Source organism: Pseudomonas sp. NFACC56-3, from assembly GCF_900100025.1.
Lineage (GTDB): Bacteria > Pseudomonadota > Gammaproteobacteria > Pseudomonadales > Pseudomonadaceae > Aquipseudomonas > Aquipseudomonas fluorescens_AA.
Genome location: NZ_FMTK01000023.1, coordinates 1 through 113,617, shown reverse-complemented (window position 1 = coordinate 113,617; position 113,617 = coordinate 1). Strand labels below are relative to the sequence as shown.

Below are 113,617 nucleotides of genomic sequence, written 5' to 3'. Positions count from 1 at the left end.
TTCAACCTGCGCCGGGGGCACGCGGTCGAGGGTCTGCGGTTCGGTTTTCGGCGCGGTGCCCTGTTGGGCCTGCCAGTTGCCATAGGCTTTGTAGGCGATCACGCCCAGGGCAGCCAGGCCACCGTAGGCCAGGGCCTTGCCGCCGAAGCTGCGAGCTTTCTTGTTGCCCAGCAACAGGCCCATGGCCCCGGCCGCCAGGGCCCCGCCGCCCGCGCCGGAAAGCATCCCGCCCAGGTTGCCGGAGCCGCCGAGCAACCCGCCCAGGCCGCCGGACGACTTGCCCTGTGAGCCGCCAGCCTTGTTTTGCAACATTTCCTGGCCGGACTTGAGAAGCTGATCGAGCAATCCACGGGTGTTCATTTGTTGCCTCCACATTGTCGGGTCAACGTAAGGCCCCCAGCCTAGATCGAAAGTGCCCTGACGCCGCGGGCGAGATTGCTTCCAGATGTTGCCTGGCTCATTCGAAGACACACTCCCCTACCCTTCTGAAAAAACGATATACACTTCAGTACATCGATAAAAATCACCCACCGGGTACACGCCCATGATGACCCTGCGCCAGATCCGCCACTTCATCGCCGTGGCCGAGACCGGCTCTATCTCCGCCGCTGCGCAAACCGCCTTCATTTCCCAGTCCACCCTGACCTTGGCGATCCAGCAACTGGAGCAGGACATCGGCGTCAGCCTGTTCAGCCGCCACGCCAAGGGCATGACCCTGACCCACCAGGGCCATCAATTCCTGCGCCAGGCCCATTTGATCCTGGCCACTGTCGACAACGCCAAGCGCAGCCTGCAACAAAGCACCGATCAGGTGGCCGGCCAGGTCACCATTGGCGTCACCAGCCTGGTCGCCGGCTATTACCTGGCGGACCTGCTGACCCGTTTCCAGCGTGCCTACCCCAACGTGGAGATCCGCGTGATGGAGGACGAACGGCCGTACATCGAGCATTTGCTGGTCAGCGGCGAAATCGACGTTGGGGTACTGATCCTGTCCAACCTGGAAGACCGTCATGCCTTGCAGACCGAAGTCCTGACCCATTCGCCACACCGCTTGTGGTTGCCGGCGCAGCACCCGCTGCTGGAACACGACAGCATCAACCTGGCCGACGTGGCCCGCGAACCGCTGATCCAGCTGAATGTCGATGAAATGGACCGCAACGCCCAACGCCTGTGGCGCGGCGCCAGCCTGCAACCGAGGGTCACCCTGCGCACCGCTTCGACCGAAGCGGTGCGCAGCCTGGTGGCGGCGGGATTGGGCGTGTCGATCCAGCCGGACATGACTTACCGGCCCTGGTCGCTGGAAGGCGACATCATCGAAGCCCGGCCGATCGCCGACCTCAACCAGACCCTCGACGTAGGCCTGGCCTGGCGCCGGGGCACAGCGCGACCGGCATCGGTCGACCCGTTCCTGGCCGTCGCCCGGGAACAACCTCATGGCGGGCGCAAGCCATCTATTTAATCGAATGCAGCCTTGAGTATTTCGAATTTGTCGGCCTAGAGGCTGAGCACTAGTCTTGCTGCATCACCACGATCCCTTGTGGGAGCGAGCTTGCTCGCGATAGCGGAGTGTCATTAAAGCAATTGTCGACGGATAGACCGCCATCGCGAGCAAGCTCGCTCCCACAGGTTCTGTGTTTCAACCGATAAAAAGAGAAACCGGACATGGCTGGCACGCAAACCCCGTTGTGCACCGCGTTGCTGATCGACGGAGAGTTCGTTGCCGGTGAAGGCCTTGTCGAGCCGATCCTCAACCCGGCCACCGGTGAGGTGATGGCCCACATCGCCGAGGCCAGCACCGAACAGGTGGAAGCCGCGATCCTCGCCGCCCATCGCGCCTTCGACGGCTGGTCGCGCACCACGCCGCAACAACGCTCGAACCTGTTGCTGGACATCGCCAGCGCCATCGAAAAGAACGCCGATGAGCTGGCCCGCCTCGAATCCCTGAACTGCGGCAAGCCGCTGCACCTGGCGCGCCAGGATGACCTGAGCGCCACAGTGGATGTCTTTCGTTTCTTCGCCGGTGCCGTGCGCTGCCAGACCGGCCAGCTCAGTGGCGAATACCTGCCCGGCTACACCAGCATGGTGCGCCGCGACCCGATCGGCGTGGTGGCGTCCATTGCGCCGTGGAATTACCCGATCATGATGGCCGCCTGGAAAATCGCCCCGGCACTGGCCGCCGGCAATACGCTGGTGTTCAAGCCCTCGGAGCACACGCCGCTGTCGATCCTGGCCCTGGCCCCGGCACTGGCCAGGATCCTGCCGCGAGGCGTCATCAATATCATTTGCGGAGGCGGCGAAGGTGTGGGCAGCCATCTGGTCAGCCATCCGAAAGTGCGCATGGTCTCGCTGACCGGCGATATCGTCACCGGGCAGAAGATCCTCCAGGCGGCGGCGAAAACCCTCAAGCGCACGCACCTGGAACTGGGCGGCAAGGCGCCGGTGATCGTGTGCGACGACGCCGACATCCAGGCCGTGGTCGAAGGCGTGCGCACCTACGGCTATTACAACGCCGGGCAGGATTGCACCGCAGCCTGCCGGATCTACGCCCAGGACGGGATTCACGACCGCCTGGTGGCCGAGCTCGGCGCGGCGGTCAGCAGCCTGCGCTTTGCCGGCAAGCGCGACGCCGACAATGAGATCGGCCCGCTGATCAGCACCCGCCAGCGCGACCGCGTGGCCAGTTTTGTCGAGCGCGCCCTCGGCCAGCCGCACATCGAACGCATCACTGGCGCGGCGGTGCATTCCGGCGCCGGTTTCTATTACCAACCCACGCTGCTGGCCGGCTGCAAGCAAAGCGATGAAATCGTCCAGCGCGAGGTGTTCGGCCCGGTCGTCACCGTGACCCGTTTCGACGAACTCAGCCAGGCGGTGGACTGGGCCAACGACTCCGAATACGGCCTGGCCTCCTCGGTGTGGACGCAGAACCTGGACAAGGCCATGCAGGTGGCGGCGCGGCTTCAATACGGCTGCACCTGGATCAACAGCCATTTCATGCTGGTCAGCGAAATGCCCCACGGCGGCCTGAAACGTTCGGGTTACGGGAAGGACCTGTCCAGCGATTCGCTCCAGGACTACAGCGTGGTGCGCCACATCATGGCCCGCCACGGCCAGCATCTGTAGCCAATAGCACTACTCTAATAACAGGCCAGCCATGGCGTTTCACCCGGTTCGAAAACTGCCCCGACCATAATTAAAGCAAGAGGGATTTCCATGTACGCGCACAAGACCGTATTGCTCAGTGCACTCACCACGGCGCTGCTGACCAGCGTCAGCCTCCAGGCCGCCGAACCGCTCAAGGCCGTCGGTGCCGGCGAAGGCCAACTGGATATCGTTGCCTGGCCGGGTTACATCGAACGCGGCGAAAGCGACAAGGCCTACGACTGGGTCAGCGGTTTCGAGAAGGAAACCGGCTGCAAGGTCAATGTGAAAACCGCCGCCACGTCCGACGAAATGGTCAGCCTGATGACCAAGGGCGGCTATGACCTGGTCACCGCCTCCGGCGACGCCTCGTTGCGGTTGATTGCCGGCAAGCGCGTGCAGCCGATCAACACCGCGCTGATCGCCAACTGGAAGAATCTTGACCCGCGCCTGAAGGATGCGCCGTGGTACGTGGTCAACCAGCAGACCTACGGCACCCCGTATCAATGGGGCCCGAATGTGCTGATGTACAACACCGACGTGTTCAAGCAGGCGCCCACCAGTTGGAGCGTGCTGTTCAACGCCCAGGACCTGCCCGACGGCAAGCCGAACAAGGGGCGCGTGCAGGCCTACGATGGCCCGATCTACATCGCCGACGCGGCGCTGTACCTCAAGACCGCCAAGCCTGAGCTGGGCATCAAGGACCCGTACCAACTCGACGAAGCGCAATACAAGGCCGTGCTGGAATTGCTGAGGGCCCAGCAGCCGTTGATCCATCGCTACTGGCACGACACCACCGTGCAGATGAGCGACTTCAAGAACGAAGGCGTGGTGGCGTCCGGTGCCTGGCCGTATCAGGTCAATGGCCTGATGAACGAGAAGCAACCGATCGCCTCGACCATTCCGAAAGAAGGCGCCACCGGCTGGGCCGATACGACGATGCTCCACGCCGAGGCCAAGCATCCCAACTGCGCGTACAAGTGGATGGACTGGTCGCTGCAACCGAAAGTCCAGGGTGACGTGGCCGCTTGGTTCGGCTCCTTGCCTGCGGTGCCGGCAGCGTGCAAGGGCAGCGAACTGCTGGGCGCCGAAGGTTGCAAGACCAACGGCTTCGATCAGTTCGACAAGATCGCCTTCTGGAAAACCCCACAGGCCGAGGGCGGCAAGTTCGTGCCGTACAGCCGCTGGACCCAGGACTACATTGCGATCATGGGTGGGCGCTAAATCGCATTAACCTGTTTGGGGGAACATGGTTAACCCTGTGGCGAGGGAGCTTGCTCCCGCTGGCGTGCGAAGCACGCCCAAACAGATCGACGCGATGTTACCTGACCCACCGCATCGGCTGGTCTTGGGGTGGCTGCGCCACCCAGCGGGAGCAAGCTCCCTCGCCACGGGACCGCGTTCCAAGGTTGATATTTCATACCCGCCCCGCTTTTTGGAGCCCCGCACCATGACGCTTGCAGTCCAGTTCACCCAGGTATCCCGTCAGTTCGGCGATGTGAAAGCCGTTGACCGGGTCTCCATTGATATCCAGGACGGCGAGTTCTTTTCCATGCTGGGCCCGTCCGGCTCAGGCAAGACCACTTGCCTGCGGCTGATCGCCGGGTTCGAGCAACCCAGTGCCGGCTCGATTCGTATCCACGGCGAAGAAGCCACCGGGCTCGCGCCGTACCAGCGGGACGTCAACACCGTTTTCCAGGATTACGCCCTCTTCCCCCACATGAATGTGCGCGACAACGTGGCCTACGGATTGAAAGTCAAAGGCGTCGCCAAGGCCGAGCGCATCCAGCGCGCCAACGAAGCTTTGGAAATGGTCGCCTTGGGTGGCTATGGCGAACGCAAGCCGGTGCAGCTCTCCGGCGGCCAGCGTCAACGCGTGGCCCTGGCCCGGGCGCTGGTCAACCGTCCGCGGGTGTTGTTGCTCGATGAACCCTTGGGCGCCCTGGACCTGAAGCTGCGTGAACAGATGCAGGGCGAATTGAAGAAGCTGCAACGCCAGCTGGGCATCACCTTCATTTTCGTCACCCACGACCAGACCGAAGCGCTGTCGATGTCCGACCGCGTGGCGGTGTTCAACAAGGGGCGCATCGAACAGGTCGATACCCCACGCAACCTGTACATGAAACCGGCGACCACCTTCGTCGCCGAATTCGTCGGCACCTCCAACGTGATTCGTGGCGAGCTGGCCCGGGAACTGAGCGGTTATCCACAGCCATTCTCGATCCGCCCGGAACACGTGCGTTTTGCCGAGGGCCCGTTGGCCAGCGATGAAATCGAGGTCCACGGCCTGCTGCACGACATCCAGTACCAGGGCAGCGCCACACGCTACGAATTGAAACTTGCCAACGGCCAGACCCTGAACCTCAGCCAGGCCAACACCCAGTGGCTCGACAACGCGGCCCAGCACCAGACCGGCCAGCACCTCAGCGTTCGCTGGGCCCGTGAGGCGATGGTGGCGCTGCACGACACCGTCAGTGGCGAGGTGTGAGATGAATACCCTGGCCATCACCCAAGCGCCTGCGCCCGGTTCGCCGCTGCGGCGCTTTGCCAATCTGCTGTACCGACGCCCCAACCTGTACCTGTCGATGTTGCTGGTGCCGCCGCTGCTCTGGTTTGGCGCGATCTACCTCGGCTCGCTGCTGACGTTGCTGTGGCAAGGTTTCTACACCTTCGATGACTTCACCATGGCGGTCACGCCGGACCTGACCCTGGCGAACTTCGCGGCGCTGTTCCAGCCCTCGAACTTCGACATCATTTTGCGCACCCTGAGCATGGCGATTGCCGTGTCCATCGCCAGCGCCATCGTCGCGTTCCCCATCGCCTACTACATGGCGCGCTACACCCGCGGCAAGACCAAGGCGTTTTTCTATATCGCGGTGATGCTGCCAATGTGGGCCAGCTATATCGTCAAGGCCTACGCCTGGACGCTGCTGCTGGCCAAGGGCGGCGTGGCGCAGTGGTTCGTCCAGCACCTGGGCCTGGGGCCGGTGTTGCAATTCGTGCTGGGGATCCCGGGCGTGGGTGGCAGCACCTTGTCCACCTCGCACCTGGGGCGTTTCCTGGTGTTCGTCTACATCTGGCTGCCGTTCATGATCCTGCCGATCCAGGCGTCCCTGGAGCGCCTGCCGCCCTCGCTGCTGCAAGCCTCGGCGGACCTGGGCGCCAGGCCACGCCAGACGTTCACGCAGGTGATCCTGCCGCTGTCGATCCCGGGCATTGCCGCCGGCTCGATCTTCACCTTCTCGCTGACCCTGGGGGATTTCATCGTGCCCCAGTTGGTGGGCCCGCCAGGTTACTTCGTCGGCAGCATGGTCTACGCCCAGCAAGGCGCCATCGGCAACATGCCCATGGCCGCGGCGTTCACGCTGGTGCCTATCGTGCTGATCGCGGTCTATCTATCCATCGTCAAGCGACTGGGAGCTTTCGATGCGCTCTGACTCTCAAGACCGAGCCTCGTGGGGCTTGCGGATCGCGGCGTGGGGCGGGCTGGTGTTCCTGCATTTCCCGATCCTGATCATCTTCCTCTACGCCTTCAACACCGAGGACGCGGCCTTCAGTTTCCCACCCAAGGGCCTGACCCTGAAGTGGTTCAGCGTCGCCTTCTCGCGCCCGGATGTGCTGGAGGCGATCAAGCTGTCGTTGCAGGTCGCGGCCATCGCCACGCTGATCGCCATGGTACTCGGCACCCTGGCTTCGGCGGCGCTGTACCGCCGCGAGTTCTTCGGCAAACAGGGCATTTCGCTGATGCTGATCCTGCCGATTGCCTTGCCGGGGATCATCACCGGCATTGCCTTGCTGGCGACCTTCAAGACCCTGGGCATCGAACCGGGGATGTTCACCATCGTCGTCGGCCACGCCACCTTCTGCGTGGTGATCGTCTACAACAACGTGATCGCCCGCCTGCGCCGCACCTCCCACAGCCTGATCGAGGCCTCGATGGACCTGGGCGCCGACGGCTGGCAGACCTTCCGCTACATCATCCTGCCCAACCTGGGGTCGGCACTGCTGGCCGGTGGGATGCTGGCCTTCGCGCTGTCGTTCGACGAAATCATCGTCACCACCTTCACCGCGGGCCACGAACGCACCCTGCCGCTGTGGCTGCTCAACCAGCTCAGCCGCCCGCGCGACGTGCCGGTGACCAATGTGGTGGCGATGCTGGTGATGATGGTCACGATGTTGCCGATATTGGGCGCGTATTACCTGACCCGTGGAGGTGAGAGCGTGGCCGGTAGCGGCGGGAAATAATCAACAGTGATCGCTCACTGGGGAACCGCAATCCTGTGGGAGCGAGCTTGCTCGCGAAGGCGTCGTGTCAGTCGCTGCAAAGGGTCAATGACCACCGCTATCGCGAGCAAGCTCGCTCCCATAGGGGACTTGGGAAACATTCAAGAAAGGACTTGGACATGCAAACCAAACTGCTGATCAACGGCCATCTGGTAGACGGCGAAGGCCCCGGCCAGGCCGTGTTTAACCCCTCGTTGGGGCGAGTGCTGGTGGAAATCAACGAGGCCAGCGAAGCCCAGGTCGATGCCGCCGTCCGTGCGGCCGACAGCGCCTTCGACAGCTGGTCGCAGGTTGCGCCCAAGGACCGGTCCCTGTTGCTGCTCAAACTGGCCGACGCCATCGAAGCCCACGGCGAAGAACTGGCGAAGCTGGAGTCGGACAACTGCGGCAAACCCTTTGGCGCCGCGCTGAACGACGAGATCCCGGCGATTGCCGACGTGTTCCGCTTCTTTGCCGGTGCCAGCCGCTGCATGAGCGGTTCGGCGGGCGGCGAGTACCTGCCGGGGCACACTTCGATGATCCGTCGCGACCCGGTGGGCGTCATCGCCTCCATCGCGCCGTGGAACTACCCGCTGATGATGGTCGCCTGGAAAATCGCCCCGGCCCTGGCCGCCGGTAATACCGTGGTGCTCAAGCCGTCGGAGCAAACCCCGCTGACGGCGCTGCGCCTGGCGGAACTGGCGTCGGAGATTTTCCCGGCCGGCGTGCTCAACGTGATCTTCGGCCGTGGGCAGACCGTCGGCAACCCGCTGGTCACCCACCCGAAAGTGCGCATGGTGTCGCTGACCGGCTCCATCGCCACCGGTTCGAACATCATTTCCAGCACCTCCGACAGCGTCAAGCGCATGCACATGGAACTGGGCGGCAAAGCCCCGGTGATCATCTTCGACGATGCCGACATCGACGCGGCCGTGGAAGGCATCCGCACCTTCGGTTTCTACAACGCCGGCCAGGACTGCACCGCCGCCTGCCGCATCTATGCCCAGCAAGGCATCTACGAGCAGTTCGTCGAGAAACTCGGCGCCGCGGTGGGCAGCATCAAGTACGGCCTGCAAACCGCATCCGACACCGAGATGGGCCCGTTGATCACCGCCCAGCACCGCGACCGCGTGGCCGCTTTCGTCGAACGGGCCATCGCCCAGCCGCATATCCGCCTGGTCACCGGTGGCAAGGCCGTGGACGGCAACGGGTTCTTCTTCGAACCGACGGTGCTGGCCGACGCCCAGCAGGATGACGAAATTGTCCGCCGGGAAGTCTTCGGGCCGGTGGTGTCCGTCACCCCGTTCGTCGACGAAGCGCAAGTGCTGGCCTGGGCCAACGACTCGGACTACGGCCTGGCTTCATCGGTCTGGACCGCCGACATCGGCCGCGCCCATCGCCTGTCGGCACGCCTGCAATACGGCTGCACCTGGGTCAACACCCACTTCATGCTCGTCAGTGAAATGCCCCATGGCGGTCAGAAACGTTCCGGCTATGGCAAGGACATGTCCATGTATGGGCTGGAGGACTACACGGTGGTGCGGCATGTGATGTTCAAGCATTGACGACAAGACAACGTTGGCAACACATGCTCGCGCCTGCCCGGCGTTCGTCCTGCTAAGGTTTTCGTCGATCGGTGCACGCCCGCCGGTTGACGGAAATCCTGGCAGCACCTAGGGTGTCTACAATGTATACACCTTGGAGATCAGCCATGGCCTCGCCCGTTTTGTCCTTTCGTGTGGAAGAAGGTCTGGCCCAACAGCTGGACTTGCTGGCTGCCGCCACCGACCGCGACCGCCAATATCACCTCAAGCGTGCACTGGTCCGATATGTGGAAGCCGAATCCTGGCATCTGCAAGCCATCAGCGAAGGCATGGCCGATGCCGACGCTGGAAATCTGACCGATCTGGACGCCGTGAAGGCTAAGTGGGCAAAGCGTGCCAAGCATCGTACTGACCGACAAAGCACAGAGTGACCTCGACTCGATCCACGAACATTACCAAAGCGCTATCGGCGCAGAAGGCGCCGATGAGGTCATCCTCGCCATCTTGGAGACACTGCGCCAGCTGCAACGCTTTCCCGGCTCCGGCCGTCCTTCGGTTGTGCCAGATGTTCGAGAGCTGGTGCTGACACGTTACCCGTTCGTTGCCCCCTACCGGCTCCAGCAGGGACAACTGCAAGTCCTGCGGATACTGCACCAGCGCACCGAACGTCCCCAGGGCTGGTCGGTGGAGTGATGTCGGCCGGCGCGCCTGCCCCGACCGCTCACCTGCGCCACGCTTCAAAACCGCGAAACACTCCTCATCGCATCCACCAGGTAACGCATGGCGATACGGTCGTTTTCCGACAACTCCCGATAGCGTTCCACCAGTCTCAATTCTTCAAGGCTGAGCCGGCGTGTCCTGCGCGGGTTGGTCAGGCCTGGAAAGATCCCCAGCATTTCGGTAATGCCCTGTATTTTCGTCATGAGTTGTCCTTCTTTACGTCGAGGTTGACCTGATAGCGCCGTCTGAACCCGGGTTAGATCGTCTATCACGCTAAAGAATAGGGAGGATTCAATGCGTGAGAAGGGAGTTTTAGAGTAATTAGTCAAAAAATGCCGCAATCCTTATAAAAAAAGAAATAACTGTAAGAAAATTTGACCAAGCCACGCTTTCCTTTCTCTCAAAACCCGCATTTCCCCTATGATTTTGCGCCTCGGTGAACCGATCCAGCTCTCAGGCATCTGTTCTAACGTTCGTCGCGTTTGGCCAAAGGCATGTCCGAACTCATTTACCAATCTCTGTCGCCAGGATCGGCGCGGGATTGTTTCGAGAAAGGTTGTATTTATGCACCGCAGGAATCTGCTCAAGGCCTCCATGGCCTTCGCCGCCTACACCGGGCTGTCGGCCTCCGGGCTCATGGCCGCACGCGCCTGGGCCGCGGATCAGACTGCCGACGGCGAAGCCCGTCCCTTCGATTTCAACGGTTTGAAGGATCAGGCCCGGCGGCTGGCCGAGAGCCGCTACGTCGATACCAAGCAAGTCCTGCCACCCACCCTGGCGCAAATGTCGCCGCTGCAGTTCAACGCCATCCAATACGACGTCAATCACTCGTTATGGAATGACCTGGAAGGGCGACAACTGGATGCACAGTTCTTCCATGTCGGCATGGGCTTCAAGCAGCCGGTACGCATGTACAGCGTCGACCCGAAGACGCGTATGGCCCGTGAGGTGCACTTCCGTCCGGAACTGTTCAACTATGAGAAAACCACGGTCAACACCTCGCAACTGACGGGTGACCTGGGCTTCGCCGGCTTTCGTGTCTTCAAGGCGCCGGAGCTGGATCGGCACGACATCGTTTCGTTCCTGGGGGCCAGCTATTTCCGCGCCGTGGATGCCAGCGGCCAGTACGGGCTGTCGGCCCGCGGCCTGGCCATCGACACCTACGCCAAGAAGCGCGAGGAATTCCCGGACTTCACCAAGTTCTGGTTCGAAACCCCGGACAAGAACAGCACCCGTTTCGTGGTCTACGCCCTGCTCGACTCCCCCAGCGCCACCGGTGCCTATCGGTTCGACATCGATTGCCAGCCGACCCGGGTGGTGATGGAAATCGATGCGCACATCAATGCCCGTACCGCCATCGAGCAACTGGGTATCGCCCCCATGACCAGCATGTTCAGCTGCGGCACCGTCGAACGGCGCATGTGCGACACCATTCACCCGCAAATCCACGACTCCGACCGGCTGGCCATGTGGCGCGGCAATGGTGAGTGGGTCTGCCGTCCGTTGAACAACCCCGCCACCCTGCAATTCAATGCCTACGCCGACAAGAATCCGAAAGGTTTCGGCCTGGTGCAGACCGACCACGACTTCGCCAGTTACCAGGACACCGTGGACTGGTACAGCAAGCGCCCAAGCCTGTGGGTCGAACCGACGACAGCGTGGGGCGAAGGCTCGGTGGACCTGCTGGAAATTCCTACCACCGGAGAGACCCTGGACAACATCGTCGCGTTCTGGACGCCGAAAAAACCGGTGGCCGCCGGTGATTCGCTGAACTATGGCTACAAGCTCTACTGGAGCGCGCTGCCGCCGGTCAGCACCGACCTGGCCCACGTCGATGCCACCCGTTCAGGCATGGGCGGTTTCATCGAAGGCTGGGCACCGGGGGAGCATTACCCGACCGTCTGGGCACGTCGTTTCGCCGTGGACTTCAGCGGCGGCGGCCTCGATCAACTGCCGCCGGGCACCGGCATCGAACCGGTGGTGACCTGCTCCCACGGCGAAGTGAAGGACTTCAATGTGTTGGTGCTGGATGCGATCAAGGGCTACCGCATTACCTTCGACTGGTACCCGACCGACGACCGGGTGGACCCGGTGCAGATGCGCCTGTTCATTCGCACCAAGGACCGCACCTTGAGCGAGACCTGGTTGTACCAGTACTTCCCGCCGGCACCGGATAAGCGCAAGTATCCCTGATCGCTATCCAGCGCCTGGGCTGGCCCCATCGCGAGCAAGCTCGCTCCCACACGGGATCTGTGGTTACAGAAATCCCTGTGGGAGTGAGCTTGCTCGCGATGAGGCAAGTACAGGCACCGAACATTTCAGCCAGATAAAAAAACCCCCGGCCAACACGACCGGGGCTTTTTGTTTTACGGGGCACTCAATCGCGCAAATCCGACTCATGAATCGGCTGGTCCCGATGCGTGGCCCGCTGGTACTGCGCCGGCCACGTGGCCTTGCGGCCGCCCAAGTCATCATCGGCATGCAGGGCCCAGTACGGATCGCGCAACAATTCGCGGGCCAGGAAAATGATGTCGGCCTGGCAGGTGCGCAGGATATGTTCGGCCTGGGCCGGCTCGGTAATCATCCCGACGGTGCCGGTGGCGATTTCCGATTCCTTGCGCACCCGTTCGGCGAAGCGTGTCTGGTAACCCGGGCCGGTGGGGATTTCCGCATTGGCGGCCGTGCCGCCCGATGACACATCGATCAGGTCCACTCCCAGCGCCCTGAAGCGCCGCGCCAGCTCCACGGTTTCATCCGGGTTCCAACCGTCCTCGACCCAATCGGTGGCGGAGACGCGAACGAACACCGGCAGCTCTTGCGGCCATACGGCCCGGATCGCTTCGGTGACTTGCAGCGCCAGGCGGATGCGGTTCTCGAACGAGCCGCCGTATTGATCGCGCCGCTGATTGCTCAAGGGCGACAGGAACTGATGCAGCAGATAACCATGGGCCGCGTGGACTTCGACCACCTTGAAGCCGGCCGTGAGGGCGCGCTTGGCCGCATCCACGAAGGCCTGGATCACCCCGGCGATCTGCCCTTCGTCCAACTGCACCGGCGGGGTGTGTTGCGGGTCGAAGGCAATCGGCGACGGACCGACCGGCACCCAACCGCCATCCTCCGGTTTGACGCTGCCATGCTTGCCCAGCCAAGGTCGCCAGGTGCTGGCCTTGCGCCCGGCATGGGCCAGCTGTATGCCCGGCACGGCCCCTTGGGCGGTGATGAACCGGGTGATGCGTTGCAAGGGTTCGATCTGTTCATCGTTCCACAGCCCCAGATCCTGGGCGGTGATACGACCGTCGGCGGTCACGGCGGTGGCTTCGGTGAACACCAGGCCGGCACCGCCCACGGCGCGGCTGCCCAAGTGCACCAGGTGCCAATCGTTGGCCAGGCCATCGGTGCTCGAATACTGGCACATCGGCGATACCGCGATGCGATTGGGCAGGGTCAATTGGCGAAGGGTATAGGGTTCCAGCAGCAGACTCATGGGGCACCTCTCGAATCAGTGGGCAGGCTCCAGGGTTCTGTTTGAAAAGTCGACGAGTGACAAGAAGGTGCAACACCCGCCCCCGCGGGCAAAAAATTCGACAAGACGTCACAAGGGCTATCAAGCAGTGCTTAGAGCCTAGTCGACAACCCGGGAGGCGGGAGGGTTCAGAACTTAAAAACCGACGGTGTGACGCAATGGCGTCCCCCTGTGGCGAGGGAGCTTGCTCCCGCTGGACGCGCCAGCGTCCCCTTGCGATGTGATGGCTGAAATTCAAGGGGCCGCTTCGCAGCCCAGCGGGAGCAAGCTCCCTCGCCACGAAGGCCCATCGGCTAGCGCGGTTCGATATGGGCAATCATCAACTGCACCGTTTCCTGGCCACGGAACTCGTTGAGGTCGAGCTTGTAGGCCAGTTCCACCCAGCGCACGGTAGGGTTTGGCCAGATCTCGCGGTCGATGCCGAAGGCAATGCCGTCGAGCTTCACCGAGCCGCACTCGCTCTTGAGAATGACCTTCAGGTGCCGCTCGCCCACCACGCGTTGTTCGACCAACTGGAATACGCCATGGAACATCGGCTCCGGGAAATGCTGGCCCCAGGGACCGGCATGGCGCAACGCCCGGGCCAGTTCGAGGTGGAACTCCTCCACCGCCAGGGTGCCATCCGACAACAGCCGGCCGGTGAGGTCTTCTTCGCGCAATTGCCGGCGCACTTCCGCGTCGAACGCTTCGGCGAACAACGGAAAATTCGCTTCCGGCAACGTCAACCCCGCCGCCATGGCGTGACCGCCGTACTTACTGATCAGGGTCGGATGCTGCGCCGCCACCACGCTCAGCGCATCGCGAATGTGAAAGCCCGGTACCGAGCGCCCCGAGCCCTTGAGCAAACCGTCCCCGGCATCGGCAAAGGCAATGGTCGGGCGGAAATAGCGCTCTTTCATCCGCGAGGCGAGAATGCCGATGACCCCTTGGTGCCACTGTGGATCGAACAGGCACAAACCGAATGGCATCGACTCCACGGGCAGGTCCTTGAGCTGAGCCAGGGCTTCACGCTGCATGCCTTGCTCGATGGACTTGCGGTCCTGGTTCATGCCGTCCAGTTGCGCCGCCATCTCCCGCGCCAGGGCCGGGTCGTCGGTTAGCAGGCATTCGATGCCCAGGCTCATGTCGTCCAGGCGCCCTGCCGCATTCAGACGCGGCCCGAGGATAAATCCGAGGTCGGTGGAGGTAATCCGTGAAGCGTCGCGCTTGGCCACTTCCAGGATCGCCTTGATGCCGGGCCGGGCGCGTCCGGCGCGAATCCGTTCCAGGCCCTGGTGCACCAGGATCCGGTTATTCGCGTCCAGGGGCACCACGTCGGCCACGCTGCCCAGGGCCACCAGGTCGAGCAATTCGCCGATGTTCGGCTGGGGGGTGCTGGCATACCACCCGAGGCTGCGCAGACGCGCCCGCAGGGCCATCAGCACGTAAAAAATCACCCCGACACCGGCCAGGGCCTTGCTCGGGAATTCGCAGCCCGGCTGGTTCGGATTGACGATGGCATCGGCCGCCGGCAATTCGAGGCCAGGCAAGTGGTGGTCGGTGACCAGCACCTGGAGCCCCGCCGCTTTCGCCGCCGCCACGCCTTCCACGCTGGAGATGCCGTTATCCACGGTGATCAGCAACTGCGGTTCGCGGGCCAGGGCGACTTCGACGATTTCCGGGGTCAACCCGTAGCCATATTCGAAGCGATTGGGCACCAGGTAATCGACATGGGCTGCACCGAGCAGGCGCAACCCCAGCATCCCCACGGTGCTGGCGGTGGCGCCATCGGCATCGAAGTCACCCACGATCAGGATGCGCTGGCGCTGCTCCAACGCCGTCACCAGCAGATCCACCGCGGCGTCGATCCCCTTGAGCTGCTGAAAGGGAATCAGGCACGCCAGGCGCTTGTCCAGTTCAGCCTCGGACTGCACGCCGCGTGCCGCGTACAGGCGCGTCAACAGGGGCGGCAGGTCACCGAGAAATGGCAGGGTGTCGGGCAGTTGGCGGGGTTCTATGCGCATGGGGTGACGACATTTCTCTTTAAAACGGTGGGATTTTGTATTTTTGTGGCGAGGGAGCTTGCTCCCGCTTGGGTGCGAAGCGCCCACCAACAGGGGCCGCTACGCAGCCCAGCGGGAGCAAGCTCCCTCGCCACGGGTCACGCAATACCGGGTCAATGGCTCAACCGCGCTCACCCAGCAACCATTGCAGCTGGACTTCATGCTGGCCACGGTCGTCGGTCACGAAAATCGTGCCCTCGCTGATCATCACATCCCACTTGATCACCCGGGGCATGTCCTGGGCCAGGGTTTCGAGCACTTCCTGGGGCACGGCGGCGATGTTGACGTTCTTCAGGTTCTTGACCGCCGGGATCACCTTGCCTTCCCAGACCCGCAGGCTGCCATAGGCCAGCAGGCTGGTGCGCTCGGTCCGGCGCGAGCACCAGGTCAGGCGATCGGCATCCGGCTGGCCGACTTCGATCCAGTGCAGCACACGGTCATCCAGGCTTTTTTCCCACAGCGCAGGCTCATCGACGTCTGACAGACCACGACCAAACGCCAGCAGCTCGTTGTACCAGAACGCGTAGGCCAGCAGGCGCACGGTCATGCGCTCTTCGGTTTCCGAAGGGTGGCGGGCGATGGTCTGCTTCACATTCTCGTACACATTGCGGTCGAGGTCGGTGAGGTTCAGTTCAAACTTGTAGGTCGTGGACGGCTGGGCCATGAACGGGCTTCTTGATACGAGGAAAGGCGGCAAGTCTAACCGATGACGCAGGCAATCCACGAATTGCCGACCATCGACCTGCGGCGACCGGCCCTGGCCTATGATAAAACGCTCTATTCGTTCTGCCTTTGTCCTACAGGATCCGTTCATGTCGCTTACTGCCAAACCCCTTGCCGGCGTCAAAGTCATCGAACTGGGCACCTTGATCGCCGGGCCCTTCGCCTCGCGCATCTGCGGCGAATTCGGTGCCGAAGTCATCAAGGTCGAATCGCCCGACGGCGGTGATCCGCTGCGCAAGTGGCGCAAGCTGTACGAAGGCACCTCGTTGTGGTGGTTCGTCCAGGCACGCAACAAGCAATCCCTGACCTTGAACCTCAAGCACCCCGAAGGCCTGGCGATCCTGAAAAAACTGCTCGGCGAAGCCGACATCCTGATCGAAAACTTTCGCCCCGGCGTGTTGGAAAAGCTCGGCCTGGGCTGGGATGTGCTGCATGCCCTGAACCCGAAACTGGTGATGGTGCGGCTTTCGGGCTTCGGCCAGACCGGGCCGATGAAAGACCAGCCGGGGTTTGGCGCAGTGGGGGAATCCATGGGCGGCCTGCGCTACATCACCGGGTTCGAAGACCGCCCACCGGTGCGCACCGGGATCTCCATCGGCGACTCCATCGCCGCCCTCTGGGGCGTGATTGGCGCATTGATGGCCCTGCGTCACCGGGAGATCAACGGCGGCACCGGGCAAGTGGTGGACGTGGCCTTGTACGAGGCGATTTTCGCCATGATGGAAAGCATGGTGCCGGAGTTCGACGTGTTCGGCTTCATCCGCGAGCGCACCGGCAACATCATGCCCGGCATCACCCCCTCGTCCATCCACACCAGCGCCGATGGCAAGCACGTGCAAATCGGCGCCAACGGCGATGCGATCTTCAAGCGTTTCATGCAGATCATCGGCCGTGACGACCTGGCCAATGACCCGCAACTGGCCAGCAATGATGGCCGTGACAGCCGGCGTGACGAGCTGTACGGGGTCATCGATCGCTGGGTCAACGCGTTGCCGCTCGATAGCGTTATCGACCAACTGAACCAGGCCGGGGTGCCGGCCAGTCGGATCTTCAGCGCCGAGGATATGTTCAGCGACCCGCAGTTCCTCGCCCGTGAAATGTTCCTGCAGGCCAAGCTGCCGGACGGCAAGGCGTTCAAGATGCCGGGGATCGTACCAAAGCTCTCCGACACCCCGGGCGCCTGCGAATGGGTCGGGCCGGCACTGGGTGAACACAACGCGCAAGTGCTCGGTGAACTGGGCTACGACCCACAGCAGATCGCCAAACTGCGCAGCGACGGCGCCATTTGAGACAAGGCAGGGGCAGCCACTGGAGATCAAACTGTGGGAGCGAGCTTGCTCGCGATGGCGTCAGATCAGCCGCATCGATATCGACTGACACTCCGCTATCGCGAGCAAGCTCGCTCCCACAAAAGCTTCCAGCGCCCGACAGAACACACCAAAAAACATAAACGCCGGGCAAAAAGAAACCCCGAGAAGTGGGGAGACGACTCGGGGTTAAACGTGACCATTCAAGGTCCGTACAACAAGCGACAAGCACCGGAGCACAATGCTCGCTCTTGCTGGTAAAGGGTCTGACTCGTCAAGACGTAGGAAGGTTCCCACAAAAGCCCAGTCAATTCGCCGCGATCATGACCTTGTCGCGCGCCAGATTGCGCAGCGCCGCAATCACACAGGGCTCCAGGCGCCCCTCGGCAATCAGCACATCGCGATGCAGGCCATCGACTACGTCCGTCAACTGACGCTTGTCGGTCAATTGGGCCTGATTGAACACTCGCTCGACCATGATGACCCCGCTGGTATTCTTCAGCGTCACCCGGCATTCGCCCTTGGCGCCGGAGGGAGTCAGCGAGACCTGATACGGGCTCAAGGCTTCATTCAGCAATAGGCTGATACTTTCCATTCGCTCACCCTTCAATAGTCCGAAACAACTGCATGTGCACAGTAAATGACCGTGGGCCGCAGCAGAAAGTTCGTCAGCGCACCGAACCGGCATGCCTTCAACCTGTTCAACCGAGCATGCGCGTCCAATATGACAGGCAAACAACAGCGTTCTCCGACAACCGTTACGGGGTGACGGCCGGCTCAGCCAGGCCCCTGTCGCAACGGCGCCACCGCCGCCCGACATCGGTCCAGCCGCCCAGAATGCCGCGCAGCTGTCCATCAGCCCCATAGAACGGCACCGACCAATGATAGATTTCCCGCAATCCGCCGCTGAACATCAATTGCCGGTCGACGAATCGAGACTGGCCGGTGCGCAATTGCTCCATCACTTCCCCATGCAGCAGCTCGGCGGTGGCCGGCGGGAATGACGCCGAGTCGGTAAGCCGCGTGCCCCGCAGTTTTTCGAAGCGGGTCGCAAACTGGTCTTCATAGCTTTTGTTGCACATGATCAGGCGCCCTTCCAGATCACAGATGAAAATCGGGTCGGGAATGGCATCCATCAAGGCGCGCTGGAGCATCAACTGGTCCTTGAGGACCGCTTCGGCCTTGAGGCGTTGGTCGATCTGTATCTGCAGGCGGCGGTTCCACAGCAGGGACAAGAGGCCAAACACCACGACCACGGTCACACACCAGTAGCCCCAGCGGGAGATCCGCTCCCAGAGCGATGGCGCCTGGACGGGAGTCGCACCGGCCATCCATTTCGAACGCAGTGCACGCATGTCCTCGGCGGGGAAGGCTTCCAGCGCTTTATTCAAGATGCTCAACAGCACGGTCAGGTCCTGGCGCACCGCCAGGTAGTCCGGTTCCCACTTGCCCTCGAGGCCGCTGCCGACCTGCAACTGTCCGGCGGGATAGAGATGCACCCCGGTTTCATTTTCGATGGTGGCATAGGCTTCCCGGCTCTCCACCAGCGCCCGCGCCTCGCCAAAGGTCTTGGTCGTGCGCAATTCGATCGCCGGGTAATCGCGCCTGATTTCCGCTTCCAATGCATGGCGTGCCGGCAGTGCCAGGACCTTCCCTTCGAGCTGCTCGAGCGAATGCAGGGACGACTCCCCGTCACGACCGACGAAGACCCAACCGGAACCACCGAATGCATGGCTGAAACTCAGGAAGTCCCGACGTTCTTCATTCATCGCCAGCAGGGTCGTCATGTCGGCTTCGCCATTTTCCAGCATGGTCAGCAACTCGCCGGGGGAGAACGATTCCCGATGCACGAACTCAAGGCCGGTCATGTGCGCGATGCGCTGGAGAACGTCGTGGTTCAGTCCATTCCACTGCCCCTGTTCATTCTTGAACAGGTACAACGGAAACTGCATCGTGGCCACGATGACCCGGGGGTTCTCCTTGATCCATTTCAACTCCTGCGCGTCCAGCACCAGCCGTTCGACAGGGTTGGGCGGGGGTGTTTCGAAAGCCGCCAACTGCGCCGCGTTGCCTCCCTGCGTCCAGTACATCAGGGCCAGGCCCATTACCCAGCCCAGGGCTGGTTTGCCTTTGATAAAAAACGACATCTGCATTTCCTTCGAGATGACTCGCCCATCCCTCCAAGGGCGAAAACCCGGCCAGTTTGGCATGCAGAAACAAGAAAGCCCGTCAGGAGACGGGCTTCAAAATGTGACAGGTTTACCCGGTCAGAGTGGCTTGCCGCGATTGCCATGCTGGCTGACAAAGGCCTGCACGGCTTTCAAGTCGTTGGGCAACACGGTGCAACGCTCATCTCGCTCAAACAAATCAGAAAGATGCGCAGGCAGTTCGAGCGCTTTTCCTACACCGGCTTTCTCCACCGCTTCCGGGAACTTGACCGGGTGAGCCGTGCCCAGGATCACCATCGGGAGGTCCAGGCTGCGACGGCATTCACGGGCCGCCCTGACGCCGATGGCCGTGTGCGGGTCGAGCAGTTCGCCGCTCTGGGCGAACACCTCGGCGATGGTTTCGCAGGTCTGATCATCGTCCACGGCCAGGGAGTCGAACAACTTGCGGGCTTCGGTCCAGCGCTCAGGCTCCACGCTGAAACCGCCGCCCTGACGGAAGCTGTCCATCAGCCCGGCAATCGCCGCACCGTTGCGACCGTGCAGGTCGAACAGCAAGCGCTCGAAGTTCGACGACACCATGATGTCCATCGAAGGCGACAGCGTGGCGTGCAGGGTTTCCTTGACGTACTGGTTGCCGCTCATGAAGCGATGCAGGATGTCGTTGCGGTTGGTGGCGACGATCAATTGGTTGATCGGCAGCCCCATGTTGCGCGCCAGGTAACCGGCGAAGATATCGCCGAAGTTGCCGGTCGGCACCGAGAACGATACGGAACGGGTCGGACCGCCCAATTGCAGGGCCGCGTGGAAGTAATAGACGATCTGGGCCATGATCCGCGCCCAGTTGATCGAGTTCACCGCCACCAGCCGCGTGCCCTTGAGGAAGCTCTGGTCGGCGAAGCTGGCCTTGACCATTTCCTGGCAGTCATCGAAGTTGCCTTCGATGGCGATGTTGTGGATGTTGTCGCCGAAAATCGTCGTCATCTGGCGACGCTGCACTTCCGAGACCCGGTTGTGCGGGTGCAGGATGAAAATATCGACGTTTTCGCAATGCTTGCAGCCTTCGATGGCCGCCGAACCGGTGTCGCCAGAGGTGGCACCGACGATCACCACGCGCTCGCCACGCTTTTGCAGCACGTAGTCCAGCAGGCGACCGAGCAGTTGCAGAGCGAAGTCCTTGAACGCCAGGGTCGGGCCGTGGAACAGCTCCATGACCCATTCGTTACCGTTGAGCTGGCGCAGCGGTGCGATGGCATTGTGGGAAAAGACCCCATAGGTCTCTTCCAGGATCTTTTTGAAATCGGCGTCCGGAATGCTGCCGGTGACGAACGGGCGCATGACCCGGAACGCCAGCTCGTGGTACGGCAGGCCGGCCCAGGAAGCGATTTCTTCCTGGGTGAAGCGCGGCAGGTTTTCCGGCACGTAGAGACCGCCATCCGTGGCCAGGCCGGCCAGGAGGACATCTTCGAAATTCAGGGCCGGTGCCTGGCCGCGGGTGCTGATATAGCGCATTTTTTGGCAAACCTTCGGTTTGAGCTTCAAGGTCAAGCGGCAAGCGTCAAGTCAAAGCGGCTCGGCTTCTACTTGCGGCTTGCAGCTTATAACTTGCCGCTAAATTAATTCAAATGTTCGACGCGGATACGGACCACCGGCCCAACGACACCCTGGAGCGCTTCCAGCGCGGCAATCGCGTCGTTGATGTTCTGCTCGACCACGCGGTGGGTCAGCAGGATCATTGGCACCAGGCCGTCGTGTTCCTCGACTTCCTTCTGCATGATCGACTCGATGTTGATGCCGCGTTCCGAGAGGATACTCGCCACTTGGGCCAGCACGCCCGGATGATCCTTGGCCTGGATGCGCAGGTAGTAGGAGCTTTCGCACGCCTCGATCGGAAGAATCGGGTGCGCCGACAGCGAATCCGGCTGGAAGGCCAGGTGCGGCACACGGTTTTCCGGGTCCGAGGTCATGGCGCGAACCACGTCCACCAGGTCGGCAATGACCGAAGAGGCCGTCGGTTCCATGCCCGCGCCCGCGCCGTAGAACAACGTCGAGCCAGAGGCATCGCCGTTGACCATCACCGCGTTCATCACGCCGTTGACGTTGGCGATCAGGCGGTCGGCCGGGATCAGGGTCGGGTGCACGCGCAGCTCGATGCCGCTGGCGGTGCTGCGCGCCACGCCCAGGTGCTTGATGCGGTAGCCCAAGGCTTCGGCGTAGTTCACGTCAGCGGTGGTCAGCTGGGTGATGCCTTCGGTGTAGGCCTTGTCGAACTGCAACGGAATGCCGAACGCAATGGACGCCAGGATCGTCAGCTTGTGCGCTGCGTCGATGCCTTCCACGTCGAACGTCGGATCGGCCTCGGCGTAGCCCAGGGCCTGGGCTTCGGCGAGCACGTCTTCGAAGGTGCGACCCTTCTCGCGCATCTCGGTGAGGATGAAGTTACCGGTGCCGTTGATGATCCCCGCCACCCAGTTGATGCGGTTGGCCGACAGGCCTTCGCGGATCGCCTTGATCACCGGGATACCACCGGCCACGGCGGCTTCGAATGCCACGATCACGCCCTTCTCGCGGGCCTTGGCGAAAATCTCATTACCGTGAACGGCGATAAGCGCCTTGTTCGCGGTGACCACATGCTTGCCATTCTCGATGGCCTTGAGTACCAGCTCGCGGGCAACGGTATAGCCACCCAGCAGCTCTATGACGATGTCGATCTCAGGGTTCGTGGCCACTTCGAAGACATCGTTGGTAATCGCAATACCGGTCGTCTGGAACTGAGGCTTTGGCGTGCGCATGGCAATTTGTGCCACTTCGATCCCACGCCCGGCACGACGAGAAATTTCCTCGGCGTTGCGCTGAAGTACGTTGAAGGTGCCGCCACCGACGGTACCTAACCCACAGATGCCTACTTTGACCGGATTCACTCTTGACTCCCCATGAAACGGCCGACGCAAGGTCGGCCGTGAAATACAGCCGCGCAGCAACGCGGCTCTGTGTTTAACGGCCCGACGAATGTGTTCGCCGAGCCGTGATCTTCAAAAGCGGACCGCCCATGTTCATTTCGCGCCCAGGGCCAGTTTGGCCACTTGTGGCGCCGGCTGGTAGCCCGGAATTACCTGACCATCGGCCAAAACAATCGCCGGCGTACCGTTCACGCCTATTGACTGTCCGAGCGCAAACTGCTTGGAAACCGGATTCTCGCACTTGGCGGCCTTGATTTCCTTGCCGTCGACCATCTTGTCCATGGCCGCTTTCTTGTCCTTGGAGCACCAGACCGCCTGCAACTGCTCATCGCCCGGCGAGCCCAGGCCCTGGCGCGGGAACGCCACATAGCGCACTTCGATGCCGCGCTTGTTCAGCTCCGGCACTTCGGCATGCAGCTTGTGGCAATACGGGCAGGTGGTGTCGGTGAACACGGTGATATGGGACTTGGTTTCGCCGATCGCCGGGTAAACCACGGTTTCAGCGACCGGAATGCCGTTGATCAACTTGGAAATGCCCTGGCGCTCGGTCATCTCGGTGAGGTTGACCGGCTTGCCGTCCTTGAGCTCGAACAGGTTGCCCTGGACGATGTACTGACCGTCGGCGCTGGCGTACAGCACGCGGCTGCCCTTGAGCTTGACCTCATACAGGCCGGCCATGGGGCTGGCCGAGATGGCTTCGATCGGCACTTCGAGCTGGAGGTTTTCCAGGCTTTTGCGGATAGCCTTGTCGGCCGCGTCATCGGCGACGGCGAAGGTGCTGGCCAACGCAATGGCGGCGGCGGTGAACATCTGGATCAAACGCATGGGGACTCCTGAGGCGAACAAATGAGACGGGAAACGCCGACCCGCAGATTCGGGTTCCAACCGCCCACTGTGCAAACCGGCAAAGCCTACCACATAAGGCTGGCGTGGCCGAATGCCGCTGACGCACGACGTTTTGTAAGCACACACAGGATTGATGTCGGCTGACACGCCGTCATCGCGAGCGAGCTCGCTCCCACAGGGTTTGTGGTGGACACGCAATTGCGGTCCGACACCGCTCCAAAAATGTGGGAGCGAGCTTGCTCGCGATGGCGTCAGCATTGACAACATCGCGGCAGATGTCAGCCACGAGGGTGGTGTTTGGCATGCAAGTCCTGCAACCGTGCCCGGGCGACGTGGGTATAGATCTGGGTGGTGGACAGGTCGCTATGGCCCAGCAGCATCTGCACCACCCGCAAGTCGGCACCGTGATTGAGCAGGTGTGTGGCGAAGGCATGGCGCAAGGTGTGGGGCGAGAGGGATTTATTGATCCCGGCCACCTTGGCCTGGTGCTTGATGCGGTGCCAGAACGTCTGGCGAGTCATCTGCTCGCCGCGCAAGCTGGGGAACAGCACATCGCTGGGGCGCCCGCCCAGCAATTCATGACGGGCATCGCGCATATAACGCTCGACCCAGACAATCGCTTCCTCGCCCATCGGCACCAGGCGCTCCTTGCTGCCCTTGCCCATCACCCGCAGCACGCCCTGACGCAGGTTGACCTGTTCCAGCGTCAAGCTGATCAACTCGGTAACGCGCAAGCCACAGGCATACAGGACTTCCAGCATGGCCCGGTCGCGCTGACCGATGGCCTCGCTGAGATCAGGTGCCGCCAGCAGCGCTTCCACATCGGCTTCCGACAGGGACTTGGGCAGCGGACGCCCCAGTTGCGGCATTTCCACGCGCAAGGTCGGGTCTACCGCGATCAGCTTTTCCCGCAGCAAATAGCGATAAAACCCACGCAGACCGGAGAGAAACCGCGCGGTCGAGCGGGGTTTGTAGTTCTGCTCCAGGCGCCACGCCAAGTGATCGAGGATCAACTCGCGGCCGGCATTGACCAGTTCCAGGTGATTTTCCTGCAACCAGCCGTTGAACAACGCCAGGTCGCTGCGGTAGGCATCGCGGGTGTTATCGGACAGGCCCTTCTCCAGCCACAGGGCGTCGAGAAACTGGTCTATCAGCGGATGATCGATGGCTGGCATAAGAACTCTTGAAGGATGCGGGCACACACGGCATCGAAATGGAAAATGAAGCCATGCAGGGTGCTCAAAGCGCAAATCGCAGGCAACAAAAAAGCAGCCCGCAGGCTGCTTTTTTTGCATCGGAAGCTGGACTTAAGCCAGTTTTTCCTTGATGCGAGCTGCTTTACCCGACAGGTCACGCAGGTAGTACAGCTTGGCTTTACGTACGTCACCGCGACGCTTGACAGCCATGCTGTCGATTTGCGGGCTGTAGGTCTGGAAAGTACGCTCTACGCCAACACCGTTGGAGATTTTACGAACGGTGAATGCACTGTTCACGCCACGATTACGCTTGGCGATAACGACGCCTTCGAACGCTTGCAGACGGGAACGGTCGCCTTCCTTCACTTTCACCTGAACGACAATGGTGTCGCCTGGGGCAAAGGTAGGGATTTCTTTGGTCATCTGCTCTGCTTCGAGTGCAAGGATGATTTTGTTAGTCATGCTGTGCTCCTAAGGCGAGTCGTCGGACTCACCATCGATACGTTGTTAACTATCGTCCCGCTCGCGGATGTATTCCTCGAGCAGCTTCTTCTCTTCTCCAGAAAGCGAGCGGCTTTCCAGAAGATCGGCGCGTCGTTCGTAGGTCCGACCAAGGGACTGCTGCAAACGCCAACGCCGGATGTGCGCGTGGTTGCCACTTAGCAACACGTCGGGAACACGCTGATCCGCATACACCTCCGGTCGGGTGTAGTGCGGGCAATCCAGCAGACCATCCGTAAAGGAATCTTCCTCAGCGGAATCTGCATGCCCTAAAGCTCCAGGCAGCAGTCGTGTAACCGCATCGATCAGGACCATCGCCGGCAGCTCGCCGCCAGACAGTACATAGTCGCCAATCGACCACTCTTCATCGACATGAGCTTCAATGAAACGCTCGTCAATGCCTTCATAACGGCCGGCAATCAGGATCAATGCATCCGAATTCGCCAGCTCGCGCACCGCCGACTGAGTCAGCTGGCGGCCTTGGGGCGACAGGTAGATCACCTTCGCACCCTCCCCGGCTGCCGTCCTGGCCTGAACCAGCGCATCTTCCAGGGGCTTGATCTTCATCACCATGCCCGGACCACCGCCAAACGGGCGATCGTCCACAGTGTGATGCCGATCCGTGGTGTAGTCTCGCGGATTCCAACAGGTGAGCTGCAACAGCTCCTGTTTCACCGCGCGGCTGGTTATGCCGTACTCGCTGATGGCGGAAAACATCTCGGGAAACAACGTGATGACTTCAACGCGCAAATTAGCCACGTTTAGAAATCCGCATCCCATTCCACCTTCATCTCGCCTGCGGCAAGGTCGACGGCCAACACGCATTGCTCGGTATAGGGCAACAGGCGTTCGCGATCATCCAGGCTGCCGACGCAAGGCTTGACCACCATGACATCGTTCGAACCGGTCTCGAGCAGGTGATCGATTTTCCCGAGCAATTGCCCGAGGTGGTCGATGACCTTCAGACCCACCAGCTGGTACCAGTAGTACTCGCCGTCGGTCAGTTCAGGGAACAGGTTGCGCGGCACGCAGATCTCATAACCGGCCAGAAGACGCGCTTCTTCACGATCATCGAGACCCTTGAGCTTCGCGACCAGGAACTTGTCGTTCCCGCGTCCGCTGACCAGCTCCACCTGTTTCACGCTACCTTCGCGCTTGAGCGTCCAGGTTTTGTAGTCCAACAGGTTCTTGATCGGATCAGTAAAGGAATACACCTTCACTTCGCCGCGAACGCCATGTACAGAATAGATCTTGCCGACAACGATCAAATCATCAGCATCTTTTGGCGTCGCGTTCATATTGCTCAGGCCGCAGCCTTAGCCGATTCCTTCAACAACTGAGCAACGCGCTCAGAAGGTTGTGCACCAACGCTCAGCCAGTAGGCTACGCGCTCTTGGTTCACGGACAGACGAACTTCCTGACCACGGGCAACAGGGTTGAAGAAACCAACCTGCTCCTTGTGGGAACCGTCACGCGGGTTGCGGCTGTCGGTTACGGTCAGGTGGTAAAACGGGCGCTTTTTGGAGCCGCCAAGGGCAAGACGGATTGTTAGCATGTGAACATCGTTCCTGTAGTCGGTGCTGCAAATCTAAATGCACAGCGGGCATAGGTGCCCGAAAGGCCGCATATTCTAAGGAATATCCGGACTTTTGCAAATGTCTTTTTCCGGCGCCATGCGCCATGCGATCAAGATTTGCCATAGAGCCGTCATGAAAAACGGCAGGTCAGCTCCCGCATAGCACGGGTTTGCTGGAGATCCCCGCATCCGTGCGAGGCAACGCCGGCATGACAGCCGGCGCAGATTCTTTACATTTTCGGCATGCCGCCGCCGGGCAACATACCGCCCATGCCGCGCATCATCTTGGCCATCCCGCCCTTGGCGGAGAATTTCTTCATCATCTTCTGCATCTGCTTGTGTTGCTTGATCAAGCGACCGATGTCCTGCACCTGGGTGCCGGAACCCATGGCGATGCGGCGCTTGCGCGAACCGCTGATCAGCTCAGGGTCGCGGCGCTCGGCCGGGGTCATGGAGTTGATGATGGCTTCCATCTGCTTGAACTGCTTTTCAGCCGCGCCCTGGGCATTGCCCATCTGCGCCAGGTTCACGCCACCGATGTTCGGCAGTTTGTCCATGAGGCCGCCAAGGCCGCCCATGTTCTTCATTTGTTGCAGCTGGTCGCGGAAGTCTTCGAGGTCGAAGCCCTTGCCCTTCTTCAGCTTCTTGGCCAGCTTGTCGGCCTTGTCCTTGTCGAGGGTCTGCTCGGCCTGCTCGATCAGGCTGAGCACGTCGCCCATGCCGAGGATGCGCGAGGCGATACGCTCGGGGTGGAACGGCTCGAGCGCTTCGCTCTTCTCGCCCATGCCGATGAACTTGATCGGCTTGCCCGTGATGGCACGTACCGACAGCGCGGCACCGCCACGGGCGTCACCGTCGACCTTGGTCAGGATCACGCCGGTCAGCGGCAGTGCATCACCGAACGCCTTGGCGGTGTTGGCCGCATCCTGGCCGGTCATGGCATCGACCACGAACAGGGTTTCCACCGGATTGATCGCGGCATGCAGCGCCTTGATCTCGCCCATCATCTCTTCATCGATGTGCAGGCGACCGGCGGTATCGACGATGACCACGTCGATGAACTTGAGCTTCGCTTCCTTAATAGCGGCCTGGGCGATGTCCACCGGCTTCTGGCTCAGGTCGGACGGGAAAAACGTTACGCCGATGTCGTTGGCCAGGGTTTCCAGCTGCTTGATCGCCGCCGGACGGTAGATGTCCGCCGACACCACCATCACCGACTTCTTCTTGCGCTCTTTAAGGAAGCGCGCCAGCTTGCCGGCGGTCGTGGTCTTGCCCGCGCCCTGCAGACCGGCCATCAGCACCACCGCTGGCGGTACGGCGGCGAGGTTCAGGTCTTCGTTGGCGACGCCCATCAGGCTTTCGAGCTCGGCCTGGACGATCTTCACGAACGCCTGGCCCGGCGTCAGGCTGCGGGACACTTCGGTGCCGACGGCGCGTTCCTTGACCGAATTGACGAAGTCCTTGACCACCGGCAGGGCGACGTCGGCTTCGAGCAACGCCATGCGCACTTCGCGCAGGGTGTCTTTGATGTTGTCTTCGGTCAGTTTCGCCTTGCCGGTGACATGGCGCAGCGTCTGCGAGAGACGGTCGGTTAGGTTTTCAAACATGCGCGATCCTTTCAGGCCCAGATGAGACCGGGATAATGGCGGCCCAGACCGTGAAAAATGTGCTCGGCGAGCCTGCGGCGTGGGCAGGTCGCGGATTATAGCGAAGAAGCGTGCGGCGTACACCTGCTGTGGTCTTTCGTGTGGAGGGGGTTCTATGCCAAACTCAGCGCCTTTCGGGCTTGCCTAACAGGATTTATGCTCCCCTTGTCACCCAGCTTGCTTGCCACCCTCGCCGCCGCTTGTCTTTATGCCGCTGCGACCTTCTATCAAGGCACCCGCCTGGCCACCGGTGCCAAGGCGAACAAACGCCTGCTGGTCACGCTTGGCGTGCTGGCGGTGCTCGGCCACGCGGCCAGCCTTTATACCCACCTGATGACGCCGATCGGCCTGGGCCTGGATTTCTTCAACGCCGCCAGCCTGATCGCCGTCGCCGTGATCGCCCTGACGTTGCTGGCCTGCTCGCGCATCCCGGTGGAAAACCTGCTGGTGCTGCTGTTCCCACTGGGGCTGGCCACGGTGTTGCTGGCGCAGTTCGCGCCGTCGGGCACCGTGCAGATCATCGACGAAGAGCCGGGCATCCTCGCCCACATCCTGTTGTCGATCCTCGCCTACGGCCTGTTCACCATCGCCGTGTTCCAGGCCCTGTTGCTGCTGGTGCAGGATCACCAGCTCAAGAACAAGCACCCCTCCGGGCTGATCCGCAACTTCCCGCCGCTGCAAACCATGGAAAGCCTGTTGTTCGGTTTCCTCTGGGCCGGCTGGAGTCTGCTGTCGCTGTCATTGATCTCCGGCTGGTTGTTCGTCGAGAACCTGTTCGCCCAGCACCTGGTGCACAAGACCCTGCTGGCCTGCCTGGCGTGGGTGGTCTTCAGCGTGCTGCTGTGGGGCCGCAACCGCCTCGGCTGGCGTGGGCACAAAGCGATTCGCTGGACCCTGGCCGGTTTCTGCCTGCTGATGCTGGCGTACTTCGGCAGCAAGCTGGTCCGTGAATACATCCTGCATATCTGACGGACGGCCCTGATGGATACGTTGCCCGTAGCGCCGTTGTTCGCCGTGCTGGTGGTGCTGATCCTCTGGTCGGCCCTGTTCACGGCTATCGAAGCCGCCCAGCAACACCTGCTGGCCCAACGCACGCCTTCGCGCGCCAGTGACAAACCACTGGCGACACTGGCCTTCCCGCTGCCCAGCCTGATCCTGTGCAATACCCTCTGTCGCGCCCTGGCCGTGGTCATCGGCACCTTGCTGGCGATTTTTACCTGGCTGGAAGACGGTCCCTGGGTCGCCTGGCTCGGCACCAGCGCCGCCCTGCTGGTGTTCGCCGACTACCTGCCGCGTACCCTGGCCAGCCGCCAGCCCGACGCGGTGCTGGCACTGGGTAATACCTTGCTGGGCATACCGTTGAAGATCCTCTATCCCTTTGCCTGGCTGTTGAATGGCACCAGCCAGTTGTTGCTGCGTCCATTTGCCCGCAAGCCCGGCATGGTGCAGCAGAGCGACGACGAAATGCCCGCGCCACCGCGCAGCGAGCAGGAGTCAGAGCAAGGCGGTGGCCGGCTGCATCCGATTTCCGGCATCCACGCCCTGGACAACATCACCGTCAACGATATCCTCGTGCCCCGCAGCGAGGTCGATGGGATCAACCTCGACGACCCCATCGGCGAGATCATCGAACAGTTGCGCCCGAACCGACGGACGCGCCTGCCGGTGTTCCACAGCGATATCAACCAGGTCGAAGCGGTGCTCAACACCCGCCAGATCCGTCACCTGCTGGCGGACGCGAGCCTGACCAAGGAAGCGCTGCTGGCCGCCTCCCATGAACCCTACTTCGTGCCCGAAAGCACACCCTTGCAGCTGCAACTGCTGAATTTCCACAAGCAGCAGCGGCGCCTGGGCATGGTGGTGGACGAATACGGCGAAGTACTGGGCATCGTCACCCTGGAAGACATCCTCGAAGAAATCGTCGGCGAATTCGAGAGCCAGCACAGCCTCGACAACCCCCACGTCCATCCTCAGCCCGATGGCCGCCTGATGATCGATGGCGCGGCGTCGATCCGCGAATTGAACAGGACCCTGGGCTGGCATCTGCCTTGCGACGGTCCCAAGACCCTCAACGGGCTGGTGACCGAAGCCCTGGAAACCATCCCCGAAAGCCCGGTCTGCCTGAAAATCGGGCGTTATCGGCTGGAAATCATCGAGACCGTGGACAACCGCGTCAGCCAGGTGCTGGCGTGGCATAACAGTTCGGTGCCCACGGCACTCTAACCCCCCTCTGTGGCGAGGGAGCTTGCTCCCGCTGGGTTGCGAAGCAAACCCAAAAAAGCAGCGACCCCATCCCGACCAATACATCGCACTGCCTGGTTTGGGGCCGCTTCGCAGCCCAGCGGGAGCAAGCTCCCTCGCCACGGGTTCTGCGCAAGCGCCACTAATGTGTGCGGACTCTCTTGTTGATTCATTAGCCCCCTTCCTATACTCAACCCGCTTACCCAGCTCCGCCCGAACCCCGTGCCTACCCCGCGCCCGGTCGGTTCCGGCCAGACCATCGGCAAAATCCGCATCAACCCTGGGACTGTTCCTACCCGAAACAGCGACAGGATACCCGCCCACATCCCTGGGTGTTCGACCATAATAATTCGCTCCAACGGAGCACATGACTGTCAGGGATAACCGCATGACGACCGCTACCTGCAACGAGGCTGTGCCTGCCCAGCCGACCAACTCGGCCACTCGCGTGGCGACCGCGAGCTTCATCGGCACTGCCATCGAGTTCTACGACTTCTACGTCTATGCCACGGCGGCGGCCCTGGTGATCGGGCCGGTGTTCTTCCCGCAAACCTCAGGCACGGCACAGATGCTGTCGTCCTTCCTGACGTTCGGCATCGCCTTCCTCGCCCGTCCGCTGGGTTCTGCGCTGTTCGGCCATTTCGGCGACCGGATCGGCCGCAAGTCGACGCTGGTGGCCTCCCTGCTGCTGATGGGCGTGTGCACCACACTCATTGGCGTGCTGCCCGGCTATGCCAGCATTGGCGCCTGGGCGCCGATCCTGCTGTGCCTGCTGCGGTTCGGCCAGGGCCTGGGGCTTGGGGGTGAATGGGGCGGAGCGGCGCTGCTGGCCACCGAGAACGCGCCAAAGGGCAAGCGCGCCTGGTTCGGCATGTTCCCCCAACTGGGGCCCTCCATCGGCTTCCTGGCGGCCAACGGCCTGTTCCTGACCCTGGCCATGAGCCTGGATGACGAGCAGTTCCGCGCCTGGGGCTGGCGGATTCCGTTCCTGCTCAGTGCCGTGCTGGTGATCGTCGGCCTCTACGTGCGGCTCAAGCTCCATGAAACCCCGGTGTTCGCCAATGCCATGGCCCGCCAGGAGCGGGTCAAGGTGCCATTGGTCGAACTGTTCAGCCAATACTGGGCGCCGACCTTGCTGGGCGCGGCGGCGATGGTGGTGTGTTACGCGCTGTTCTACATCTCGACGGTATTTTCCCTGAGCTACGGCGTGTCCACCCTCGGCTACAGCCGCGAGACCTTCCTGGGCCTGCTGTGCTTCGCCGTACTGTTCATGGCCGCCGCTACGCCGTTGTCCGCCTGGGCCAGCGACCGCTACGGGCGCAAACCGATCTTGATCATCGGTGGCTTGCTGGCGGTTGCCTCGGGTTTCCTCATGGAACCGTTGCTGACCCACGGCTCGACCGGCGGCGTGGCGCTGTTCCTGTGCATCGAGCTGTTCCTGATGGGGGTGACCTTCGCCCCCATGGGCGCCTTGCTGCCGGAACTGTTTCCGACCCACGTGCGCTATACCGGCGCCTCGGCGGCCTACAACCTCGGCGGTATCGTCGGCGCCTCGGCCGCACCGTTCTTCGCCCAGAAACTGGTGGCGATGGGCGGCTTGAGCTATGTCGGAGGCTATGTTTCAGCGGCCGCGCTGCTCAGCGTCATCGCCGTGCTGTGCCTGAAGGAAACGCGCCACAACGACTTGAACCGGGTCGCCTGACACGCCTCTCGTAGGCGCTGCCGCAGGCTGCGATCTTTTGATCTTTCACTTGAGACTCAAGCGTCAGAGGAAAGATCGCAGCCTCGCTTCGCTCGGCAGCTCCTACGGGGTAAACCGGCCAATGAAATAACCATTAACAATCGCCCACCATTGAAACCACCCCCCACCTGCCCCATCTAAGACCCATACCCCATTGCGCAGGTGCCCCATGAGCGACCAGCACTCTACTGAAGCCACTAACGACTACGCTGATTCCGAACACATCGAACATACGTCCTCCGGCACCGGCCTGGCGCTGCCCGGCCAGAACCTGCCGGACAAGGTCTACATCATCCCCATCCACAATCGCCCCTTCTTCCCGGCCCAGGTGTTGCCGGTCATCGTCAACGAAGAACCGTGGGCCGAGACCCTGGAACTGGTGGCCAAGTCCGATCACCATTCCCTGGCCCTGTTCTTCATGGACACGCCCCAGGAAGACCCGCGCCATTTCGACACCTCGAAACTGCCGCTGTACGGCACCCTGGTGAAGGTCCATCACGCCAGCCGGGAAGGCGGCAAGCTGCAATTCGTCGCCCAGGGCCTGACCCGCGTGCGCATCCGCACCTGGCTCAAGCACCATCGCCCACCGTACCTGGTGGAAGTCGAATACCCGCACCAGCCGAGCGAGCCAACCGACGAGGTCAAGGCCTACGGGATGGCGCTGATCAACGCGATCAAGGAACTGCTGCCGCTCAATCCGCTGTACAGCGAAGAGCTGAAGAACTACCTCAACCGCTTCAGCCCCAACGACCCTTCGCCGCTGACCGACTTCGCCGCCGCGCTCACCTCCGCCACCGGCAATGAGCTGCAGGAAGTGCTCGACTGCGTGCCCATGCTCAAGCGCATGGAAAAAGTGCTGCCGATGCTGCGCAAGGAAGTCGAAGTGGCGCGGCTGCAGAAAGAAATTTCCGCCGAGGTCAACAACAAGATCGGCGAACACCAGCGCCAGTTCTTCCTCAAGGAGCAACTCAAGGTCATCCAGCAGGAACTGGGGCTGACCAAGGACGACCGCAGCGCCGACATCGAACAATTCGAACAGCGACTGGAAGGCAAAGTGCTGTCGGCCCAGGCGCAGAAGCGTATCGAAGAGGAGATGAACAAACTCTCCATCCTGGAAACCGGCTCGCCGGAATACGCCGTCACCCGCAATTACCTGGATTGGGCGACTTCGGTGCCGTGGGGCGTGTATGGCCAGGACAAACTCGACCTCAAGCATGCGCGCAAGGTGCTCGACCAGCACCACGCCGGCCTGGACGACATCAAGGACCGCATCCTCGAATTCCTCGCCGTCGGCGCCTACAAAGGCGAGATCAGCGGTTCCATCGTGCTGCTGGTGGGCCCGCCGGGCGTGGGCAAGACCAGCGTCGGCAAGTCCATCGCCGAATCCCTGGGCCGGCCGTTCTATCGCTTCAGCGTCGGCGGCATGCGTGATGAAGCCGAGATCAAGGGCCATCGACGCACCTACATCGGTGCCCAGCCGGGCAAGCTGGTGCAGGCGCTCAAGGATGTCGAAGTGATGAACCCGGTGATCATGCTCGACGAAATCGACAAGATGGGCCAAAGCTACCAGGGCGACCCGGCCTCGGCCTTGCTGGAGACCCTCGATCCGGAGCAGAACGTCGAGTTTCTCGATCATTACCTGGATTTGCGCATGGACCTGTCCAAGGTGCTCTTCGTGTGCACCGCCAATACCCTGGACTCGATCCCCGGCCCGCTGCTGGACCGCATGGAAGTGATCCGCCTGTCGGGCTACATCACCGAAGAAAAAGTCGCCATCGCCAAGCGCCACCTGTGGCCCAAGCAACTGGCCAAGGCCGGTGTGTCCAAGGGCAGCCTGAGCATCAACGACAGTGCCCTCAAGGCCCTGATCGACGGTTACGCCCGTGAGGCCGGGGTGCGACAGCTGGAGAAACAACTGGGCAAACTGGTGCGCAAGGCGGTGATGAAGCTGATCGACGACCCGAAAGCGGTGATCAAGCTCGGGCCGAAGGACCTCGAGGCCTCCCTGGGCAAACCGGTGTTCCGCAACGAGCAGGTGTTGTCCGGCATCGGCGTGATTACCGGCCTGGCCTGGACCAGCATGGGCGGCGCGACCTTGCCGATCGAAGCGACGCGCATCCACACCCTCAATCGCGGCTTCAAGCTGACCGGGCAACTGGGAGAGGTGATGAAGGAGTCGGCGGAGATCGCCCACAGCTACGTCAGTTCGCACCTGAAGCAATTCGGCGGCGATCCGAAGTTCTTTGACGAGGCCTTCGTCCACCTGCACGTACCGGAAGGCGCCACCCCCAAGGACGGCCCGAGCGCCGGCGTGACCATGGCCAGTGCCCTGCTGTCCCTGGCCCGCAACCAGCCGCCGAAAAAAGGCGTGGCCATGACCGGCGAACTGACCCTCACCGGGCACGTCCTGCCGATTGGCGGCGTACGCGAGAAGGTCATCGCGGCGCGCCGGCAGAAAATCAACGAACTGATCCTGCCGGAAGCCAACCGGGGCAACTTCGAAGAATTGCCGGACTACCTCAAGGAAGGGGTGACGGTGCACTTTGCCAAGCGGTTTGCGGATGTGGCGAAGGTGTTGTTCTGAGGGTTTTGTAGCGGCTGTGCCGGCCTGATCGCGAGCAAGCTCGCTCCCACAGGGTTTGGTGTGGATCACAAATGCTGTGAACACCACAAATCCCCTGTGGGAGCGAGCTTGCTCGCGATGGCGCCATCAGCAACAACACATGCCCACCTGACACACCCAGTAGCATCTTCGGTTATGCTCGCCGTTCGTCGTGAATGCCGGAGCCGTTGCCCTTATGTCCCCCACTCGCCTGCTCGTCCCCCTCAGCCTCGCCCTGCTGAGCGCCTGCGCCACGCAAACCAGCAACAACGTGACCGTGGAAAAACTGAGCCAGTGCCCCGTAAGGCTCAATAACGGACAGAACCTGATCCTGAGCCTGCCCAGCAACCCCAGCACCGGTTATCGCTGGGCGATCCAGGATTCGGCCGGTGGCGTGTTGAAGGGCTTGGGGCCGGAGGTTTATCGCAACCCGGAAGACGCCGGCATCGTTGGCGCCGCGGGTGTCTCGACCTGGCGCTTCCAGGCGTTCAGCGCCGGCACCGGGCGCTTGCGCCTGACTTATCAACAGCCTTGGGCACCGGAAGTACCGCCCGTGGAAACTTTTGACTGCGCTATCGCGGTGAACTGACTGTGGGTTGGCTGATCCTCGCACTGATGGGTGCGGCCACCTACCTGTACGGCCTGGCCATGCATGCCACGCTGCTGTGCCTGCTGGTCAAGCCCATGCCGGTGCTGGCCCTGCTCGGCTGGCTGCACGATGCGCCGCCCAGCGAATATCGGCGCTGGATCAGCCTCGGGCTGATTTTTTCGCTGGCGGGCGATGTGTTGCTGGCCTGGCCGGGGGACCTGTTCGTGTTCGGCCTTGGTGCGTTTCTGCTGGCGCACCTGGCCTACCTGAAAGCCTACCTCAGCGACTGCCGCCGACCGGCGCTGCTGCCCTTGGCCATGGCCTTGGGCATCGGCGCGGTGCTCCTGGCAATCCTGGTGGCGAGCGGTCTCGGGCCGTTGCTGGTGCCGGTGGTGATCTACGGCCTGGTTATCAGCGCCATGCTCTGGCGGGCGTTGGCACGACTGGGCACCGACGTGCCCAAGCGTTCGGCGTGGCTGGCCGCCGCCGGGGCGCTGGCGTTTGTGTTTTCCGACAGCCTCATCGGCATCAACCGGTTCGTGCAACCCTTCCATGCCGCGCCTTACCTGATCATCGTCAGTTATTGGCTGGGCCAATGGGGCATTACCGCGTCGGCGTTCGCCAGAAAGCCCCACTGAGCCAAACAATGTGGGAGCGAGCTTGCTCGCGATAGCGGTCTGTCAGTCAACATTATGACCGGCTGAACCATCGCCATCGCGAGCAAGCTCGCTCCCACTGGTTTTTTGGTTAAAATGCCGGCCTTTTCACCACCCATGCCGCTGGAACCGCCGTGAGCAAAGACCCTGATCGCCTATTCGCCCAACCCCTGGCCCAAGTGCCGGACTTCGCCTTCAACGAGGACGTGGTGCGGGTGTTTCCGGACATGATCAAGCGTTCGGTGCCGGGTTACCCGACCATCGTCGAAAACCTCGGCGTGCTCGCCGCGCAATTCGCCCAGCCGGGCAGCGTGCTCTACGACCTCGGCTCGTCCCTGGGCGCGGTGACCCAGGCCCTGCGCCGCCATGTGCGCACCGACGGTTGCCGGGTGATCGCGGTGGATAACTCGACGGCCATGGTCGAGCGCTGCCGTGAATACCTCAACGGCCAGGACTCGATGTTCCAGGAGCTGCTGCCGGTGGAAGTGATCGAAGGCGATATCCTCGCCCTGACGTTCCAGCCAGCCTCGGTGGTGGCACTGAATTTCACCCTGCAATTCATCGCGCCGGACCAGCGCACCGCACTGTTGAGCCGCATCCGCCAGTCCCTGCTGCCGGGTGGGGCCCTGATCCTGTCGGAAAAATTGCGTTTCAACGATGCAGAGGAACACGCCCTGCTCACCGACCTGCACGTGGCGTTCAAGCGCGCCAACGGCTACAGCGAGCTGGAGATTGCCCAGAAACGCAGCGCCATCGAAAACGTCATGAAGCCCGACAGCCTCGAAGAACACCGCGAGCGCCTCTTGGCGGCCGGGTTCTCGAAAGTCGTGCCGTGGTTCCAGTGTCTTAACTTCGCCTCGTTGATCGCCCTGCCATGATCGATTTGTCCCCCCTCGCCCGCCATCTGGCCGGCACGCCCCTGGCCGATTGGGCCGCAACGCTGCAGGCGCAACTCGACAGCAAAATGGAGAAGGGCCATGGCGATCTGGAACGCTGGCAAAGCGCCCTCGATGCATTGCCGGTTTTGCAACCCACCACCGTCGACCTGCTGAATGGCCTGACGCTCGACACCGATTGTTCCGACGAAACCCGTGGGCAAATGCGTACCGCGTTGATGGGCCTGTCACCCTGGCGCAAAGGGCCTTTCAACCTGTTCGGCGTGCACGTGGACACCGAATGGCGCTCGGACTGGAAGTGGTCGCGGGTGGCTCCGCACCTGGATCTTGCGGGCAAGCGCATCCTCGATGTGGGCTGCGGCAACGGTTACTACATGTGGCGCATGCTCGGTGCCGGGGCGGACACGGTGATCGGCGTCGACCCCAACTGGCTGTTCTTCTGCCAGTTCCAGGCGGTACAGCGCTACCTGTCGCAGCCCAACGCCTGGCATTTACCGTTCCCCTTCGAGGCCCTGCCAGCGGAACTGGAAGGCTTCGACACGGTGTTTTCCATGGGCGTGTTCTACCATCGCCGCTCGCCGATCGAACACTTGCTCGCCCTGAAGGATTGCCTGGTCAAGGGCGGCGAACTGGTGCTGGAAACCCTGGTGATCGAGGGTGATGAGCACCAAGTGCTGGTGCCAGAGGACCGCTACGCGCAGATGCGCAACGTGTGGTTCCTGCCGTCGGTCCCAGCCCTGGAACGCTGGCTGCGCCGCGCGGGGTTCAGGGACGTGCGTTGCGTGGACGTGAGCCTGACAACCGTGGAGGAACAGCGCAGCACCGAGTGGATGAAGTATCAGTCATTGAGTGATTTCCTCGACCCCGCCGACCACAGCAAAACCATCGAAGGGCTGCCGGCGCCGATGCGGGCGGTGATTGTGGCGCGTAAATAATTAGCCCACACACCACAACCCCTGTGGGAGCGAGCTTGCTCGCGATGACGGACGGTCAGTTAAGACAAATGTTGACCGACCCACCGCTATCGCGAGCAAGCTCGCTCCCACAAGGGCTCGATGTTTAGTCCGGGGCTTTGGCTCTTCGGGCCTTGAAGAACTCACTCAGCACCGTGCTGCACTCCTCGGCCAACACCCCGCCCTCGAACAGCACCCGATGGTTCAGGAAGCCCTGGCTGAAAAACTGCCCCTGGCTCTGCACGATGCCAGCCTTGGGCTCCAGGGCGCCGTAGACGACCCGGGCGATGCGCGAGTGGACGATGAGGCCGGCGCACATACTGCACGGCTCCAGCGTCACATACAGGGTGCTGCCGGGCAGGCGATAGTTGTTCACCGCCTGGGCGGCAGCGCGGATGGCGACCATTTCCGCATGGGCGCTGGGATCGTGGCCGCTGATCGGGCAGTTGAAGCCGCGCCCGATGATCTCACCGTCCTGCACCAGCACCGCACCCACCGGCACTTCCCCCAGGGCGGCGCCTTGGGCGGCGAGGGCCAGGGCTTCGCGCATGAAGTCCTGGTCGCGGCTACGGTCGATGATTTTGGCGGGACGAATCTGGCGCATCACGCCACCTCGATGGCGGCCATCAGGCCGGTTTCCATGTGGTCGATCACATGGCAGTGGAACATCCACACCCCTGGATTATCCGCCACCAGCGCCACCTGCGCCCGTTCGTTCTTGCCCAGTAAGTAAGTGTCAGTGAAATACGGCACGACCTTGTGCCGGTTCGACGCGATCACCTTGAAGCTCATGCCATGCAAGTGGATCGGGTGCTGGTACTGAGTCATGTTCTTCAATTCGAAAATGTAGCTCTGGCCTTTCTTCAGCGTGGCGATCGGCCGGTCGGCGCAGGTCTTGTCGGTGATGTCCCAGGCCTTGCCATTGATCTGCCACAGGCTCGGCGGCTTGCCGTTGTCGACGTTGACCGACACCGAGCCGACCCATTCGAAATTGAAGTTGAGTTTCTCGGCATTGGCCAGGTCCGGCTCGGACACCGGGTTGGCTGGCAGCGCCGGTGGCCACTGGGTCGGGGCGTCACTGTTGGGCACCGAACGCAAGGTGCCCAGGCGCACCGGGCCATTGCGCAACGACAGTTCCTCGCCGGCCGGCGGCGCCTTGATCGCCAGGCAAATGCGCATGCCCGGGCCCAGCCAGTATTCCTTGCCCAGCGGGCGCGGTTCGATGGGGTTGCCGTCCAGCGCATAGATCTGCGCTTCAACCCCTGGGATGTTGATACGGTAAGTCAGGGTGTTGTCGAGGTTGAGCAAACGCACCCGGGTGATCTGCCCGGCCGGTAGGTCGATCACCGCCTGCGGCACACCGTTGATGGTCGCCAGCCGCCCGGCCGTGCCGCCACGGGCCGCCTCGCGGGGAATGCTGAACGCGACGAACTCGCCCTGCTCATCCACATGCCAGCTCTTGAGGCTCAGGGTCTGTTCGTACTTGAAGCCGGTCGGCTCACGCTCTTCGATGATCAACGGTCCCACCAGCCCACGCCCGAGCTCTTCGCTGCTGTTGACGTGGGGGTGATACCAATAGCTGCCAGCGTCCGGCACGCGGAATTTGTAATCGAAGTACTCGCCCGGCAGCACCGGCAGCTGCGAGACATACGGCACGCCGTCCATCTCCAGCGGCAAACGGATGCCATGCCAATGAATGGTGGTGGCGACCGGCAGGTGATTGATGAAGCGCACCCGCAACCACTCGCCCTGCCGCACCCGCAGCTCGGTGCCCGGTGCCGAAGGGCCGAACGCCCAGGCCTGGGTCTTGTGCCCGGCCACCAGTTCCACGTCCAGGGGCGCCGCGATCAGTTCATAGTCGTGACCGGCTTCGGCGTCGGCCCGCTTGCCCAGCCAGTACCGCGACGCACCGCCTGCCCCCACACCAACGACAACAAGACCAGCCAGGCCACCGAGTATTTGGCGACGGGTAAAGGACATGAACGCAACCACCTATTGAATCCGCGCGAACCGTTGGGCCCGCAAAAGGCGAATACGATACACCCGCAGATGAGAAACAGTAAGGCCAGCGAAAATGAAAAAAACAAAATGAAAATGCCTTGGGGAAGTTATCCACAGGGCATTATTTCGTGCACATCCAAGCAGGCCTTTTCGGCAGAAGTCAGTCCACTCGCGGGTTACGTATTGCTGCGCCGCGGCGTGAAGAAGGCCAACGCCGCGGCAACGATGAACAACGCGGGCACATCGCCCACCAGATGGCCGACGTGGCTTGTCCCGTCCATCTCGACGCCGAAGGACTGCACGGCCATGATCGCGCCGTGCACGACGCTCGACCACACGGTGAACCAGATCAGGCTCAAATGTTTCATCGGATCGCGCGACGCCATCAGCAGGAACACACCGAGTGTCGCGTAAATGCCGACGATCATCAGCGGATACTGGGAATGGCCGCTGTGCCACGCCCAGCCGGACGGCCACAGGATCATCAGCGGCCAGATCGCGAAAATGGCGATCAGACCGACGACGATCAAAACGATGCGCAAGGCGGCCAGTTTCTGAGTGTCATTCATGGCAGGCTCCTTATTGCGACCTTTCGCCGCAATGGGTGCCAAGAGTATAGAACGCATCTAGCCTCACCGACCCAGTACAGACCGTTCGACGACAACGTATTTGTACATGGTTGGTTTACCGAAAGACCGCTTCCGTAAGCCCTTGCGACTCAATCCACAGCCTCGCAGCAGCACTCGTGTCCAGTGCTTGCGCAGGAACCTTGGCAATGGCCGGATAGCCGCGTGTTTCGCCGAGCCTGTCCGGGCCGTAATAGGCACCGCCTTGTGCCTGCGGTGACGTCGCGGCGAAGAGGGTCGGCAACGCCCCCTGCGCCGCCGGCTGGAACAGGAACCACATGTAACGACGAGCCATGCCCGGAACGCTCCGTGCGCCGGCGCCATTGGGCAACAGATCGGTGCGCGAAATGCCAGGATGGGCAGCGATGCTCTGGATGCCCCAGCCCGCAGCATTGCTGCGGCGTTGCAATTCAAGGGCGAACATCAGGCAAGCGAGTTTCGATTGGCTGTAAACCGGCATCGGCTTGTAGCTGCGCTGAGCTTGCAGATCATCGAAGTCGATCGTGCCGCTTCGGGCGGCGACGCTTGAAAGACTGACCACCCGTGGCTTGTTGCCTTTGCGCAGCAGCGGCAGCAGTTGGGCAGTCAAGGCGAAGTGCCCCAGGTAATTCGTGCCGAACTGCAACTCGAATCCGTCGCAAGTCACCTCACGCTTCGGCGGCGCCATCACTGCCGCGTTGTTGATCAGCAAGTCCAGGCTGTCGCGCGAACTCCGCAGACGCTCGCCGAACGACTCGATGGATTCGAGGCTGGCGAGGTCCAGTGCCCCGAAAGTCACATTCGCGCCGGGAACCCTTTGGCGAATCTGATCGACTGCTGCGGCGCCTTTCGACGGATTTCGACCGGCGATGATGACATTCGCACCGGCACGGGCCAGCGCCAGCGCGTCTTGCAAGCCAAGGCCGCCAGTACCGGTGACGACCGCCGTACGGCCGCGTTGGGAAGGGATGTCGGAAACTGTCCAGTGGGTCATGATCCTTGCCTGCCGAGAAGTTGGAATATACACTAGGTGCACATAAATATGCACTCAGTGCTAACTCTGCTGCACTTAGTGCAGAAATGCAATAGGCCATCGGAATGTCAGAATCCTTCCCTCCCGCAGATGCGGCACCCACAGAAGGCTTGCGGGAAAGCAAGCGCCGCGAAACACGCCAGCGCATCGCCGAGGCCGGCCAGCGCTTGTTCCTCGCCAACGGTTACGAAGGCACAACGCTAGACACCATCGCGGCAGCGGCGGGTATCTCGCGCCGCACGTTTTTCTCGTACTTCAAATCGAAGGACGACATCATCTTGTTCTGGCAGGACGCCGATTCGGCCAGGCTGATTGCCGATCTGCTGAAGACATCGCCCGACGTACCGCCACTCGATGCCGTTCGCGATGTGATGGTCAAGCACATCGCGCGCTACACGACCGAGCAGATGACAGCCGTGGACAATCTCATGCGTTCGAGCGAATCGCTTCTTGCGCGCAAGCAGGCGTACTACGCGCAACAGGAACAAGCGCTGTTCAACACGCTGTGTGAGGTCTGGCGGCAGCCTGAGCGGCGGTTGGCCCTTCGGATGGTGGCTGTGGTGTCCGTCGGTGCGATGAGGCTCGCGCTCCAGGCGTGGCGGGATCAGACCGGCCAGCGAAAGCCGGTGGCCAAATTCCTGCAGGACGCCTTTGACAGTTTGAAAACAGAGCTTTGACTGTAGCGACGGGGCGTTTGCGGGTGGACATTGATACCGGACGCGGCAGAACTGCCGCGTCCGGTTCGGGAGAAGCCTCGGCACGCGCCGAGGCCATGCTGCGAGGTCACGGGGCCCGTGTTCAGCCGATCGCGGCTGTTGGCTAAAGCGTCGGAACAGTGCCGCCGTCGATCCGATACTCGGCCCCTGCGATCGAAGCGGACCGAGGGGACGCCAGGAAAGCGATCAAATCGGCCACCTCTTGTGGTGTGGCCGGTCGGCCCACTGGAATTCCTCCCAGCCAATCCATGATGATTTTCTTGCCGCCCTCGTAATCCGTTCCGGCGTCTGCCGCCATCCGCTGCGCAAACGCTACGGAAGCCTCGGTCTCAATCCAGCCCGGCGCAACGCTCAGCACGCGAACGCCCTTCGGCGTCACCTCTCTCGCCAGAGACTTGCTGTAGGTCGTGAGGGCCCCCTTGGCTGCGGCGTAGGCGGTGGTGGACTCGGGCAAAGGCAGCACACGCTGGATGGAGCTGACGTGGATGATGACGCCGGAGCCCTGAGCCAGCATCGCTGGCAGCAACGCACGATCCAGGCGTACGGCAGGCATCAAGTTCAGGTTCAGCTCGGCGAACCAGTGCTCATCACTGATCGCGGCGAAACCGCCACCGGGAGTCTTCGAACCGCCGAGCACGTTGATCAGGATATCGACGCCGCCCCAGTCCTGCAGGAGGGTCTGAGCAAGGTGATTCGTACCTTGCGCCGTCGACAGATCGGCCGCCACGTAGTTGACGCCCTCCACCGGCTCCGCTGGCAGGGTGCGCGCGGATGTCGCCACCCGAGCGCCGGCCTCCACAAGGGTTTTCACGACGGCAGCGCCAAGGCCCAGCGTGCCGCCGGTGACCAATGTCCGCAGGCCATTCAGATGAAGGTCGAAGCTCATGCCGTGATCTCCAGCGATGCAATCAGGCCGCGTTCAAGGCGAAAGCGGTAGGACATAACGATCGGGCTGCCAGGGAAGTTGCCGGTGACGTTGGCGCGGACAACTTGAAAGCCGTCCTCTTTTTCAATGGCGAACGGCACGCTTATCGCGCTGTACTTGGCCGATGCCTCGGCCATAAAGGCCTTGATGGCGTCGATGCCCGTGTAGGTACGACCGTCGTCCTTCATGACAGCTTGCGCGGTGAAGCAATGCGCCAAGGCGTCGGAGTCGTGTTCGGCCGCGAAGTACGCGGCAATAGGCTCAGGAAGGGTCAAGGTGTTCAAGTTTTGGCTCCATGGGGTCAGCGAAGGCCTCAGGATGCGCGTCAACGTGAATTCAGTGAATATACTAGAATCTTTATAGGCTATTTAGGAAATGATACAGAATGCGCGGATCCGATTTCGCTGAGCTGAAGGCCTTCGTAGCCGTCGTGGAACGCCAGAGCTTTGCCCGAGCTGCCGAGCATTTGGGCCTATCGCCGTCAGCACTCAGCCAGACCATCCGGCAGCTCGAAGGCCGCATCGGCGCTCGCCTTCTGAATCGCACAACTCGAAGCGTCGCGCCATCGGCCAGTGGCGAACGGCTCTACAGGCGCATAGCGCCGTTGTTTCGGGAGATGGCTGCTGCAGTCGCCCAAGCCAGTGAGGCGACAGGACAGATGAGCGGCACGCTTCGCATCAACACGCTGGGGATCGCAGCGCGAACCATCATCGCGCCCCGGCTTTCACGCTTTCATCAAGCACACCCTGACGTGGTTCTCGACATCGTGGTCGACGACGCGCTCGCCGATATTGTCTCTGGCCGCTTTGATGCCGGCATCCGCGTGGGTGGGCAACTCGAGAAAGACATGGTTGCCGTCCGCCTCACGCCGGACCTGGACATGGTGGCCGTGGCCTCCCCGGACTATATCGCGCGTAAAGGAACCCCCAAGTCTCCTGCCGATTTGCATAACCATACATGCATCAACTGGCGGCTCCAGATGGACGGCAGGCACTATCGCTGGGAGTTCAAGAAACGAGGGCAGCGACTCGAAGTGGCGGTGGACGGCCCCGTAGTCACCAATCATGCCGACATCGGCATTGCTGCTGCGCTGAACGGGCTCGGCATTGCCTATCACTTCGAGCGAGATGGCGTGGGCGAGCTCTTGGCCCAGGGACGGCTGGTCCAGGTCCTGCCGGACTGGTCGATTTCACGCCCGGGGCTGTTCCTCTACTATCCGAGCCGCCAGCATCGACCAGCCCTCCTCGGGGCGTTCATCGACTGTCTCCTGGATCGAAAACCGTTCGATCGGCGCTAGGCCTTAGGAAGGGTCGCCATAGCGTCGGCAAACACCATGGAGTGGGCTATGGCTTCCAGCACAAATAGAGATGGCAGCAGCATGCGCATTTCCGCTTTTAAAGGGTAAGTTCCCCGATTTGGCCATAGCACATTTACACTATGGCTTCTATGCGAGGCTTAATTCTAAACTGCTGACAGAATTCTAACTCACCCTAAAAAAATGAGAAAACCATGACAAAATTAAAATTTGTTGCAGCGGTTTCTGTTTTGGTGGCATTAGCTGGATGTAATGTCATTGCTAGCAAAACTAATGTACTCACTGATGACCAAATAAAATCCCAGGCTGGCGGGGCCCTCGGGTATTCTCCTGAAGAGCTGACTCTGGTAAGCCGCCGGACGGAAGGAACCAATACGTTCGCCGCGTTGAAGTCCAAAGATAATCAACAGTTTAATTGCATTATCAACGGCGGGAATCTCTTGACGTTTGGCATGACCAACCCACCATCCTGTTCTAAAAAAGGTCAGTCACCCGTTAGTGCCACCCCATTCGGGGGTTGATGTTTAAAGACACTGTATACCAAGAGCTTCTTGAATATTTAGTTGAGTTCTACTACTTATATAGAGTTGCTCTTGGCTTCCTAGAGAGAAGTGATTTCGAGTTATGAGTTTTCATAACTTGAATTTTTTGATTTTGATTAGACTAGTGTGCTGTTCGCCAGATAGCCTTGGTATCGGTCAGCATGGCAATCAATCGGATTCCATGTAAAAAATACCATGCTTAGAAAAGCACTCGCGCACAATGATAAAACCCAACGAAACCGGGCTTGTCATGAGATTTGATACCACGCCCTAGCCTGCCAAGGCGAAGCCCGGTGCTCCGGCGTCGTTCAGCACGCGATCGATGGCGCGCTGGTCTTGGGGTGTCGAAGCGCCCGCGAACGCGAGCGCGACCGGCCCCAGGTCGAGGTCGAACAGGCGATTGCCTGCGCGGGATTGGTAGTAGTAGTCGCGCTTGGGCTGCGCGGTGGCGACGATCTCGATCTGTCGGCTGGTGAGGCCGAAGCCTTCGTAGATCGTGCGAATCTGCGGCTCGGTGGCCTGCGGGTTCGGGAGGAAGGTGCGGCTGGCGCACGTTGTTCGAATTTGTCTAGTCGGCGGGCGCAAAGAGCCAGATCATGCCCTTTCGCTGCGAACTGACGAGCCATCTCAAAACCGATACCTGAACTTGCGCCGATGATGAGAATTTTTTTCGGGGAGCGCGAGACATGACACAGCTCCTTCTCAACGAGCCACTAGACCGTGAAGTATCAAGCTCTCTGCCGTCGATACGATGACTTCATCATTTGGCCTCGGATTCCATTCAAGTACCCGATGTGCCTTCTCGCTCGTAGAGTCACGCTTCTTGCCCAGGTTAGGAACCATCTGACGAGCGTTGTTACTGAACAGCGCAGCCAAGCGAATTTGCCAACTCGGCAATTTCTTCGTCGGAACTTTCGTCGCAGCTTCGCCCAAGCGGCTCCGCAGGATGGAAGCGATCCCCGCCATAGACATCAAAGGACCTGCGACGGCAACGAAGCGCTCCCCCTTCGCTTCGGGTTTCTCCATCGCCCTCAAGTGCAGATCGGCCACGTCGCGGACATCCACGACGCCGAAATAGACATCTGGTAAGCCGGGCATGGCCCCCTCAAGCATGCCTTTCACGATGGCGATGGACGTAGAGTAGTCCGCACCCAACACTGGCCCGAAGATGCCGACTGGATTAACGACAGCCAATTCCAAACTGCCGCCTTCCGAACTAATAAAGTCCCATGCGGCACGCTCCGCTATAGCCTTGGAACGAATGTAGGGGGGATTGGGAAGCGCTGAATCAGTCCAATCCAATTCGGTGTACGTGCCCCCGGACTTCGGTTTACCGCCATAACCCACGGCGGCAAACGATGAAGTGACGACCACGCGCTTGACTCCCGCGTCTCGCGCAGCACGCAGGACTCGCAGCGTACCGTCTCGGGCGGGATGAATGATCTCGTTTTCGTCTTTCGGAACCGCGGACGGAAACGGCGAAGCGACATGCAATACGTATTCACAGCCCTTCATCGCCGCTTGCCAACCATCGTCGCTCGTCAGGTCGGCCCGAACGAACTCAACGTCGTTCGCCGATATGGCGCCGGCAGACGTAAGCATCTTTTGCGTTTCCTTCACCTTCTCCTGCGAGCGCACGGTCGCCCTGACGCTATGCCCAGCATCCAACAGCTTGAGGATGCAATGGCTGCCGAGGAAGCCGGAGCCCCCTGTCACAAGAATTTTACTCATCATCAAATCTCCGTTACGGCATGATGTTGCGGGCTAACATCCGATTCGACAAGTAGGATGGTTTTTCTTACCTAGTATGAAATTTCAGACCGAGGGGAAAAAAAATGAACATCCAGTCTGTGCTACCGAGAACCTACAAAAGCGAGGACTGTGATGGCTGCGTCGGGCCGAGCGACGTTGACATCCTTCGATTTCAGAGAGCCATCCGTGCAATCACTGGCAAGTGGAAAATCGAAATCGTCTGCATGCTGATCGAGGGGCCAATGAGATTCGGCGTACTGAGGCGATCGCTTCCTGGCGTAACGCAGCACATGCTCACGGAGCAATTGAAGGAGCTTGCCTCCAACGGAATAGTGATACGCCGGGCTTATGCAGAGATTCCCCCGAGAGTCGAGTATGAACTCTCCCAAGCCGGAATCGACTTGGTACCCATATTTCAAAAGATGTTGGAGTGGTCGCTCAAGTACGATTCGCTGTTGAGCGAAGATGTAGAAAGCGAGGGCTAATTGATAACCAGAGGTGCGATCGCATGGCAATCAACAACGTATCCGCGGCCATCTTCCAACAGATCAACTCGGCCTTCATCGCCGACGATTCCTGGCCTTTTCGCTAAGACTCCAGCCTTCAACCTGTCTGAACGCTCTGCTCATTTGTCGCAATAGGATAGCTAACTCGGCAGCATCGCCGTTCCGGCGCACTTCAGAAAGCAACTCGGCAGCGTAGTGCGGATCGGCGTTAATCTGCTCGGCCATGAAATCGTCATGTGTTCGACTTTTCATCTGGTGGCATCCTCTTTGTAGCTAGGCGGTACAGGGCGCGTGATACCCGCTTAGAAGCGCTTGGACTTTGGTGGCCACTACCAATCGGCAGCAGACGATCAACACTGCCTGACGTCACCCAGCCCGCTAGGGTCGTATCCGCGCTTACCCATCACGACGTACCCCCTCTCTCAAGCCAGGTCCTTTCGCCGTTAATCGTCAGAGGGTCAATTCCGCGACACCTGTCCGTTCCCTGCGTATTCGGGGTGCCCAGGCTCTGCTCGCTGTCAGATCTATCCCGCTCTGGTGCCCTCAATCATCCAGTAGTGGCGGCTGCTCTCATGCCGTCAGCAGCCTCGCCGCGGTAGCGACGTGGCGCCAGCTAAAAAAAAGTTCGCTCGAGCACTATCACTTTTTTCTTCTCGCCGCACAGACCCTATAGAGAAGAAAAGATGAGGTGAGCTTGAACACTGCATGCCCACATACCTTGTCCCTGGCCTCTTGTGTCAGATCCCTCTACGGGTCGCTGAATGGCAGTGAGGCCGTGCTGATCGGGATTGACCGGCGTGGCTGCGGCGGTCCGGATCAGGCACCGATAGGACGCTGCTTTCAACCAGCGCGCCGTGACCTCTCTCGCCTGCGGGTAGCTCGCTCGAGTGCAGGCTCTGCCCATGAATGATAGAGCCGGAATGATGACCAGTCTGAACCTGCAACTGAAGAATCGCCCCGAGCACCAGCCTTGGGTAACCACAATCACCGGCGTGATAGTCAATGCCGTCGCCTATTCGATACTGCTCTGGAATATTTCAGGGACCTTGGATTTCAAGATCGATGACACCCAGGTATCGATACCGGGTTATATGGTCTTTGCTGCCTATACCTATTGTGCCCTGCACCTCTGGCTTTCCCATTGGCTAGGGAAGGTGCTGATTGGCTTGAACAACCACAGACAGACGGTCGAGGCGGATTTTCGCTACCAGGGCATGCAAGTCCGGGAATACGCGGAGCAAGTCGCCTTCTACCGCGGCGGCGATATCGAGAACAAGCACCTGACTGACCGCTTCCAACGGGTTCGCGCCAATACCATCAGCATTATCAACCGAACCTTCAAGGTCATGTTCGGCCAGCACATGTTCTCTCACCTGTTCAGCCTGCTGCCCACCTTGTTGGCGCCGCCGTTACTGTTGAATGGCAAAATCACCTATGGCGACACGGTGCGCATCACCGGCGCCTACGCGATGCTCTCCAACACCATCGCCTATTTTCCCCAGGCCTATATATCGTTCACCAATTGGTTGGCGCTGACGAATCGGCTGCGCGATTTCCAGTGGGCCATCAACCAGGCAGAGAACAGGGTCAGTGCCATCGAGTACAGCCACACGGCAGACGAATCGCTGTCTTGCACCCGGTTGCAGCTCCATACCCCTACCGACTGCTACAGCGGCCCAAGTATCTCTTCCTGGATGAAGCAACGAGCGCCCTGGACCGGAGACAGAGCATCGCCTCTATCCGCCCTGGTCGAGGCGCTTCCCGATACCACCCTCATCAGCGTTGCCCATCGCACCTCCCTGGCGCAATACCACAGTCAAACGCTCAATCTCACCCCCAAGACTTAAGGAATTAACATGTCCACAGTAGTTAAGATCACTGGAGAGACGCTCGAACAAGACGTCCTCCATTCAAGCATGCCTGTTCTTCTCGATCTATGGGCACCCTGGTGTGCTCCCTGCCGCTCACTGGCACCGAATCTGGAGAAATTAGCGGTGCTGTCCGTCGGGACCTTGAAAGTTGCCAAGTTGGATGTTGAGCAATATCCAGACGCCATGGCCAATTTCAATGTTCGCGGCATTCCCACCCTCCTGCTGTTCAAGGATGGAAAAGAAGTCAGCCGCGAGGTAGGCGTCAAAACCCTCGACCAGCTGACGAAATGGATGACCGGCAACGGTATCGTGCTCGAGCGTCCGCCCGTGCTTCGTGCAGATACCCCCAAATATCCTGCGTTCTACGGCGATCCTGAACTCAAGAAGTTCTTGTTTTCTCGCTTGGAGCAGCAGGCTCTTGAAGGGCTGGTTCAAGCCAGCCCCCATCCCTTTTGGATAGAAGGGAAAGGCACTCTCGTGGCCGCCATGGTCCATAACGCCGACATCGAGGTATTCGAACGTATCAGTGGTATTCCCGCGGCCGTGGGCCATGCCCTGGACTTTGTCCAGGCAAGCTCCCCGGAAACGATCAGGTCACTCTCGCTGGCGCTGACCGTAGGCACCGATCTTAGCCGGGTACCGGCACTCGTCATCTACGACTACCTCAAAGAGCCTACCTTTGACTGGCCTGGTCTGCTGGCAGTTGCCGCAGATGCGGATGCCTTGCGCTGTGCCTGGTTGAAGGAATGCAAAAAGCATCTGCAGGGCGACCCTGTCGATGAAGCGGCCATGGACGAGATAAAACGCCGGGCGGAAAGCCTGCAACAGCATCCTGACCGGGCAATCCAGCGGTTGGCGAAGGTGCTCCTCGAACTATCCCCGATGCCAGGTTGCAATCAGCATGATGAATGGGCGGCGGTTTTTCGCCTCGCCGGAGACCTTTCATTCAGTGTCGGTCAACATCAGTGTGGCTGGACAGCGGAAGACCGCGACATGGAAAGAAGACGCTTCTACTGGTTCTCGGAGCGCGAAGCTCAGACTGCCACCGGCAAGGCTTCTCCAGAAGAGCTAACCGCCTTGCGTGCCCAGTGGCTTGAGGAGAACGGTGAATACCAGGCCAAAGAAGCAAGATTCATCGAAAACAACCTTCAAGGACTGCATGGGGTGCATTCGGCGACGCGGGCTCATCTGATCGCCGCACTCAAGCAGGCACCGCAGCTCCTGCGTATCTGATATCGAAAGGAATTCGTGATGAGTGTACGGGAGAAGAGCTGGGCGATATCGCGCAAGAGATACTGAGCCTTGCGCGCCAACAGGGTGCAGACAAAGCCCAGGTCAGTCTCTCGCGCAGCCAAGGGCTGGCAGCTCGCACTCAAGCATCCACCGGCGAGATTGAAAGTATGATCGGCGGAGTGCAGCAAACAGCTGATCGAGCAGTTCACGCCATGGATAGTAGCCAGGCGCGCGCCCAAGACACTCAGCACCTGGCCAAGGAGGCCGACCAGGCTTTAGCGCGGATCAATGAAGCCGTCGCTGGCATCAACGAACGCAATCTGGTGATCGCCAGCGCCGCCGAGGAGCAGGCGCAGGTGGCACGTGAGGTGGACCGCAACCTGAGCAATATCCAGGACCTCTCCACCCAAACTGCGGCAGGTGCTAATCAAACGAGCGCATCGAGCCAGGACCTATCGCGCTTGGCAACTTCCTTCAACCAGATGGTTGCCCGTTTCCATCTCTAAAACTGCATTTCAAGCAGCCAGCGGCCTTACGCCGGCGGCCAGCAACACCTTCTGGCTATCGGTGGCCATGGCCATCACCACGATGTCGTTCGCCTGGCTTTCCATCAGCCTCTACAAGGGCTGGGCGAATCAGAACCTCAAAGCCGCCGCCAAAGGCGCCCTCATTCGTGGGCTACTCCTCTACTGCGTGCTGTTCTGGCTCATTTTGCATTAACCCCGCGAGGAGAAATCCATGCTGTCCCTCAAACGACTGTTCACCCTCGGCGTCCGCGCCAAAACTCAGCTTGCCTTGGCCAGCGCTGCGCTAGTGCCAGCAATTAGCCAAGCCGCCCTTCCCCAAGCGCAAGCTCCCTCGCGAGGCGAAGGTTCTACCTGGCTGGAGACACTGAAAAACTACGGATTCGACCTCATCTCGCTGTTTGCCCTGGCCTTGTGCGCCCTCTGCCTGATCGTCGTCAAAGGCGACATGGTATCGAGCACTAAGCATGGCATTTGGCTCAGTCAATGCCCCGTACCATGCCACATAAACACAGTGCTTGGCGATGCACAAAGCTGCCAGAACTTGCCAGACCCAAAAAACCAAAAGCCCGCAATTACGCGGGCTCCAGGGCATTTCTTGCTAGATCGTGCCCGGCAATGCCGGACGTCCAATCATTCCCACTCAATCGTCGCCGGCGGCTTGCTCGACACGTCATACGTGACGCGGGAGATGCCTTCGATTTCGTTGATGATGCGTCCGGAAACGGTTTCCAGCAGCTCGTACGGCAAGTGTGCCCAGCGAGCGGTCATGAAGTCGATGGTTTCCACGGCACGCAGGGCCACGACCCAGGCGTAACGACGGCCATCGCCAACCACGCCCACCGATTTCACCGGTTGGAACACCACGAATGCCTGGCTGACCTTGTGGTACCAATCGGCCTTGCGCAGTTCTTCGATGAAGATGTGGTCGGCGCGACGCAGCAGGTCGGCGTATTCCTTCTTCACTTCACCGAGGATCCGCACGCCCAGGCCCGGGCCTGGGAATGGGTGGCGGTAGACCATGTCGTAGGGCAGGCCCAGTTCCAGGCCGAGGCGACGCACTTCGTCCTTGAACAGTTCGCGCAGCGGTTCGACCAGCTTGAGGTTCATTTCCTCTGGCAGGCCGCCGACGTTGTGGTGGGACTTGATCACGTGGGCCTTGCCGCTCTTGGCACCGGCCGACTCGATCACGTCGGGGTAGATGGTGCCCTGGGCCAGGTACTTGATGTTGTCCAGCTTGCAGGATTCGGCATCGAACACGTCGATGAAGGTGCGGCCGATGATCTTGCGCTTCTTCTCCGGGTCGGACTCGCCGGCCAGGTTGTTCAGGAACTGCTCTTCGGCGTTGGCGCGGATCACCTTGACGCCCATGTTCTCGGCGAACATGGCCATCACTTGCTCGCCTTCGTGCAGGCGCAGCAGACCGTTGTCGACAAAGACGCAGGTCAGTTGGTCGCCGATGGCCTTGTGCAGTAGAGCAGCGACCACCGAGGAGTCGACGCCGCCGGACAGGCCCAGCAGCACGTTGTCGGTGCCGACCTGGGCGCGGACCTGGGCGATGGCGTCTTCAGCGATTTTCGACGGAGTCCACAGGGCTTCGCACCCGCAGATGTCGAGGATGAAGCGCGACAGGATGCGGCCACCCTGCTTGGTGTGGGTCACTTCAGGGTGGAACTGCACGCCGTAGTAACGGCGATCATCGTTGAACATGCCGGCGATCGGGCAGCTCGGGGTACTGGCCAGGATGTGGAAGTCTTCCGGCATCTTGGTGACCTTGTCACCGTGGCTCATCCACACGTCCAGGCCGAACAGGCCGTCGGCGTCGATGTGGTCTTCGATGCCGTCCAGCAGGCGGCTCTTGCCGACCACGTCGACGCGGGCATAACCGAACTCACGCAGGTCCGAACCTTCGACCTTGCCGCCCAGCTGTTCAGCCATGGTCTGCATGCCGTAGCAGATACCGAAGACCGGCACGCCCAGGTCGAACACCGCCTGCGGGCAGCGCGGGCTGTCGGCTTCGTGCACGGACTCGGGGCCGCCGGCGAGGATGACGCCTTTCGGAGCGAATTCGCGAATCGCTTCGTCATCCATGTCGAACGGATGCAGTTCGCAGTACACGCCGATTTCACGCACGCGGCGGGCGATCAGCTGGGTGTACTGGGAACCGAAGTCGAGGATCAGGATGCGGTGAGCGTGAATGTCGAGGGCCATGACTCATTCTCATGTAGTGAATCAGAAACAACTCGGGGCTGAATGAACAGCCCCGGTGATTAACGTTTTGCTGGAAGCCTTAACCTACGCGGTAGTTCGGCGCTTCCTTGGTGATCTGCACGTCGTGGACATGGGACTCGGCCATGCCGGCGCCGGTGATGCGCACGAATTCCGGCTTGGTACGCATCTCTTCGATGTCGGCGCTGCCGGTGTAGCCCATGGAGGAACGCAGGCCGCCCATCAGTTGATGGATGATGGCGCTCAGGGTGCCTTTGTACGGCACGCGACCTTCGATGCCTTCCGGCACCAGCTTCTCGGCACCCGCGGAGGAGTCCTGGAAGTAACGGTCGGAAGAGCCCTGGGCCTGGGACATGGCGCCCAGCGACCCCATGCCGCGATAAGCCTTGTAGCTACGGCCCTGGAACAGCTCGATCTCGCCCGGCGCTTCTTCGGTACCGGCGAACATCGAACCCATCATCACGCAGTAGGCACCGGCGACGATGGCCTTGGACAGGTCACCGGAGAAGCGGATACCGCCGTCGGCGATCAACGGCACGCCCGTGCCTTCAAGGGCGGCGGCGACGTTGGCGATGGCGCTGATCTGCGGCACGCCGACACCGGCGACGATACGGGTGGTGCAGATCGAGCCAGGGCCGATACCGACCTTGACCGCGTCGGCGCCGGCTTCGGCCAGGGCCTTGGCGGCTTCGCCGGTGGCGATGTTGCCGCCGATCACCTGCACGTCAGGGAAGTTCTGCTTGACCCAGCGAACGCGGTCGATCACGCCTTTGGAGTGACCGTGGGCGGTGTCGACCACCACCACGTCGACGCCGGCATTGACCAGGGCGGCGACGCGGTCGCCGGTGTCCTTGCCGGTGCCGACCGCAGCGCCGACGCGCAGACGACCCTGGTCGTCCTTGCTCGCCAGCGGGTAGGCCTTGGCTTTTTCGATGTCGTTGACGGTCATCATGCCCTTGAGGGCGAATTTGTCGTCGACGATCAGCACACGCTCGATACGGTGCTTGTGCAGCAATTCGCGGACTTCGTCCTTGTCGGTGCCTTCCTTGACCGTGACCAGGCGCTCTTTAGGCGTCATCACTTGGCGGACGGAAGCATCGAGACGGTTCTCGAAACGCACGTCGCGGGAGGTGACGATGCCGACCAGGTCGCCATCGTGCAGTACCGGAACGCCGGAGATGTTGTGCATGCGGGTCAGTTCGAACAGATCCCGGACCGTGGCGTCAGCCTCGATGGTGATCGGGTCCTTGACCACGCCAGCCTCGAACCGCTTGACCTTGCGCACTTCGGCGGCCTGCTGTTCGATGGTCATGTTCTTGTGGATGATACCGATACCGCCTTCCTGGGCCATGGCAATGGCCAGACGGGCTTCGGTCACGGTGTCCATGGCGGCGGAAACCAGAGGGATATTCAGTTCGATGCCACGGGTGAGACGGGTTTTGAGACTGACTTCGTTAGGCAGTACTTCGGAATAACCGGGCACTAGGAGAATGTCGTCGAAGGTCAGAGCTTCTTGGCTGATACGCAGCATCGCGGGGGCTCCCGAGCGGGAAAATGGAAGCGCGCCATTATACTCATGGACCCCGCCTGGCTCAATGTAAAACTCTGTCTATTATTGGCGGGCTGATTGACGGGCTAAATCACTGCCTGCTTGCCAACCCATATTCCCTGTGGGAGCGAGCTTGCTCGCGATAGCGGCGTATCAGTCAACACCGTATCAACTGCCCCGACGCCATCGCGAGCAAGCTCGCTCCCACATTGGCTCAACGGCGCCCTTACAACTCCACCCTCACCCAACTCACCGGCTGATCGAGCCAATCGGAGAACTCATCGAGAAAGTCCTGCTTGAACCCCGCCTCCAGCCAGTTGTTGAAAATGAACCCCAGGTTGGAAAAGCCGCACGGCTGCAGGAACAGAAAACCATTGATGTCATCTTCATGTCCACATTCGGGGCAGGTGAAGTTGTCGGTGCGCGCTGGCATCCAGTCTTCCAGGCTTTCGAACAACGCTTCACCGATTTCCCTGCGGCACTCGGCACAGCCGGCTTCTTCGAGAAAGCCCTTGGCCGGTGTATAGATGCAGCGCGTGGTGATGATCTCCAGGCCGTTGACCGACTCGCCGAACGGCAAGGCTTGCGGGTACAAGACCACATCGCGGGCACCGGGGGCGATGGCGTGGGCCATGCGATTGCCGGTGCGCCCGCAGGTGGTCAGTTGTTCTTCGACGATATTTTTGCGCACCAGCCAGCGCACGATCGCCCGGGCCCGGGGCTCGTGGACCGGCAGGGTGGAAATTTTCGGGACGATGATGCTTTGCGAATTCATGACGAGGCCTGGAGGTTCCCATGAGGGCGAATAAAGGCCGGCAGCTTAATCCCTGGCCGAGCCAGGTCAAGCACTCAGGTAACGCCCGATCAAGGCAATGCCGCTGGCGAGCACCAGCCAGGTCACCAAGCGCACGAACGCCTCGCGCGACAACCTCATGGTCAGGCGACGCCCCACCCACAGCCCCAGCGCCATGGCCGGCAACAAACACAGCGCCAGTACCAGCAAGGGTAGCTCGGCATACACGCCGGCGACGATAAACAGGCTCAAGCGCACCACGGTGCTGCAACTGATCAAGGCACTTTGCGTGGCCCGGGCCGGGTCCTTGGGCAGGCGGCTATTCAAGTAGATGGCATATAGAAAGCCGCCACTGCCAAACAACGCCCCGAACATCCCGCCCACCGTGCCCAGCGGAAACGCCCACCGCGATGACAGCTGCGCCGGCCGGGTTTTTATCGACAGGCTATAAATGGCATAGCTGCAGATGAACAACCCCATCAACAGTAACAAAAGGTCGGACTTGAGGTTGAGCAGGAAAATCACCCCCAGGGTGCAGCCCAGTGCCATGCACGGCAGCAACCGCAGCAGCTCCGGCCGGGACACGTCCCGACGCGATGGCAACAGGTTGCCGAAGGCCGCGACAAAATCCAGCAGGACCAGCAGCGGGATGATCTTCGACAAGGGCATGAACAGCAGCAGGATGGGCGCGGCCACCAGCGCCGTGCCGAACCCGGCGATGCCGAACACGATGTAGGCCAGTGCGATGGCCAGGCCGATCACCAGCCATTCCATAGGCGCGAATGCCCACTGGCCCAACCACGACAGAAGATTCATCCGGCACTTCCTTGATGGCGAAGCGGCGACTTTAGCCAGATGTGTCGGAGCATATCCAGCATTTGTGGTGACAGGACCACCGCTATCGCGAGCAAGCTCGCTCCCACAAATGGATCCCTGGTGTTCACAAAGCTTGCGACCACCCAAGATCCCTGTGGGAGCGAGCTTGCTCGCGATGAAGACAACTCGGTCCGATTTGTTTCCATACATGGAGATTCACCAGCGAATGCCCTTATCATGCCGCCCATGATTAAAGATCCCTTTGCCCGACTGGGCCTGGACCGCGAGGTCCTGACTGTCAGCCAGCTCAACGGCCGTGCGCGGGTGTTGCTTGAAGACGTATTCAGCAACATCTGGGTCGAGGGCGAGATTTCCAACCTTGCCCGTCCGGCCTCCGGCCATGTGTACTTCACCCTCAAGGACAGCGGTGCCCAGGTGCGTTGCGCGCTGTTCCGGCAGAATGCCGCGCGGGTGCGCCAGGCCTTGAAGGACGGGCTGGCGGTGAAAGTGCGCGGCAAGGTTTCGCTGTTCGAAGGCCGGGGCGATTATCAGTTGATCCTCGACACCGTGGAGCCGGCCGGCGATGGCGCCCTGCGCCTGGCCTTCGATGCCTTGAAGGAAAAACTCAGCGCCGAGGGCCTGTTCAACGCCGAACGCAAGGTGCCGTTGCCGGCCCATCCGCAACGCATCGGCATCATCAGTTCGCCCACGGGCGCGGTGATCCGCGACATCATCAGCGTGTTCCGCCGCCGGGCGCCGCAGATATCCCTGACCCTGATTCCCACCGCCGTGCAAGGCCGCGAAGCCACCGGGCAAATCGTCCGCGCCCTGAAACTGGCCGATGCCCGTGGCTTCGATGCGCTGATCCTGGCCCGGGGCGGCGGTTCGCTGGAAGACTTATGGTGCTTCAACGAAGAAGCCGTGGCCCGGGCGGTGGATGCCTGCGTCACGCCAATCGTCAGCGCCGTCGGCCATGAAACCGACGTGTCCATCAGCGATTTCGTCGCCGACGTGCGCGCCCCGACCCCGTCCGCCGCCGCTGAACTGCTGGCGCCGGATGCCAGCGACCTGGTGCGCCGGGTCGAAAGCCTGCATCGCCGACTGGTGATGCGCATGCGCGACCGCCTGATGCGCGATCAATTGCGCCTCGAAGGCCTCACCCGGCGCCTGCGTCATCCCGGTGAACGCCTGCGCCAGCAAGCCCAACGCCTCGACGACCTGGACATGCGCATGCGCCGGGCCTTCGAACGCAGCCTCAATACCCGCCGTGAGCGGCTGATCCGCCTGGAAACCCGCCTCGCCGGGCAACACCCGGGCCGGCACCTGGCGTTGCTGCGCCAGCGCCTGGACAGCCTGGCCGAACGCCTGCCCCGGGCCATGCGCGAAGGCCTCAAGGCGCGCCGTGTGCAACTGCACAACCAGATGCAGACGCTGCACATCGTCAGCCCCCTGGCGACCCTTGGCCGCGGCTACAGCATCTTGCTCGACGAACGTGGCCATGCGATCCGCAGCGCCGGGCAAACCCAGACCGGCCAGCGCCTGACCGCCAAACTCGGCGAAGGCGAACTGCTGGTGCGGGTCGAAGACAATCACCTGACGCCAGTCACCCTTTCTTTACTGGACTGATTCATGCCGCGCTATCTCGCCCCACTGCTGTTGCTGTGCCTGACCTTCAACGCCCACGCCGACAGTTACATCACCCGTTTATTGAACAAGCCGGTGCCCGGCGGCGTGGCCGTGGTGGACCTGGGCAGCGCGGCCCAGGCCCCCAAAGCCACTTACCAGGGCAAGCCGGTGCTGGTGGTCAAGGAACAAAACAACTGGCTGGCGATTGTCGGCATCCCGCTGACGGTCCAGCCCGGCACCCAACAGATCAGCAGTGGCGGCGCCACCCAGCCGTTCGTGGTCGGCTATAAAAAGTACCCCGAGCAGCACATCACCCTGAAAAACAAGCGCCAGGTCAACCCGAACCCGGCGGACCTCAAGCGCATCGACGCCGAACTGGCGGTACAACTGAAGGCCTATCGCAGCTTCAGCCCGAACACTCCCAGCAACCTGCTGCTGGACAAACCGGTCAACGGCCCGCTGTCGAGCAAGTTCGGCGTGCGCCGCTTCTTCAACGGCGAAGAGCGCAACCCCCACGCCGGCCTGGACTTCGCCGTGCCCGCTGGGACACCGATCAAGACCCCGGCCGCGGGCAAGGTGATCCTCACCGGCAATTACTTCTTCAATGGCAACACGGTGTTCGTCGACCATGGCCAGGGTTTCATCAGCATGTTCTGCCACATGTCGAAGATCGACGTGAAGGTCGGCCAGCAACTGGCCCGGGGCACCGTGGTGGGCAAGGTCGGCGCCACCGGCCGCGCGACCGGGCCGCATATGCACTGGAATATCAGCCTGAACGATGCGCGGGTGGATCCGGCGATTTTCATCGGGGCGTTCCAGCCCTGAGATGTGTGCCAGGGCTACTGGCCTCATCGCGAGCAAGCTCGGCTCCCACAGGTACGGCGCTGTTCTTAAAAGTACCTACTTCCACAGGTTCAGCACTATTTCAGAAGTACCGAGCTACCCTGTGGGAGCCGAGCTTGCTCGCGATGGGGCCAGCAGTAGCACCGCCTCTCCCTGAATTGCCGAGCCACAAACATCGACGCAATAAAACTACAAATTTCCGAAGAACTCGCGATTAAATCTCGCAAAACCTCCCCAAAGCAAAACTTCTCTCAATTTTTCCCGACTGCTTGCGATCCGTCCCCCACGCGGTTAGGGTTGAGGCATGAAAACCTCTCACACCCTCATCCAGCTTCGCCAGCACCGCAGCCTGTGCCTCGTCAGCGCACGACTGCCGGGCTGAATCGCGGCACCTCGTCCAGGCTTCAAGCCACCCCATTCGAACCACCGGCAGGCCGCCTTTTTCCGGCCACGACAATAAGGATTTCCCCATGAGCATGCTCAAAGACCCGTCTTCCAAATACCGTGCCTTCCCGACCATCAACCTGCCGGATCGCACCTGGCCGTCGAAGACCATCACCGCCGCGCCGATCTGGTGCAGCTCCGACCTGCGCGACGGCAATCAGTCGCTGATCGAGCCGATGGACGCGGTCAAGAAGCTGCGTTTCTGGAAAACCCTGGTCGCGGTAGGCGTGAAGGAAATCGAGGCTTCGTTCCCGGCCGCTTCCCAGACCGACTTCGACTTCGTGCGCACCCTCATCGAAGAAGGCCACATCCCGGACGACACCACCATCCAGGTGCTGACCCAGGCCCGTGAAGACCTGATCGCGCGTACGTTCGAATCCCTGCGTGGTGCGAAAAAAGCCATCGTCCACCTGTACAACGCCACCAGCCCGTCGTTCCGCCGCATCGTGTTCAACCAGGACAAGGAAGGCGTGAAGGAAATCGCGGTGAACGCGGCCAAGCTGTTCGTCAAATACGCCGCCCAGCAGCCGGAAACCCAATGGCAGTTCGAATACTCGCCAGAAACCTTCAGCGCCACTGAGCTGGAGTTCGCCAAGGAAGTCTGCGACGCGGTGATCGAAGTCTGGAACCCGACGCCCGAGCGCAAGGTGATCCTCAACCTGCCCGCTACCGTGGAAGTCGCCACCCCGAACATCTACGCCGACCAGATCGAGTGGTTCCACCGCAACATCAGCCGGCGTGACAGCGTGCTCATCAGCCTGCACACCCACAACGACCGTGGCACCGGCGTGGCCGCCACCGAGCTGGGCCTGATGGCCGGCGCCGACCGTGTCGAAGGCTGCCTGTTCGGCAACGGCGAACGCACCGGTAACGTCGACCTGGTGACCGTGGCGCTGAACCTCTACACCCAGGGCATCGACCCGGAGCTGGACTTCTCCGACATCGACGGCGTGCGCAAAGTGGTCGAGGAATGCAACCAGATCCCGGTGCACCCGCGCCATCCATACGTCGGCGACCTGGTCCACACCGCGTTCTCCGGCTCGCACCAGGATGCCATCCGCAAGGGCTTCGCCCAGCAGAAACCGGACACCCTGTGGGAAGTACCGTACCTGCCGATCGACCCGGCCGACATCGGTCGCAGCTACGAGGCGGTGATTCGCGTCAACAGCCAATCGGGCAAAGGCGGTATCGCTTACCTGCTGGAACAGGAATACGGCATCAGCCTGCCGCGTCGCATGCAGATCGAGTTCAGCCAGGTGGTACAGCGCGAAACCGATCGCCTGGGCCTGGAAATGACCGCCCAGCAGATTCACGGCCTGTTGCAACGTGAATACCTGCAAGCCAACACCCCGTACGCGCTGGTCAGCCATCGCCTGCAGGAAGAGAACGGCAACAGCGCCGTAGAGGTGGAAGTGGCGAGCAAGGGCCAGGGCGAGACCAACCTGCATTGGCGCGGCAAGGGCAACGGCGCCCTGGAAGCGCTGGTGGCCGGCCTGCCGATTCCGGTGGAGATCATGGACTACAACGAACACGCCATCGGCGCCGGCACCCATGCCAAGGCAGCGGCCTACATCGAACTGCGCGTCAACGGCGAGCGTGCGGTGCATGGCGTGGGTATCGATGAGAACATCACCACGGCGAGCTTCAAGGCACTGTTCAGTGCGCTGAACCGCTCGCTGAGCCAGCCGGAAGCCAAGGCAGCCTGATTCCTGGGCTGAAATGCAAAAAGGCCCCGGGGTGTGAACCCTGGGGCCTTTTTGTTTGGCTGATGGTTGGGTGCTGACTGTACTGGCCTCATCGCGAGCAAGCTCGCTCCCACACTGGGTCTTCAGTGGAACCGAAATCCTGTGCCCACCTCAGCCCCCTGTGGGAGCGAGCTGGCTCGCGATGGCGGCCTGTCAGTCAATACAAGTCGCAACACCGTTCTTTAGGGCTGAGTCGTTTCAATTCGTGAATTCGAAGCGATCGGCATCCAGGTTCGCCGGAAACCGCGTGCGATACGCCGCCAGGTCCGCCGCCTGCAAACACACGGTGAACACGCCATCCGCATCACCGGCGCTGAGCAAGGTTTCACCCTGGAAATCCAGCACCTGGCTGTCACCGGTGTAGGCGAAGCCCTTGCCGTCGGTGCCGACACGGTTGACTGCCGCCACGTAGCACAGGTTCTCGATCGCCCGGGCCGGCAGCAGCCGGTTCCAGTGCATACGCCGGGCTCCGGGCCAGTTGGCGGTGTACAGCAACAGGTCGGTGTCCTCGGCGTCGCGGCTCCACACCGGAAAGCGCAGGTCGTAGCAAATCAACGGGCGAATCCGCCAGCCCTTGAGCTCGAACAGCACCTGTCGCTCGCCCGGCGTGTAGTGGTTGTGCTCGCCGGCCATGCGAAACAGATGGCGCTTGTCGTAATGCAGCACTTCACCGTCCGGTCGTGCCCACAGCAAGCGGTTGCGGTGGCTGCCGTCAGCGTCCTGGATGATCACACTGCCAGTGATGACCGCGTCCAACTTCGCAGCCTGGGCCTTGAGCCAGTGGCGCGTCGGGCCGTTCTCCGGCTCCGCCAGGGTCTCGGACTCCATGGAAAAACCCGTGGTGAACATTTCCGGAAGGATGATCAGGTCAGCCCCGCGCGCCTGCTCCAGCAGCGCTTCGAAATGTTCCAGGTTGGCCTCGCGGTCGTGCCAGGCCAGGGTGGTCTGGACCAGGGCAATGTCGAGGTCCGGCAACGCACTCAAATCACGCATAGTTTTTCCGCCGCTTCGCGCAGCGTCTCCTCGCGTTTGGCAAAGCACAGGCGCACCAGGCGCTGGCCTTGGGGTGGGTCCTGGTAGAACACCGAGATCGGAATCGTCGCCACGCCATGCTCGCGGGTCATCCACACCGCCATGTCGACGTCATTGAGGTCCGGGCGAATCCGCGAATAATCCACCAACTGGAAATAAGTGCCGGTCACGCGCTTGAAGCTGAACCGTGATGGGGCCAGCAGATCGCAGAACAGGTCGCGCTTGGCCTGGTAGAAGCCCGGCAGTTCGTCGACGTGTTCCGGACGCTCGGCCATGTAGTCGGCCAGGGCGTACTGCAACGGCGTCACGCCGCAGAAACTCACGTACTGGTGCACCTTGCGCAGCTCTGCCGTCAGGGCCGCTGGCGCCACCACGTAGCCGGTTTTCCAGCCGGTGACGTGGTAGGTCTTGCCGAACGAACTGACCACGAAGGCGCGGCGGTACAGTTCTTCGTGGGCCAGGACACTGGCGTGGGCGACGCCGTCGAACACCAGGTGTTCGTAGACCTCATCACTGACCAGGTAGATGTCACGGTCGCGAATCAGCGTCGCCAATTGATCGAGTTCGGCACGGCTGATCAGGGCGCCGCTGGGGTTGTGCGGCGAGTTGAGGATAATCATGCGCGTGCGCGGGCTCAGGGCTTCGCCGAGCTTCTCGAAGTCGATGGCGAAGTCATCCAGGCCCAATGGCACGTGTATGCAGCGCCCACCGGCCAAGAGAACGGAAGGCTCGTAGCTGTCATAGCTGGGATCGAAAACGATCACTTCGTCACCGCTGTGGACCACCGCCGCGATGGCACAGAAAATCGCCTCGGTCGCGCCAGGGGTCACGGTGACCTCTTGATCGGCATCGACGTTGGCGCCGTAGCTGCGGGCGATCTTCGCCGCGATCTGCTGGCGCAGCGCCGGCAGGCCGGTCATCGGCGAGTACTGGTTATGGCCTTGAGCAATGTGCCGGCCAACCGCATCGCGCAGGGCCTGCGGGCCATCGAAATCGGGAAAGCCCTGGGACAGGTTCAGCGCGCCCGTCTGCGCGGCGAGCTGGGACATCTGGGTGAAAATCGTGATGCCGACGTTCGGCAACTTGCTGGTGATCATGGAGGGTCCCTGCTCTGCACCCGGCTCTGGCGCGGCGCGGGAGAGCTCGAGGATAGCCCAATCGCCGGGCATGAAAAAGGGTGCCACAAAGGGCACCCTTTTCTTGTCACCGAATCGCAGGAAAACTCTGTGGCGAGGGAGCTTGCTCCCGCTGGGCTGCGCAGCAGCCCCTGCGTTCCATCTGCTACAGCGTGGCCGCTGATAGATTTGGGGTTGCTTCGCAACCCAGCGGGAGCAAGCTCCCTCGCCACAAAAGCTCTTCCGGCCAGCAGGTCCGATCAGCGCTTGTCGCGGCGCTTCTTGTCGGCCTTCTTGTGGTGCGACATCAAGCGGCGCTTCTTGTTGACCTGGCGGTCGGTGAGCGTGTTCTTGTTGCCTTCGTACGGGTTCTCGCCGCCCTTGAACTCGATGCGGATCGGCGTGCCGACCAGCTTCAGGACGCGACGGTAGGTGTTTTCCAGGTAACGGACGTACGACTTGGGCACCTTCTCGATCTGGTTACCGTGGATCACGATAATCGGCGGGTTGGCACCGCCCAAGTGGGCGTAGCGCAGTTTGATCCGACGGTTGTTGACCATCGGTGGCGCGTGCTCGCCTACCGCATCTTCGAGGATCTGGGTCAGGCGGTTGGTCGGCCAGCGGGTGACCGCCGACTTGAACGAATTCTGCACCGAAGCGTAGAGGTTGCCCACGCCCGTGCCGTGCAGGGCCGAGATGAAGTGGATGTCGGCGAAGTCGACGAAGAACAGCCGGCGCTGCAGTTCGACCTTGACGAAATCCCGCTCGCTCGGCGTCATGCCGTCCCACTTGTTGATCGCGATGACCAGCGCACGCCCGGCTTCCAGGGCGAAGCCCAGCAGGTTCAGGTCGTGATCGACCACGCCTTCGCGGGCATCCATCACGAAGATCACCACGTTGGCGTCTTTGATCGCCTGCAAGGTCTTGACCACGGAGAACTTTTCAACTTCTTCGTGGATCTTGCCGCGCTTGCGCACACCGGCGGTGTCGATCAGCGTGTACTTCTCTTCGTTACGCTCGAAGGGAATGTAGATGCTGTCACGGGTGGTACCGGGCTGGTCGTAGACGATGACCCGGTCTTCACCGAGCATGCGGTTGACCAGCGTCGACTTGCCCACGTTGGGACGGCCGATGATGGCGATCTTGATCCCGTCTTTTTCGCTCGGGCCCGGAATGCGCTTGGCTTCCTCACCCTCGGCAACGATCTCTTCCTCGCCCTCTTCCGGCTCTTCCGTGTCGTCCTTGGGGAAACTCTCCAGGGCGATTTCCAGCATCTGGGTGATGCCACGACCGTGGGCGCCGGCGATCGGGATCGCCTGGCCCATGCCCAACGGTGCGAACTCGGCGCGGGCCATGTCCGGGTCGATGTTGTCGACCTTGTTGGCGACCACGTAGGAACGCTTGTTACGCTTGCGCAAATGCTCGGCGATCATCTGGTCCGCGGCGGTAAAACCCGCCTTGGCGTCTACCAGGAACAGCACCACATCGGCTTCTTCAATGGCGAGCAGCGACTGCTCGGCCATTTTTTCGTCCATGCCATGTTCATCACCGGAGATGCCGCCGGTGTCGACCAGAATATAGGTACGCCCTTGCCACTTGGCCTCACCGTATTGGCGATCACGGGTCAGACCGGACAAGTCGCCGACAATGGCGTCGCGAGTCCTGGTCAGGCGGTTGAACAAGGTGGACTTGCCGACGTTCGGTCGGCCCACCAGGGCGATTACGGGAACCATGCGGCTCTCCACTTCGTTATTTCAGAAAATACAAAAGCCGCTGCGAGGCAGCGGCTGGTGCTCGGAGGCAGTCCTGTGGGAGCGGGCTTGCTCGCGAAAGCGGTGTGTCAGTTAACAGATTTTCTTCTGGTACACCGTATTCGCGAGCAAGCCCGCTCCCACAAAGGACGGGCCGCTTGAGATCTAGCCCCAAGCATAGTCTTACTTGATGGTCAGGGCTTCCAGTTTGCCGCTGTTGCCATACACATAGATCGTGTTGCCCACCACCAGCGGACGGGCACGCAGGCCGTCGCTGTCGATGCGCTCACGGCCGACGAAACGACCGTCCACCTGGCTGAGCAGGTGCAGGTAACCTTCCAGATCACCCACTGCGACATAGCTGGAGAACACTTCCGGGGCCGACAGTTGACGACGGGCCAGGGAGTCGTTGCTCCACAAGGCGGTGGTGGAACGCTCGTCAACGCCTTCGACCGTGCCCGAGGACAGGCTCACGTAGACGCTGCCAAAGCCTTGGGCGACACCGGCGTAGCTGGACGCATCGCGCTGCCACAACGGACGACCGCTTTCCAGGTCCAGTGCCGCCACGCGGCCCTGGTAGCTGGCGACGTACAACGTACCGCCGGACAGCAGCAAGCCGCCGTCGATGTCGACCACGCGTTCCAGTTCCGACCGACCTTGTGGGATCGCCACGCGCTGTTCCCAGACCGGCACGCCGTTGGAAATATCCAGGGCCACCACTTTACCGGTCGACAAGCCAGCCACCGCGAGGCGGTTGGTGACGACAGGCGCACTGGTGCCACGCAGGGTCAGCACCGCCGGGGTACTGTCGTACACCCAGCGCTGGTTACCGGTGGCGGCATCCAGGCCGATCAGACGGTCATCCTGGGTCTGGACCACCACCACGTCACCGTTGGTGGCCGGCGGTGCGAGCACTTCGCTGGTCACGCGAGCGCGCCATTTCTCTTCACCGCTGCTCGCGTCCAGGGCGACGATCTCGCCCTTGAGCGTGCCGATCATGACCAGGCCGTAACCCACGCCAACGGCGCCGGAAACGGGCAGTTCAAGATCTTTCTTCCATTTGACGTCGCCGTTGCTGCGATCCATCGCCATGACCACGCCCGTGACGTCTCCGGCATAGATGGTGTCGCCATCGATGGCCGGCACCAGCATGTTGTAGGTTTCACCCTGGCCATCGCCGATGGAACGGCTCCACTGCTTCTGCAGCACGACTTCTTCTTTGAAGTCGGTCAGTTCGGCTGGCGGCAGTTCTTTCTTGCTGTTGCTGCTGCAACCCGCGGCCAGAATGGCCAGGGCCAGCAATGCTGCATGTTTCCAACGGATCACGTCACGCATCCCCTTTGGCCAGGTCGTCCAGCTTGATTTGCAGGCCACCGACTGCGGCTTCATCCGACAGCGCAGCCTTGGCTTTTTGGTAGGCCGCATGGGCCTCATCGGCACGACCCAGCTGTACCAGCAGGTCGCCCTTGAGTTCTTCGCGGGTCGCCAGGAACGCCTTGTCGGCATCGCCGTCGAGCAGTTTCAAGGCGTCTTCGGCCTTGTTCTGTGCCGCGAGCACCTGCGCCAGGCGCTGACGCGCCACTTCGCCCAGGGTCGGGTTGGCCGGTTTGTCGACGATACCTTTGAGCTCGGTGGCCGCGTCGTCCAACTTGCCGCTGTCCACCGCCACCTTGGCCACGAACAGGCGACCGTACTGCGCGTAGGCAGTGCCGCCGAATTCCTTGTCCAGCTTGCCGGCCAGGTCCGCCACACGGGCAGGGTCAGGCTTGCCGTCCGGGGTCAGGGTGGTTTCCAGCAATTGCTGGTAGAGCACCGAGGCGCCTTGCGACTGGTTGCTCTGGTATTTCTGGTAGGCCTGCCAGCCGAACACGATGACCAGCGCCAACAGGCCGCCAGTGACCAGCGGCTTGCCGTTGCGCGTCCACCAGTCCTTCAAATCCGCCAGCTGTTCATCTTCGGTACTCGACACCCCAATACTCCTTAATCGCTAAATCGGCTGTTTGACAGCTTCAACCCTGCACGACGCAGGTGGCCAGGTGTGCAGCAAGCGCATCCCAGGCAATGCTTTGTTGTTCGCCCTGGCCACGCAGGGGTTTGAAACCTACCACTTGTTGGGCCAGTTCGTCGTCACCGAGGATCAGTGCGTACAGCGCACCGCTCTTGTCGGCCTTCTTGAATTGGCTCTTGAAACTGCCGGCGCCGGCGTTGATCTGCAAGCGCAGGTTGGGCAACTGGTCGCGGATCCGCTCGCTCAACGACAAAGCGGCCAGTTCGGCGGCCTCGCCAAAGGCGCACAGGTAGACGTCGACCTGACGGGACAGTTCTTCGGGCACCTTGTCCAGGGCTTCCAGCATCAGTACCAGGCGCTCGATGCCCATGGCAAAGCCCACGCCAGGGGTCGGCTTGCCGCCCATCTGCTCCACCAGCCCGTCGTAGCGGCCGCCGGCACAGACGGTGCCCTGGGCGCCGAGTTTGTCGGTGACCCACTCGAAGACCGTCTTGCTGTAGTAATCCAGGCCGCGAACCAGCTTGGGGTTGATCACGTAGGGAATGCCCACGGCGTCCAGGCGCGCCTTCAGCCCTTCGAAGTGCGCACGGGACTCGTCGTCGAGGTAGTCGGCCATTTTCGGCGCGTCGACCAGGACGGCCTGGGTGTCGGCATTCTTGGTGTCGAGCACGCGCAGTGGATTGGTCTTCAGACGGCGCTGGCTGTCTTCGTCGAGCTTGTCCAGGTGCGCGGAAAGAAACGCCACCAACGCTTCACGGTAGCGGCCACGGGACTCACTGGTGCCCAGGCTGTTGAGCTCGAGCTTGACCGCGTCACGCAGCCCCAGCTCGCCCCACAGGCGCCAGGTCATGACGATCAGCTCGGCGTCGATGTCCGGGCCGTCGAGGTTGAACACTTCCAGGCCAATCTGGTGGAACTGGCGATAACGACCCTTCTGAGGGCGCTCGTGACGGAACATCGGGCCGATGTACCAGAGCTTCTGCACCTGGCCGCCGCCGGTGATGCCGTGTTCGAGCACCGCACGCACGCAGGCCGCGGTGCCTTCGGGGCGCAGGGTCAGGGAATCGCCGTTGCGGTCGTCGAAGGTGTACATCTCTTTTTCGACGATGTCGGTCACTTCACCGATGGAACGCTTGAACAGCTCGGTGAACTCGACGATTGGCATGCGGATCTGCCGGTAACCGTAGTTATCCAGCAGGCGCGCCACGGTGCCCTCGAAATAGCGCCACAGGGGCGTCTGCTCGGGCAGGATGTCGTTCATGCCACGAATGGCTTGCAGAGACTTGCTCACGTCTATTCCTTAATCTTTCGACTTAACCGCGCGCGATGACCGCAGCGTCGGCTTCGACCTTTTCGGCCGCTTTCTGGCGAATCAGCCGTTCCAGCTCATCCACCAGATTGTCATTCGTCAGTTTCTGCGACGGCTTGCCGTCGATGTAAATCAGGTTCGGTGTGCCGCCAGTCAGGCCGATATGGGCCTCCTTGGCTTCGCCCGGGCCGTTGACCACGCAACCGATCACCGCGACATCCAGCGGCACCAGCAGGTCTTCGAGGCGCCCTTCCAGTTCGTTCATGGTCTTGACCACATCGAAGTTCTGCCGCGAGCAGCTCGGGCAGGCGATGAAGTTGATGCCACGGGAACGCAGGTGCAGGGACTTGAGAATGTCGTAGCCGACTTTCACTTCCTCGACCGGGTCAGCCGCCAACGAGATGCGGATGGTATCGCCAATCCCTTCGGCGAGCAGCATACCGAGGCCGACGGCGGATTTCACCGTGCCCGAACGCAACCCACCGGCTTCGGTGATGCCCAGGTGCAGCGGCTGGACGATTTCCTTGGCCAGCAGACGATAGGCTTCGACGGCCATGAACACGTCGGACGCCTTCACGCTGACCTTGAAGTCCTGAAAATTCAGGCGCTCCAGGTGCTCGACGTGGCGCAGGGCGGATTCCACCAGCGCCGCCGGGGTCGGTTCGCCGTATTTCTTTTGCAGGTCTTTTTCCAGGGAACCGGCGTTGACGCCGATGCGGATCGGGATGCCGCGGTCGCGAGCGGCATCCACCACGGCGCGGACCCGGTCTTCGCGACCGATGTTGCCCGGGTTGATGCGCAGGCAATCGACGCCCAGTTCGGCCACGCGCAGGGCGATGCGGTAGTCGAAGTGAATGTCGGCGACCAAGGGCACCTTGACCAGTTGCTTGATCTTGCCGAACGCCTCGGCGGCGTCCATGTCCGGCACCGATACCCGCACGATGTCGACACCGGCGGCTTCCAGGCGGTTGATCTGCGCGACCGTGGCGGCCACGTCATTGGTGTCGCTGTTGGTCATGCTCTGCACAGCGATAGGCGCATCGCCGCCCACGGGCACGTTACCGACCCAGATCTTTCGGGATTCGCGACGCTTGATTGGAGATTCGCCGTGCATGACTTATTGACCCAACTTCAGGCGAGCGGTCTCGCCACTGGTGAACGGAGCGATGTCGACCGGCTGGCCGTTGTAGCTGACCTGGGCGCCACGGGCATAACCCAGGCGCACGGCAAACGGCGGCTTGCCGTTGACGGCGGTGCTGTCGCCCTTGCGCTTGAGGCCGCTGAACAGCACCTTGCCGTTGCCGTCGGTGATCTGCGTCCAGCAGTCGGCGACAAACTGGATCTGCACCTGGCCTTCACCCGCGACTGGCGCCGGGGTCGGAGCCGCCGGGGCAACTGGAGCGGTAGGCGCGGCGTGGGTCGCAGGCGCAGCCGCGGTCGGTGCTGGCGTGCCCGGCGCGGCCGGTGCCGTGGCCATCGGTGTGCTGCCAGTGTTCGGGGCAGCCGGCGCCGTCGGTGCCGGAGATGGAACAGCCGGCTCGGCACCGGCCTGGGCATCGGCGTCGTCCTGGCTTTGCGGCAACGCCAGGGCGGTTTCGCCTTCGGCCTGGCCTTCGACGACAGCCTGGTCTTCCGGCTCGTCCAGCGGATGGATCTGGGTGGTCCCGTCAGCGCCCTCGACCTCGACATGCTCGGGGTTCATGGCGACCGACTCCTTGTTGCGCAAGGAAGCCTGGTCCTGCCACCAGACAAAACCGCCACCGATCACCGCGATCAGCAGCAACAGGCTGACGATTCGCAAAATGGTGTGGGAAACACGAACCGGTTCCTCGATGCGCCCCAGGCTGTGCACATTGCTGCCCTGGGCATCGGAACCGGTGTATTGATCGAATTGCTGGACCAGCACGGTCTGGTCCATGCCGAGCAACTTGGCATAGGCGCGGATATAGCCCCGGGCGAAGGTGTGCCCAGGCAGCTTGTCGAACGCGCCCGCTTCCAGATTGCCGAGGGAAGCCACGGTAAGATTGAGCTTGAGGGCCACTTCGGCCAACGACCAACCATTGTTTTCGCGGGCTTGACGCAGGGTCTCACCGGGATTTACGCGAGTCGCTGCTACAACTTCGGGATGCGCCGCTTTCATCATTGCTCCGACAGGTATTGCTGATATTCCGGCGTACCGGGATAGAGTCTTTTGAGTTGCAAGCCGTAACTCGCAGCTTTGTCGCGATCTTCAAACACATGTGCCAGCCGAACGCCGAGCAATAGACTACGTGCATTTTGCTCGCTCAGCAGGCTAAAACGCTCGTAGTAGTCACGCGCGGGCACATAATGCCTGTCTTCGTAAGACAACTCAGCCATTTCCAGCAGCGCCCGCGGTTGCTGGCGGTTGAGCCGCAGCGCCTTTTCGAGCTGCTGGCGGGCCAGGTCACGCTGGCCCAACTGCGCGGCCGTCATGCCGAGGTTCTCGAAAACCCGCGAACGCTCGGGGTAAAGGGTATCGGCGGCCGCCTGCTCGAAGCGCTCGTAGGCTTCCTTGTAGCGTTTCTGCTCGAAAAGAAAGCTGCCGTAGTTGTTCAGGATCCGTGCATCCTGGGGCCGGCCGGACAGCGCCTTGCGAAAATGCTGGTCGGCCAGTTCCGACTCCATCTCGGCCTGGAACACCAGGGCCAGGGCCGCGTTGGCATCCGGGTCGGAATCGTCCAGCTCCAGGGCCTTCTTGAGCGGCACCTTGGCCCGTTCGGTCATGCCCTGCTGCAGGTAGCCGATACCCAGTTGCACATAGGCCACACGTGCCTCGTCACGCCCTTTGCTGGTCTTCATCGGGTTGTAGTCACCCGACAGGACACAACCGGAACAAAGGCCGGCCAATAGCAAAACGAGCGCGAAGCGCAGGGACATAGAGTTCCTCTCTTAGTGACTGTTCGCAGCGTTTTGCACCGCATCGTCCGCGGCGTTCAACTCACGCACGGCAATGTAGCGTTCGCTGCGACGGGTGCGATCCAGCACCTGTCCTACCAATTGGCCACAGGCGGCGTCGATGTCTTCGCCGCGGGTGGTGCGCACGGTGACGTTGAAGCCAGCGTGGTGAAGCTGATCCTGGAAGCGACGAATCGCGTTGTTGCTCGGACGCTCGTAACCGGAATGCGGGAACGGGTTGAACGGGATCAGGTTGATCTTGCACGGGATGTTCTTGAGCAACTCGATCATCTCGACCGCATGCTCGACCTTGTCGTTCACGTCCTTGAGCAGCGTGTACTCGATGGTCAGCACGCGTTTTTCGCCCAGGGACGACATGTAGCGCTGGCACGACTCGAGCAGCATCTTAAGCGGATACTTCTTGTTGATCGGCACCAATTGGTTACGCAATGCGTCATTGGGTGCGTGCAGCGACAACGCCAGGGAAACGTCGATGTGCTTGGCCAGCTCATCGATCATCGGCACCACGCCGGAGGTGGACAGGGTCACGCGGCGCTTGGAGATGCCGTAGCCCAGGTCGTCCATCATCAGGTGCATGGCGGAAACGACGTTGTCGAAGTTCAGCAGCGGCTCACCCATGCCCATCATCACCACGTTGGTGATGGCACGGTCGACGGTCGCCGGGACGCTGCCAAAGGATTTGTTGGCAATCCACACCTGGCCGATCACTTCGGCGGCAGTGAGGTTGCTATTGAAGCCTTGCTTGCCGGTGGAGCAGAAACTGCAATCCAGGGCACAGCCTGCCTGGGACGAAACGCACAAGGTGCCGCGCTTGCCCTGGGGAATGTAGACAGTCTCGACGCAGCTGCCGGACGCCACGCGCACCACCCACTTGCGGGTGCCGTCGCTGGAAATGTCCTGGCTGACCACTTCGGGGCCGCGAATCTCGGCAACAGCCTTGAGCTTTTCACGCAGGGCCTTGCCGACATTCGTCATGGCGTCGAAGTCGTCGACGCCAAAATGGTGAATCCATTTCATCACTTGGCCGGCACGGAAACGCTTCTCCCCGATCGAGTCGAAGAATTTCTCCATTTCCGGCTGGGTCAGGCCCAACAGGTTGGTTTTGCCGTTCGATGTAGTCATGGATTCACCTTCACTCAAAAGCCTGGGCTTAGCGAGTGGTTACTTCAGTAGCGGAGAAAAAGTAAGCGATTTCGCGAGCAGCAGCGGCTTCGGAGTCCGAACCGTGGACGGCGTTGGCGTCGATGGACTCGGCGAAGTCGGCACGGATGGTGCCGGCAGCAGCTTCTTTAGGGTTGGTGGCGCCCATCAGTTCACGGTTGCGAGCGATGGCGTTTTCGCCTTCCAGCACCTGAACGACAACCGGACCGGAAGTCATGAAGGCCACCAGCTCACCGAAGAAACCGCGCTCGCTGTGCTCAGCGTAGAAACCTTCGGCTTCGGCTTTGGACAGTTGCTTCATTTTCGAAGCTACAACGCGCAGGCCAGCGTCTTCGAAGCGGGTAACGATCTTGCCGATCACGTTTTTAGCAACGGCGTCAGGCTTGATGATGGAGAAAGTACGTTGAACAGCCATGGTGTAACTCCAGAAACGGTAATTTGCGAAAAATTAAACCCGCGAATTATACGCGGGTTCAGGGGTATTGCCTAACCTGCCAGGTCGATCAGTCGATTTCTTCGATCCAGAACGTCTGGACCGCTTCCAAGACCTTCTCGCCACAACGGCCAGAGGTATTGTCGAAATCGGGTAGTTCCATGATCCAGCGCTGCAAATCGACAAAATTCACAGCCAGCGGATCCACGTCCGGCTTGGCTTCGGCCAGTTCTTCTGCGATGCGTCGAACATCATTCCAACCATAGCTCATGACAGTGTCACCATCAGTGCGGCGCTTCGGCCGCATGGTTAAGCGAATATTTCGGGATTTCGACCACCAGGTCCTCGGTGCCGACCTTGGCCTGACAGGTCAGGCGCGACGTCGGCTCCAGGCCCCAGGCCCGATCAAGATAGTCCTCTTCCAGCTCATCGGCTTCATTCAGCGAGTCGAAACCCTCGCGAATGATGCAATGGCACGTGGTGCAGGCACACACGCCGCCGCAGGCGCTCTCGATCTCGATGTGGTTGTCATGGGCCACTTCAAGCAGGGACTTGCCGGTTTCGGCCTCTACCACCATACCGTCCGGGCAATGCTCGGCGTGTGGCAGAAAAATGATCTGCGGCATCAGTTATTCCTCGATTTCATTCAGGTTGCGCCCCGCCAGGGCGGCTTTCACCGTCGAGTCCAGGCGGCGGGCAGCAAAGGCATCGGTGACTTGCGACAGACGCTTGGTCTGCTGCTCGATGGCATAACCATCGGTGCCTTTGATCAATTCGGACAATTCCTGCATCTGCAGCTCGATGACCATGCGCTCTTCAGCGTCGAGCAAACGGTCGCCGTCGGCTTCAAGGGCACCTTGCACGGCTTCGATCAGGCGCTGGGCGTCGACCTGCTGCTCGCGCAGCACACGTGCCACCTTGTCGTCGCTGGCGTGCTGGAAGGAATCCTTGAGCATCTTGGCGATTTCGCCGTCGGTCAGGCCATAGGACGGCTTGACCTGGATGCTCGCTTCCACGCCCGAAGCCAGTTCGCGGGCGGAAACGTTGAGCAAACCGTCGGCATCGACCTGGAAGGTCACGCGGATCTTCGCCGCACCGGCCACCATCGGCGGGATACCGCGCAATTCGAAGCGGGCCAGGGAACGGCAGTCGCTGATCAGCTCACGCTCGCCTTGCAGCACGTGGACCATCATGGCCGACTGACCGTCTTTATAGGTGGTGAAGTCCTGGGCGCGGGCAACCGGGATGGTGGTGTTGCGTGGAATCACCTTTTCCATCAGGCCGCCCATGGTTTCCAGCCCCAGGGACAACGGAATCACGTCGAGCAACAGCAGTTCGCCGCCGTCGCGCTTGTTGCCGGCCAGGGTATCGGCCTGGATCGCGGCGCCGATGGCGACCACCTGGTCCGGGTCGATTTCAGTCAGCGGCTGGCGGCCAAAGGCCTCGGCAACGGCTTCGCGAACCCGCGGCACGCGGGTCGAACCGCCCACCATGACCACGGCCTTGACGTCTTCGAACTCGATGCCGGAATCGCGCACGGCACGGCGGCAGGCCTTGAGACTGCGGGCAACCATGGGCTCGATCAGGGCATCGAAGGCTTCGCGGGTCAGCGCGGCTTTCCAGTCGCCATAAGCGACTTCAACGGTGGCGGCGTCGGTCAAGGCTTCCTTGGCGGCGCAAGCGGTTTGCAGCAGCTGGCGTTGCGCACCCGGGTCGAGGTCGGCGGACAAGCCGGCTTGCTCGATGATCCAGCCGGCGATGGCGTGGTCGAAGTCATCGCCGCCCAGGGCACTGTCGCCACCGGTGGCCAGGACTTCGAAAACACCGCCGGTCAGGCGCAGGATCGAAATATCGAATGTACCGCCGCCCAGGTCGTAGATCGCGACCAGGCCTTCGGCGTGCTGGTCCAGGCCGTATGCCACGGCAGCGGCAGTCGGCTCGTTGAGCAGGCGCAGCACGTTCAGGCCGGCCAGCTTGGCGGCGTCCTTGGTGGCTTGGCGCTGGGCGTCGTCGAAATAGGCCGGGACGGTGATGACTGCGCCCACCAGTTCACCGCCCAACGCCGCTTCGGCACGCTGGCGCAGGACCTTGAGGATGTCGGCGGAAACCTCGACCGGGCTTTTCGGGCCCTGCACGGTTTCGATGAACGGCATGTGGGATTCGCCACCGACGAAGCGGTACGGCAGCTGGTCGCCCAATTGCTTGACGTCGGACAGACCACGACCCATCAAGCGCTTGACCGAGACAATGGTGTTCAGAGGGTCGGTGGCGGCGGCCAGCTTGGCCGACTCGCCCACTTCGACGCGGTCGGCGTGATAACGCACGGCGGACGGCAGGATCACCTGCCCCTGCTCATCGGCCAGCGGCTCGGAAAGACCGCTGCGCAAGGCAGCGACCAGGGAATTGGTGGTACCCAAGTCGATCCCGACAGCCAGGCGACGCTGGTGCGGTTGTGGACTTTGGCCGGGTTCGGCGATCTGCAGTAGGGCCATCGTAATCAGGACTTATCTGTAATCAGGCGTGCGACCGGAGCGGCACTGGGTTAATCGTCGAGGCGCTCTTCTAGCTGGCGCACTTCGTAGGTGAGCTTGTCGAGGAACTGCATACGCCGCATCAGGCGTTCGGCCTGTTCGCGTTGCGCGGCATCGTTCCAGCAGGCTGCGAAGCTTTCGTTCAGTGTTTGCTGGGCGTCTTTCAAGCGCCGCTTGAATACCGCGACACCGGCCAGGTCGGCGCTGTCCTGCAGGTCCTCGAGCTCTTCGCGCCACTGCATCTGCTGCAAAAGAAACTCGGGATCGTGAACCGTGACCTCCAGCGGCAACTCATGGCCGCTGATGGCGAGCAGGTAACGCGCGCGCTTGGCAGGACTCTTGAGCGTCTGGTAAGCCTCGTTGAGGTTCGCCGACTGCTCGAGCGCCCGCCGCTGCTCCGCCTCGGAGGCATCGGCAAAGCGGTCGGGATGGACGCCACGGGCCAATTCAAGATAACGCGCGGACAACTGCTCGAGATCCAGCTGGAACGCAGGCTGCATCTGGAACAACGCAAAATGACAAGGAGTACCCACAAGCCGCCTCAGATGTTGAAGCTTTCGCCGCAGCCACATTCACCGCGCACGTTGGGGTTGTTGAACTTGAAGCCTTCGTTCAACCCTTCCTTGACGAAATCCAGTTCGGTGCCGTCCAGGTACGTCAGGCTTTTCGGGTCGATGATCACTTTCTGACCATGACTTTCGAATACCTGATCGTCTTCGCCCACTTCGTCGACGAATTCCAGCACATAGGCAAGGCCAGAGCAGCCCGTGGTGCGAACACCCAGGCGGATACCCTCGCCCTTGCCGCGCCCCGCGAGGGAACGCTGCACATGCTTAGCTGCCGCTTCTGTCATCTGGATAGCCATGGAAAACTCCTTACCGTAACGCGGATCAGATCAAGCCTTTCTTCTGCTTGTAATCGCGAACGGCGGCCTTGATGGCGTCTTCGGCGAGTACCGAGCAGTGGATCTTCACTGGCGGCAGGGCCAGTTCTTCGGCCAGCTGGGTGTTCTTGATGGTTTCGGCTTCATCGAGGGTCTTGCCCTTCATCCACTCGGTGGCCAGAGAGCTGGACGCAATGGCCGAACCGCAGCCGTAGGTCTTGAACTTGGCATCTTCGATGATGCCCTGCTCGTTGACCTTGATCTGCAGACGCATCACGTCGCCGCACGCCGGCGCGCCGACCATGCCGGTGCCGACATCAGGATCCTGCGCGTCCATCTTGCCGACGTTGCGCGGGTTCTCGTAGTGGTCGATGACCTTTTCGCTATATGCCATTTGCTTCAATCCTCATCAGTGAGTCGCTCTGGTGGCGACTTCTTCAGTGCGCCGCCCACTCGATTTTCGAAATGTCGACGCCGTCTTTGTACATGTCCCACAGCGGCGACAGAGCGCGCAGCTTGGTAACGGCCTCGCAGACTTTCTGCGCGGCGTAATCGATTTCTTCTTCGGTGGTGAAACGGCCGAAGGTAAAGCGAATGGAGCTGTGGGCCAGTTCGTCGTTGCGGCCCAAGGCGCGCAGTACGTACGAAGGCTCCAGGGACGCCGAGGTGCACGCCGAACCGGACGACACGGCCAGATCCTTGAGCGCCATGATCAGCGACTCGCCTTCAACGTAGTTGAAGCTCAGGTTCAGGTTGTGCGGTACGCGGGCGGTCAGGCTGCCGTTGACGTAGAGTTCTTCGAGGTGCTCGACCTGCTTGAAGAAGCGATCGCTCAGGGCCTTGATGCGTACGTTCTCGGCGGCCATGTCTTCCTTGGCGACGCGGAAGGCTTCGCCCATGCCGACGATCTGGTGGGTCGCCAAGGTACCGGAACGCATGCCGCGCTCGTGACCGCCGCCGTGCATGGTCGCTTCGAGGCGAACACGCGGCTTGCGGCTGACGTACAGGGCGCCGATGCCTTTAGGGCCGTAGGTCTTGTGGGCCGAGAACGACATCAGGTCGACTTTCAGCTTGGACAGGTCGATGTCGACCTTGCCGGTGGACTGGGCCGCGTCGACGTGGAACAGGACACCCTTGGAGCGGGTCAGCTCGCCGATGGCCGCGATGTCGTTGACGGTGCCGATTTCGTTGTTCACGTGCATGATCGAAACCAGGATGGTGTCGTCGCGCAGGGCGGCTTCGACCATGGCCGGGGTGATGATGCCGTCTTCACCAGGCTCGATGTAGGTGACTTCGAAGCCTTCACGCTCCAGTTGGCGCATGGTGTCCAGGACAGCCTTGTGCTCGATCTTGGAGGTGATCAGGTGCTTGCCCTTGGTGTGGTAGAAGTGCGCGACACCCTTGATTGCCAGGTTGTCGGACTCAGTGGCACCGGAGGTCCAGACGATTTCACGCGGGTCGGCATTGACCAGGTCAGCGACCTGGCGACGGGCGTTTTCGACCGACTCTTCAGCCTTCCAGCCAAACACGTGGGAACGGGACGCCGGGTTACCGAAGTTTCCGTCGACCAGCAGGCATTCACTCATTTTTTGCGCAACACGCGGATCAACCGGGGTGGTCGCAGAGTAATCAAGGTAAATCGGCAATTTCATGGACTCTCTCCTAAATCAGGCTGGCTGGCGTTCCGCGTGCTCTGCGGCAGTCATTCGACGGCGGACGCTTCAATCTTGTCCAGGTGCGGCGCCTTGCTATTGCAACGGCGCTGGTCCTGACGCTGGGCTACTTCTTGCACCTCACGGCGAGTTACAAGGTCAGCCAAGCTGATACCGCTTAGAAATTCGTGAATCTGCAGGCTCAGGTCGCACCACAAGTGGTGGGTCAGGCAAGTATCGCCGCCATGGCAGTCGCCAAGGCCCTGGCACTTGGTCGCGTCGACCGATTCGTTCACCGCATCGATCACCTGGGCGACCTGGATGCCTTGCATGTCCCGCGACAGCTGGTAGCCGCCGCCGGGGCCGCGAACGCTGGACACCAGGTTGCTGCGGCGCAGCTTGGCGAACAGCTGTTCGAGGTAAGACAGGGAAATGCCCTGGCGCTCGGAGATATCGGCCAGGGACACCGGCCCGTGCTGCGCATGCAATGCCAGATCCAGCATTGCGGTCACGGCGTATCGGCCTTTTGTAGTCAGTCGCATGGACAATTACCACGGAGTTCGGAATGGGGGCGAGTATGCAATTCCCGAGTATTTAAGTCAAGTATAAGACCTAGTGGGTTACTCGGGTTTACCCGCGAAAGAGCGCGCGCATGATAGCAAAGGCTGGTTGGCGGCGACCAGTGATACCGCGCTGTCGTTTATCGCGAGCAAGCTCGCTCCCACAGAGGGGCTTTGGTGGATGCACAATTTCTGTACACCAACGATCATCTGTGGGAGCGAGCTTGCTCGCGATGAGGCCAGCAGGGTTTCAGCTGGCCTGGCTCTCATCCTTGTCCTTCACACACGCGAAGTCTTCCTCGCGCAGTTCAGGCAGGTCCTTGGCACAGTAATTACTGCCCAGGTCCTTCAGGGCCCCGCACATCCCCTCCAGGCGCCCATCGACGGCCTGCAGATGATCGAGCAACTGGTTGATGGCCCGGGCGACCGGGTCGGGCATGTCTTCGCCGACACCGTAGGCGTCGAAGCCGATCTTCTCGGCCATGGCCTTGCGGCGAGCATCCTGCTCCTCATCGGACTTGACGATGATCCGTCCAGGGATCCCCACCACCGTCGCACCCGGCGGCACGGCCTTGGTCACCACGGCGTTGGAGCCGACTTTCGCCCCCGCCCCCACCGTGAACGGCCCGAGCACCTTGGCGCCGGCACCGACCACCACGCCGTCTTCCAGGGTTGGGTGACGCTTGCCTTTGTTCCAACTGGTGCCGCCGAGGGTCACGCCCTGGTACAGGGTCACGTCGTCGCCGATCTCGGCGGTTTCGCCGATGACGATGCCCATGCCGTGGTCGATGAAGAACCGACGGCCGACCTTGGCGCCCGGGTGGATCTCGATCCCGGTCAGCCAGCGGCCGAAGTTCGAGACCAGCCGTGCCAGCCACTTCCAGCCCAAGTTCCACAAGGCGCCGGACAGGCGGTGGATCCAGATGGCGTGCATGCCCGGGTAGCAGGTCAGCACTTCAAAGGCATTGCGCGCCGCCGGGTCACGATGGAAAACACTTTGGATATCTTCACGCAAACGTTCGAACATTTTATTTCTTCCGCTTAATCAGCTCGCCACGGGCCGCCTTCTGGGTTTCCGTGAGGATGCCGCGCAATATATTCATCTCCGCCCGGCTGACCGAGCTTCGTCCGTACAACCGACGCAGGCGCGCCATCAAGTGCCGCGGCTTTTCCGGGTCGAGGAACTCGATGTCCACCAGGGTCTGCTCCAGGTGCTCATAGAATCGTTCCAACTCGTCCATGGTCGCCAGTGTCTCACTGCGCGGCGACGTGACCTCGGTTTTTTCGACTTTGCTGGGCTTGCCTTCGGCTGCCAGCCAAGCCATGCGCACTTCATAACTCAACACCTGCACCGCCGCCCCCAGGTTCAAGGAACTGAACTCGGGGTCGGAAGGGATATGCACGTGAAAGTGACATCGCTGCAGCTCGTCGTTGGTCAGGCCGGAGTCTTCACGACCGAACACCAGGGCGATTTCAAAGCCTTGCGCGGCCTCCTCGACCACTTTGGTGCCGCATTCGCGGGGATCGAGCAGCGGCCAGGGAATACGCCGGTCGCGGGCGCTGGTGCCGAGCACCAGGTTGCAACCCACCAGGGCATCCTCGAGGGTGGCGACGACTTGCGCGTTGGCCAGGATGTCACCGGCGCCGGAGGCCCGGGCGTCGGCTTCGTGATGGGGAAACAAGCGCGGCTCGACCAGCACCAGGCGCGACAGGCCCATGTTCTTCATGGCCCGCGCAGCTCCGCCGATGTTACCCGGATGGCTGGTATTGACCAGGACGACACGAATGTTCTGCAACAAGGGAGGCGCTCTCGAACACGATAAAGGGAGCAAATCTTACAGAAGCACCTACCGTTAAGCTATGAAAGCGAACACCAACCTTCTCCTGATAAAACTTTCTGATAGAATGCGCGGCTTTCTTTAACAACCTTAGGTGACACATCCATGCAGCCCATGCTGAATATCGCGCTGCGCGCCGCCCGCAGCGCCAGTGAACTGATCTTCCGCTCCATCGAGCGCCTGGATACCATCAAGGTCGATGAAAAAGACGCCAAGGACTACGTGTCCGAGGTCGATCGCGCCGCCGAGCAAAAGATCGTCGACGCCCTGCGCAAGGCTTACCCGAACCACTCCATCCTCGGTGAAGAGACCGGCATGCACGCCGGTACTGGCATCGAAGGCGAAGAGTACCTGTGGATCATCGATCCGCTGGACGGCACCACCAACTTCTTGCGCGGCATTCCTCATTTCGCTGTCAGCATCGCCTGCAAATACCGTGGCCGCCTGGAACACGCTGTCGTGCTGGACCCGGTTCGCCAGGAAGAATTCACCGCCAGCCGTGGCCGTGGCGCCCAACTGAACGGTCGTCGCCTGCGCGTCAGCGGTCGCACCAGCCTGGACGGCGCCCTGCTGGGTACCGGCTTCCCGTTCCGTGATGACCAGATGGACAACCTGGACAACTACCTGGGCATGTTCCGCGCCCTGGTCGGCCAAACCGCCGGCATCCGCCGCGCCGGCGCTGCGAGCCTGGACCTGGCTTATGTGGCTGCTGGTCGTTTCGATGCGTTCTGGGAATCGGGCCTGTCCGAATGGGACATGGCAGCGGGCGCCCTGCTGATCCAGGAAGCCGGTGGTTTGGTGAGCGATTTCACCGGCGGCCACGACTTCCTTGAAAAAGGCCACATCGTTGCCGGCAACACCAAATGCTTCAAGGCTGTGCTGACTGCTATCCAGCCGCACTTGCCGGCTTCGCTGAAACGCTAAGCTTCGGTTAGAGAAAAAAGCACCTTTCGGGGTGCTTTTTTTATGCCTGCTGATATCTCCCCTAGTGAGCACCACCCACTCAGGCATGAACACATCCGTGGCGAGGGAGCTTGCTCCCGCTTGAGTGCGAAGCGCTCACAACAAGGTCTGCTGCGCAGCCCAGCGGGAGCAAGCTCCCTCGCCACAATGAATGTCACCCTGAACATGGATGCAGGCTGATCCATCGCTATCGCGAGCAAGCTCGCTCCCACAGGGTGGACTGCCCCACACCAATCTGACTTTTGGGGTCAGTCCAGGGGAATTGGGATTGGCACAGGTTTATATCCACTGGAGATCCACTGTGGGAGCGAGCTTGCTCGCGATGGCGGTAGTACATTCACCAACCATGCAAGCCGATCCACCGGTATCGCGAGCAAGCTCGCTCCCACAAGGGGTTGGTGGTGAGCTATGGAATCATGGGCACAAAAAAAGCACCCCGAAGGGTGCTTCCTTTTGAATGCTCAGGTCACTGAGCCGGTGCGTTCTGACCGAGGATGAGTTGGCCTTCCTTGCTCACCGGGATCTGGTTGCCCGGGTCGCGGTCCATGCGGACTTTGCCTTCTTTGCCGTCGAGCATGTAGCGAACGTCGTAGCCTACAACCTTGTCGCTGATGTCATTGACCGTGTTGCAGCGCGTCTGGGTGGTGGTGTAGGTGTCGCGCTCTTGCATGCCTTCCTGAATCTTGTTACCGGCATAACCACCACCGGCCGCACCGGCCACGGTAGCGATTTTCTTGCCGGTGCCGCCGCCGACCTGGTTACCCAGCAGGCCACCGGCCAGAGCGCCGATCACGGTGCCGGCGATCTGGTGTTGGTCCTGAACCGGCTTCTGCCGAGTCACGGTGACGTCCTTGCACACTTCACGTGGGGTCTTGATTTGGGTCTTGACCGGTTCCACGGCCAGTACTTGCGCATACTCAGGGCCACTCTTTACCAAGCTGTAGGTCGCGACCGCACCACCGGCAGTCACACCGACAGCACCCAATACCGCACCAACCAGCATCGATTTGTTCACTTGAACCTCCAGGCCATTACAAGCGGATTAATCCGCGCTTCTCCCAGCCTTGGAGCACAAAAAAAGGCGCGAGTTCAACTCGCGCCTTTTCGGCGGTGACGGGCGGGGCGACGAGCCTTATGGGCGGTCGTCCACTTCCGTTTCGGTGGCCGCTGGAGGAATCAGGTCCTCGGTGCTCAGGTTCAGCCAGATCAGCACCACGTTGGCGATGTAGATCGACGAGTAGGTACCCGCCAATACACCGACAAACAGCGCGATGGAGAAACCGAACAGGTTGTCGCCACCAAAGATCAGCAGCGCCGCAATCGCCAGCAAGGTGGAGATCGACGTCGCCATGGTCCGCAGCAGCGTCTGGGTGGTCGAGATGTTGATGTTCTCGATCAAGGACGCCTTGCGCAGCACGCGGAAGTTCTCACGCACCCGGTCGAACACCACGATGGTGTCGTTGAGGGAGTAACCGATGATCGCCAGCACCGCCGCCAGCACCGTCAGGTCGAAGGTGATCTGGAAGAACGACAGGATGCCCACGGTCACGATCACGTCGTGGATCAGCGAGACAATCGCGCCCACCGCGAACTTCCACTGAAAGCGGAAGGCCAGGTAGATCAGGATGCCGCCCAGCGCCATCAGCATGCCGAGGCCGCCCTGGTCGCGCAGTTCCTCACCCACCTGCGGGCCGACGAACTCGACGCGCTTGACCTGGGCCGGGTTGTCGCCGCCGGCCTTCTGCAAGGCCTCGGCCACCTGGTGGCCCAGCTGTGGGTCTTCACCCGGCATGCGCACCAACAGGTCCGTGGTCGCACCGAAGCTCTGCACGATGGCATCGCTGTAGCCCGACGTCGCCAGTTGCTCACGCACCTTGGTGACGTCGGCCGGACGCTCGTAGGTCAGCTCGATGAGCGTACCGCCAGTGAAGTCCAGGCCGTAGTTCAGCCCCTTGGTGGCCCAGCTGAACAACGCCAGTACGGTAAGGAACAATGTGACGCCGAACGCAACGTTGCGAACGCCCATGAAGTTGATTGTACGTAACATGGCAGCCCCTTAAATCCACAACTTCTTGAAGTCACGACCGCCAAAGATCAGGTTGACCATTGCGCGGGTCACCATGATGGCCGTGAACATCGAGGTAAAGATCCCGAGGGACATGGTCACTGCGAAGCCCTTGACCGGGCCGGTGCCCATGGCGAAGAGAATCCCGCCCACCAGCAACGTGGTCAGGTTGGCGTCGAGGATCGCGGTGAATGCCCGGCCGAAGCCTTCGTTGATCGCCCGTTGAATCGTCATGCCCGCGGCGATCTCTTCACGTATCCGCGAGAAGATCAGCACGTTGGCGTCCACCGCCATGCCCATGGTCAAGACGATACCGGCAATACCCGGCAGGGTCAGCGTAGCCCCCAGCAGCGACATCAGCGCCAGCAGCATCACCATGTTCACCGCCAGCGCGACGGTGGCGATGATGCCGAAGAAGCGGTAGATGGCGATGATGAACAGCGACACGAACAGCATGCCCCACAGGGATGCGTCGATACCCTTGGTGATGTTGTCGGCCCCCAGGCTCGGGCCAATGGTGCGCTCTTCAGCGAAGTACATCGGCGCGGCCAGGCCACCGGCACGCAGCAGCAGGGCCAGTTCCGAGGATTCACCCTGGCCGTTCAAGCCGGTGATACGGAACTGGCTGCCCAGTGGCGACTGGATGGTCGCCAGGCTGATGATCTTCTTCTCTTCCTTGAAGGTCTGCACCGCGACGTCTTTCTCGACACCATCGACCACTTGCCTGGTGTAGGTGGTGGTCGGCTTCTGCTCGATGAAGATCACCGCCATGCTGCGACCGACGTTGCTGCGCGTGGCGCGGCTCATCAGTTCGCCACCGTGGCCGTCCAGGCGAATGTTCACCTGTGGGCGACCCTGTTCGTCGAAGCCCGCCTGGGCGTCGGTCACCTGGTCACCGGTGATGATCAGGCCACGCTCGATCTGCGCCGCCGGACGACCGCCCTCACGGAACTCGAAGCTCTCGGAGGTAGCCTTGGACGCACCCGGCTCAGCGGCCAGGCGGAATTCCAGGTTGGCGGTCTTGCCGAGGATACGCTTGGCTTCGGCCGTGTCCTGCACGCCCGGCAGCTCAACCACGATGCGGTTGGCGCCCTGGCGCTGGACGATCGGCTCGGCCACACCCAGCTCGTTGACGCGGTTACGCACCGTGGTCAAGTTCTGCTTGATGGAGTATTCGCGGATTTCCGCCAGCTTGGCCGGGGTCATCGCCAGACGCAGCACCGCCTGACCATTGAGGTCGGCCGGCACTATGTCGAAATCGTTGAAGTTCTTGCGGATCAGCGCACGGGCCTGCTCGCGAGTATCTTCATCGCTGAAGCCCAGCTGGATGGCACCGTCGAGCTGCGGCAGGCTGCGATAGCGCAGGCGCTCTTTGCGCAACAGGCTCTTGACGTCGCCTTCGTAGACTTTCATCCGCGCGTCGAGGGCTTTTTCCATGTCCACTTCCAGCAGGAAGTGCACACCGCCGGACAAGTCCAGGCCCAGCTTCATCGGGTGCGCGCCAAGCTTGCGCAACCATTGCGGGGTGGTCTGGGCCAGGTTCAGGGCTACAACGTAATCGTCGCCCATGGCCTTGCGCACCACGTCCTTGGCCGGCAGTTGGTCTTCCGCCTTGGTCAGGCGCAACAGGCCGCCCTTGCCGTTTTCGGCGATGGACGCAGCCTTGACCTCGATATTGGCCGCCTTGAGCGCAGCGCTCGCACGGTCCAGATCGGCCTGGGTGACCTGCAGCGCAGTGCTTGCGCCACTGACCTGAATGGCCGGGTCATCCGGGTATAGATTGGGAGCGGAATAAATCAGACCGACCGCCAGCACCGCCAGGATCAGTACATATTTCCACAGAGGGTATTTGTTCAGCATCACGCCGCCCGCTTATGACGCGGGGCGCCTTGCGCGCCCCGTCGATTGAATAGAAGTTGTTACTTAGATCGCTTTCAGCGTGCCTTTTGGCAGCGTGGCCGCGATGGCGCCCTTCTGGAACTTCATTTCAACAGTGTCGGACACTTCCAGTACCACGAAGTCATCGGCCACTTTGGTGATCTTGCCAGCGATACCGCCGGTGGTAACCACTTCATCGCCCTTCTGCAAGCTGCTCAGCAGGTTCTTCTGCTCTTTGGCGCGCTTGGCCTGTGGACGCCAGATCATCAGGTAGAAGATGACCAGGAAGCCGACCAGGAAAATCCACTCGAAACCGCCACCCATAGGGCCGGCAGCAGCAGGTGCAGCGGCATCAGCCATGGCGTTAGAGATAAAAAAGCTCATTTAGCACTCCAGTTGCAAGTATTGAATCTAGGGATCGGAAAACTCAGTCCAAAGGCGGAACAGGCAACCCGCGCTTGGCATAGAAGGCCTCGACAAAGGCGGCCAATGTACCCTGTTGGATAGCCTCGCGCAAACCAGCCATAAGCACCTGATAATGGCGCAAATTGTGGATGGTATTGAGCATACTGCCGAGCATTTCGCCGCACTTGTCCAAATGATGCAGATAAGCGCGGGAGAAGTTCTGGCAGGTGTAGCAATCGCAGGTCGGATCCAGCGGCGAATCATCATGGCGATGGAACGCGTTACGGATCTTCAGCACACCGGTGTCGATGAACAGATGCCCATTGCGGGCATTACGGGTTGGCATCACGCAATCGAACATGTCCACCCCGCGGCGCACACCCTCAACCAGATCTTCCGGTTTGCCAACGCCCATAAGGTAACGAGGTTTGTCAGCGGGCATTTCGCCTGGCAGGTAATCCAGCACCTTAATCATCTCGTGCTTCGGTTCGCCCACCGACAAACCGCCGATGGCCAGGCCGTCGAAGCCGATCTTGTCCAGGCCTTCGAGGGAGCGCATGCGCAGGTCGCGGTGCATGCCGCCCTGGACGATGCCGAACAACGCCGCGGTGTTTTCGCCATGGGCATTCTTCGAACGCTGGGCCCAGCGCAACGACAGCTCCATGGACACCCGCGCCACGTCTTCATCGGCCGGGTACGGTGTGCATTCGTCGAAGATCATCACGATGTCCGAGCCCAGGTCGCGCTGCACCTGCATCGACTCTTCCGGGCCCATGAACACCTTGGAACCGTCCACCGGAGAGGCGAAGGTCACGCCCTCCTCCTTGATCTTGCGCATCGCGCCCAGGCTGAACACCTGGAAACCGCCGGAGTCGGTCAGGATCGGGCCTTTCCACTGCATGAAATCGTGCAGGTCGCCGTGGGCCTTGATCACTTCCATGCCCGGGCGCAGCCACAGGTGGAAGGTGTTGCCGAGGATGATTTCCGCGCCAATCGCCTCGATGTCACGCGGCAACATGCCCTTGACCGTGCCGTAGGTGCCCACTGGCATGAACGCCGGGGTCTCCACGGTACCGCGGGGGAAGGTCAGACGACCGCGACGAGCCTTGCCATCGGTGGCGAGCAACTCGAAGGACATGCGACAGGTGCGACTCATACTGTTTCCTCGGGTCCGCGTGGCGCGGGGTTACGGGTGATGAACATCGCATCACCGTAGCTGAAAAAGCGGTATCCATGCTCGACGGCGGCCTTGTAGGCGGCCATGGCTTCGGGATAACCGGCGAACGCCGAAACCAGCATCAACAGCGTGGACTCGGGCAAATGAAAGTTGGTGACCAGGGCATCGACCACATGGAACGGCCGGCCCGGGTAGATAAAGATATCGGTGTCGCCGCTGAACGGCTTGAGCACACCATCGCGAGCAGCGCTTTCCAGGGACCGCACACTGGTGGTCCCCACCGCCACCACCCGCCCGCCGCGCGCGCGACAGGCCGCCACGGCATCGACCACTTCCTGGCTCACTTCCAGCCATTCGTTGTGCATGTGGTGGTCTTCGATACGCTCGACCCGCACCGGCTGGAACGTGCCAGCGCCAACGTGCAGCGTCACGAACGCGGTCTCCACACCCTTGGCGGCAATCGCCTCCAGCAACGGCTGATCGAAATGCAACCCCGCCGTCGGCGCCGCCACCGCCCCCAGGCGCTCGGCGTACACGGTCTGATAACGCTCGCGGTCCGAACCTTCGTCCGGGCGGTCTATATAAGGAGGCAACGGCATGTGCCCGACACGGTCGAGCAGCGGCAACACCTCTTCGGCAAATTCCAGCTCGAACAACGCATCATGCCGCGCCACCATCACCGCCTCGCCGCCACCGTCGATGAGGATCGACGAACCCGGCTTGGGCGATTTGCTGGAGCGCACATGGGCCAGCACACGATGACTGTCCAGCACCCGCTCCACCAGAATCTCCAGCTTGCCGCCGGAGGCCTTCTGGCCAAACAACCGCGCCGGAATCACCCGGGTATTGTTGAACACCATCAAATCGCCCGGGCGCAAATGCTCAAGCAAATCAGTGAATTGACGGTGAGCCATGGCACCGCTGACCCCGTCCAGGGTCAACAGTCGACTGGCGCGACGCTCGGCCAGAGGGTGGCGAGCGATCAGCGAATCCGGGAGTTCGAAGGTAAAGTCAGCAACACGCATGATGGGGTTCGTCTAGCAGGGCCGGAAAGTCTAGCGGAAATATCAAAAATTCACCATGAAACGTGATTGACCAACGGTAGGCACCTCTCTATACTTCGCCGCCATTGAGCCCTGATGGCGGAATTGGTAGACGCGGCGGATTCAAAATCCGTTTTCGAAAGGAGTGGGAGTTCGAGTCTCCCTCGGGGCACCATCTTAAAGAAAGACCTTGAAATTCAAGGTCTTTTTTTTCGTCTGCAGGAAAGTCACCCGATCCATTTGTGGCGAGGGGATTTATCCCCGCTGGGCCGCGAAGCGGCCCCAACCACCAAACCTCTGGCAAGGAAGAATCTGTGGCTAATAGGAACCTGTGGCGAGGGAGCTTACTCCCGCTTGAGCGCAAAGCGCTCACAAAAATGTCACAGCCCCCACCGATGCTCCGCCTTACGACGCCCTGTTGATCCACCACCCCTCCTCACCCGCTGACAAAGGATTTCACTCCATGGAATTGCTACTGGAAACGGTCGCTCTTTACTCGCTGAAGCTGGCTTATGAGACGGAGGGGCATAGTCCGATTTTGCGGGATGACCACCTGATGGCGGACTATGAGCGGGAAGTGTTTGGGTTGTTGGTGCGCAGAGAAGACATCCAAGCTATCCAGGCGAAAGTGAAGCACTGCTTGGACTTGGCGCTGGAGGCAATTGGGGGCAGCAACACCGCTTTGGGACGGGAACTGGGCCGGTTGGCGACTGACTTCAGCGCTACCCAGACGATAGCGGAGCTTCGGGATCCGCTTCTAACTCTTAGGGATTACCTGAAAGATATCCAGTAAACCTGCAAGACCTGGCGCAACCGAACATCTTGGAGAAATACGTTTTGCTGAAATGGATCTCTGCATTTTTTGTTAGAAGTCGCGAAAACGACACGCTGGGCGAGTTAGTGATGGAGAACCGGCGCTGGCGCATGTTCGCCAAGGTCGGCTTCACCATATTGGTGTTCATGCCCATCCTCACCTACTGCTCCTGGATAGCCCCACGGTTTGAGGACTCGGGGCTTACCAATCCCGCAGTGCTTGAGGTGATCAATAGCGAAGAGTATCAACAGGCAACCCGGGAAATATTTGCTCTGCTCGACCTCTACAACCGGGGCGAGATTGGCCTGGACTCGCTGCGCGGTTTACAAGGTGTTCACCGAATTGGCGGCGTAACGGTCACTTTCAACCTGCAGTTGGTACCACGAGACGAGCCCAGGCAAGGAGGAGGCAACAAATACAAGCTTGATGGCCAGTACAAAGTGACAGTCGTCACAGGCTATCTGGTTATGTTTCTGACCATCGAACTGTTTTTGATTGGGATAGCAACCTGCGTCATTTTCCAAAGACCACCAAAAGCGCAGCGCAGGTTTGAGGAACAGATACTCCAGGAGCATTTCTCCTTTGATATGCCCGCCCTCCCCGTTACCGAAGAGCGAGCCGACCAGATCATCGAGCGCATGCTGCTGCGTTTTCACCGTTTTGCGAAAGACTTGGAACACCGCCCGCGCGGCCGAAAGGGAGTTCAGCTTGACGATGAATACGACGTCCAGTTTCTGGTCAACGCGTTGCTAAGATTGCAGTTCGATAACGTAAAGTCTGAAGAGCCGTCCCCGAGCATGGCAGCAGGCGGCACCCGCACAGACTTCTTCCTGCCTGAGCATGGGCTCTTTATTGAACTCAAGATGACGCGCGACGGTATGACCGCAAGATCGCTAGCCGACGAGCTGATCCTGGATATCGCACGCTATCGTGCCCATCCCGAATGCCATGCAATCATCTTTTTCGTCTATGACCCTCGCGGCCTTGTTAAGAACACCGTGGCATTGCAAACGGAGTTATCGGAGATTGCGGGTGAGCTCCCTGTGAGCCTGATCGTTTCGCCTAGCCATTGAGGAAAGGGCGGATCGTGAAGATTGTCCTAAATGCTCAAATACACAGGTACGGCGTCACCGCCAGCTCAAGCATGTCCACCAGCTCAGGATCCATGAAGCGATAGTCATCGGGAATATCCAGAACATGCAGCTGCTTGTGCTCAAGCAGCCGAGCGTACTCTGCCCGTAGACGATGCTCGTGCTTGCGCTCCATCACAAAAATGATATCGGCCCAACGGATATCCGCTGGGCCGATAGGCTTGCGTGCGTTCGGGCTGGTGCCCGCCGAACGAGCACTGAAACCAGGACGTCGACGCCAGATCGCCTCCCCGGTAGGGCTGCGCCATTGGTTACGACTGCAAACGAACAGGAGATTAGTCACTCTTGATCCAACAGTTGGCGGGTGGTGCGGATGGGATAGCTCATACAGAGCTGACGCGCCCGGTGCAGCTTGTCGGCACGGGTGTAGATCAGCTTCCAGTTCTTTTCTGGTTTGGGGTCCTGCGGGCTAATCGCTTCGCGCCCATTGTGCTTGCGCGATTGCGCGCGTCTCCAGCTGCGGGTTCTTTCCATGGTTGTTTCCTCGTGAGTACCGGGTTCAGCAGCCGCGGTAATACGAGGTGGTGGGATGGTAAGCGTGAATTGGGGTTGTGGCTAGTGTGGGCGGGGTTGGATAGCTGTGGTTAGACGGTCCGTGACGGCTGTCGTTTCGGGATAAAGATAGGGGGGAGGTGTCGCTGCCACCCCCCCTTTTCCACTTAATCATCCAATTGATTTTAATGATAATTTTAGTTATCAATATATGCCCTCCGCACCATTGTTCAGCTCTGTTGCAGGCTGAGACCTTTCTTCCAAACGATCCCGACTGCTAACACGGACGCTCCGCACTCGTGGCCATAAACTTCAACGCCTGCCTAAACGGGACAGCCCTCACCTTTCCTCCTGCCTTCAGGCGACCGGGCTAAATATTAGCGAAACGAAGAACGTCTGCGCCCCCTGTTCAGAGCGAAAAAAGCCAATGCGACCCAAAAGCATTCACATCAATGAAACGGCTCTGTCCAAACGGCCATGTCTGTAGTAGCGTTATGCCGTCCCCCCCAATCTTAACCATGCGGGGTGAAGCCCTACTTCTCTCCAAGAACTAAATGCGACTGGCTTCAATTTGGCGGCCCTTGAATAGGACTTTAGGGTTATGGATATAGGACATAGTATTGAAAAAATCATGTCCCACCGCTTTTCTGACAATTGGACTCAAGGAGGAAACTAATGGAACAGGCATGCTTATTTGGACCAAAATTTTTAGAGAAATTTGTTGGGCGAAACATTCTGTACGACCCTAAAGTAGCTATTGTCGAATTAATCGCAAACTCATGGGACGCAGGAGCAAGCGAAGTCAAAATAATTTGGCCTACTCCGAAAAATGAACAAAACTTCTCCATCAGCGACAATGGCACTGGGATGTCCGAAGAAGAATTTATTTCTCGTTGGAGAACATTGGCGTACGATAGAATCTCTTCCCAAGGCGACAATATAATTATTAATAACAAAAAACGCACAGTTTTTGGAAAAAACGGGATAGGAAGGTTCGCAGGCTTTTGTTTTGGAGAGCGTTACGTAGTAGAAACCATAAACAATGGAATATTAATTCAGTACGAAGTAACTATAGAGAACGTCTCGACACCCTTCAGAACAAACAAACTTAAGTCAGAAAAAACCTCAAAGCCTAATGGAACTCGCATTTTTGTATCCGACGCGGCTCCTTCCAGAATTCCAGAAAATACAATTTCGTCTGAAATAGGCATGAGATTTTTGACAGACCCGTCATTCTCTTGTTACGTAAATGGCGTAAAAGTTGACTTCTCCAACATCCCCGAAACAAATATCTCAGTCAATGAAATCAATCTCGAAAAAGATAAAACACTCAAAATAAAAATAATAGATACAATAGAATCCGACAAAACAACAAAACAGCACGGCGTGGCTTGGCATGTGAATGGTCGGTTAGTAGGTGAGGCAAACTGGAAAGATAATGGTTTCGACGAAATAATTGACGGAAGATCTGCTGAAGCCAAACGCCACACGTTCATCATTGATGCAGACTTCCTCAGCAAACAAGATGCAATCAAGGCTGACTGGACAGGCTTCAACGACACGCCAGACTTTAATAAAGCTCGAGACGCAAGTTTTGAATTCATAAAAGCTCACATTCTAGGTCAAACACAACAAAAGCGGGACCAAACCTTAAGCAGCATCAAGCAAAAGCAGAACGTTCAGATAAGCAACTTAACTCCTCTGCGGAAGGAGCGCTGGGAAAAGGTAATTACAAAAGTCCAAGAAGAGTGTCCCAGCCTTTCAGAAAAAGATCTACTAAAAATCTCCGAGATATTAGTGAGCCTAGAAAAATCAGATAACAAGTACTCATTGATAAGCAAACTGCATGAGTTAAAACCTGACCAACTAGACAGCCTACACAATATCCTCAACGATTGGAGCCTAGATTTAGCTAAAGAAGTATTAGACGAGTTACAGATCCGCCTTAAACTTCTTGACGAACTAAAAGAAAGAGTTCTAGACACCAACACGAGAGAAGTTCAAGATCTACAGCCACTTTTCCATCAAGGACTTTGGATTTTCGGACCCGAGTATGAAACAATCGAGTTCACCTCAAATGAAGGAATGACAAAAGTAATACAAAAGCTGTTTAAATCTGACGATATGGGAAGTAGGAATCGCCCGGACTTTGCGATTCTTCCAGATAGTACCGTGGGTACGTACTGTTATCCAACATACGATAGCGACGGCGGCGAGATAGGGATTGACAAATTAGTAGTAGTGGAGCTTAAAAAACCAGGAATAGCGATCAGCACAGACGAAAAAGCTCAATGCTGGAAGTATGTGAGCGAGCTGATAAAAAAAGGGTTGATTAGCAGAACCACAAGAGTTACGTGCTTTGTTTTGGGCAACGAAGTGGACCCCTTCGAGAAAGAGGCTCGGCGAGACAATGATAATTGCATTATCCAACCCATGGATTATCAAATTGTTATAGCACGGGCTAAAAGTCGTCTTCTGAAACTTTATGACCGAGTTAAGGGCGCCCCGTTTTTAGAGGAACAGCGCATCGCACTTGGACAGTCAGTACAAAACCAACTTCCTCTTTTAGAAGATGATAATGTATACGCAACCCAACTGCTCCAGACCACAGGTTCTGGAGCACCACTAATTTAGAAGGGGACACTTCTTCGACGCAACCTGCTAAAACACTAATATTACAGAATGAAATTCCGCACGGATCCATACTTAGGGAGCTAATGATGAGTATAGCTAACGTTAATCCAGCAGAACGACTAAGCGGCACCGCCTTGGAAGGTGGATGGCAGGTAGGAAATATGATTCCTACGGGGCGTCGCAGCGGCGGCACGGGCGGATTTTTTTCAGTTTCATATGAAGTTGCAAGCGGTGAACGAAAAGCTTTTTTGAAAGCATTTGATATATTAACACCTATTAACAATGCGGTAGCCGCTGGGGAAACATTCACTACTACGCTCTTAGCTCATTTGCAGGCTTATGAATTCGAAACCAAGCTTCATTCGATCTGCGCCGATAAAAATATGAAAAGGATAGTTAAAATACTATCACACGGACAAGTAAACCTACCTCCTTTTCCTGGCGAGCAAATTAGTGCAGTTCCATACATGATAATGGAATTGGCGGATGGCGGGGATGTCAGGAATTACATAGGTAGTTCTGAATATATCGATTTATCAGTAAAACTATATTACTTGCGAGATGTAGCGTCAGGACTAATACAATTACACGGAGCCGAAATTGCTCATCAAGACCTAAAGCCTTCCAATGTAATGATTTTTGGGGGTGCCACAGCCAAAATTGGCGATCTGGGCCGTGCAAGCAAGCGAGACATAAACAGTAGCAATGACCTTTATAAAATAGCAGGAGATTATGCATATGCTCCTCCAGAACAGCTATACGGCTACCAGCTAGATAATTGGTATGATCGACGTCAAAGATGCGACCTGTATCAGTTTGCCTCATTAATAAGTTACTTACTCTTCTCTGCAAGCTTGAATACCATGTTAAAAAACAGGCTCCCACCGCAACTAGTGCCAATAGCATGGGGAGGAACGCATGCTTCCTACATCGACGCGCTCCCTCATTTAATAAAAATCTTTAATGAGGTGCTCCAAGAGTGGGAAAAAGAACTCCCGACTTGGCTGGCCCCTGAAATCATCGATATTCTTCAGCAATGTGGCACGCCATCTTTTAGTGAGAGAGGATCAAAAAAAACTTTAAGCTCCCAACCCTCTAACCTTGGGCTTAATAGGTTTGTCTCTCAATTTGACAGACTTGGTTTCAAAGCCACTATCGAAGCTCGCAAAATCTTGAAAGTTACAAAATCCTGAGGATGCATTATGAAGCATCTTGACACAGATAGAGATGTATTACCTGCCTGGATGACATCACACAGCGTGGCGGGAATGCCTGAATTAAATTCGGTAAAAAAAAATAAAACGCACTTCAACATAGAGAGATCAGCCCCAGATATTCTTAAGGAGTTCCATGCTAACCAAACCGTCGGTATCGCTACAGAACTTCTCAACGTCGCAATTATAGAAAACGATCAAGAAAATGCTGACATCGCTGCACAATTTCTTAAAGACAAACGACTTCTATCACCTTCATTAATAAAGCTCTTACATAACCCATGGGACTATCAAGTCCCGGACAAGCCCACCGAACACCCAATATCGATATTAAAAAAACAGCTTAAGCTTTCAAATAACAACCCTCTTATATGGGCCGATTTATCCAGAGAGTATGCCATCTTTGGGGAACAGGAGAGATCCATAAAAGCAATGCTGGCAGCCCTACATTATGCGAACAATCACCGTTGGATCACTCGTATTGGAGCACGAGTTTTTGTGCATTTTAACGAACCCGACCGGGCCCATTACACACTTCTAAAAAATCCCAGCATAAAGGCTGACCCATGGCTGATTGCCACCGAAATGGCTGTTTCCCGCAAGGCAAACAGACAATCCAAACTGCTTTCAAACGGAAGAAATTTATTAGAATCAAACATTCCCCCTATACACATGTCTGAATTAGCAAGCTCTTTTGGCACCTTAGAACTTTTGAATGGCGCAGAAAAAAAAGCAAAAAGTTTTTTTAAACAATCACTGCTAGCTCCCAACCAAAATTCTCTAGCGCAAGCTAAATGGGCAGAGCGAAATTCGAGATTAAAAAATCTAGTTAACGTACCCTTAGATTCACAAATAGTTGCTTATGAAGCCCAGTACTGGGAGGCCTATAGTAAGCAAAATATACCGCTTGCTATGGAGTTCGCGAAAGCATGGTACAACCAAGAGCCTTACTCAAGCGGCCCAGCAATTGCAATATCCTATTTAGCCGCCCTGCTAGACGATTATAAACTGCTACTACAGATCACTACAAAAGGGCTAGTGGCCAATCCACACAACTCAACATTAAAACTAAATCAGATTTTTGCTTGGATCGCAAGCACGGACATAAACCAAATCGCTAGCGAAAAACCTGATTTTATTGATAAGATCCTACGAACTCTTAATTTGTTAGCGGAGCACGATGACTGGTCATTAAAAGCGCATGCCTTAGCAAACACAGGAATGTTCCACTACCGCACAGGCAATTTAGAAACTGGACGACTGCAATATAATTTAGCTGAAGAAATATATGAACGGCACGCTCCAAATTTCAGATTTGTACTTTTGGTTAATCATCTACGAGAAGCTTTAATATCAGATGCAAACTGGGCCCAAGAAATAATGATAAAAGCTGCTGCGCTTACAAAAAAAACAGAAACCACGGAAAATCCTGGTGCAGTTTTTTACTTCAGAAAAATTGAAAAACTATCTAACAAATCTGGCAACTGGCTATTTAGGTTCAACCATGAAGGATCCACACATCTAATTGCAGACGAACTGAGCAATGGGCACTCCAACATAAAGCAAGTAACGCATGTAGATCTAGAATCAAAATTCTGGCTACCTGAACGCTTTTCCAGCAAAGAAATTTTTCGCCCATTTACTCTAAGCGCCCCCACAACCAAAAACAAACCCTAACGAAAGCCAACTACCACAACGCACGCACGCACGCACGCACGATGTTTTAATTTAAACGCAAAGCAGCATTCAACGCAGAAAACATACAACTTGATGCGAACTTATAAAAAACAACATTATCTTACCCATCTCGTACAATCTTACTCGGGCATAAAAAACCTCACCAATTTAGACACTTCATGCCCGGGTATTCCTTACCTCACCTCACAATATCCAAAGCCCGGCTCGCCAACAGCTCACTCATCTCTATCACTTGCAAAATCCCAATGCAACACACCGCCTAGCTCCATCGAAAAGTGGACAATGAACTGAATTCGCCCCTGTTTCCCCTTATGTCATTCCAACTCTCACTAAAAGTCGACCCAAAAAGCTTAACTAACTATCATTCCGGACAGTATCCAGTTCAGCATACTTGCTTATTTTTATTTTGTCTCAGGTGAAGGAGTTCGGCATATCTATTTATTCGTGACACATCATTTGACATCAAGAAAGAGCTTTTAGAGGGAGGAGATAGTTATGATAATTTAAGATAGTTTCAAGACTCATTAGCGATGACGACAAAATACAGAGCAGATCTGAGCCTAGAGAAACAAGTATAAAGCAGGTCTATTGCAGTCGGTATATACCGGGACCTTAAACTATCAAAATATAAATTTTCATCAGTACTCGATAAAGCTTTCGGTTCTTATCCGGATAGAGACGCTATAGTAAAAACCTTAAAACCAGGTGTAAAATGGCTCTTCAATAAAAAAGGTCTTGTTAACAAGACCTTTTTTATTGCTGCCGCTAGTGACTACCTCACCTCAACAATATCCAAAGCCCGATTCGCCAACAGCTCACTCACCTCAATCACCTGCAAAATCCCCAACGCAACGCGCCGCCTCGACCCATCCAGATCAAACGCCAAATCGCTGATCATCGCATTCGCCGAAGCCAGATTCTCACTGAGATTCGCAAGCAAACACTCAGAATCAACCCCCGGATCAATCCGAAAAATAGAGTCGGACTTGTCAGACGTTTCACCCTTAGGCTTGGGTTTCAGGTAGTAATCCAACGCTCGCGTGGCAGCGTCGTCAATTTTCTTGTTGCGGGCAGACTGAGCACGGGAGACGTGTTCGTTCGTATCAGGGGGATTCGGCGTATCTTTTACCATCGTCTTGCTTCCTGTAGTAGGAGCCATCACCCACTCGCTGCTAAACGATGGGAGGCAGCTGTACGCAGGTTAGCAGACCGGGGAAACAAGAAACCGGCGCGTCCGGGGACGCCCTGCGCACAGCCACCATCAAGTGCAGGATGGGGAATCCTGACTGGATGACGCCTTGCACAACCTGTTTCACCACGAGCTGCTAAACCCGATCACTGACCATCAGTGACAGGTCCAAAGCTACCGACGCAACCCCAGGCGCACAAGCCGGCGGATTCTGGCGTAGTTGTAGGCAAAGGCGCAAGGCGCTGTGGCTTGGCGGGCCTTCGTCGCTGGTGTCTGTCGGTCTTTACTGACAGATGCCGCTCGACTGGTCCGGGCAGGTGCTCGATGCCGTTCAATTGAGGCTATCGGAAGATCTGTGGCGAGGCGCTCATTGGAGGGGACTGCTGCGCAGTCCAGCGGGAGCAAGCTCCCTCGCCACATTTACCTGGATGGCATTACGATCGGGGCCGCTAGGCGCCCTCGCCCTTTTCCGCCGACTCATCGCTATGCACCACCACCAGCAACTGCGCCTGAACATCCCCCACCGAACGCAACCGATGGGGCTTCTGCGCATTGAAATGCAAGGCATCGCCACGGTTCAGCAGCACACGCTCGTTCATGAAGTCCACTTCCACCTGGCCCTCGTGCACGAACAGGAACTCCTCTCCGGTGTGTTCCTTGAACGCGTGATGGGCGGTGAATTCGGCGGCCGGGTAAAGGATGAAGGGCAGTAGGCTGCGCTCGGACACTTGGTGGGCCAATACCGCGTATTCGGAGCTGCCGCTGCTCGCCGCGAGGGATTGGCGGTCTTCGCTGCGCACCAGGCTGTAGCTGTCGAGGGAGACGCTTTCTTCGGAGAACAGCTCCTCGACTTTGACGCTCAGGGCCTTGGCGAGCTTGAGCGCCGTGGCGATGGAGGGCGTGCTCAAACCCCGTTCCACCTTGGACAGGTAGCTCTTGGTCATCCCGGTTTTTTCGGCCAGGACGTCCAGTGTCATGCCGAGTTTTTTCCTGAGCAATTTCAAGCGAATGGACATAGGTAACCAACATTTCCAGAGAAACGGACAATCTGCGATTGCAAATGACACTTTGTGTCACATAGTCTATTTAGTGTCATTAGCACCTTCCTTTCACAGCTTCCATGACGCGGATCAAGAACGGTCAAAGCACGAATCAGGAGAACGGGTATGAGCAAGACACTGGCGACGCCCAAGGACCAGTTGGTCCAGAATGCTGTTAACCAGATGCAGAAAACACTGCCGGATAATACGTGGACTGTACGACAAAAGCTGGCCCTGACCTGCCGCATCCTGTTCGAGAACGGCCACGACTCAGGGCTGGCGGGGCAGATTACCGCGCGCGGGCCGCAACCGGGCACCTATTACACCCAGCAATTGGGCCTGGGCTTCGATGAAATCACCGCTGGCAACCTGTTGCTGGTCAATGAAGGCCTCGAGGTGCTGGAGGGCCATGGCATGCCCAACCCGGCCAACCGCTTTCACACTTGGGTCTACCGCGCCCGGGCGGATGTGAATTGCATCATTCACACCCACCCGACCCACATCGCCGCGCTGTCGATGCTGGAAGTGCCGCTGCAGATTTCCCACATGGACCTCTGCCCGCTGTACGACGACTGTGCCTTCCTGGAGGGCTGGCCGGGTGTGCCGGTGGGTAACGAGGAGGGCGAATTGATCGCCGGTGCCTTGGGTGACAAGCGCGCCATCCTGCTTTCCCACCATGGCCAGTTGTCCACCGGTGCCACCGTGGAAGAAGCCTGCAACATCGCCCAACTGATCGAACGCGCCGCGAAGCTGCAATTGCTGGCCATGGCCGCCGGCGAGGTGAAACCGATCCTGCCTCACCTGGGCCGCGAAGCCCACGACTGGATCGCCCGGCCCAAGCGCCACGCGGCCGCCTTCAACTACTACGCCCGGCAGACCCTGCGTCAACACGCCGATTGCCTGAACTGAACCCACCAGGAGCGAAGCCATGTCTACCCCCAACATCCACGGCATCATCGGCTACACCATCACGCCCTTCTCCACCGACGGCCAGGGCTTGGACCTGGACGCACTGGGCCGGTCCATCGACCGTCTGATCGACAGCGGCGTGCATGCCATCGCGCCCCTGGGCAGCACCGGCGAAGGTGCCTACCTGAGCGACGCCGAGTGGGACCAAGTCAGCGAGTTCAGCATTGCCCGCGTCGCCGGCCGGGTGCCGACCGTGGTCAGCGTGTCTGACCTGACCACCGCCAAGGCGGTACGTCGCGCGCGTTTTGCCCAGGCGAAGGGCGCCGATGTGGTGATGGTGCTGCCGGCCTCGTACTGGAAACTGAGCGAGGCGGAAATCCTCGCGCACTACCAGGCCATCGGTGCCAGCATCGACCTGCCCATCATGCTCTACAACAACCCCGCCACCAGCGGCATCGACATGTCGGTGGAGCTGATCCTGCGGATTTTCAACGCGGTGGATAACGTCACCATGGTCAAGGAAAGCACTGGCGACATTCAGCGCATGCACAAGCTGCAATTGCTGGGTGAAGGCCAGGTGCCGTTCTACAACGGTTGCAACCCCCTGGCGCTGGAAGCCTTCGCGGCCGGCGCCAAGGGCTGGTGCACCGCCGCGCCGAACCTGATCCCGCAGCTCAACCTCGACCTGTATGCGGCCATACTGGCCAACGACCTGAGCCAGGCCCGGGCGTTGTTCTATCGTCAATTGCCACTGCTGGATTTCATCCTCAAGGGTGGTTTGCCCGCCACCATCAAGGCCGGTTTGCGCACTCTTGGCCTGGAGGTTGGCGATCCGCGCCTGCCGGTTTTTCCATTGGATGAGGCGCGTAACCAGCAACTGCAGGCGATGTTGAAACAGCTGCTCTGATTCGCGCAGGGCGCTGAGTTCTACTTTTGCGACGGACAGGTGGCGCCCTAACCTGTCCGCTCGCTCCATTGAGGTCACTTGGGATGAAGACCTATCAACCGTTGAACTGCGATCTGCATGATTACCTGGAGATCGCCTGCCTGTATGGCTACACGCTGGACATTGAGCTGATTGACGGCCAACGCCTGACCGCCCGTGCGATCACCACACGTACCGCCTCCACGCGGGAGGAGTTTCTTGATGTGGACACTGCGGAAGGTCGCCGAGAGATTCGCCTCGATCAGTTGCTGGCGATTACGCCGCAGGATGACAACGCCCGGTTTGGTCGGGTTGTGCTGGCGAGTGGGTAATCCGCTCAGACGCGCCCCCTCAACGCCCTTTTCCAAACAACTTGTCGGCAAGCTGCCGACCTCGTTCCAGCCCTTCAGTCGTCAACCAGATCGATTTGTTCCTGTTTACCGGATTGCTGATGAGGCCTTGCTCATGCAATCGGTTCATGACTTCGAAGTCGAAACCTTTCCAGGCGTTGCCGTCGTCGGAGCTGAAAGCTGCCAACAAGGCAAGCACAGCTTCCTCTATCAATTTGTCGTCGTAATCCATGGTCGCTACTCCACTCGTGTTTAGCTGGTAACGCCGAATCAGCATCAGCGCCCCTAAACCCTATCTGGTCAAAGATAAGCAGAGAGTTTAGCTATCTGGCGCGGGTGTGTTGCTCCATGACGGCACGGGTTCATAGGCTCCAACTGAGCTGCCGCTTCAGATTACTTCGCTCCTCCGCAGCTAGCCCTACCTGTATTGAGGAAACCGGAACGACCACTTCAGAAACCCCCTACATCGCGCCCCTCTCCTCCCACGTTAGAGTCTGACCCGCACTCACTGGACGAGACTCACCACGTGGCGACAAGCCAAAAAGACATCCCTCAGGTCCGAAACCCGCCCGGCGGTGACGGGCATCACCTCACTTATCGGGACATGAGCGCCAGCGAACTGGCCGAGCGCGACGCCCTACAGCAGGCTTATGAAGCCATGCTTGCCCGCCAGGCAGCCTACGAACAAACGCGCTGGGCCACGGTGGATAGCAAGCCGTTATCCAGCGTAACCGGAAGCGTGTTTGCCAAGAGCTGCAAGCTCCCCAACGGCATCATCGATTACAGCAACCCCAACGGCTACGTCCCAGCGGATCTGGTCAAGCAGTACGGTGATCTCATGTGGCTCGGGGGCAGGAGCGCCGACCCATCCGGCACAATCCCCCTCAAGCGGATCGGCACTGGCACGGTACCCGTTACCTTGGGCAGGCTCGCGCTGGGCGGTTCGGCAACTTCCGCGGCTGCCGCTGCCGGTGGCACCGTCGGCGCAGCCCTGCTGACAGGCATCGTCGCCTTGCTCTGGCCGTCCAGCTTGGGCGACAGCGCGCTGTACAGCGAAGACCAGCTACGCGACCTCAAGCAAGCCCGCAGCCGCATGCGCCTGAGCATCGAGCAGCAGGCCGATGGCAGTTTCAAGGGCTATGGCTTCTACACCGGCCAGAACTCCGACTGGGAAATGGTCGATGTTGTCCAATTCACCCCGCGGGCCGATCAATTCGTCGCCGACCTGGGTGATGGCATCGAACTGATCTGGACCCCGGCCTCCGACCCGTCCGACACCCTCGGCATTCCTGCCCTGGAAGCGGCGCCACAGGCACCTAACATCTGGATCTATCCGCCGACGCCGGTGGCCGACAACATCATCGTCGACCCGATCTATCCGCCGGAGTACAGGGATTTCATTCTGGTGTTTCCGGCGGATTCGGGGGTTCGGCCGGTTTATGTGGTTTTGAGTGTTCCGGGGGATCATAAGTATTACGAAGCTCCGATACTGCTATCGGCCTTCCCCGATGCCGTCAGGGTAAAATCAAAATCGTCCGTACAAGGCGGGGGCAAAAAAAGAAGACGTTGGGTGGATAAGAAGGGACGTATTTATGAATGGGATTCCAAAAGTAATGCCGTAGAAAAGTACGACAAGCTAGGAAACCATCTGGGCGAGTACGACCATTTGACAGGCCGTCAAACAAAACCTGCCAAACCCGGCAGGACAACCCCAAGACAATAAAAGAGGAACACCATGCCATTCTTCTCAATAACAGGCTTCTACCCAGACGACAAAAAGGACGATTCATTACAGTTCGAAACTCACATAAAAGATGCCGAACAAAAGGAAGCATTGGCCCAAATAACTGAAGCCAAGCCATTCAACGAAATTGGCCCAGGAGAGCTGGAGATAACAGAAAAACAGCTAAGAAAAATAGAAAAAATTCTAAATATAAAATTTCCTACCGGGCTTGAATATTACATCGGAACTTGTGCCGACTAGTCCTTGGTCGAGGAAGCGCCGCTGCGCCCCTCGGACCTTAGCTGGTCAAAGATAAGAGGGTCTAGCTATCCGATGGGGCAGTGCAGTCAAAGGGGCTAGTCTCATCAAGCTATTTGAGACATCTTTTGGCCCTTGGCCTTTGTCGCTCTCTTGCCTTTGTGCTCAAACTCCCATCCCTTACAAGCCAGGGCCACATGCTTAGGAATCATTGAAGTCCCGCTGCTGTAAGCGGTGATAGTGCGACGGGTAAAGCCCAACTCCTGCGCGGCAGTCGTCAACGAGAGTTTGTTGACAGTCATCCAGCGCTTGAATGCCTGGGTCGGCATCACCTCACCGGCTTGCTCCAGCGCCAACCGATACAAGGTGACCGCCGCCAGTTCCAAGTCATCACCCCAGCTCACATCGAAGCCCCATTCGCCCACTTGGGCGGTGCCGAACAACGACAGGTCCTCCAAGGGCTTGAGTACCGGGAATTGTCGGATGTGTTCCCGCAGGTCAACGTCGTAGCGCTTACCGTTGGCAAACTCCACCTGCAAGGCATGTTTGCCGGGGGCAGGCTTCACGCTGTTGATTCTGGCTTTGCTGATCATGGGTCAGCTCCTCCGATTCTGTTCATTCCACACACGCTGCAGGTCAGCGGTGTGCTTTGCCGCCCACGCCAAAGCGGCTTTCAGGGACTTAGGGTTGGCCCCTCTGCCAAGCACCTGGAGCCCGTCGATCTCCACCAGCGACTCACCATCGGGCGTTTGCACATGAAAATGCGGCGGCGCGTGATCGTCCGGGTAGATTTTTATTTTCCAGTTACGGTAGCTATATACGGTAGCCATGCCAGGCATGCTAGGGAATTTTTTTCCCTAGCACAAGGTCAGCCGTCAGATGCTGAGCGCGACCCCTTTTCCCGCCGAAGCGCGACTGGTCTGAGAAGGCTTGAGCAAACAAAAGCGCAAGGAGACGTCGGCTCGTGAGTCTGGCCATTCAACGGGTCTGACAGACCCGGCATAAAAATCTTTCCACTCCATCCCTCCCCGCAAAGCCCCCATCCGCTCCAGCAAAGCCCCTCACAACCCCCTACCTCGATAATGCCTTCTTTCCACACCCCCTAGCGCTACAACCGAGCACCGTGTTTTCCCATGAGCCTACGCACCTTCATCCGTCGCTACTGCCTGGATTCCAGGCTCGCCACGAATGCCCTGACCCGCCTGCACCAAGCGCTTTCCTCTCTGGCCCGCTACCTGGCGCAACAAGGTTTCGACGACAAGGCCTGGCCGGCCACCCGCGACGAAGGCGCCCTGGACCGTCGCCTCGACACCGTGCGCCCGGAGCTGGCCGCCACGGTGTTCAGCCACGCTCGGGAGGGGGTCATCCTGGTTGACCCGTACGGTCGGGTCATCGCCGTGAACGAGGCCTTCACGCGGCTCACCGGTTACGGGCAAGAAGAGATAAAGGGCCGGGAGTTGAATTCCCATCGCATGGTGCGTCGGCTCGCGGCGTTTTATGCGCCAATGAAGAATGCGCTGGATTTCCACGGGCACTGGTCCGGTGAAATTCAAAGCAATCACAAGGATGGCCGGGAGATGACGTCGCGCATCAGCATCAGCGCGGTGCATGACCGGCATGGCAATGTTCAGCACTATGTGGCGTTGTTCAGCGACATGACGCAGATGAAGCAACGCCTGCAGTTACTGGAGCGTGACGCTCGGCATGACGCGCTCACGCAACTGCCCAACCGGTTGCTGTTGACCGAACGGATGCGCCAGGCCCTGGGCAAGGCCGCTCTCTATCAGCAGAAAGTGGCCATCGCGTTTATCGACCTCGATGGGTTCAAGGCGCTCAACGACAGCTATGGGCATGACTGGGGTGATCGGGTGTTGCAGATTGTCGCGACACGGATCAATGCCACGTTGCGTGAAGGGGATACGTTGGCGCGGCTCGGTGGCGATGAGTTCGTGGCGGGGCTGGTGGATTTGCAGGCGGTGGAGGACAGCGAGCCGTTGCTCAAGCGGATGCTGGCGGCGGCCAATGCGCCGATCTTGATTGGCGCGCAAACGGTGGAGATTGCCGCCAGTATCGGCGTGGCGTTTTTTCCGGAGCATGGGCAGGAGGTCGATGGGCTGATCAGCAAGGCGGACCAGGCGATGTACCTGTCGAAAAAGGCCGGCGGCAATCGTCTGGCGTTTTGTCCGACGCGGTTTATTTCGCTCAATAGCGAAGCCTGACAGTGGTGCCGAGGGTTCGTTCGCTGCCGGTCATGACGCCATAGTCGCCGGCGCCGAGCAGTGAATACACGGCGGTGATGTAGTTGCGGTCGAAGACGTTGCGCACCCAGCCTTCCACTTCCCAGGCGCGGTCCTGGCTGCGCAGGCCCAGGCGCAAATTGGTCAGGCCGTAGCTGGGTTGATAGCTGCCCTCGCCGCCTTCGAGGGTGCCGGAGTAGCCGGTGCGGAAGCTGTAGTCGATACCGCTGAAGGCTTCCAGCCCATAGGGCAGCGGATGGGTGTGGTCGAGGCCGCTGCTGAGGTTCCATTCCGGCGCGTTGTAGAGGCGGTCGCCGCTGAGGTCGCAGGTCCATTGGCCCGAGGCCGGCGGGCACGGGGCGTTGGGGAAGCTGCGATAACGCGCGTCGCTCCAGGCCAGGCCCAGGCGCCCGGTGAGTCGGGGGGTGAGTTGCCAGGCGGAATCCAGCTCGATGCCACGCAGGCGGACCTTGCCGACGTTGATCAGGTTGTCCCGCAGCGGTGGCGCGAACATGGACGTGGGCGGGCTGTAGGTAAGCGCCTGGTAGTTGTCGACGTCGGTCTGGTAGACGGCGAGGTCGAGCAATGCGCGCTCGTCCCAGAAGCGCGTCTTCATGCCCAGTTCCAGGGACGTGGCGCGCTCCGGCTCGAAGGTGGGCGCGGTGAACGGGCCGACCACGTCGAAGTTGATGCCGCCGGCCTTGTAGCCCCGCGACCAACTGACGTAGCCCATCACCCCATCGCTGAAGCGGTAGCTGGCGCTGAGGAGGCTGGAGACGTTGTTTTCTTTTATCGAGTCCTCGCGGTAATAACCACCACCCAGGGCGATGTCGCGCAGCAACAGCCCACCGGACTGGAACACCGCTGGCAACCCCGTCAGCGGGGCGAGGTTGCTGACGTCGCGGGAGATCCAGCCGTCCTTGCGCTCCTGGCTGTAACGCAGGCCGCCGGTGAGTTCCAGCGGGTCGATCGGGCGCCAGGAGAGCTGGCCGAAAATGGCTCGGCTGTCGCCCTTCTGCTCGCCGTCATAGCGTTGCCGGGCGCCGTCCAGCAGCATCGCCGGCACCTGTTTCGGATCGGTGAAGGTGATGCCGTAGAGCTTGCGCAAGGCTTCCAGCTGATCGCCGACGAACCAGGGCGCGGCGTCCTTGCCGAATTCGGCGTCGATCTCGCGGTCGAGTTGTTGGCGCAGGTAATAGAGCCCGGCCACATAGTCGACGGAAGAACCGACCGTGCCGGACAGGCGCCATTCCTGGCTGAACTGCCGGTGGCCCAGCTCGGTTTCGGATTCGGCCACGGACAGCGCGGTGCTGTCGCTGTCGCGGGTGGCGCGGTAGTCCCAGTCGCGGTAGGCGGTGATGCTGGTCAAGCGCATCGCCTCGTCCAGGTCCCAATTCAACTCCAGTGAGACACCGTTCTGCAGGGTTTGCGGATGGCCCGGCGCGTCGATGCGTGTCTCGCGCTTGTAAGGGTCGGGCTCCGACAATGGATAGCCGAGGAACTGGGCGCGCTTGCGGGTCTGCTGGCTGTAGTGATTGACCAGCAGGACGTTGCCGGCTTCGTTTTGCTCGGCATAGTCGGCGATCAGGCGGGCGCTGAAATCCGGGGTCGGCGTCCACAGTAACTGGCCGCGCAGGCCATGGCTGTCGGCGTCGCCGAGGCGGGCGCCGTCTTGCAGGTTTTCCACGGTGCCATCGGTGGAGCTGTCGAAAACATTGAGTCGGCCAGCGAGCACGTCGTCCTGCAACGGCCCGGAAACCGTCCCGCGATATTCCCGCAGGCCGCGCTCGCCGTAGCTGGCTTCGAGGTTGGCCTCGGGCTGGAAGGTTGGCTGGCGAGTGATGATGTTCAGCGCGCCCGCCGTGGTGTTCTTGCCGAACAGGGTGCCTTGTGGCCCGCGCAGCACTTCGATGCGCTCGATGTCCATCAACTCGGTGAAGGCCATGCCCTGGCGCGCCTGGTAAACGCCATCGACGTAGGTGCCGACGCTGCCTTCCAGGCCATCGTTGTAGGCGGTCGCGCCGAAGCCGCGCAGGCCGAAGCCGGCATAACGGGCGTCGTGACCGGACACCACCAGGCCGGGCACCCGCTGTTGGATGTCTTGCAGGCGGTGCAGGCCGGCCTCGTCCAGTTGCTCGCCGTAGAGGACGTTGATCGGGATCGGCACCTGTTGCGGGTCTTCCTCGCGGCGGCGAGCGGTGACGGTGGTGGCGTCGAGCGTGAGGGCGCCGGGCGCCGCTTGCTCGGCCTGGACCGACGCCCAGGGCAACATCGAAAGGCCGCCGAGCAGGAACAACCGGTAACCCAAACCCGGCATCCTAGTGCTCCCGTGCCAACGCGCGACGCGTGGTGTCCGGGCAGGCCAGCGCCTTGACCCACGCCAGCAATTCGCGGCTGTCGGCGGGCTTGAGCAGGACCGCGTCGAAGGCCAGATCCTCTGGATAGTCCTGCGGCCTGCGCGGCGGCACTGCCGAATAGAGCATCACCGGCAGATGGCGCCAACGCTCGCGCACGTGGCGCAGCAGCGCCCAGCCGTCCATGCCGGGCATCATCTGGTCGCTGATCAGCAGGTCGATTGGCTGCTGCGCCAGGCAGGCCAAGGCGTCTTCGCCGTTCGCCGCCATGCTCACGTCAAAACCGTAACCGGCCAGCAAGTCATAGAGCCATTCGCTGTTCTGCTCGACGTCGTCCACCAGCAGGACGTGTTTGCCCTGGCCATCAAACGGCATGGCGTTGTTGTCGACGATGCCGTTTTCCAGGTCGTGTTCTTGGGCGCCATTCAATTGCAGGCGGAAACTGAAGTGGCTGCCCTGCCCGGTGGCTTGGGGTTCGAGACGGCTGTCCATGCGCTCCAGCAGTTGGGTGACGATGGACAGGCCCAGCCCGCTGCCTTCGTAGCGCTGGGCATTGCGGCCGCGGCGGAACGGTTGCAGCAGTTGTTCGAACTCTTGCGGGTCGATGCCGATGCCGGTGTCGATCACGCTGAAACGCAGTTCCACGGTGTTGGCGGCCGCGCCCGGGGCCCAATCTACTTCGAAGCGGATCTGGCCGTTGCGGGTGAATTTCGCCGCGTTCGCCAGAAGGTTCATGAGCACCTGCCGAAGGCGTTTGAAGTCGGCCTCCACCAGTGGCGGCAAGTCATCGGCCAGCACCGCCTCGAAGGTGTTGCCCTGGCGTGCGGCGAGAAAGCCCGCTTCGTCTGCGATCTCGTTGAGAAACCCGTACAGGTAGCCCGGCGCGAGGGTCAGTTGCATTTGCTCCAGCTCGCCACGGGAAAACTCGAGCATCTCGTCGATCAGTTCCAGTTGCTGGCGGGCGTTGCGTTCGATGGTCGCCTGATAGTCGCGGTTGGGCCCGGCGTGCAGCAGACGCGCATAGTCGATGATGCGCACCAGCGGCGAGCGCAGGTCGTGGCTGATGCGCGCCATCAACGCACTGCGGGCCGCCAGGGAGTCGCGCAACTGCGACGTGCGCAGGGCCACGGTGCTTTCCAGGCGTTCGTGCTCGGCCTGGCGTTGTTGTTCGAGGGTGGTCAGGGCGTGTTTTTCGCGGTTGCGGCTGCGGGCCACTTCCATGATCAACGTGCACACCAGCAACGCCACGCCCGCCAGCGTAGACGACAGGCTGTATTTGCTTTCCGGCGACTGCCAGGGCAACTGTTCTTGCGGGAAAAACATCCGCATCAGCAATTGTGCGAACAAGAGCCCCGGCACCAGCCACGCCATCCAGCTGTAAGTGAGCCTTCTGCGCCAAGCCATGAATAACGTGGCGAGCAACACGCCATAGAAACTGAACAGGGCAACCTGGACCCAGTACGCGCCTTGGACTGGATCGACCTTCAGCCACCAGAGTCGACCGAGGACACAGCCCACCAGCGGTACCCAATAGCTCCAGCCAATGATTTTTGGCAGCCGGGACACCTGCAACAGCACGCGGAAATAGGCCAGGAACAGGACGAACGAGAGCGCGCTGGCGAGGGTCAGCAATTCGCGCATCCAGCCCAGGGCGCTGGGCCAGTAGATCAGGTAGCCGTTCACGATGCAGGTCAGCAGGATATAACTGAGCACCGCGCCCGCGTTCACGGTGAGCAGTCGCGAGCGCAGGATCCAGCCGACGATCAGGCCGAAGGGGACGACCAGCAGGACAATGCCGAGGGCGAGCCCGTCGCTGAGGTAAGTCCGTTGTTGACTGCGCAGCAGCGCCGGTTCGGACCACAGCTCCGGCTCCAGCAGCATCTGGAAATGGCTCGTCACGCGAACGAACACCGTGACGCTCTCCCCCGCCGCCAACGACACCGGAAACGCCGGTTGGCGCGCCGCCGGCTGGGGCCATTCGGCCAACGGATAGGCGCCTCCGGCGTGGGCTTCACGCCAGTGCCCGGCTGACGATTGAAAGACGCGGATGTCGTCCAGGCGCGGCGCCCCGACCACCAGCAAGCGCGAACACGCCGCATCGCTGGAATTGGTGAGCTGCCATTTCAACCAGAAGGCGGAGCGGCTGTAGCCTTGGCTCGGCCAGCGCGGGGTGGCGGGGTTGAAATGGGTGTCGGGCAGTCGGGCGACTTCTTCGAGGCTCAAGTGGGCCTGGGCGTCTTCGAAAATCTGCGCCGCAGGCATCAGGTCCAGACGCTCAGCCCGGCACAGCTCCACGGGCGCGGCGTGGAGCAGGCCGGCGGACAACGAAGCGATCGTCAGCGCCAGAAACCGTAGGAGCCGCATCAGGCGCGCCCGACCGACTCTGCACCAACGAAGCCCAGGGTTTGCTGGCGAAACTGGCTGGGCGTCATGCCGATTCGCTGTCGAAACGCGGTGGTGAAGTTGCAGGCATTGCGAAAGCCCACCACTTCGGCGACGTCCTGTACGCTCATGGCGCTTTCGGAGAGCAGTTCCTGGCCGCGTCGCAATCGCGCGTCGCGAATGTAGGCAAACACCGTCATCCCCAGGTGTTCGCGAAAAATGGCGGAGAGGCGTTTTTCATGAGTGCCGACTTTTTGCGCGAGCATGCCCAGGGACGGTATGTCGTCCAGCTGGTTTTCGATCAGTCGCATCGCCGCGCGCAGCACGATCTCATCGCCTTGCGGTTGCGGATCGGCCGGGTGGTCCGCAATGGGCGGTGGCGCTCGCCAGGTCAATTGCAGATGGATCCTGATGCGTGCCAGGACTTCCTCGGGGGCGCAGGATTTGGGGATGTAGTCCACCGCGCCCACGGTCAACCCCTCCAACCGCTCCAACGACGTATTGGCCGACGACAGAAACAGGATCGGGGTATGCCGGGTGGCCGGCGCCTCGCGTAATAACCGGCACAGGCTGAAGCCATCCATTTGCGGCATGTGCACATCCAGGACAATCAGGTCCGGGCGCAGGGCAAGGGCGCGTTGATAGCCCTGATAGGCATCGCTGGCCAGGGAAATGCGCCAAGGTTGGGTCTTCAACAGAATGAGCGTGGCGCGGATGTCTTCGGGGACATCGTCGATCAACAGAATATGCGGCAACGGCTCGGAGGCCGCCACGCCTGCCGCCGTCAATACCTGCCTTTCGTATCGTCCGTTGTCCATTCGCCAGGTCTCTTTTTTGTTTAGCCAGGTCGCTGTCGTGCAATTGCCAAGCGCGGAAGCACGTTTCGAGCCGGCAACAAACCGATATAGCGGCAGATCGAGTGAGAACTGAAGCTATCAAATTTTTAACGGGCGTTAAACGGTCGTCCCCTCGTGGCGCCTACCGATACGGGGCGTTACGGGCGGGGCGCAGGGGCGTGTGGCGAGGGATATCGAACGAGAGGGGGCTATGCCTGGAAAAAGCCCAGGCGCGGAGGCCAACGGGGTTGATGCAATTCACTAAACCGTGGCGAGGGAGCTTGCTCCCGCTGGGCGGGCGAAGCGGCCCTAAACCAGCCAACTCGGTGTACCAGATAGATTGAGTTCGCTGCTTTGGGGCTGCTGCGCAGCCCAGCGGGAGCAAGCTCCCTCGCCACGGGTTGTTGAGTTCCTTAAATGAGCGGCAATCGATTAGAACGAATAACCGATCTGCGCGAGCAGTTGCGGGTTTTCCTGGCGCGTATCGCTCTGCGCTTCGCCGCCGGAGTGGCGCCAGGCGACCGTTGCGTCGAATGAGAGTTGGCCGTATTGAGCGCGCAGGCCCACACCGCCGCCGGAGATGCTGCGGGTGTTTTTCTCATCGGCCCACTCGTCGTGGTTGATGCGCACCTTGCCGGCGTCCCAGAACAGGTAGGGCGTGAGCTTGTCGATCGGGTAGCGAAGCTCGATCTGGGTCAGCATGCCTTCGTCGCCCGAACCTTCGCTTTGCGGATAAGCCCGTACGCCATCGATGCCGCCGAGGCTGAAGTCTTCGGAGGAGTCGAGGTTGTCGTTGCTCCACTGGCCAAGGAAACGGGCGAAGAGCGTGAAGTTGGCCGGCAGCGCTTGCAGGCGCGCGAGGTCGACGTTCACTTTGCTGAAGTTGCCCTCGGTCTGGGCGGTCTGGCGGTCGCCCTCGCGCAGGGCCGAGTCCAGTTTCAGGTCACCGTAGGTCAGCGTCGCACCGCCGTAGGTGATGCCGCCGCCGAACAAAGTGTCCCTCACGTCAAATTGCAAACTGATGGGCAGCGTGTTGCTGCTTTTTTCAAAACTGAGGCCCAGCACTTCGTACTTATCCTCGAGTTCCTTGTGCTGGTATTGCCCAGCCAACATGAGGTTCGCCTGGTTGCTGCGCAGGAGCGGGTAGCTCAAGCCGATGCTGCTGACCTCAGCGGTACCGGTGGCCCCCAGATCGGCGAATTCCGCGCCCAGGTCGTAGGAGCTCTGGGCGTAACCCACGTTGCCACGCAGGCCAGAGGTGCCCAATGGCATCGAGTAGCCGAGGCTGCCGAAATACAGGTCTTCATCGGTGGCCATCACCGCGGCGCTGAGCCGGTCGCCCAGCATCAGCGGGCTATTCCAGTCGCCTTGTACCGTCAGGCGATTGCGCCCCGAATACCGATTGCCATGGTTGTCCAGGGTGGCCTTGCCCTCGAAGGCCTCGGTCTTGCTCACTTTGGCATCGAGATCGCCCGTGCCGAGTGCCTCACCTGGCCGGATCACCGGACGAACAGCCACGCCCGGCAAGTCCGAGAGCACCAATATGCTGCGCTCCAGCCGGTCACGCTCGATCACGTCGCCCGGTTGCAAGTCGTCCAGGAACGGCTGCGCCTGCGCGGCCAGTTTCGCATCGTCGTTGGTGGCGGTGATTTTCCCATAACGGCCTTCGATCACCGCGATGGTCAGTTCACCGTTGGCCATGCGTTGGGCCGGCAAATAGGCACGTGCAAACGGGTAACCCTGCTCACGGTAATAAAGCGTGACCTGCCGGGCCACTTCCCGCAGCTCGTCCAGGTCATGGGCTCGACCAATAGCCGGGGCGACGACGCGTTGCAGGCTGGCCTCGTCGATGCGCGTGTTGTCGGTGAAATGGACAGCGTTGAGCTGGACCTTGGCACCACCGACTTTTTCCTGCTCTGGTTGTGGTGCGTCTATATCCAGGCGAATGCTTTGCGGCAGTTCCTGCTGCGGAATCGGCAGTTCCTGCAGGATACGGCCGGCGTCGGGGATCGGGCGCGCCGGCAGGGTCGCCGCCCAGGCCGGGGAAGTGGACAACAACGCCAGACCGGCCGCGCAGGACATCAGTTTGTTTTGCATGGGATCAATCTCGAATAATTCGGGTTGCCTGAGCCCATGACCACGTCCGGGGACGTGGCCAAGGGTTCCTTCAAATGAAAAGGTGGATGTCAGGGATCAGGGACGCATGGCCAGGCTCGGCAAGCGCACACCGCCGCGCACGACGAACACGGTCTGCGGTGGGTAGGCCGCACAGGCGCCGCCTTCGGATACGCCGCCATCGGAGCAGACGGTCCCGGCCAGTTCCCGCTCGCTGGCGGTGTCCTCGGCCTGAGCAGCCGAATCGCTGTCGCCTTGCGCCAGGGCGTTGCCCGCGCCGTCGCCCGTATTCCCGTTGGCACGCGTGCCGCCCTGGTCCACCAGCAGCAGACCGCCGTCATCGACTCCGCGATCAGACCAGTCGACCGGTTTCGCCTGGGTCGGGTTGAGCTCCGGTGCATGAGGCGAACTCACCTCTGCGCCGACGCGTGTCGCATCGGCGACGCTCTGCCGCACGGCGTCATAATCAATCGACGGCGTCACGGTGAGATTGGCGTTGGCCGGACTGCTCACGATCAGGTAACCGAGGTCAGCCAGCCCGCCGATGTTGATCAGGTGCGAACCCGGGCCTTGAGTGCCGACCGAATACAGTGGGTTGCCGAGCATCGGCTTGGTGTCGCCGTTCCACAGACCGTTGGCGTCATAACCGGCGATACCGCCGCCGTTGAACGTGGTTTGGCCATCGAACACCTTGGTCTGGGTGGTCGCGCCGTTGGTGGACACCACCAGGACGGGCTGCTCGCGGTAAACGGCATGCACGCCCGTGTTGCCCAAGGCCCTGCCGAAATTGCTCTGTTGCTCGTCGCTGTTGTAGCGGAAATTGCCGCTGCCACTGCCGACCACATCCACCACGCGGGTGCTGCCAGCGAGGCTACCGGTGTAGATCACCGCCCGACCGCCAGCGCCGGTCGACACCGTCACGCCCGCGTCGGCCTTCACGTCACCGCCCGCAGCCACGCCCGCCGAAGCGGATTGACCGGCGTTGAGCACGATCGCATCGGCGGCATTGCTGGTGGTGCTGACGTTCTCGGCCAGGGTGATGTTGCCGGTGGTCGTCACAACCTGGACTTTGCCGGTGTTGCCGATACCGACGATCTGATCCAGCTGGGTGCCGTCCAGTGCCGTCTCGGTCAGCGTGCCGACGGTGACGTCGGTCCGATTGACGAAGCTGACATCCTTCGCTCGGCTGGCGATATCGCCGACCCAGTTGCTGGCGTTGCGCAGATCGAAATCCCCGCCCTTGAGCGCCAGGCCATCGGCGGTGATATTGCCGTTGGCATCCTGGGTGGTCTTGCCACTGATGTTCAGAAACACGTTGCCGGTGGTAGCCAGTCCTTCGTTGATCGCCAAGTCACCTTGGGTGCCGATGCTGACGTCGCCGGTGTTGTTCACGCCGGTGGTGACCTTCACCACGTTGCCGTTACCGTCGGTTTCGGTCAGCGTGCCGACCTTCAGGTTGCCGGTGTTGTTGAAGGCGACCTTGCCTGCCTCGCTGGCGATGTCGCCCACCACGTTGCCGTTGTTGCGCAACTCGAAGTCGCCACCGTTGAGGGCCAGGCCATCGGCGGTGATGTTGCCGTTGGCATCCTGGGTGGTCTTGCCGCCGATGTTCAGGAACACATTGCCGCTGGTAGCCAGTCCTTCGTTGATCGCCAAGTC

General features: G+C 60.2%; 108 protein-coding genes, 1 tRNA gene and 3 pseudogenes (1 of these 112 cut by a window edge). 44 read left to right on the top strand and 68 right to left on the bottom strand.

Translation table 11 applies throughout. From position 1 onward, the window contains the following. Positions 1–360, bottom strand: partial view of a tellurite resistance TerB family protein gene (locus BLO80_RS24615; protein ID WP_060739037.1) — the 5' portion only. Its footprint begins 351 nt before the window's first position; 360 of the gene's 711 nt are visible here — the first part of the coding sequence; the start codon lies at positions 358–360; its stop codon lies beyond the left edge, outside the window. A 184-nt stretch (positions 361–544) separates the two neighbouring features. On the opposite strand from BLO80_RS24615, the gene BLO80_RS24610 reads away from it, so the two are divergent. From BLO80_RS24610 to BLO80_RS24570, 9 genes are all read left to right on the top strand, one after another. Beyond that, complete coding sequence (locus tag BLO80_RS24610) at positions 545–1,459, top strand: LysR family transcriptional regulator (protein ID WP_092331512.1); 915 nt, start codon at positions 545–547, stop codon at positions 1,457–1,459. Between the two features lie 203 nt (positions 1,460–1,662). After that, complete coding sequence (locus BLO80_RS24605) at positions 1,663–3,120, top strand: gamma-aminobutyraldehyde dehydrogenase (protein WP_092331515.1); 1,458 nt, start codon at positions 1,663–1,665, stop codon at positions 3,118–3,120. A gap of 90 nt (positions 3,121–3,210) precedes the next feature. Next, positions 3,211–4,362, top strand: coding sequence for a putative ABC transporter substrate-binding protein YdcS (ydcS, locus tag BLO80_RS24600; protein ID WP_060739040.1), 1,152 nt, complete (start codon positions 3,211–3,213; stop codon positions 4,360–4,362). Positions 4,363–4,588: 226 nt separating this feature from the next. Continuing rightward, a complete protein-coding gene (locus BLO80_RS24595; RefSeq protein WP_092202285.1) occupies positions 4,589–5,626 on the top strand; it encodes an ABC transporter ATP-binding protein in 1,038 nt (345 codons plus the stop codon). A 1-nt stretch (position 5,627) separates the two neighbouring features. Beyond that, entirely contained in the window at positions 5,628–6,575 is a 948-nt protein-coding gene (locus BLO80_RS24590; RefSeq protein ID WP_072408186.1) for an ABC transporter permease, read from the top strand. Next, on the top strand, positions 6,565–7,383 hold the full coding sequence (locus BLO80_RS24585; protein WP_092202287.1) for an ABC transporter permease: 819 nt from the start codon (positions 6,565–6,567) through the stop codon (positions 7,381–7,383). Before BLO80_RS24590 ends, BLO80_RS24585 begins: the two co-directional genes overlap by 11 nt. 158 nt (positions 7,384–7,541) lie before the next feature. Next, positions 7,542–8,966, top strand: coding sequence for a gamma-aminobutyraldehyde dehydrogenase (locus BLO80_RS24580; protein ID WP_092331517.1), 1,425 nt, complete (start codon positions 7,542–7,544; stop codon positions 8,964–8,966). Positions 8,967–9,112: 146 nt separating this feature from the next. After that, complete coding sequence (locus BLO80_RS24575; RefSeq protein ID WP_060739045.1) at positions 9,113–9,376, top strand: CopG family ribbon-helix-helix protein; 264 nt, start codon at positions 9,113–9,115, stop codon at positions 9,374–9,376. Beyond that, the gene (locus BLO80_RS24570; RefSeq protein ID WP_092331520.1) at positions 9,339–9,638 is read left to right on the top strand and encodes a type II toxin-antitoxin system RelE/ParE family toxin; all 300 of its coding nucleotides are present in this window, start codon (positions 9,339–9,341) and stop codon (positions 9,636–9,638) included. The genes BLO80_RS24575 and BLO80_RS24570 overlap by 38 nt, the downstream gene beginning before the upstream one ends. Before the next feature lie 44 nt (positions 9,639–9,682). Here BLO80_RS24570 and BLO80_RS24565 read toward each other — a convergent pair whose 3' ends face one another. Then, positions 9,683–9,868 carry a hypothetical protein gene (locus BLO80_RS24565; protein WP_003198116.1) on the bottom strand — a complete coding sequence of 62 codons (186 nt, stop codon included), beginning with the start codon at positions 9,866–9,868 and terminating at the stop codon, positions 9,683–9,685. A gap of 361 nt (positions 9,869–10,229) precedes the next feature. Here BLO80_RS24565 and BLO80_RS24560 point away from each other — a divergent pair, with 361 nt between their 5' ends. Continuing rightward, positions 10,230–11,858 carry a glucan biosynthesis protein D gene (locus tag BLO80_RS24560; protein WP_092331522.1) on the top strand — a complete coding sequence of 543 codons (1,629 nt, stop codon included), beginning with the start codon at positions 10,230–10,232 and terminating at the stop codon, positions 11,856–11,858. Positions 11,859–12,042: 184 nt separating this feature from the next. On the opposite strand, the gene BLO80_RS24555 is transcribed toward BLO80_RS24560, so the two are convergent. From BLO80_RS24555 to BLO80_RS24545, 3 genes are all read right to left on the bottom strand, one after another. Further along, the gene (locus BLO80_RS24555; RefSeq protein WP_092331525.1) at positions 12,043–13,149 is read right to left on the bottom strand and encodes an NADH:flavin oxidoreductase/NADH oxidase; all 1,107 of its coding nucleotides are present in this window, start codon (positions 13,147–13,149) and stop codon (positions 12,043–12,045) included. A 332-nt stretch (positions 13,150–13,481) separates the two neighbouring features. Further along, complete coding sequence (gene recJ, locus BLO80_RS24550; RefSeq protein WP_092331527.1) at positions 13,482–15,191, bottom strand: single-stranded-DNA-specific exonuclease RecJ; 1,710 nt, start codon at positions 15,189–15,191, stop codon at positions 13,482–13,484. 160 nt (positions 15,192–15,351) lie between these two features. After that, a complete protein-coding gene (locus tag BLO80_RS24545; protein WP_003198109.1) occupies positions 15,352–15,894 on the bottom strand; it encodes a YaeQ family protein in 543 nt (180 codons plus the stop codon). Positions 15,895–16,042: 148 nt separating this feature from the next. On the opposite strand from BLO80_RS24545, the gene BLO80_RS24540 reads away from it, so the two are divergent. Next, a complete protein-coding gene (locus BLO80_RS24540; protein ID WP_092331530.1) occupies positions 16,043–17,242 on the top strand; it encodes a CaiB/BaiF CoA transferase family protein in 1,200 nt (399 codons plus the stop codon). 325 nt (positions 17,243–17,567) lie between these two features. Here the strand turns inward: BLO80_RS24540 and BLO80_RS24535 are convergent, their stop codons facing one another. The 11 genes from BLO80_RS24535 to ffh all read right to left on the bottom strand — a co-directional run bounded on the left by BLO80_RS24535 (position 17,568) and on the right by ffh (position 28,111). After that, positions 17,568–17,855 (bottom strand): DUF3509 domain-containing protein, encoded by a 288-nt coding sequence (locus BLO80_RS24535; protein ID WP_092331532.1) that lies wholly within the window; start codon positions 17,853–17,855, stop codon positions 17,568–17,570. A gap of 163 nt (positions 17,856–18,018) precedes the next feature. Beyond that, entirely contained in the window at positions 18,019–19,407 is a 1,389-nt protein-coding gene (locus tag BLO80_RS24530; protein ID WP_092331535.1) for a transporter substrate-binding domain-containing protein, read from the bottom strand. Between the two features lie 120 nt (positions 19,408–19,527). Beyond that, positions 19,528–20,937, bottom strand: a complete 1,410-nt coding sequence (thrC, locus tag BLO80_RS24525; RefSeq protein ID WP_092331538.1) for a threonine synthase — start codon at positions 20,935–20,937, stop codon at positions 19,528–19,530. A gap of 104 nt (positions 20,938–21,041) precedes the next feature. Then, entirely contained in the window at positions 21,042–22,346 is a 1,305-nt protein-coding gene (locus BLO80_RS24520; RefSeq protein ID WP_092331541.1) for a homoserine dehydrogenase, read from the bottom strand. Positions 22,347–22,478: 132 nt separating this feature from the next. Next, the gene (locus tag BLO80_RS24515) at positions 22,479–23,210 is read right to left on the bottom strand and encodes a DsbC family protein (protein WP_092202309.1); all 732 of its coding nucleotides are present in this window, start codon (positions 23,208–23,210) and stop codon (positions 22,479–22,481) included. A 299-nt stretch (positions 23,211–23,509) separates the two neighbouring features. Then, entirely contained in the window at positions 23,510–24,406 is an 897-nt protein-coding gene (xerD, locus tag BLO80_RS24510; protein WP_092202311.1) for a site-specific tyrosine recombinase XerD, read from the bottom strand. 132 nt (positions 24,407–24,538) lie between these two features. After that, positions 24,539–24,889 (bottom strand): 50S ribosomal protein L19, encoded by a 351-nt coding sequence (gene rplS, locus BLO80_RS24505; protein ID WP_003175895.1) that lies wholly within the window; start codon positions 24,887–24,889, stop codon positions 24,539–24,541. Positions 24,890–24,934: 45 nt separating this feature from the next. Further along, a complete protein-coding gene (gene trmD, locus BLO80_RS24500) occupies positions 24,935–25,708 on the bottom strand; it encodes a tRNA (guanosine(37)-N1)-methyltransferase TrmD (protein ID WP_170845966.1) in 774 nt (257 codons plus the stop codon). Beyond that, a complete protein-coding gene (gene rimM / locus BLO80_RS24495; protein WP_058544503.1) occupies positions 25,690–26,226 on the bottom strand; it encodes a ribosome maturation factor RimM in 537 nt (178 codons plus the stop codon). The genes trmD and rimM overlap by 19 nt, the downstream gene beginning before the upstream one ends. Before the next feature lie 5 nt (positions 26,227–26,231). Further along, positions 26,232–26,483 (bottom strand): 30S ribosomal protein S16, encoded by a 252-nt coding sequence (gene rpsP / locus BLO80_RS24490; protein ID WP_003198088.1) that lies wholly within the window; start codon positions 26,481–26,483, stop codon positions 26,232–26,234. A gap of 251 nt (positions 26,484–26,734) precedes the next feature. Further along, on the bottom strand, positions 26,735–28,111 hold the full coding sequence (ffh, locus tag BLO80_RS24485; protein ID WP_092331543.1) for a signal recognition particle protein: 1,377 nt from the start codon (positions 28,109–28,111) through the stop codon (positions 26,735–26,737). A gap of 195 nt (positions 28,112–28,306) precedes the next feature. On the opposite strand from ffh, the gene BLO80_RS24480 reads away from it, so the two are divergent. The 8 genes from BLO80_RS24480 (at position 28,307) to cmoB (ending at position 37,810) form a co-directional block, all read left to right on the top strand. Then, positions 28,307–29,119: a cytochrome C assembly family protein gene (locus tag BLO80_RS24480; RefSeq protein WP_092202315.1), complete on the top strand. Its 813-nt coding sequence runs from the start codon at positions 28,307–28,309 to the stop codon at positions 29,117–29,119. Between the two features lie 12 nt (positions 29,120–29,131). Continuing rightward, positions 29,132–30,373 carry a transporter associated domain-containing protein gene (locus tag BLO80_RS24475; RefSeq protein ID WP_092331546.1) on the top strand — a complete coding sequence of 414 codons (1,242 nt, stop codon included), beginning with the start codon at positions 29,132–29,134 and terminating at the stop codon, positions 30,371–30,373. Positions 30,374–30,779: 406 nt separating this feature from the next. After that, the gene (locus tag BLO80_RS24465) at positions 30,780–32,093 is read left to right on the top strand and encodes an MFS transporter (protein WP_092331551.1); all 1,314 of its coding nucleotides are present in this window, start codon (positions 30,780–30,782) and stop codon (positions 32,091–32,093) included. A gap of 208 nt (positions 32,094–32,301) precedes the next feature. Next, positions 32,302–34,716 (top strand): endopeptidase La, encoded by a 2,415-nt coding sequence (gene lon, locus BLO80_RS24460; RefSeq protein ID WP_092331554.1) that lies wholly within the window; start codon positions 32,302–32,304, stop codon positions 34,714–34,716. A gap of 214 nt (positions 34,717–34,930) precedes the next feature. After that, complete coding sequence (locus BLO80_RS24455; RefSeq protein WP_092202323.1) at positions 34,931–35,323, top strand: protease inhibitor I42 family protein; 393 nt, start codon at positions 34,931–34,933, stop codon at positions 35,321–35,323. A 2-nt stretch (positions 35,324–35,325) separates the two neighbouring features. After that, positions 35,326–35,961 (top strand): lysoplasmalogenase, encoded by a 636-nt coding sequence (locus tag BLO80_RS24450; RefSeq protein WP_092331556.1) that lies wholly within the window; start codon positions 35,326–35,328, stop codon positions 35,959–35,961. A gap of 152 nt (positions 35,962–36,113) precedes the next feature. Continuing rightward, positions 36,114–36,857, top strand: a complete 744-nt coding sequence (gene cmoA, locus BLO80_RS24445; RefSeq protein WP_092253852.1) for a carboxy-S-adenosyl-L-methionine synthase CmoA — start codon at positions 36,114–36,116, stop codon at positions 36,855–36,857. Continuing rightward, entirely contained in the window at positions 36,854–37,810 is a 957-nt protein-coding gene (gene cmoB / locus BLO80_RS24440) for a tRNA 5-methoxyuridine(34)/uridine 5-oxyacetic acid(34) synthase CmoB (protein ID WP_092331559.1), read from the top strand. Before cmoA ends, cmoB begins: the two co-directional genes overlap by 4 nt. A 124-nt stretch (positions 37,811–37,934) precedes the next feature. On the opposite strand, the gene tadA is transcribed toward cmoB, so the two are convergent. The 4 genes from tadA to BLO80_RS24420 all read right to left on the bottom strand — a co-directional run bounded on the left by tadA (position 37,935) and on the right by BLO80_RS24420 (position 41,428). Continuing rightward, positions 37,935–38,432 carry a tRNA adenosine(34) deaminase TadA gene (gene tadA, locus BLO80_RS24435; RefSeq protein WP_092331562.1) on the bottom strand — a complete coding sequence of 166 codons (498 nt, stop codon included), beginning with the start codon at positions 38,430–38,432 and terminating at the stop codon, positions 37,935–37,937. Next, entirely contained in the window at positions 38,432–39,808 is a 1,377-nt protein-coding gene (locus BLO80_RS24430) for a multicopper oxidase family protein (RefSeq protein WP_072408147.1), read from the bottom strand. The genes tadA and BLO80_RS24430 overlap by 1 nt, the downstream gene beginning before the upstream one ends. Positions 39,809–40,005: 197 nt before the next feature. Further along, on the bottom strand, positions 40,006–40,398 hold the full coding sequence (locus tag BLO80_RS24425) for a DUF6632 domain-containing protein (RefSeq protein ID WP_092331564.1): 393 nt from the start codon (positions 40,396–40,398) through the stop codon (positions 40,006–40,008). A gap of 115 nt (positions 40,399–40,513) precedes the next feature. Then, positions 40,514–41,428 (bottom strand): SDR family oxidoreductase, encoded by a 915-nt coding sequence (locus BLO80_RS24420; protein WP_092331567.1) that lies wholly within the window; start codon positions 41,426–41,428, stop codon positions 40,514–40,516. Between the two features lie 104 nt (positions 41,429–41,532). On the opposite strand from BLO80_RS24420, the gene BLO80_RS24415 reads away from it, so the two are divergent. After that, positions 41,533–42,144 carry a TetR/AcrR family transcriptional regulator gene (locus tag BLO80_RS24415; protein WP_092202335.1) on the top strand — a complete coding sequence of 204 codons (612 nt, stop codon included), beginning with the start codon at positions 41,533–41,535 and terminating at the stop codon, positions 42,142–42,144. A 142-nt stretch (positions 42,145–42,286) separates the two neighbouring features. Here BLO80_RS24415 and BLO80_RS24410 read toward each other — a convergent pair whose 3' ends face one another. Beyond that, positions 42,287–43,069: an SDR family oxidoreductase gene (locus BLO80_RS24410; RefSeq protein ID WP_092331569.1), complete on the bottom strand. Its 783-nt coding sequence runs from the start codon at positions 43,067–43,069 to the stop codon at positions 42,287–42,289. Further along, positions 43,066–43,392, bottom strand: coding sequence for a nuclear transport factor 2 family protein (locus tag BLO80_RS24405; RefSeq protein WP_092331572.1), 327 nt, complete (start codon positions 43,390–43,392; stop codon positions 43,066–43,068). The genes BLO80_RS24410 and BLO80_RS24405 overlap by 4 nt, the downstream gene beginning before the upstream one ends. A 101-nt stretch (positions 43,393–43,493) precedes the next feature. On the opposite strand from BLO80_RS24405, the gene BLO80_RS24400 reads away from it, so the two are divergent. Together BLO80_RS24400 and BLO80_RS24395 are read left to right on the top strand one after the other, a co-directional pair. Next, entirely contained in the window at positions 43,494–44,405 is a 912-nt protein-coding gene (locus BLO80_RS24400; RefSeq protein ID WP_092331574.1) for a LysR family transcriptional regulator, read from the top strand. Between the two features lie 212 nt (positions 44,406–44,617). Continuing rightward, positions 44,618–44,944 carry a hypothetical protein gene (locus BLO80_RS24395; protein WP_092331577.1) on the top strand — a complete coding sequence of 109 codons (327 nt, stop codon included), beginning with the start codon at positions 44,618–44,620 and terminating at the stop codon, positions 44,942–44,944. 303 nt (positions 44,945–45,247) lie between these two features. Here BLO80_RS24395 and BLO80_RS30385 read toward each other — a convergent pair. Further along, positions 45,248–45,520 (bottom strand): annotated as a pseudogene (locus tag BLO80_RS30385) (conjugal transfer protein TrbE); the annotation flags it as partial. A gap of 147 nt (positions 45,521–45,667) precedes the next feature. Then, the gene (locus BLO80_RS24380) at positions 45,668–46,696 is read right to left on the bottom strand and encodes an SDR family oxidoreductase (protein WP_092331690.1); all 1,029 of its coding nucleotides are present in this window, start codon (positions 46,694–46,696) and stop codon (positions 45,668–45,670) included. A 104-nt stretch (positions 46,697–46,800) separates the two neighbouring features. Between BLO80_RS24380 and BLO80_RS24375 the strand changes: the two genes are divergently transcribed. After that, positions 46,801–47,202 (top strand): winged helix-turn-helix transcriptional regulator, encoded by a 402-nt coding sequence (locus tag BLO80_RS24375; protein ID WP_092331579.1) that lies wholly within the window; start codon positions 46,801–46,803, stop codon positions 47,200–47,202. A gap of 75 nt (positions 47,203–47,277) precedes the next feature. Here the strand turns inward: BLO80_RS24375 and BLO80_RS24370 are convergent, their stop codons facing one another. Further along, positions 47,278–47,475 (bottom strand): transcriptional regulator, encoded by a 198-nt coding sequence (locus BLO80_RS24370; protein ID WP_092331582.1) that lies wholly within the window; start codon positions 47,473–47,475, stop codon positions 47,278–47,280. Between the two features lie 668 nt (positions 47,476–48,143). Between BLO80_RS24370 and BLO80_RS24365 the strand changes: the two genes are divergently transcribed. The 5 genes and pseudogenes from BLO80_RS24365 to BLO80_RS24345 form a co-directional block, all read left to right on the top strand. Continuing rightward, positions 48,144–49,070, top strand: a complete 927-nt coding sequence (locus BLO80_RS24365; protein ID WP_175459546.1) for an SbmA/BacA-like family transporter — start codon at positions 48,144–48,146, stop codon at positions 49,068–49,070. Positions 49,071–49,079: 9 nt separating this feature from the next. Further along, positions 49,080–50,327, top strand: coding sequence for a thioredoxin family protein (locus BLO80_RS30070; protein ID WP_092331587.1), 1,248 nt, complete (start codon positions 49,080–49,082; stop codon positions 50,325–50,327). A gap of 71 nt (positions 50,328–50,398) precedes the next feature. Next, a pseudogene (locus BLO80_RS30065) lies at positions 50,399–50,833 on the top strand (methyl-accepting chemotaxis protein); the annotation flags it as partial. Next, complete coding sequence (locus BLO80_RS24350) at positions 50,814–51,047, top strand: TIGR03758 family integrating conjugative element protein (RefSeq protein ID WP_092331592.1); 234 nt, start codon at positions 50,814–50,816, stop codon at positions 51,045–51,047. The pseudogene BLO80_RS30065 and the gene BLO80_RS24350, both read left to right, overlap by 20 nt. An 18-nt stretch (positions 51,048–51,065) precedes the next feature. Further along, positions 51,066–51,281, top strand: a pseudogene (locus tag BLO80_RS24345) (DUF2976 domain-containing protein); the annotation flags it as partial. A gap of 203 nt (positions 51,282–51,484) precedes the next feature. Here BLO80_RS24345 and guaA read toward each other — a convergent pair. From guaA to BLO80_RS24325, 4 genes are all read right to left on the bottom strand, one after another. Next, positions 51,485–53,062: a glutamine-hydrolyzing GMP synthase gene (guaA, locus tag BLO80_RS24340; protein WP_072408106.1), complete on the bottom strand. Its 1,578-nt coding sequence runs from the start codon at positions 53,060–53,062 to the stop codon at positions 51,485–51,487. 79 nt (positions 53,063–53,141) lie between these two features. Next, complete coding sequence (gene guaB / locus BLO80_RS24335; RefSeq protein ID WP_092331595.1) at positions 53,142–54,611, bottom strand: IMP dehydrogenase; 1,470 nt, start codon at positions 54,609–54,611, stop codon at positions 53,142–53,144. Between the two features lie 244 nt (positions 54,612–54,855). Further along, entirely contained in the window at positions 54,856–55,404 is a 549-nt protein-coding gene (locus BLO80_RS24330; protein WP_092331597.1) for a sugar ABC transporter ATPase, read from the bottom strand. A 66-nt stretch (positions 55,405–55,470) separates the two neighbouring features. Next, complete coding sequence (locus BLO80_RS24325; protein ID WP_092331600.1) at positions 55,471–56,238, bottom strand: sulfite exporter TauE/SafE family protein; 768 nt, start codon at positions 56,236–56,238, stop codon at positions 55,471–55,473. A gap of 246 nt (positions 56,239–56,484) precedes the next feature. Here BLO80_RS24325 and xseA point away from each other — a divergent pair, with 246 nt between their 5' ends. From xseA to leuA, 3 genes are all read left to right on the top strand, one after another. Further along, on the top strand, positions 56,485–57,864 hold the full coding sequence (xseA, locus tag BLO80_RS24320; protein WP_092331603.1) for an exodeoxyribonuclease VII large subunit: 1,380 nt from the start codon (positions 56,485–56,487) through the stop codon (positions 57,862–57,864). A gap of 3 nt (positions 57,865–57,867) precedes the next feature. Beyond that, positions 57,868–58,689 carry a peptidoglycan DD-metalloendopeptidase family protein gene (locus BLO80_RS24315; RefSeq protein WP_092331605.1) on the top strand — a complete coding sequence of 274 codons (822 nt, stop codon included), beginning with the start codon at positions 57,868–57,870 and terminating at the stop codon, positions 58,687–58,689. A 488-nt stretch (positions 58,690–59,177) separates the two neighbouring features. After that, the gene (gene leuA / locus BLO80_RS24305; protein WP_092331608.1) at positions 59,178–60,857 is read left to right on the top strand and encodes a 2-isopropylmalate synthase; all 1,680 of its coding nucleotides are present in this window, start codon (positions 59,178–59,180) and stop codon (positions 60,855–60,857) included. Between the two features lie 237 nt (positions 60,858–61,094). Here the strand turns inward: leuA and BLO80_RS24300 are convergent, their stop codons facing one another. The 21 genes from BLO80_RS24300 to trmJ form a co-directional block, all read right to left on the bottom strand. Continuing rightward, the gene (locus tag BLO80_RS24300) at positions 61,095–61,889 is read right to left on the bottom strand and encodes an amidohydrolase (protein ID WP_092331611.1); all 795 of its coding nucleotides are present in this window, start codon (positions 61,887–61,889) and stop codon (positions 61,095–61,097) included. Then, positions 61,877–63,025 (bottom strand): pyridoxal phosphate-dependent aminotransferase, encoded by a 1,149-nt coding sequence (locus tag BLO80_RS24295; RefSeq protein WP_092331613.1) that lies wholly within the window; start codon positions 63,023–63,025, stop codon positions 61,877–61,879. Before BLO80_RS24295 ends, BLO80_RS24300 begins: the two co-directional genes overlap by 13 nt. A gap of 278 nt (positions 63,026–63,303) precedes the next feature. Continuing rightward, positions 63,304–64,776 carry a ribosome biogenesis GTPase Der gene (der, locus tag BLO80_RS24290; protein WP_092331616.1) on the bottom strand — a complete coding sequence of 491 codons (1,473 nt, stop codon included), beginning with the start codon at positions 64,774–64,776 and terminating at the stop codon, positions 63,304–63,306. A 201-nt stretch (positions 64,777–64,977) separates the two neighbouring features. Next, positions 64,978–66,129, bottom strand: coding sequence for an outer membrane protein assembly factor BamB (gene bamB, locus BLO80_RS24285; RefSeq protein ID WP_092331619.1), 1,152 nt, complete (start codon positions 66,127–66,129; stop codon positions 64,978–64,980). Further along, the gene (locus BLO80_RS24280) at positions 66,122–66,763 is read right to left on the bottom strand and encodes a YfgM family protein (RefSeq protein ID WP_025212011.1); all 642 of its coding nucleotides are present in this window, start codon (positions 66,761–66,763) and stop codon (positions 66,122–66,124) included. Before BLO80_RS24280 ends, bamB begins: the two co-directional genes overlap by 8 nt. A gap of 40 nt (positions 66,764–66,803) precedes the next feature. Continuing rightward, the gene (gene hisS / locus BLO80_RS24275; RefSeq protein WP_092331621.1) at positions 66,804–68,093 is read right to left on the bottom strand and encodes a histidine--tRNA ligase; all 1,290 of its coding nucleotides are present in this window, start codon (positions 68,091–68,093) and stop codon (positions 66,804–66,806) included. Positions 68,094–68,115: 22 nt separating this feature from the next. Continuing rightward, positions 68,116–69,225, bottom strand: coding sequence for a flavodoxin-dependent (E)-4-hydroxy-3-methylbut-2-enyl-diphosphate synthase (gene ispG, locus BLO80_RS24270; RefSeq protein ID WP_003185136.1), 1,110 nt, complete (start codon positions 69,223–69,225; stop codon positions 68,116–68,118). A 3-nt stretch (positions 69,226–69,228) separates the two neighbouring features. Beyond that, positions 69,229–70,251, bottom strand: a complete 1,023-nt coding sequence (locus BLO80_RS24265; protein WP_092331624.1) for a RodZ domain-containing protein — start codon at positions 70,249–70,251, stop codon at positions 69,229–69,231. Further along, the gene (gene pilW / locus BLO80_RS24260; RefSeq protein WP_072408090.1) at positions 70,251–71,009 is read right to left on the bottom strand and encodes a type IV pilus biogenesis/stability protein PilW; all 759 of its coding nucleotides are present in this window, start codon (positions 71,007–71,009) and stop codon (positions 70,251–70,253) included. The genes BLO80_RS24265 and pilW overlap by 1 nt, the downstream gene beginning before the upstream one ends. Positions 71,010–71,021: 12 nt before the next feature. Then, positions 71,022–72,170, bottom strand: a complete 1,149-nt coding sequence (rlmN, locus tag BLO80_RS24255) for a dual-specificity RNA methyltransferase RlmN (RefSeq protein ID WP_053118626.1) — start codon at positions 72,168–72,170, stop codon at positions 71,022–71,024. Positions 72,171–72,198: 28 nt separating this feature from the next. Next, entirely contained in the window at positions 72,199–72,624 is a 426-nt protein-coding gene (gene ndk, locus BLO80_RS24250) for a nucleoside-diphosphate kinase (protein WP_042727994.1), read from the bottom strand. 88 nt (positions 72,625–72,712) lie between these two features. Further along, positions 72,713–72,913 carry a Fe-S cluster assembly protein IscX gene (iscX, locus tag BLO80_RS24245; protein ID WP_092331626.1) on the bottom strand — a complete coding sequence of 67 codons (201 nt, stop codon included), beginning with the start codon at positions 72,911–72,913 and terminating at the stop codon, positions 72,713–72,715. A 13-nt stretch (positions 72,914–72,926) separates the two neighbouring features. Then, positions 72,927–73,268: an ISC system 2Fe-2S type ferredoxin gene (gene fdx / locus BLO80_RS24240; RefSeq protein ID WP_042727996.1), complete on the bottom strand. Its 342-nt coding sequence runs from the start codon at positions 73,266–73,268 to the stop codon at positions 72,927–72,929. A 3-nt stretch (positions 73,269–73,271) separates the two neighbouring features. After that, the gene (gene hscA, locus BLO80_RS24235) at positions 73,272–75,134 is read right to left on the bottom strand and encodes a Fe-S protein assembly chaperone HscA (protein ID WP_092331629.1); all 1,863 of its coding nucleotides are present in this window, start codon (positions 75,132–75,134) and stop codon (positions 73,272–73,274) included. A 50-nt stretch (positions 75,135–75,184) separates the two neighbouring features. Continuing rightward, on the bottom strand, positions 75,185–75,706 hold the full coding sequence (gene hscB / locus BLO80_RS24230) for a co-chaperone HscB (protein WP_092165675.1): 522 nt from the start codon (positions 75,704–75,706) through the stop codon (positions 75,185–75,187). A gap of 8 nt (positions 75,707–75,714) precedes the next feature. Next, entirely contained in the window at positions 75,715–76,038 is a 324-nt protein-coding gene (gene iscA / locus BLO80_RS24225; protein ID WP_030139597.1) for an iron-sulfur cluster assembly protein IscA, read from the bottom strand. A gap of 25 nt (positions 76,039–76,063) precedes the next feature. After that, entirely contained in the window at positions 76,064–76,450 is a 387-nt protein-coding gene (iscU, locus tag BLO80_RS24220; RefSeq protein WP_003185157.1) for a Fe-S cluster assembly scaffold IscU, read from the bottom strand. Positions 76,451–76,493: 43 nt separating this feature from the next. Next, the gene (locus BLO80_RS24215; RefSeq protein WP_072408082.1) at positions 76,494–77,708 is read right to left on the bottom strand and encodes an IscS subfamily cysteine desulfurase; all 1,215 of its coding nucleotides are present in this window, start codon (positions 77,706–77,708) and stop codon (positions 76,494–76,496) included. A gap of 50 nt (positions 77,709–77,758) precedes the next feature. Next, a complete protein-coding gene (iscR, locus tag BLO80_RS24210) occupies positions 77,759–78,250 on the bottom strand; it encodes a Fe-S cluster assembly transcriptional regulator IscR (protein ID WP_003185160.1) in 492 nt (163 codons plus the stop codon). Between the two features lie 268 nt (positions 78,251–78,518). Then, complete coding sequence (cysE, locus tag BLO80_RS24205; protein WP_092331632.1) at positions 78,519–79,295, bottom strand: serine O-acetyltransferase; 777 nt, start codon at positions 79,293–79,295, stop codon at positions 78,519–78,521. 1 nt (position 79,296) lies between these two features. Next, the gene (gene trmJ, locus BLO80_RS24200) at positions 79,297–80,067 is read right to left on the bottom strand and encodes a tRNA (cytosine(32)/uridine(32)-2'-O)-methyltransferase TrmJ (RefSeq protein WP_038856918.1); all 771 of its coding nucleotides are present in this window, start codon (positions 80,065–80,067) and stop codon (positions 79,297–79,299) included. A gap of 144 nt (positions 80,068–80,211) precedes the next feature. Between trmJ and suhB the strand changes: the two genes are divergently transcribed. After that, positions 80,212–81,030 (top strand): type III secretion system regulator SuhB, encoded by an 819-nt coding sequence (gene suhB / locus BLO80_RS24195; RefSeq protein WP_003185165.1) that lies wholly within the window; start codon positions 80,212–80,214, stop codon positions 81,028–81,030. Between the two features lie 505 nt (positions 81,031–81,535). Here the strand turns inward: suhB and BLO80_RS24190 are convergent. The 6 genes from BLO80_RS24190 to queA all read right to left on the bottom strand — a co-directional run bounded on the left by BLO80_RS24190 (position 81,536) and on the right by queA (position 87,619). Then, positions 81,536–82,084, bottom strand: coding sequence for a glycine zipper 2TM domain-containing protein (locus tag BLO80_RS24190; RefSeq protein WP_092205408.1), 549 nt, complete (start codon positions 82,082–82,084; stop codon positions 81,536–81,538). A gap of 117 nt (positions 82,085–82,201) precedes the next feature. Next, positions 82,202–83,116 carry a protein translocase subunit SecF gene (secF, locus tag BLO80_RS24185; RefSeq protein ID WP_063322858.1) on the bottom strand — a complete coding sequence of 305 codons (915 nt, stop codon included), beginning with the start codon at positions 83,114–83,116 and terminating at the stop codon, positions 82,202–82,204. 9 nt (positions 83,117–83,125) lie between these two features. After that, a complete protein-coding gene (gene secD / locus BLO80_RS24180) occupies positions 83,126–84,994 on the bottom strand; it encodes a protein translocase subunit SecD (RefSeq protein ID WP_092331634.1) in 1,869 nt (622 codons plus the stop codon). Positions 84,995–85,057: 63 nt separating this feature from the next. Beyond that, positions 85,058–85,396, bottom strand: a complete 339-nt coding sequence (gene yajC / locus BLO80_RS24175; protein ID WP_007916913.1) for a preprotein translocase subunit YajC — start codon at positions 85,394–85,396, stop codon at positions 85,058–85,060. 43 nt (positions 85,397–85,439) lie between these two features. Beyond that, entirely contained in the window at positions 85,440–86,555 is a 1,116-nt protein-coding gene (tgt, locus tag BLO80_RS24170; RefSeq protein ID WP_161951757.1) for a tRNA guanosine(34) transglycosylase Tgt, read from the bottom strand. Between the two features lie 14 nt (positions 86,556–86,569). Continuing rightward, positions 86,570–87,619, bottom strand: a complete 1,050-nt coding sequence (gene queA, locus BLO80_RS24165) for a tRNA preQ1(34) S-adenosylmethionine ribosyltransferase-isomerase QueA (RefSeq protein ID WP_025211994.1) — start codon at positions 87,617–87,619, stop codon at positions 86,570–86,572. A 108-nt stretch (positions 87,620–87,727) separates the two neighbouring features. On the opposite strand from queA, the gene BLO80_RS24160 reads away from it, so the two are divergent. From BLO80_RS24160 to BLO80_RS24150, 3 genes are all read left to right on the top strand, one after another. Further along, positions 87,728–87,812: transfer RNA gene (locus BLO80_RS24160), tRNA-Leu, on the top strand. Between the two features lie 288 nt (positions 87,813–88,100). After that, the gene (locus BLO80_RS24155) at positions 88,101–88,430 is read left to right on the top strand and encodes a hypothetical protein (protein WP_092331637.1); all 330 of its coding nucleotides are present in this window, start codon (positions 88,101–88,103) and stop codon (positions 88,428–88,430) included. A gap of 44 nt (positions 88,431–88,474) precedes the next feature. Beyond that, positions 88,475–89,524, top strand: coding sequence for a PD-(D/E)XK nuclease domain-containing protein (locus tag BLO80_RS24150; protein ID WP_092331640.1), 1,050 nt, complete (start codon positions 88,475–88,477; stop codon positions 89,522–89,524). A gap of 34 nt (positions 89,525–89,558) precedes the next feature. Here BLO80_RS24150 and BLO80_RS24145 read toward each other — a convergent pair whose 3' ends face one another. Together BLO80_RS24145 and BLO80_RS24140 are read right to left on the bottom strand one after the other, a co-directional pair. Next, the gene (locus BLO80_RS24145) at positions 89,559–89,885 is read right to left on the bottom strand and encodes a low molecular weight protein tyrosine phosphatase family protein (RefSeq protein ID WP_092331642.1); all 327 of its coding nucleotides are present in this window, start codon (positions 89,883–89,885) and stop codon (positions 89,559–89,561) included. Beyond that, positions 89,882–90,076: a hypothetical protein gene (locus BLO80_RS24140; RefSeq protein ID WP_092331645.1), complete on the bottom strand. Its 195-nt coding sequence runs from the start codon at positions 90,074–90,076 to the stop codon at positions 89,882–89,884. Before BLO80_RS24140 ends, BLO80_RS24145 begins: the two co-directional genes overlap by 4 nt. A 693-nt stretch (positions 90,077–90,769) precedes the next feature. Here BLO80_RS24140 and BLO80_RS24135 point away from each other — a divergent pair. The 3 genes from BLO80_RS24135 to BLO80_RS29650 all read left to right on the top strand — a co-directional run bounded on the left by BLO80_RS24135 (position 90,770) and on the right by BLO80_RS29650 (position 95,619). Next, positions 90,770–92,728 carry an ATP-binding protein gene (locus BLO80_RS24135; RefSeq protein WP_092331648.1) on the top strand — a complete coding sequence of 653 codons (1,959 nt, stop codon included), beginning with the start codon at positions 90,770–90,772 and terminating at the stop codon, positions 92,726–92,728. A gap of 86 nt (positions 92,729–92,814) precedes the next feature. Then, positions 92,815–93,921, top strand: a complete 1,107-nt coding sequence (locus BLO80_RS24130) for a protein kinase domain-containing protein (RefSeq protein WP_175459545.1) — start codon at positions 92,815–92,817, stop codon at positions 93,919–93,921. Between the two features lie 9 nt (positions 93,922–93,930). Next, positions 93,931–95,619, top strand: coding sequence for a hypothetical protein (locus BLO80_RS29650; protein WP_139197108.1), 1,689 nt, complete (start codon positions 93,931–93,933; stop codon positions 95,617–95,619). A 793-nt stretch (positions 95,620–96,412) separates the two neighbouring features. Here BLO80_RS29650 and BLO80_RS24125 read toward each other — a convergent pair. Beyond that, the gene (locus BLO80_RS24125) at positions 96,413–96,772 is read right to left on the bottom strand and encodes a DUF6124 family protein (RefSeq protein WP_092331654.1); all 360 of its coding nucleotides are present in this window, start codon (positions 96,770–96,772) and stop codon (positions 96,413–96,415) included. Between the two features lie 506 nt (positions 96,773–97,278). Continuing rightward, the gene (locus BLO80_RS24120; RefSeq protein WP_092331657.1) at positions 97,279–97,845 is read right to left on the bottom strand and encodes a helix-turn-helix domain-containing protein; all 567 of its coding nucleotides are present in this window, start codon (positions 97,843–97,845) and stop codon (positions 97,279–97,281) included. 150 nt (positions 97,846–97,995) lie between these two features. On the opposite strand from BLO80_RS24120, the gene BLO80_RS24115 reads away from it, so the two are divergent. From BLO80_RS24115 to BLO80_RS24105, 3 genes are all read left to right on the top strand, one after another. Further along, positions 97,996–98,778 carry an aldolase gene (locus BLO80_RS24115; RefSeq protein ID WP_092331659.1) on the top strand — a complete coding sequence of 261 codons (783 nt, stop codon included), beginning with the start codon at positions 97,996–97,998 and terminating at the stop codon, positions 98,776–98,778. 19 nt (positions 98,779–98,797) lie between these two features. Continuing rightward, the gene (locus BLO80_RS24110; protein ID WP_092331662.1) at positions 98,798–99,685 is read left to right on the top strand and encodes a dihydrodipicolinate synthase family protein; all 888 of its coding nucleotides are present in this window, start codon (positions 98,798–98,800) and stop codon (positions 99,683–99,685) included. 83 nt (positions 99,686–99,768) lie between these two features. Further along, on the top strand, positions 99,769–100,035 hold the full coding sequence (locus tag BLO80_RS24105; RefSeq protein ID WP_092331665.1) for a Rho-binding antiterminator: 267 nt from the start codon (positions 99,769–99,771) through the stop codon (positions 100,033–100,035). Positions 100,036–100,054: 19 nt separating this feature from the next. Here the strand turns inward: BLO80_RS24105 and BLO80_RS24100 are convergent, their stop codons facing one another. Then, complete coding sequence (locus tag BLO80_RS24100; RefSeq protein ID WP_092331667.1) at positions 100,055–100,285, bottom strand: DUF6429 family protein; 231 nt, start codon at positions 100,283–100,285, stop codon at positions 100,055–100,057. Positions 100,286–100,579: 294 nt separating this feature from the next. Here BLO80_RS24100 and BLO80_RS24095 point away from each other — a divergent pair, with 294 nt between their 5' ends. Together BLO80_RS24095 and BLO80_RS24090 are read left to right on the top strand one after the other, a co-directional pair. After that, a complete protein-coding gene (locus tag BLO80_RS24095; protein WP_092331670.1) occupies positions 100,580–101,776 on the top strand; it encodes an S-type pyocin domain-containing protein in 1,197 nt (398 codons plus the stop codon). Between the two features lie 12 nt (positions 101,777–101,788). Then, positions 101,789–102,037, top strand: coding sequence for a pyocin S6 family toxin immunity protein (locus BLO80_RS24090; RefSeq protein WP_092331672.1), 249 nt, complete (start codon positions 101,789–101,791; stop codon positions 102,035–102,037). A 104-nt stretch (positions 102,038–102,141) separates the two neighbouring features. Here BLO80_RS24090 and BLO80_RS24085 read toward each other — a convergent pair whose 3' ends face one another. Together BLO80_RS24085 and BLO80_RS24080 are read right to left on the bottom strand one after the other, a co-directional pair. Continuing rightward, complete coding sequence (locus tag BLO80_RS24085; protein WP_092331675.1) at positions 102,142–102,627, bottom strand: DUF2442 domain-containing protein; 486 nt, start codon at positions 102,625–102,627, stop codon at positions 102,142–102,144. A 3-nt stretch (positions 102,628–102,630) separates the two neighbouring features. Continuing rightward, positions 102,631–102,864 carry a DUF4160 domain-containing protein gene (locus tag BLO80_RS24080; protein WP_175459544.1) on the bottom strand — a complete coding sequence of 78 codons (234 nt, stop codon included), beginning with the start codon at positions 102,862–102,864 and terminating at the stop codon, positions 102,631–102,633. 303 nt (positions 102,865–103,167) lie between these two features. On the opposite strand from BLO80_RS24080, the gene BLO80_RS24075 reads away from it, so the two are divergent. Next, on the top strand, positions 103,168–104,253 hold the full coding sequence (locus BLO80_RS24075) for a sensor domain-containing diguanylate cyclase (RefSeq protein ID WP_092331680.1): 1,086 nt from the start codon (positions 103,168–103,170) through the stop codon (positions 104,251–104,253). Here the strand turns inward: BLO80_RS24075 and BLO80_RS24070 are convergent. The 5 genes from BLO80_RS24070 to BLO80_RS29995 all read right to left on the bottom strand — a co-directional run. Further along, a complete protein-coding gene (locus BLO80_RS24070) occupies positions 104,237–106,588 on the bottom strand; it encodes a TonB-dependent receptor (RefSeq protein WP_092331682.1) in 2,352 nt (783 codons plus the stop codon). The genes BLO80_RS24075 and BLO80_RS24070 overlap by 17 nt on opposite strands. A 1-nt stretch (position 106,589) precedes the next feature. After that, positions 106,590–108,989 (bottom strand): hybrid sensor histidine kinase/response regulator, encoded by a 2,400-nt coding sequence (locus BLO80_RS24065; RefSeq protein ID WP_092331685.1) that lies wholly within the window; start codon positions 108,987–108,989, stop codon positions 106,590–106,592. Continuing rightward, positions 108,989–109,825: a response regulator transcription factor gene (locus BLO80_RS24060; RefSeq protein ID WP_092331688.1), complete on the bottom strand. Its 837-nt coding sequence runs from the start codon at positions 109,823–109,825 to the stop codon at positions 108,989–108,991. Before BLO80_RS24060 ends, BLO80_RS24065 begins: the two co-directional genes overlap by 1 nt. A 450-nt stretch (positions 109,826–110,275) precedes the next feature. Next, a complete protein-coding gene (locus BLO80_RS24055; protein ID WP_218189382.1) occupies positions 110,276–111,940 on the bottom strand; it encodes a ShlB/FhaC/HecB family hemolysin secretion/activation protein in 1,665 nt (554 codons plus the stop codon). A gap of 96 nt (positions 111,941–112,036) precedes the next feature. Then, on the bottom strand, positions 112,037–113,617 hold a 1,581-nt coding region (locus BLO80_RS29995; RefSeq protein ID WP_218189381.1), incomplete at its 5' end, for a hypothetical protein.

What these genes read in the sequence shown, in the direction of transcription:
- BLO80_RS24610 (WP_092331512.1), top strand. Translation starts at nt 545, where the DNA reads ATGATGACCCTGCGCCAGATCCGCCACTTCATCGCCGTGGCCGAGACC.
- BLO80_RS24605 (WP_092331515.1), top strand. Translation starts at nt 1,663, where the DNA reads ATGGCTGGCACGCAAACCCCGTTGTGCACCGCGTTGCTGATCGACGGA.
- ydcS (WP_060739040.1), top strand. Translation starts at nt 3,211, where the DNA reads ATGTACGCGCACAAGACCGTATTGCTCAGTGCACTCACCACGGCGCTG.
- BLO80_RS24595 (WP_092202285.1), top strand. Translation starts at nt 4,589, where the DNA reads ATGACGCTTGCAGTCCAGTTCACCCAGGTATCCCGTCAGTTCGGCGAT.
- BLO80_RS24590 (WP_072408186.1), top strand. Translation starts at nt 5,628, where the DNA reads ATGAATACCCTGGCCATCACCCAAGCGCCTGCGCCCGGTTCGCCGCTG.
- BLO80_RS24585 (WP_092202287.1), top strand. Translation starts at nt 6,565, where the DNA reads ATGCGCTCTGACTCTCAAGACCGAGCCTCGTGGGGCTTGCGGATCGCG.
- BLO80_RS24580 (WP_092331517.1), top strand. Translation starts at nt 7,542, where the DNA reads ATGCAAACCAAACTGCTGATCAACGGCCATCTGGTAGACGGCGAAGGC.
- BLO80_RS24575 (WP_060739045.1), top strand. Translation starts at nt 9,113, where the DNA reads ATGGCCTCGCCCGTTTTGTCCTTTCGTGTGGAAGAAGGTCTGGCCCAA.
- BLO80_RS24565 (WP_003198116.1), bottom strand. Translation starts at nt 9,868, where the DNA reads ATGACGAAAATACAGGGCATTACCGAAATGCTGGGGATCTTTCCAGGC.
- BLO80_RS24560 (WP_092331522.1), top strand. Translation starts at nt 10,230, where the DNA reads ATGCACCGCAGGAATCTGCTCAAGGCCTCCATGGCCTTCGCCGCCTAC.
- BLO80_RS24555 (WP_092331525.1), bottom strand. Translation starts at nt 13,149, where the DNA reads ATGAGTCTGCTGCTGGAACCCTATACCCTTCGCCAATTGACCCTGCCC.
- recJ (WP_092331527.1), bottom strand. Translation starts at nt 15,191, where the DNA reads ATGCGCATAGAACCCCGCCAACTGCCCGACACCCTGCCATTTCTCGGT.
- BLO80_RS24545 (WP_003198109.1), bottom strand. Translation starts at nt 15,894, where the DNA reads ATGGCCCAGCCGTCCACGACCTACAAGTTTGAACTGAACCTCACCGAC.
- BLO80_RS24540 (WP_092331530.1), top strand. Translation starts at nt 16,043, where the DNA reads ATGTCGCTTACTGCCAAACCCCTTGCCGGCGTCAAAGTCATCGAACTG.
- BLO80_RS24535 (WP_092331532.1), bottom strand. Translation starts at nt 17,855, where the DNA reads ATGGAAAGTATCAGCCTATTGCTGAATGAAGCCTTGAGCCCGTATCAG.
- BLO80_RS24530 (WP_092331535.1), bottom strand. Translation starts at nt 19,407, where the DNA reads ATGTCGTTTTTTATCAAAGGCAAACCAGCCCTGGGCTGGGTAATGGGC.
- thrC (WP_092331538.1), bottom strand. Translation starts at nt 20,937, where the DNA reads ATGCGCTATATCAGCACCCGCGGCCAGGCACCGGCCCTGAATTTCGAA.
- BLO80_RS24515 (WP_092202309.1), bottom strand. Translation starts at nt 23,210, where the DNA reads ATGCGTTTGATCCAGATGTTCACCGCCGCCGCCATTGCGTTGGCCAGC.
- xerD (WP_092202311.1), bottom strand. Translation starts at nt 24,406, where the DNA reads ATGCCAGCCATCGATCATCCGCTGATAGACCAGTTTCTCGACGCCCTG.
- rplS (WP_003175895.1), bottom strand. Translation starts at nt 24,889, where the DNA reads ATGACTAACAAAATCATCCTTGCACTCGAAGCAGAGCAGATGACCAAA.
- trmD (WP_170845966.1), bottom strand. Translation starts at nt 25,708, where the DNA reads ATGGGATGCGGATTTCTAAACGTGGCTAATTTGCGCGTTGAAGTCATC.
- rimM (WP_058544503.1), bottom strand. Translation starts at nt 26,226, where the DNA reads ATGAACGCGACGCCAAAAGATGCTGATGATTTGATCGTTGTCGGCAAG.
- rpsP (WP_003198088.1), bottom strand. Translation starts at nt 26,483, where the DNA reads ATGCTAACAATCCGTCTTGCCCTTGGCGGCTCCAAAAAGCGCCCGTTT.
- ffh (WP_092331543.1), bottom strand. Translation starts at nt 28,111, where the DNA reads ATGTTTGAAAACCTAACCGACCGTCTCTCGCAGACGCTGCGCCATGTC.
- BLO80_RS24480 (WP_092202315.1), top strand. Translation starts at nt 28,307, where the DNA reads ATGCTCCCCTTGTCACCCAGCTTGCTTGCCACCCTCGCCGCCGCTTGT.
- BLO80_RS24475 (WP_092331546.1), top strand. Translation starts at nt 29,132, where the DNA reads ATGGATACGTTGCCCGTAGCGCCGTTGTTCGCCGTGCTGGTGGTGCTG.
- BLO80_RS24465 (WP_092331551.1), top strand. Translation starts at nt 30,780, where the DNA reads ATGACGACCGCTACCTGCAACGAGGCTGTGCCTGCCCAGCCGACCAAC.
- lon (WP_092331554.1), top strand. Translation starts at nt 32,302, where the DNA reads ATGAGCGACCAGCACTCTACTGAAGCCACTAACGACTACGCTGATTCC.
- BLO80_RS24455 (WP_092202323.1), top strand. Translation starts at nt 34,931, where the DNA reads ATGTCCCCCACTCGCCTGCTCGTCCCCCTCAGCCTCGCCCTGCTGAGC.
- cmoB (WP_092331559.1), top strand. Translation starts at nt 36,854, where the DNA reads ATGATCGATTTGTCCCCCCTCGCCCGCCATCTGGCCGGCACGCCCCTG.
- tadA (WP_092331562.1), bottom strand. Translation starts at nt 38,432, where the DNA reads ATGCGCCAGATTCGTCCCGCCAAAATCATCGACCGTAGCCGCGACCAG.
- BLO80_RS24430 (WP_072408147.1), bottom strand. Translation starts at nt 39,808, where the DNA reads ATGTCCTTTACCCGTCGCCAAATACTCGGTGGCCTGGCTGGTCTTGTT.
- BLO80_RS24425 (WP_092331564.1), bottom strand. Translation starts at nt 40,398, where the DNA reads ATGAATGACACTCAGAAACTGGCCGCCTTGCGCATCGTTTTGATCGTC.
- BLO80_RS24420 (WP_092331567.1), bottom strand. Translation starts at nt 41,428, where the DNA reads ATGACCCACTGGACAGTTTCCGACATCCCTTCCCAACGCGGCCGTACG.
- BLO80_RS24415 (WP_092202335.1), top strand. Translation starts at nt 41,533, where the DNA reads ATGTCAGAATCCTTCCCTCCCGCAGATGCGGCACCCACAGAAGGCTTG.
- BLO80_RS24410 (WP_092331569.1), bottom strand. Translation starts at nt 43,069, where the DNA reads ATGAGCTTCGACCTTCATCTGAATGGCCTGCGGACATTGGTCACCGGC.
- BLO80_RS24400 (WP_092331574.1), top strand. Translation starts at nt 43,494, where the DNA reads ATGCGCGGATCCGATTTCGCTGAGCTGAAGGCCTTCGTAGCCGTCGTG.
- BLO80_RS24395 (WP_092331577.1), top strand. Translation starts at nt 44,618, where the DNA reads ATGACAAAATTAAAATTTGTTGCAGCGGTTTCTGTTTTGGTGGCATTA.
- BLO80_RS24380 (WP_092331690.1), bottom strand. Translation starts at nt 46,696, where the DNA reads ATGAGTAAAATTCTTGTGACAGGGGGCTCCGGCTTCCTCGGCAGCCAT.
- BLO80_RS24375 (WP_092331579.1), top strand. Translation starts at nt 46,801, where the DNA reads ATGAACATCCAGTCTGTGCTACCGAGAACCTACAAAAGCGAGGACTGT.
- BLO80_RS24370 (WP_092331582.1), bottom strand. Translation starts at nt 47,475, where the DNA reads ATGAAAAGTCGAACACATGACGATTTCATGGCCGAGCAGATTAACGCC.
- BLO80_RS24365 (WP_175459546.1), top strand. Translation starts at nt 48,144, where the DNA reads ATGATGACCAGTCTGAACCTGCAACTGAAGAATCGCCCCGAGCACCAG.
- BLO80_RS30070 (WP_092331587.1), top strand. Translation starts at nt 49,080, where the DNA reads ATGTCCACAGTAGTTAAGATCACTGGAGAGACGCTCGAACAAGACGTC.
- guaA (WP_072408106.1), bottom strand. Translation starts at nt 53,062, where the DNA reads ATGGCCCTCGACATTCACGCTCACCGCATCCTGATCCTCGACTTCGGT.
- guaB (WP_092331595.1), bottom strand. Translation starts at nt 54,611, where the DNA reads ATGCTGCGTATCAGCCAAGAAGCTCTGACCTTCGACGACATTCTCCTA.
- BLO80_RS24330 (WP_092331597.1), bottom strand. Translation starts at nt 55,404, where the DNA reads ATGAATTCGCAAAGCATCATCGTCCCGAAAATTTCCACCCTGCCGGTC.
- BLO80_RS24325 (WP_092331600.1), bottom strand. Translation starts at nt 56,238, where the DNA reads ATGAATCTTCTGTCGTGGTTGGGCCAGTGGGCATTCGCGCCTATGGAA.
- xseA (WP_092331603.1), top strand. Translation starts at nt 56,485, where the DNA reads ATGATTAAAGATCCCTTTGCCCGACTGGGCCTGGACCGCGAGGTCCTG.
- BLO80_RS24315 (WP_092331605.1), top strand. Translation starts at nt 57,868, where the DNA reads ATGCCGCGCTATCTCGCCCCACTGCTGTTGCTGTGCCTGACCTTCAAC.
- leuA (WP_092331608.1), top strand. Translation starts at nt 59,178, where the DNA reads ATGAGCATGCTCAAAGACCCGTCTTCCAAATACCGTGCCTTCCCGACC.
- BLO80_RS24300 (WP_092331611.1), bottom strand. Translation starts at nt 61,889, where the DNA reads ATGCGTGATTTGAGTGCGTTGCCGGACCTCGACATTGCCCTGGTCCAG.
- BLO80_RS24295 (WP_092331613.1), bottom strand. Translation starts at nt 63,025, where the DNA reads ATGATCACCAGCAAGTTGCCGAACGTCGGCATCACGATTTTCACCCAG.
- der (WP_092331616.1), bottom strand. Translation starts at nt 64,776, where the DNA reads ATGGTTCCCGTAATCGCCCTGGTGGGCCGACCGAACGTCGGCAAGTCC.
- bamB (WP_092331619.1), bottom strand. Translation starts at nt 66,129, where the DNA reads ATGCGTGACGTGATCCGTTGGAAACATGCAGCATTGCTGGCCCTGGCC.
- ispG (WP_003185136.1), bottom strand. Translation starts at nt 69,225, where the DNA reads ATGCACGGCGAATCTCCAATCAAGCGTCGCGAATCCCGAAAGATCTGG.
- BLO80_RS24265 (WP_092331624.1), bottom strand. Translation starts at nt 70,251, where the DNA reads ATGAAAGCGGCGCATCCCGAAGTTGTAGCAGCGACTCGCGTAAATCCC.
- pilW (WP_072408090.1), bottom strand. Translation starts at nt 71,009, where the DNA reads ATGTCCCTGCGCTTCGCGCTCGTTTTGCTATTGGCCGGCCTTTGTTCC.
- rlmN (WP_053118626.1), bottom strand. Translation starts at nt 72,170, where the DNA reads ATGACTACATCGAACGGCAAAACCAACCTGTTGGGCCTGACCCAGCCG.
- ndk (WP_042727994.1), bottom strand. Translation starts at nt 72,624, where the DNA reads ATGGCTGTTCAACGTACTTTCTCCATCATCAAGCCTGACGCCGTTGCT.
- iscX (WP_092331626.1), bottom strand. Translation starts at nt 72,913, where the DNA reads ATGAGCTATGGTTGGAATGATGTTCGACGCATCGCAGAAGAACTGGCC.
- fdx (WP_042727996.1), bottom strand. Translation starts at nt 73,268, where the DNA reads ATGCCGCAGATCATTTTTCTGCCACACGCCGAGCATTGCCCGGACGGT.
- hscA (WP_092331629.1), bottom strand. Translation starts at nt 75,134, where the DNA reads ATGGCCCTACTGCAGATCGCCGAACCCGGCCAAAGTCCACAACCGCAC.
- iscA (WP_030139597.1), bottom strand. Translation starts at nt 76,038, where the DNA reads ATGGCTATCCAGATGACAGAAGCGGCAGCTAAGCATGTGCAGCGTTCC.
- iscU (WP_003185157.1), bottom strand. Translation starts at nt 76,450, where the DNA reads ATGGCATATAGCGAAAAGGTCATCGACCACTACGAGAACCCGCGCAAC.
- BLO80_RS24215 (WP_072408082.1), bottom strand. Translation starts at nt 77,708, where the DNA reads ATGAAATTGCCGATTTACCTTGATTACTCTGCGACCACCCCGGTTGAT.
- iscR (WP_003185160.1), bottom strand. Translation starts at nt 78,250, where the DNA reads ATGCGACTGACTACAAAAGGCCGATACGCCGTGACCGCAATGCTGGAT.
- cysE (WP_092331632.1), bottom strand. Translation starts at nt 79,295, where the DNA reads ATGTTCGAACGTTTGCGTGAAGATATCCAAAGTGTTTTCCATCGTGAC.
- suhB (WP_003185165.1), top strand. Translation starts at nt 80,212, where the DNA reads ATGCAGCCCATGCTGAATATCGCGCTGCGCGCCGCCCGCAGCGCCAGT.
- secF (WP_063322858.1), bottom strand. Translation starts at nt 83,116, where the DNA reads ATGTTACGTACAATCAACTTCATGGGCGTTCGCAACGTTGCGTTCGGC.
- secD (WP_092331634.1), bottom strand. Translation starts at nt 84,994, where the DNA reads ATGCTGAACAAATACCCTCTGTGGAAATATGTACTGATCCTGGCGGTG.
- yajC (WP_007916913.1), bottom strand. Translation starts at nt 85,396, where the DNA reads ATGAGCTTTTTTATCTCTAACGCCATGGCTGATGCCGCTGCACCTGCT.
- tgt (WP_161951757.1), bottom strand. Translation starts at nt 86,555, where the DNA reads ATGTCCTTCGAGTTGCTCGCCACCGATGGCAAGGCTCGTCGCGGTCGT.
- queA (WP_025211994.1), bottom strand. Translation starts at nt 87,619, where the DNA reads ATGCGTGTTGCTGACTTTACCTTCGAACTCCCGGATTCGCTGATCGCT.
- BLO80_RS24155 (WP_092331637.1), top strand. Translation starts at nt 88,101, where the DNA reads ATGGAATTGCTACTGGAAACGGTCGCTCTTTACTCGCTGAAGCTGGCT.
- BLO80_RS24140 (WP_092331645.1), bottom strand. Translation starts at nt 90,076, where the DNA reads ATGGAAAGAACCCGCAGCTGGAGACGCGCGCAATCGCGCAAGCACAAT.
- BLO80_RS24135 (WP_092331648.1), top strand. Translation starts at nt 90,770, where the DNA reads ATGGAACAGGCATGCTTATTTGGACCAAAATTTTTAGAGAAATTTGTT.
- BLO80_RS24130 (WP_175459545.1), top strand. Translation starts at nt 92,815, where the DNA reads ATGAGTATAGCTAACGTTAATCCAGCAGAACGACTAAGCGGCACCGCC.
- BLO80_RS29650 (WP_139197108.1), top strand. Translation starts at nt 93,931, where the DNA reads ATGAAGCATCTTGACACAGATAGAGATGTATTACCTGCCTGGATGACA.
- BLO80_RS24125 (WP_092331654.1), bottom strand. Translation starts at nt 96,772, where the DNA reads ATGGTAAAAGATACGCCGAATCCCCCTGATACGAACGAACACGTCTCC.
- BLO80_RS24120 (WP_092331657.1), bottom strand. Translation starts at nt 97,845, where the DNA reads ATGTCCATTCGCTTGAAATTGCTCAGGAAAAAACTCGGCATGACACTG.
- BLO80_RS24115 (WP_092331659.1), top strand. Translation starts at nt 97,996, where the DNA reads ATGAGCAAGACACTGGCGACGCCCAAGGACCAGTTGGTCCAGAATGCT.
- BLO80_RS24110 (WP_092331662.1), top strand. Translation starts at nt 98,798, where the DNA reads ATGTCTACCCCCAACATCCACGGCATCATCGGCTACACCATCACGCCC.
- BLO80_RS24105 (WP_092331665.1), top strand. Translation starts at nt 99,769, where the DNA reads ATGAAGACCTATCAACCGTTGAACTGCGATCTGCATGATTACCTGGAG.
- BLO80_RS24100 (WP_092331667.1), bottom strand. Translation starts at nt 100,285, where the DNA reads ATGGATTACGACGACAAATTGATAGAGGAAGCTGTGCTTGCCTTGTTG.
- BLO80_RS24090 (WP_092331672.1), top strand. Translation starts at nt 101,789, where the DNA reads ATGCCATTCTTCTCAATAACAGGCTTCTACCCAGACGACAAAAAGGAC.
- BLO80_RS24085 (WP_092331675.1), bottom strand. Translation starts at nt 102,627, where the DNA reads ATGATCAGCAAAGCCAGAATCAACAGCGTGAAGCCTGCCCCCGGCAAA.
- BLO80_RS24080 (WP_175459544.1), bottom strand. Translation starts at nt 102,864, where the DNA reads ATGGCTACCGTATATAGCTACCGTAACTGGAAAATAAAAATCTACCCG.
- BLO80_RS24075 (WP_092331680.1), top strand. Translation starts at nt 103,168, where the DNA reads ATGAGCCTACGCACCTTCATCCGTCGCTACTGCCTGGATTCCAGGCTC.
- BLO80_RS24070 (WP_092331682.1), bottom strand. Translation starts at nt 106,588, where the DNA reads ATGCCGGGTTTGGGTTACCGGTTGTTCCTGCTCGGCGGCCTTTCGATG.
- BLO80_RS24065 (WP_092331685.1), bottom strand. Translation starts at nt 108,989, where the DNA reads ATGCGGCTCCTACGGTTTCTGGCGCTGACGATCGCTTCGTTGTCCGCC.
- BLO80_RS24060 (WP_092331688.1), bottom strand. Translation starts at nt 109,825, where the DNA reads ATGGACAACGGACGATACGAAAGGCAGGTATTGACGGCGGCAGGCGTG.
- BLO80_RS24055 (WP_218189382.1), bottom strand. Translation starts at nt 111,940, where the DNA reads ATGCAAAACAAACTGATGTCCTGCGCGGCCGGTCTGGCGTTGTTGTCC.